This window comes from Pseudomonas sp. NFACC56-3 (assembly GCF_900100025.1).
In the GTDB taxonomy this organism is placed as follows: Bacteria; Pseudomonadota; Gammaproteobacteria; order Pseudomonadales; family Pseudomonadaceae; genus Aquipseudomonas; species Aquipseudomonas fluorescens_AA.
The window spans coordinates 1-110,417 of the sequence record NZ_FMTK01000007.1; the positions used below are offsets into that span (position 1 = coordinate 1).

Annotated in this window: 116 protein-coding genes and 2 pseudogenes; 53 read left to right on the top strand and 65 right to left on the bottom strand. The window is 60.6% G+C overall.

Going from position 1 to position 110,417, the window contains the following annotated elements:
- The 5 genes and pseudogenes from BLO80_RS30060 to trxB all read right to left on the bottom strand — a co-directional run.
- A pseudogene (locus BLO80_RS30060) lies at positions 1-256 on the bottom strand (IS110 family transposase); the annotation flags it as partial.
- A 161-nt stretch (positions 257-417) separates the two neighbouring features.
- Complete coding sequence (gene infA, locus BLO80_RS12090; protein WP_002553999.1) at positions 418-636, bottom strand: translation initiation factor IF-1; 219 nt, start codon at positions 634-636, stop codon at positions 418-420.
- 122 nt (positions 637-758) lie between these two features.
- Positions 759-1,466, bottom strand: a complete 708-nt coding sequence (locus BLO80_RS12095) for an arginyltransferase (RefSeq protein WP_092167139.1) — start codon at positions 1,464-1,466, stop codon at positions 759-761.
- A gap of 57 nt (positions 1,467-1,523) precedes the next feature.
- On the bottom strand, positions 1,524-2,204 hold the full coding sequence (aat, locus tag BLO80_RS12100) for a leucyl/phenylalanyl-tRNA--protein transferase (protein ID WP_092328221.1): 681 nt from the start codon (positions 2,202-2,204) through the stop codon (positions 1,524-1,526).
- Positions 2,205-2,285: 81 nt separating this feature from the next.
- Positions 2,286-3,245: a thioredoxin-disulfide reductase gene (gene trxB / locus BLO80_RS12105; protein ID WP_092328219.1), complete on the bottom strand. Its 960-nt coding sequence runs from the start codon at positions 3,243-3,245 to the stop codon at positions 2,286-2,288.
- 261 nt (positions 3,246-3,506) lie between these two features.
- On the opposite strand from trxB, the gene BLO80_RS12110 reads away from it, so the two are divergent.
- The 6 genes from BLO80_RS12110 (at position 3,507) to cysG (ending at position 11,125) form a co-directional block, all read left to right on the top strand.
- Positions 3,507-5,912, top strand: a complete 2,406-nt coding sequence (locus tag BLO80_RS12110; protein ID WP_092328218.1) for a DNA translocase FtsK — start codon at positions 3,507-3,509, stop codon at positions 5,910-5,912.
- A 58-nt stretch (positions 5,913-5,970) separates the two neighbouring features.
- Complete coding sequence (gene lolA / locus BLO80_RS12115; protein ID WP_092328216.1) at positions 5,971-6,594, top strand: outer membrane lipoprotein periplasmic chaperone LolA; 624 nt, start codon at positions 5,971-5,973, stop codon at positions 6,592-6,594.
- Between the two features lie 143 nt (positions 6,595-6,737).
- On the top strand, positions 6,738-8,063 hold the full coding sequence (locus BLO80_RS12120; protein ID WP_092328215.1) for a replication-associated recombination protein A: 1,326 nt from the start codon (positions 6,738-6,740) through the stop codon (positions 8,061-8,063).
- Complete coding sequence (gene crcB / locus BLO80_RS12125) at positions 8,060-8,434, top strand: fluoride efflux transporter CrcB (protein WP_092328213.1); 375 nt, start codon at positions 8,060-8,062, stop codon at positions 8,432-8,434. The genes BLO80_RS12120 and crcB overlap by 4 nt, the downstream gene beginning before the upstream one ends.
- Positions 8,435-8,449: 15 nt before the next feature.
- Positions 8,450-9,730: a serine--tRNA ligase gene (serS, locus tag BLO80_RS12130; RefSeq protein WP_025213005.1), complete on the top strand. Its 1,281-nt coding sequence runs from the start codon at positions 8,450-8,452 to the stop codon at positions 9,728-9,730.
- Complete coding sequence (gene cysG, locus BLO80_RS12135) at positions 9,731-11,125, top strand: siroheme synthase CysG (RefSeq protein WP_092328212.1); 1,395 nt, start codon at positions 9,731-9,733, stop codon at positions 11,123-11,125. It abuts the gene before it with no gap.
- Positions 11,126-11,263: 138 nt separating this feature from the next.
- Here cysG and BLO80_RS12140 read toward each other — a convergent pair whose 3' ends face one another.
- From BLO80_RS12140 to BLO80_RS12175, 8 genes are all read right to left on the bottom strand, one after another.
- On the bottom strand, positions 11,264-12,268 hold the full coding sequence (locus tag BLO80_RS12140; RefSeq protein WP_092328210.1) for a glutathione S-transferase family protein: 1,005 nt from the start codon (positions 12,266-12,268) through the stop codon (positions 11,264-11,266).
- 88 nt (positions 12,269-12,356) lie between these two features.
- Positions 12,357-13,358, bottom strand: a complete 1,002-nt coding sequence (locus BLO80_RS12145) for a glycosyl transferase family protein (protein ID WP_092328209.1) — start codon at positions 13,356-13,358, stop codon at positions 12,357-12,359.
- Entirely contained in the window at positions 13,355-13,690 is a 336-nt protein-coding gene (locus tag BLO80_RS12150; protein WP_060741569.1) for a TusE/DsrC/DsvC family sulfur relay protein, read from the bottom strand. Before BLO80_RS12150 ends, BLO80_RS12145 begins: the two co-directional genes overlap by 4 nt.
- Complete coding sequence (gene tusB, locus BLO80_RS12155; protein ID WP_092328207.1) at positions 13,687-13,980, bottom strand: sulfurtransferase complex subunit TusB; 294 nt, start codon at positions 13,978-13,980, stop codon at positions 13,687-13,689. Before tusB ends, BLO80_RS12150 begins: the two co-directional genes overlap by 4 nt.
- Positions 13,980-14,342, bottom strand: coding sequence for a sulfurtransferase complex subunit TusC (tusC, locus tag BLO80_RS12160; RefSeq protein ID WP_060741571.1), 363 nt, complete (start codon positions 14,340-14,342; stop codon positions 13,980-13,982). The genes tusB and tusC overlap by 1 nt, the downstream gene beginning before the upstream one ends.
- A complete protein-coding gene (tusD, locus tag BLO80_RS12165; RefSeq protein ID WP_092328235.1) occupies positions 14,342-14,734 on the bottom strand; it encodes a sulfurtransferase complex subunit TusD in 393 nt (130 codons plus the stop codon). Before tusD ends, tusC begins: the two co-directional genes overlap by 1 nt.
- Positions 14,735-14,969: 235 nt before the next feature.
- Positions 14,970-15,299 (bottom strand): DUF6388 family protein, encoded by a 330-nt coding sequence (locus BLO80_RS12170; protein WP_092328206.1) that lies wholly within the window; start codon positions 15,297-15,299, stop codon positions 14,970-14,972.
- A gap of 2 nt (positions 15,300-15,301) precedes the next feature.
- Positions 15,302-15,562, bottom strand: a complete 261-nt coding sequence (locus BLO80_RS12175; RefSeq protein WP_092328204.1) for a hypothetical protein — start codon at positions 15,560-15,562, stop codon at positions 15,302-15,304.
- 138 nt (positions 15,563-15,700) lie between these two features.
- Between BLO80_RS12175 and BLO80_RS12180 the strand changes: the two genes are divergently transcribed.
- A complete protein-coding gene (locus BLO80_RS12180) occupies positions 15,701-16,051 on the top strand; it encodes a hypothetical protein (protein WP_092328203.1) in 351 nt (116 codons plus the stop codon).
- 129 nt (positions 16,052-16,180) lie between these two features.
- Here the strand turns inward: BLO80_RS12180 and BLO80_RS12185 are convergent, their stop codons facing one another.
- Positions 16,181-16,606, bottom strand: coding sequence for a GNAT family N-acetyltransferase (locus tag BLO80_RS12185; protein WP_092328201.1), 426 nt, complete (start codon positions 16,604-16,606; stop codon positions 16,181-16,183).
- Between the two features lie 163 nt (positions 16,607-16,769).
- On the opposite strand from BLO80_RS12185, the gene ggt reads away from it, so the two are divergent.
- The 4 genes from ggt to BLO80_RS12205 all read left to right on the top strand — a co-directional run bounded on the left by ggt (position 16,770) and on the right by BLO80_RS12205 (position 21,655).
- Complete coding sequence (ggt, locus tag BLO80_RS12190; RefSeq protein WP_092328199.1) at positions 16,770-18,497, top strand: gamma-glutamyltransferase; 1,728 nt, start codon at positions 16,770-16,772, stop codon at positions 18,495-18,497.
- A 40-nt stretch (positions 18,498-18,537) separates the two neighbouring features.
- On the top strand, positions 18,538-19,071 hold the full coding sequence (locus BLO80_RS12195) for a cysteine hydrolase family protein (protein WP_092328198.1): 534 nt from the start codon (positions 18,538-18,540) through the stop codon (positions 19,069-19,071).
- Positions 19,072-19,342: 271 nt separating this feature from the next.
- Positions 19,343-20,467 carry a sensor histidine kinase gene (locus tag BLO80_RS12200; RefSeq protein ID WP_092328196.1) on the top strand — a complete coding sequence of 375 codons (1,125 nt, stop codon included), beginning with the start codon at positions 19,343-19,345 and terminating at the stop codon, positions 20,465-20,467.
- Between the two features lie 96 nt (positions 20,468-20,563).
- Complete coding sequence (locus BLO80_RS12205; RefSeq protein ID WP_092328194.1) at positions 20,564-21,655, top strand: SMP-30/gluconolactonase/LRE family protein; 1,092 nt, start codon at positions 20,564-20,566, stop codon at positions 21,653-21,655.
- 172 nt (positions 21,656-21,827) lie between these two features.
- Here BLO80_RS12205 and BLO80_RS12210 read toward each other — a convergent pair whose 3' ends face one another.
- On the bottom strand, positions 21,828-22,832 hold the full coding sequence (locus BLO80_RS12210) for a LacI family DNA-binding transcriptional regulator (RefSeq protein WP_092328193.1): 1,005 nt from the start codon (positions 22,830-22,832) through the stop codon (positions 21,828-21,830).
- 166 nt (positions 22,833-22,998) lie between these two features.
- Here BLO80_RS12210 and BLO80_RS12215 point away from each other — a divergent pair, with 166 nt between their 5' ends.
- The 3 genes from BLO80_RS12215 (at position 22,999) to BLO80_RS12225 (ending at position 26,680) form a co-directional block, all read left to right on the top strand.
- A complete protein-coding gene (locus BLO80_RS12215) occupies positions 22,999-24,174 on the top strand; it encodes a Gfo/Idh/MocA family protein (RefSeq protein WP_092328191.1) in 1,176 nt (391 codons plus the stop codon).
- Complete coding sequence (locus BLO80_RS12220) at positions 24,138-25,250, top strand: sugar phosphate isomerase/epimerase family protein (RefSeq protein WP_092328190.1); 1,113 nt, start codon at positions 24,138-24,140, stop codon at positions 25,248-25,250. Before BLO80_RS12215 ends, BLO80_RS12220 begins: the two co-directional genes overlap by 37 nt.
- Before the next feature lie 197 nt (positions 25,251-25,447).
- On the top strand, positions 25,448-26,680 hold the full coding sequence (locus BLO80_RS12225; protein WP_092328188.1) for a nucleoside permease: 1,233 nt from the start codon (positions 25,448-25,450) through the stop codon (positions 26,678-26,680).
- An 18-nt stretch (positions 26,681-26,698) separates the two neighbouring features.
- Here BLO80_RS12225 and BLO80_RS12230 read toward each other — a convergent pair whose 3' ends face one another.
- On the bottom strand, positions 26,699-27,355 hold the full coding sequence (locus tag BLO80_RS12230) for a polysaccharide lyase family 7 protein (protein WP_092328187.1): 657 nt from the start codon (positions 27,353-27,355) through the stop codon (positions 26,699-26,701).
- A gap of 246 nt (positions 27,356-27,601) precedes the next feature.
- Between BLO80_RS12230 and BLO80_RS12235 the strand changes: the two genes are divergently transcribed.
- On the top strand, positions 27,602-27,937 hold the full coding sequence (locus BLO80_RS12235; RefSeq protein WP_063320519.1) for a hypothetical protein: 336 nt from the start codon (positions 27,602-27,604) through the stop codon (positions 27,935-27,937).
- A 164-nt stretch (positions 27,938-28,101) separates the two neighbouring features.
- On the opposite strand, the gene BLO80_RS12240 is transcribed toward BLO80_RS12235, so the two are convergent.
- From BLO80_RS12240 to BLO80_RS12260, 6 genes are all read right to left on the bottom strand, one after another.
- Positions 28,102-29,865: an L-lactate permease gene (locus BLO80_RS12240; protein ID WP_092328185.1), complete on the bottom strand. Its 1,764-nt coding sequence runs from the start codon at positions 29,863-29,865 to the stop codon at positions 28,102-28,104.
- A 241-nt stretch (positions 29,866-30,106) separates the two neighbouring features.
- Positions 30,107-30,658: a thioesterase family protein gene (locus BLO80_RS12245; RefSeq protein WP_092328184.1), complete on the bottom strand. Its 552-nt coding sequence runs from the start codon at positions 30,656-30,658 to the stop codon at positions 30,107-30,109.
- A gap of 185 nt (positions 30,659-30,843) precedes the next feature.
- On the bottom strand, positions 30,844-31,224 hold the full coding sequence (locus tag BLO80_RS12250) for a RidA family protein (RefSeq protein ID WP_092196880.1): 381 nt from the start codon (positions 31,222-31,224) through the stop codon (positions 30,844-30,846).
- A 74-nt stretch (positions 31,225-31,298) separates the two neighbouring features.
- Complete coding sequence (locus tag BLO80_RS29160) at positions 31,299-31,460, bottom strand: hypothetical protein (RefSeq protein ID WP_256574191.1); 162 nt, start codon at positions 31,458-31,460, stop codon at positions 31,299-31,301.
- Positions 31,457-32,140 carry an SOS response-associated peptidase family protein gene (locus BLO80_RS12255; protein WP_092328182.1) on the bottom strand — a complete coding sequence of 228 codons (684 nt, stop codon included), beginning with the start codon at positions 32,138-32,140 and terminating at the stop codon, positions 31,457-31,459. The genes BLO80_RS29160 and BLO80_RS12255 overlap by 4 nt, the downstream gene beginning before the upstream one ends.
- A 278-nt stretch (positions 32,141-32,418) precedes the next feature.
- Complete coding sequence (locus tag BLO80_RS12260; protein WP_092328181.1) at positions 32,419-33,372, bottom strand: LysR family transcriptional regulator; 954 nt, start codon at positions 33,370-33,372, stop codon at positions 32,419-32,421.
- Positions 33,373-33,472: 100 nt separating this feature from the next.
- Here BLO80_RS12260 and BLO80_RS12265 point away from each other — a divergent pair, with 100 nt between their 5' ends.
- On the top strand, positions 33,473-34,336 hold the full coding sequence (locus BLO80_RS12265) for an aldo/keto reductase family oxidoreductase (protein WP_092328180.1): 864 nt from the start codon (positions 33,473-33,475) through the stop codon (positions 34,334-34,336).
- A gap of 92 nt (positions 34,337-34,428) precedes the next feature.
- Here BLO80_RS12265 and kefC read toward each other — a convergent pair whose 3' ends face one another.
- The 4 genes from kefC to BLO80_RS12285 form a co-directional block, all read right to left on the bottom strand.
- Positions 34,429-36,255, bottom strand: coding sequence for a glutathione-regulated potassium-efflux system protein KefC (kefC, locus tag BLO80_RS12270; protein ID WP_092328178.1), 1,827 nt, complete (start codon positions 36,253-36,255; stop codon positions 34,429-34,431).
- Position 36,256: 1 nt separating this feature from the next.
- A complete protein-coding gene (gene kefF / locus BLO80_RS12275; protein ID WP_092328177.1) occupies positions 36,257-36,778 on the bottom strand; it encodes a glutathione-regulated potassium-efflux system oxidoreductase KefF in 522 nt (173 codons plus the stop codon).
- Between the two features lie 178 nt (positions 36,779-36,956).
- Complete coding sequence (locus tag BLO80_RS12280; protein WP_092328175.1) at positions 36,957-38,303, bottom strand: sensor histidine kinase; 1,347 nt, start codon at positions 38,301-38,303, stop codon at positions 36,957-36,959.
- On the bottom strand, positions 38,300-39,010 hold the full coding sequence (locus BLO80_RS12285) for a response regulator (protein WP_092197771.1): 711 nt from the start codon (positions 39,008-39,010) through the stop codon (positions 38,300-38,302). Before BLO80_RS12285 ends, BLO80_RS12280 begins: the two co-directional genes overlap by 4 nt.
- A 340-nt stretch (positions 39,011-39,350) precedes the next feature.
- On the opposite strand from BLO80_RS12285, the gene BLO80_RS12290 reads away from it, so the two are divergent.
- The 4 genes from BLO80_RS12290 (at position 39,351) to BLO80_RS12305 (ending at position 42,370) form a co-directional block, all read left to right on the top strand.
- Positions 39,351-40,139, top strand: a complete 789-nt coding sequence (locus BLO80_RS12290) for an MlaA family lipoprotein (RefSeq protein ID WP_092328174.1) — start codon at positions 39,351-39,353, stop codon at positions 40,137-40,139.
- Complete coding sequence (locus tag BLO80_RS12295; RefSeq protein ID WP_092328172.1) at positions 40,132-40,368, top strand: hypothetical protein; 237 nt, start codon at positions 40,132-40,134, stop codon at positions 40,366-40,368. The genes BLO80_RS12290 and BLO80_RS12295 overlap by 8 nt, the downstream gene beginning before the upstream one ends.
- Before the next feature lie 153 nt (positions 40,369-40,521).
- The gene (locus BLO80_RS12300; RefSeq protein WP_092328171.1) at positions 40,522-41,823 is read left to right on the top strand and encodes an Nramp family divalent metal transporter; all 1,302 of its coding nucleotides are present in this window, start codon (positions 40,522-40,524) and stop codon (positions 41,821-41,823) included.
- 67 nt (positions 41,824-41,890) lie between these two features.
- The gene (locus BLO80_RS12305) at positions 41,891-42,370 is read left to right on the top strand and encodes a VOC family protein (protein ID WP_092328169.1); all 480 of its coding nucleotides are present in this window, start codon (positions 41,891-41,893) and stop codon (positions 42,368-42,370) included.
- A gap of 207 nt (positions 42,371-42,577) precedes the next feature.
- On the opposite strand, the gene BLO80_RS12310 is transcribed toward BLO80_RS12305, so the two are convergent.
- On the bottom strand, positions 42,578-42,979 hold the full coding sequence (locus tag BLO80_RS12310; protein WP_092328168.1) for a RidA family protein: 402 nt from the start codon (positions 42,977-42,979) through the stop codon (positions 42,578-42,580).
- Between the two features lie 133 nt (positions 42,980-43,112).
- Between BLO80_RS12310 and BLO80_RS12315 the strand changes: the two genes are divergently transcribed.
- A complete protein-coding gene (locus tag BLO80_RS12315) occupies positions 43,113-44,039 on the top strand; it encodes a LysR family transcriptional regulator (RefSeq protein WP_092328166.1) in 927 nt (308 codons plus the stop codon).
- A 296-nt stretch (positions 44,040-44,335) separates the two neighbouring features.
- Here BLO80_RS12315 and BLO80_RS12320 read toward each other — a convergent pair whose 3' ends face one another.
- Both BLO80_RS12320 and BLO80_RS29930 read right to left on the bottom strand, forming a co-directional pair.
- Positions 44,336-45,289 (bottom strand): alpha/beta fold hydrolase, encoded by a 954-nt coding sequence (locus BLO80_RS12320; protein WP_092328165.1) that lies wholly within the window; start codon positions 45,287-45,289, stop codon positions 44,336-44,338.
- Positions 45,290-45,354: 65 nt separating this feature from the next.
- On the bottom strand, positions 45,355-45,531 hold the full coding sequence (locus BLO80_RS29930) for a hypothetical protein (protein ID WP_175459491.1): 177 nt from the start codon (positions 45,529-45,531) through the stop codon (positions 45,355-45,357).
- 205 nt (positions 45,532-45,736) lie between these two features.
- Between BLO80_RS29930 and BLO80_RS12325 the strand changes: the two genes are divergently transcribed.
- Positions 45,737-46,483 carry a substrate-binding periplasmic protein gene (locus BLO80_RS12325; RefSeq protein WP_092328164.1) on the top strand — a complete coding sequence of 249 codons (747 nt, stop codon included), beginning with the start codon at positions 45,737-45,739 and terminating at the stop codon, positions 46,481-46,483.
- Positions 46,484-46,491: 8 nt separating this feature from the next.
- On the opposite strand, the gene BLO80_RS12330 is transcribed toward BLO80_RS12325, so the two are convergent.
- The gene (locus tag BLO80_RS12330; protein ID WP_092328162.1) at positions 46,492-47,505 is read right to left on the bottom strand and encodes an NADP-dependent oxidoreductase; all 1,014 of its coding nucleotides are present in this window, start codon (positions 47,503-47,505) and stop codon (positions 46,492-46,494) included.
- Between the two features lie 94 nt (positions 47,506-47,599).
- On the opposite strand from BLO80_RS12330, the gene BLO80_RS12335 reads away from it, so the two are divergent.
- A complete protein-coding gene (locus BLO80_RS12335) occupies positions 47,600-48,502 on the top strand; it encodes a LysR family transcriptional regulator (RefSeq protein ID WP_092328160.1) in 903 nt (300 codons plus the stop codon).
- A 203-nt stretch (positions 48,503-48,705) separates the two neighbouring features.
- Complete coding sequence (locus BLO80_RS12340) at positions 48,706-50,643, top strand: M10 family metallopeptidase C-terminal domain-containing protein (RefSeq protein WP_256574192.1); 1,938 nt, start codon at positions 48,706-48,708, stop codon at positions 50,641-50,643.
- A 12-nt stretch (positions 50,644-50,655) separates the two neighbouring features.
- Here the strand turns inward: BLO80_RS12340 and BLO80_RS12345 are convergent, their stop codons facing one another.
- Positions 50,656-51,579: a LysR family transcriptional regulator gene (locus tag BLO80_RS12345; protein ID WP_092328157.1), complete on the bottom strand. Its 924-nt coding sequence runs from the start codon at positions 51,577-51,579 to the stop codon at positions 50,656-50,658.
- A gap of 123 nt (positions 51,580-51,702) precedes the next feature.
- Here BLO80_RS12345 and BLO80_RS30240 point away from each other — a divergent pair, with 123 nt between their 5' ends.
- Positions 51,703-52,170 carry a DUF6196 family protein gene (locus BLO80_RS30240; RefSeq protein ID WP_092328156.1) on the top strand — a complete coding sequence of 156 codons (468 nt, stop codon included), beginning with the start codon at positions 51,703-51,705 and terminating at the stop codon, positions 52,168-52,170.
- 3 nt (positions 52,171-52,173) lie between these two features.
- On the opposite strand, the gene BLO80_RS12355 is transcribed toward BLO80_RS30240, so the two are convergent.
- Both BLO80_RS12355 and BLO80_RS12360 read right to left on the bottom strand, forming a co-directional pair.
- Positions 52,174-53,085, bottom strand: coding sequence for an alpha/beta fold hydrolase (locus tag BLO80_RS12355; RefSeq protein ID WP_092328154.1), 912 nt, complete (start codon positions 53,083-53,085; stop codon positions 52,174-52,176).
- Positions 53,086-53,088: 3 nt separating this feature from the next.
- Positions 53,089-54,015, bottom strand: a complete 927-nt coding sequence (locus BLO80_RS12360) for an alpha/beta fold hydrolase (protein WP_092328152.1) — start codon at positions 54,013-54,015, stop codon at positions 53,089-53,091.
- A 116-nt stretch (positions 54,016-54,131) separates the two neighbouring features.
- Here BLO80_RS12360 and BLO80_RS12365 point away from each other — a divergent pair, with 116 nt between their 5' ends.
- A complete protein-coding gene (locus BLO80_RS12365; RefSeq protein ID WP_092328233.1) occupies positions 54,132-55,112 on the top strand; it encodes an AraC family transcriptional regulator in 981 nt (326 codons plus the stop codon).
- A gap of 69 nt (positions 55,113-55,181) precedes the next feature.
- Here the strand turns inward: BLO80_RS12365 and BLO80_RS12370 are convergent, their stop codons facing one another.
- Entirely contained in the window at positions 55,182-56,792 is a 1,611-nt protein-coding gene (locus tag BLO80_RS12370) for a GMC family oxidoreductase (protein WP_256574193.1), read from the bottom strand.
- A 64-nt stretch (positions 56,793-56,856) separates the two neighbouring features.
- Positions 56,857-57,630, bottom strand: a complete 774-nt coding sequence (locus tag BLO80_RS12375; protein ID WP_092328151.1) for an alpha/beta hydrolase — start codon at positions 57,628-57,630, stop codon at positions 56,857-56,859.
- A gap of 86 nt (positions 57,631-57,716) precedes the next feature.
- On the opposite strand from BLO80_RS12375, the gene BLO80_RS12380 reads away from it, so the two are divergent.
- The 4 genes from BLO80_RS12380 to BLO80_RS12395 all read left to right on the top strand — a co-directional run bounded on the left by BLO80_RS12380 (position 57,717) and on the right by BLO80_RS12395 (position 63,291).
- On the top strand, positions 57,717-59,156 hold the full coding sequence (locus BLO80_RS12380; RefSeq protein WP_092328149.1) for an HD domain-containing phosphohydrolase: 1,440 nt from the start codon (positions 57,717-57,719) through the stop codon (positions 59,154-59,156).
- Between the two features lie 182 nt (positions 59,157-59,338).
- The gene (locus tag BLO80_RS12385) at positions 59,339-59,845 is read left to right on the top strand and encodes an RNA polymerase sigma factor (RefSeq protein WP_092328148.1); all 507 of its coding nucleotides are present in this window, start codon (positions 59,339-59,341) and stop codon (positions 59,843-59,845) included.
- Entirely contained in the window at positions 59,842-60,768 is a 927-nt protein-coding gene (locus tag BLO80_RS12390) for a FecR family protein (RefSeq protein WP_092328147.1), read from the top strand. The genes BLO80_RS12385 and BLO80_RS12390 overlap by 4 nt, the downstream gene beginning before the upstream one ends.
- Positions 60,769-60,891: 123 nt before the next feature.
- The gene (locus BLO80_RS12395; protein ID WP_092328145.1) at positions 60,892-63,291 is read left to right on the top strand and encodes a TonB-dependent receptor; all 2,400 of its coding nucleotides are present in this window, start codon (positions 60,892-60,894) and stop codon (positions 63,289-63,291) included.
- A 263-nt stretch (positions 63,292-63,554) separates the two neighbouring features.
- On the opposite strand, the gene BLO80_RS12400 is transcribed toward BLO80_RS12395, so the two are convergent.
- The gene (locus tag BLO80_RS12400) at positions 63,555-64,478 is read right to left on the bottom strand and encodes a LysR family transcriptional regulator (RefSeq protein ID WP_092328143.1); all 924 of its coding nucleotides are present in this window, start codon (positions 64,476-64,478) and stop codon (positions 63,555-63,557) included.
- Between the two features lie 111 nt (positions 64,479-64,589).
- Between BLO80_RS12400 and BLO80_RS12405 the strand changes: the two genes are divergently transcribed.
- Positions 64,590-65,417, top strand: coding sequence for an SDR family oxidoreductase (locus tag BLO80_RS12405; RefSeq protein ID WP_092328142.1), 828 nt, complete (start codon positions 64,590-64,592; stop codon positions 65,415-65,417).
- Between the two features lie 174 nt (positions 65,418-65,591).
- On the top strand, positions 65,592-65,984 hold the full coding sequence (locus tag BLO80_RS12410; protein ID WP_092328231.1) for a RidA family protein: 393 nt from the start codon (positions 65,592-65,594) through the stop codon (positions 65,982-65,984).
- 546 nt (positions 65,985-66,530) lie between these two features.
- Here the strand turns inward: BLO80_RS12410 and BLO80_RS12420 are convergent.
- Positions 66,531-67,436: a LysR family transcriptional regulator gene (locus BLO80_RS12420; protein ID WP_092328140.1), complete on the bottom strand. Its 906-nt coding sequence runs from the start codon at positions 67,434-67,436 to the stop codon at positions 66,531-66,533.
- A gap of 87 nt (positions 67,437-67,523) precedes the next feature.
- On the opposite strand from BLO80_RS12420, the gene BLO80_RS12425 reads away from it, so the two are divergent.
- The 6 genes from BLO80_RS12425 to BLO80_RS12450 all read left to right on the top strand — a co-directional run bounded on the left by BLO80_RS12425 (position 67,524) and on the right by BLO80_RS12450 (position 71,964).
- Positions 67,524-68,654, top strand: coding sequence for an alanine racemase (locus BLO80_RS12425; RefSeq protein ID WP_092328138.1), 1,131 nt, complete (start codon positions 67,524-67,526; stop codon positions 68,652-68,654).
- Between the two features lie 43 nt (positions 68,655-68,697).
- A complete protein-coding gene (locus BLO80_RS12430; RefSeq protein ID WP_092328137.1) occupies positions 68,698-69,072 on the top strand; it encodes a RidA family protein in 375 nt (124 codons plus the stop codon).
- A gap of 21 nt (positions 69,073-69,093) precedes the next feature.
- Complete coding sequence (locus BLO80_RS12435) at positions 69,094-69,756, top strand: HAD family hydrolase (protein WP_092328135.1); 663 nt, start codon at positions 69,094-69,096, stop codon at positions 69,754-69,756.
- Between the two features lie 257 nt (positions 69,757-70,013).
- A complete protein-coding gene (locus BLO80_RS12440; RefSeq protein ID WP_092328230.1) occupies positions 70,014-71,345 on the top strand; it encodes a dicarboxylate/amino acid:cation symporter in 1,332 nt (443 codons plus the stop codon).
- A 91-nt stretch (positions 71,346-71,436) separates the two neighbouring features.
- Positions 71,437-71,682, top strand: a complete 246-nt coding sequence (locus tag BLO80_RS29935; RefSeq protein ID WP_175459492.1) for a hypothetical protein — start codon at positions 71,437-71,439, stop codon at positions 71,680-71,682.
- Between the two features lie 90 nt (positions 71,683-71,772).
- Positions 71,773-71,964, top strand: a complete 192-nt coding sequence (locus BLO80_RS12450; protein ID WP_175459493.1) for a hypothetical protein — start codon at positions 71,773-71,775, stop codon at positions 71,962-71,964.
- Positions 71,965-72,054: 90 nt separating this feature from the next.
- Here BLO80_RS12450 and BLO80_RS12455 read toward each other — a convergent pair whose 3' ends face one another.
- The 4 genes from BLO80_RS12455 to BLO80_RS12465 all read right to left on the bottom strand — a co-directional run bounded on the left by BLO80_RS12455 (position 72,055) and on the right by BLO80_RS12465 (position 75,095).
- The gene (locus tag BLO80_RS12455; protein WP_092328133.1) at positions 72,055-73,014 is read right to left on the bottom strand and encodes a LysR family transcriptional regulator; all 960 of its coding nucleotides are present in this window, start codon (positions 73,012-73,014) and stop codon (positions 72,055-72,057) included.
- A 1-nt stretch (position 73,015) separates the two neighbouring features.
- Entirely contained in the window at positions 73,016-73,189 is a 174-nt protein-coding gene (locus BLO80_RS29940; RefSeq protein WP_175459494.1) for a hypothetical protein, read from the bottom strand.
- Between the two features lie 62 nt (positions 73,190-73,251).
- Entirely contained in the window at positions 73,252-73,833 is a 582-nt protein-coding gene (locus tag BLO80_RS12460; RefSeq protein WP_256574195.1) for a nuclear transport factor 2 family protein, read from the bottom strand.
- Between the two features lie 509 nt (positions 73,834-74,342).
- Positions 74,343-75,095: an SDR family NAD(P)-dependent oxidoreductase gene (locus BLO80_RS12465; RefSeq protein ID WP_092328132.1), complete on the bottom strand. Its 753-nt coding sequence runs from the start codon at positions 75,093-75,095 to the stop codon at positions 74,343-74,345.
- A gap of 109 nt (positions 75,096-75,204) precedes the next feature.
- Here BLO80_RS12465 and BLO80_RS12470 point away from each other — a divergent pair, with 109 nt between their 5' ends.
- Positions 75,205-76,122 (top strand): LysR family transcriptional regulator, encoded by a 918-nt coding sequence (locus tag BLO80_RS12470; protein WP_092328130.1) that lies wholly within the window; start codon positions 75,205-75,207, stop codon positions 76,120-76,122.
- 140 nt (positions 76,123-76,262) lie between these two features.
- On the top strand, positions 76,263-76,667 hold the full coding sequence (locus BLO80_RS12475) for a nuclear transport factor 2 family protein (protein WP_092328129.1): 405 nt from the start codon (positions 76,263-76,265) through the stop codon (positions 76,665-76,667).
- Positions 76,668-76,887: 220 nt separating this feature from the next.
- On the opposite strand, the gene BLO80_RS12480 is transcribed toward BLO80_RS12475, so the two are convergent.
- Complete coding sequence (locus BLO80_RS12480) at positions 76,888-77,124, bottom strand: hypothetical protein (RefSeq protein ID WP_092304801.1); 237 nt, start codon at positions 77,122-77,124, stop codon at positions 76,888-76,890.
- 154 nt (positions 77,125-77,278) lie between these two features.
- Positions 77,279-78,175 carry an AraC family transcriptional regulator gene (locus tag BLO80_RS12485; protein ID WP_092328127.1) on the bottom strand — a complete coding sequence of 299 codons (897 nt, stop codon included), beginning with the start codon at positions 78,173-78,175 and terminating at the stop codon, positions 77,279-77,281.
- Between the two features lie 136 nt (positions 78,176-78,311).
- Here BLO80_RS12485 and BLO80_RS12490 point away from each other — a divergent pair, with 136 nt between their 5' ends.
- Genes BLO80_RS12490 through BLO80_RS12500 form a run of 3 tightly spaced genes read left to right on the top strand, consistent with a single transcriptional unit; the run spans position 78,312 to position 80,465 of the window.
- A complete protein-coding gene (locus BLO80_RS12490) occupies positions 78,312-79,055 on the top strand; it encodes an SDR family NAD(P)-dependent oxidoreductase (protein WP_092328126.1) in 744 nt (247 codons plus the stop codon).
- Between the two features lie 34 nt (positions 79,056-79,089).
- The gene (locus BLO80_RS12495) at positions 79,090-79,491 is read left to right on the top strand and encodes a VOC family protein (RefSeq protein WP_092328124.1); all 402 of its coding nucleotides are present in this window, start codon (positions 79,090-79,092) and stop codon (positions 79,489-79,491) included.
- Positions 79,488-80,465, top strand: coding sequence for a saccharopine dehydrogenase family protein (locus tag BLO80_RS12500; RefSeq protein WP_092328123.1), 978 nt, complete (start codon positions 79,488-79,490; stop codon positions 80,463-80,465). The genes BLO80_RS12495 and BLO80_RS12500 overlap by 4 nt, the downstream gene beginning before the upstream one ends.
- Before the next feature lie 20 nt (positions 80,466-80,485).
- On the opposite strand, the gene BLO80_RS12505 is transcribed toward BLO80_RS12500, so the two are convergent.
- Positions 80,486-81,364 (bottom strand): AraC family transcriptional regulator, encoded by an 879-nt coding sequence (locus BLO80_RS12505; protein WP_092328121.1) that lies wholly within the window; start codon positions 81,362-81,364, stop codon positions 80,486-80,488.
- 191 nt (positions 81,365-81,555) lie between these two features.
- Here BLO80_RS12505 and BLO80_RS12510 point away from each other — a divergent pair, with 191 nt between their 5' ends.
- Positions 81,556-82,305 (top strand): glucose 1-dehydrogenase, encoded by a 750-nt coding sequence (locus tag BLO80_RS12510; protein ID WP_092328119.1) that lies wholly within the window; start codon positions 81,556-81,558, stop codon positions 82,303-82,305.
- A gap of 318 nt (positions 82,306-82,623) precedes the next feature.
- On the opposite strand, the gene BLO80_RS12515 is transcribed toward BLO80_RS12510, so the two are convergent.
- Complete coding sequence (locus BLO80_RS12515) at positions 82,624-83,259, bottom strand: TetR/AcrR family transcriptional regulator (RefSeq protein ID WP_092328118.1); 636 nt, start codon at positions 83,257-83,259, stop codon at positions 82,624-82,626.
- A gap of 170 nt (positions 83,260-83,429) precedes the next feature.
- Between BLO80_RS12515 and BLO80_RS12520 the strand changes: the two genes are divergently transcribed.
- The 7 genes from BLO80_RS12520 (at position 83,430) to BLO80_RS12550 (ending at position 88,540) form a co-directional block, all read left to right on the top strand.
- Complete coding sequence (locus tag BLO80_RS12520) at positions 83,430-84,170, top strand: SDR family NAD(P)-dependent oxidoreductase (RefSeq protein WP_092328116.1); 741 nt, start codon at positions 83,430-83,432, stop codon at positions 84,168-84,170.
- Between the two features lie 216 nt (positions 84,171-84,386).
- On the top strand, positions 84,387-84,872 hold the full coding sequence (locus BLO80_RS12525; protein ID WP_092328115.1) for a nuclear transport factor 2 family protein: 486 nt from the start codon (positions 84,387-84,389) through the stop codon (positions 84,870-84,872).
- Positions 84,873-85,012: 140 nt separating this feature from the next.
- Positions 85,013-85,741 carry an SDR family oxidoreductase gene (locus BLO80_RS12530; protein ID WP_175459495.1) on the top strand — a complete coding sequence of 243 codons (729 nt, stop codon included), beginning with the start codon at positions 85,013-85,015 and terminating at the stop codon, positions 85,739-85,741.
- A 406-nt stretch (positions 85,742-86,147) separates the two neighbouring features.
- Positions 86,148-87,107: a hypothetical protein gene (locus BLO80_RS12535; protein ID WP_092328112.1), complete on the top strand. Its 960-nt coding sequence runs from the start codon at positions 86,148-86,150 to the stop codon at positions 87,105-87,107.
- 33 nt (positions 87,108-87,140) lie between these two features.
- Positions 87,141-87,326, top strand: a complete 186-nt coding sequence (locus BLO80_RS12540) for a hypothetical protein (RefSeq protein ID WP_092328110.1) — start codon at positions 87,141-87,143, stop codon at positions 87,324-87,326.
- A 36-nt stretch (positions 87,327-87,362) separates the two neighbouring features.
- Positions 87,363-87,881, top strand: a complete 519-nt coding sequence (locus BLO80_RS12545; RefSeq protein ID WP_092328109.1) for a GNAT family N-acetyltransferase — start codon at positions 87,363-87,365, stop codon at positions 87,879-87,881.
- A gap of 35 nt (positions 87,882-87,916) precedes the next feature.
- The gene (locus tag BLO80_RS12550) at positions 87,917-88,540 is read left to right on the top strand and encodes a pyridoxamine 5'-phosphate oxidase family protein (protein ID WP_092253996.1); all 624 of its coding nucleotides are present in this window, start codon (positions 87,917-87,919) and stop codon (positions 88,538-88,540) included.
- Between the two features lie 90 nt (positions 88,541-88,630).
- Here the strand turns inward: BLO80_RS12550 and BLO80_RS12555 are convergent, their stop codons facing one another.
- From BLO80_RS12555 to BLO80_RS12575, 5 genes and pseudogenes are all read right to left on the bottom strand, one after another.
- Positions 88,631-89,011 (bottom strand): c-type cytochrome, encoded by a 381-nt coding sequence (locus tag BLO80_RS12555; RefSeq protein ID WP_092328107.1) that lies wholly within the window; start codon positions 89,009-89,011, stop codon positions 88,631-88,633.
- Entirely contained in the window at positions 89,008-89,508 is a 501-nt protein-coding gene (locus BLO80_RS12560) for an HIT family protein (RefSeq protein WP_092328106.1), read from the bottom strand. The genes BLO80_RS12555 and BLO80_RS12560 overlap by 4 nt, the downstream gene beginning before the upstream one ends.
- A 400-nt stretch (positions 89,509-89,908) precedes the next feature.
- On the bottom strand, positions 89,909-90,409 hold the full coding sequence (locus BLO80_RS30460; protein ID WP_092328104.1) for an addiction module antidote protein: 501 nt from the start codon (positions 90,407-90,409) through the stop codon (positions 89,909-89,911).
- 1 nt (position 90,410) lies between these two features.
- A pseudogene (locus BLO80_RS12570) lies at positions 90,411-90,724 on the bottom strand (type II toxin-antitoxin system RelE/ParE family toxin).
- Positions 90,725-91,444: 720 nt separating this feature from the next.
- A complete protein-coding gene (locus tag BLO80_RS12575) occupies positions 91,445-92,311 on the bottom strand; it encodes a LysR family transcriptional regulator (RefSeq protein ID WP_092328103.1) in 867 nt (288 codons plus the stop codon).
- A 107-nt stretch (positions 92,312-92,418) separates the two neighbouring features.
- Here BLO80_RS12575 and BLO80_RS12580 point away from each other — a divergent pair, with 107 nt between their 5' ends.
- Entirely contained in the window at positions 92,419-93,342 is a 924-nt protein-coding gene (locus tag BLO80_RS12580; RefSeq protein ID WP_092328101.1) for a DMT family transporter, read from the top strand.
- Between the two features lie 53 nt (positions 93,343-93,395).
- Here BLO80_RS12580 and BLO80_RS12585 read toward each other — a convergent pair whose 3' ends face one another.
- The 15 genes from BLO80_RS12585 to BLO80_RS12660 all read right to left on the bottom strand — a co-directional run bounded on the left by BLO80_RS12585 (position 93,396) and on the right by BLO80_RS12660 (position 108,553).
- The gene (locus BLO80_RS12585) at positions 93,396-93,794 is read right to left on the bottom strand and encodes a hypothetical protein (protein ID WP_218189372.1); all 399 of its coding nucleotides are present in this window, start codon (positions 93,792-93,794) and stop codon (positions 93,396-93,398) included.
- Positions 93,794-94,336 (bottom strand): hypothetical protein, encoded by a 543-nt coding sequence (locus tag BLO80_RS12590; RefSeq protein ID WP_092328225.1) that lies wholly within the window; start codon positions 94,334-94,336, stop codon positions 93,794-93,796. The genes BLO80_RS12585 and BLO80_RS12590 overlap by 1 nt, the downstream gene beginning before the upstream one ends.
- A 76-nt stretch (positions 94,337-94,412) precedes the next feature.
- Positions 94,413-95,051, bottom strand: coding sequence for a response regulator transcription factor (locus tag BLO80_RS12595; protein ID WP_092328100.1), 639 nt, complete (start codon positions 95,049-95,051; stop codon positions 94,413-94,415).
- The gene (locus BLO80_RS12600) at positions 95,038-96,096 is read right to left on the bottom strand and encodes a sensor histidine kinase (RefSeq protein ID WP_092328098.1); all 1,059 of its coding nucleotides are present in this window, start codon (positions 96,094-96,096) and stop codon (positions 95,038-95,040) included. The genes BLO80_RS12595 and BLO80_RS12600 overlap by 14 nt, the downstream gene beginning before the upstream one ends.
- Positions 96,097-96,154: 58 nt before the next feature.
- Positions 96,155-97,459, bottom strand: coding sequence for an ABC transporter ATP-binding protein (locus tag BLO80_RS12605; RefSeq protein WP_092328097.1), 1,305 nt, complete (start codon positions 97,457-97,459; stop codon positions 96,155-96,157).
- A gap of 10 nt (positions 97,460-97,469) precedes the next feature.
- A complete protein-coding gene (locus BLO80_RS12610; RefSeq protein ID WP_092328095.1) occupies positions 97,470-99,218 on the bottom strand; it encodes an ABC transporter permease in 1,749 nt (582 codons plus the stop codon).
- A 634-nt stretch (positions 99,219-99,852) separates the two neighbouring features.
- The gene (locus BLO80_RS12620; protein ID WP_092328094.1) at positions 99,853-100,926 is read right to left on the bottom strand and encodes a protein-glutamate methylesterase/protein-glutamine glutaminase; all 1,074 of its coding nucleotides are present in this window, start codon (positions 100,924-100,926) and stop codon (positions 99,853-99,855) included.
- Between the two features lie 2 nt (positions 100,927-100,928).
- Entirely contained in the window at positions 100,929-101,426 is a 498-nt protein-coding gene (gene cheD / locus BLO80_RS12625) for a chemoreceptor glutamine deamidase CheD (RefSeq protein ID WP_092328092.1), read from the bottom strand.
- Positions 101,423-102,259: a CheR family methyltransferase gene (locus BLO80_RS12630; protein ID WP_072406645.1), complete on the bottom strand. Its 837-nt coding sequence runs from the start codon at positions 102,257-102,259 to the stop codon at positions 101,423-101,425. The genes cheD and BLO80_RS12630 overlap by 4 nt, the downstream gene beginning before the upstream one ends.
- Complete coding sequence (locus BLO80_RS12635; protein WP_092328091.1) at positions 102,256-102,792, bottom strand: chemotaxis protein CheW; 537 nt, start codon at positions 102,790-102,792, stop codon at positions 102,256-102,258. The genes BLO80_RS12630 and BLO80_RS12635 overlap by 4 nt, the downstream gene beginning before the upstream one ends.
- Before the next feature lie 39 nt (positions 102,793-102,831).
- A complete protein-coding gene (locus BLO80_RS12640) occupies positions 102,832-104,490 on the bottom strand; it encodes a methyl-accepting chemotaxis protein (protein ID WP_092328089.1) in 1,659 nt (552 codons plus the stop codon).
- Between the two features lie 33 nt (positions 104,491-104,523).
- A complete protein-coding gene (locus tag BLO80_RS12645) occupies positions 104,524-106,626 on the bottom strand; it encodes a chemotaxis protein CheA (RefSeq protein ID WP_092328224.1) in 2,103 nt (700 codons plus the stop codon).
- Positions 106,627-106,654: 28 nt separating this feature from the next.
- Entirely contained in the window at positions 106,655-106,939 is a 285-nt protein-coding gene (locus BLO80_RS12650) for an STAS domain-containing protein (RefSeq protein ID WP_092328088.1), read from the bottom strand.
- A 16-nt stretch (positions 106,940-106,955) separates the two neighbouring features.
- Complete coding sequence (locus BLO80_RS12655; protein ID WP_003203044.1) at positions 106,956-107,324, bottom strand: response regulator; 369 nt, start codon at positions 107,322-107,324, stop codon at positions 106,956-106,958.
- A gap of 11 nt (positions 107,325-107,335) precedes the next feature.
- Entirely contained in the window at positions 107,336-108,553 is a 1,218-nt protein-coding gene (locus BLO80_RS12660) for a methyl-accepting chemotaxis protein (protein ID WP_092328086.1), read from the bottom strand.
- A gap of 374 nt (positions 108,554-108,927) precedes the next feature.
- On the opposite strand from BLO80_RS12660, the gene BLO80_RS12665 reads away from it, so the two are divergent.
- Positions 108,928-110,274 carry an MATE family efflux transporter gene (locus tag BLO80_RS12665; protein ID WP_092196685.1) on the top strand — a complete coding sequence of 449 codons (1,347 nt, stop codon included), beginning with the start codon at positions 108,928-108,930 and terminating at the stop codon, positions 110,272-110,274.
- The last annotated feature ends 143 nt before the right edge of the window (positions 110,275-110,417 follow it).

Sequence of the window (110,417 nt, forward strand, 5' to 3'; positions counted from 1 at the left end):
CGTAAGGACGTACATGTTGGGCTGCTATGAGTTTGGGTTGATGGCCACAACTGACTGCGAATCGCCCCATGAAATGCGCACCGCCGCAGGCTTCCATAGCCAGGGTGCAAGGGGGCAGTTGAGCAATGAAGGCAAAAACCTGAGCGCGTGAAACCTTGGCACGGAACAGGTGGCGCCCGCGGTTATCTTGACCGTAGAAGTGGAAGCAGTTTTTGCCTAGATCCAAGCTGGTAATAGCAAGATTGTCAGTATTCATGGCGGCGGTCTCCGGTAGATCCCCCAGTGAAAGCTTAGCTTTCACTGGGGGAGGTCTGAGAGGACCATTTCATTAGGGGTGGCTGTGTGTTTCTGAAGATTGGGCAAATCGCAGGCAAACAAAAACGCCCGGCATCTAGCCGGGCGTCTTGTATTGACTTGTTAGCGAGCGCGGTAAGTGATGCGCCCTTTGCTCAAGTCATAGGGCGTCAGCTCGACGCGCACTTTGTCACCGGTAAGAATACGAATGTAGTTCTTGCGCATCTTGCCGGAGATATGCGCGGTTACGACGTGCCCATTTTCCAACTCCACACGAAACATGGTGTTGGGCAGGGTGTCGACGACAGTGCCTTCCATTTCGAAGCTGTCTTCTTTCGACATGCAGTAAAGCCCTCGGTGTCCAGTGAATGGCCCGGTGCAACTGCGCCAGGCAAAAGCGGCGTGCATTGTGCCCGAAAAAGGGGGTTCAAGCCAAGGGGTTCTAGCTTTTAAGCCAAAGGCTTCTAACTCAGGACGACCCACCGCTGGTTAATCAGCAATTCGATAGGCCGATATTGGGTCTTGTAGTTCATTTTCTTGCAGTTCTTGATCCAGTAGCCCAAGTACACCGCTTCCAGCCCCAGGCGCCGGGCTTCGTTGATTTGCCAGAGAATGGCGAAGCGCCCCAGGCTGCGCCGTTCTTCTTGCGGCTCATAGAAGGTGTAGACCGCTGAAAGGCCGTTGGGCAGCAGGTCCGTGACAGCGATGGCGACCAGTCGCCCCTCCAGCCGGAACTCATAGAAGCGGGAAAACGGCAGGTCGCGCACCAGGAAGGTCGAGAACTGATCCCGGCTGGGCGGGTACATGTCGCCATCGGCATGGCGTTGTTCGATGTAGCGTTGGTACAGGTCGAAGTATTCCTCGGTGAACTGCGGCTTGGCCGGGCGGACCTGAAGGTCGGCGTTGCGCTTGAAAATGCGTTTCTGCTGGCGATTGGGTAAAAATTGCGCCACGGGAATGCGCGCCGGGACGCAGGCGTTGCAATGTTGGCAATGGGGCCGGTAGAGGTGATCGCCACTACGACGGAAGCCCATTTCCGACAGGTCTGCGTAGACATGCACATCCATGGGCTGGCTAGGGTCGAGGAACAGCGTCGTGGCCTGCTCCTCCGGCAGGTAACTGCAAGAGTGGGGCTGAGTGGCATAGAACTTCAAGCGCGCCAACTCGGTCATGATCGGCCCTCGGAATAAGCTTTGGATTTAATTGTAAGCCAGGAGCGCGAATGTCGCTCAGCAAACCCATGTTGCCTGGTTGGGCAGGTCCAGATGTGCCTTTAGATAGCCCGCAAATTCGCTGCGTGGAATCGACCGAGCGCCCAGGCTGTGCAGGTGTTCGGTGGGCATCTGACAGTCGATCAGCACGAAACCGGCGGCCTTGAGGTGTTGGACCAGGGTGGCGAAGCCGAATTTCGACGCATTGTCGGCCCGGCTGAACATGGACTCGCCAAAAAACAACTGGCCCATGGCCAAGCCATACAGGCCGCCCACCAGCCTCCCCTGATCCCAGACTTCGACCGAATGAGCGAAACCGCGTCGGTGCAGTTCCCGATAAGCGGTTTGCATGGCGTCGGTGATCCAGGTGCCCTCGGCATAGTCTCGCGGCGCCGCGCAGGCCTGGATGACCGCGGCAAAATCCCGATCGAACGTCACTTCATAGCGCTGCTTGCGCAACAGTTTGCCCAGGCTGCGGGATATGTGCAGTTCGTCGGGGAACAACACCGTGCGTGGATCCGGCGACCACCACAGGATCGGTTGCCCCTCGGAAAACCATGGGAAGCAGCCGTGGCGGTAGGCCTGGATCAGCCGGTCGGCGGATAGATCGCCACCGGCGGCCAATAATCCGTTGGGATCGCGCATGGCTTTTGCCAGTGGCGGAAATTCGAGGCTGTTGCGTTGTAACCAGGTCAGCATGGGTGTCCGGCTTTCGTGGAAGGGGAGGGCGGCAGATGCGGGGCTCGCCCGTCAGCGAGCACCCGCCTGGAAGGTTAACCGTCAAACGGCAGGGATGTCATCGAGATACTTCTCCGCGTCGAGTGCGGCCATGCAGCCGGCGCCAGCGGAGGTAATCGCCTGGCGATAGACATGGTCGGCCACGTCGCCTGCGGCGAATACGCCTTCGATATCGGTCGCGGTGGCGTTGCCTTCGCTGCCGCCGCGCACGAGCAGGTAGCCGTCGCGCATCGTCAACTGGCCCTGGAACAGATCGGTATTGGGTTTATGGCCGATGGCGATGAATACCCCGGCGAGGGACAAGGTGCTGGTTTCGCCGGTCTCGCTGTGCCGCAGGCGCGCGCCGGTCACGCCGCTGGCGTCGCCCAGGACTTCATCCAGGTTCTGGTTCCAGTGCAGCTTGATATTGCCGCTGGCGGCCTTTTCGAAGAGTTTGTCCTGGAGGATTTTCTCGGCGCGCAGCTTGTCGCGGCGGTGAATCAGGTGCACTTCCCTGGCGATGTTCGACAGGTACAGGGCTTCCTCGACCGCGGTATTGCCGCCGCCGACGACCGCTACCACCTGGTTGCGATAGAAAAAGCCATCGCACGTCGCGCACGCCGAAACCCCTTTGCCGGCGAAGCTTTCTTCCGAGGGCAGCCCCAGGTACTGGGCCGAAGCGCCGGTGGCAATGATCAGCGCATCGCAGGTGTAGATGCCGCTGTCGCCGATCAATTCGAAGGGGCGCTGCTGCAACTTGGCGGTGTGGATATGGTCGTAGACGATCTGCGTGTCGAAACGCTCGGCGTGCCGTTGCATGCGCTCCATCAGTACCGGGCCGGTCAGGCCTTCGACATCGCCGGGCCAGTTATCGACTTCCACGGTGGTGGTGAGCTGGCCACCGGCCTGCAGGCCAGTAATGACAACGGGTTTGAGGTTGGCGCGGGCGGCATAGACAGCCGCGCTGTACCCCGCAGGGCCGGAACCCAGAATGATCAGGCGTGAATGCTTCGCTTCGCTCATAAAAACACCTCATAAGCCTTTGTCACAAAAGAGAATGCATGGTCCAATTGGCGCAGACAAACCCGTACAATGCCTGGGTTTTGAACGCGGGAGGGGCTAAAGATCAACATTTTCGGCCACGCCTGCAGTTTTCTGGATGCACCTCACAGTGGTAAAAGTAGTACCGGTTGTGCACATTCACTTTTTTACCTGCTCGTCATGGGCAGTTTTTTATAGTCATTCAACAGATGGACGCGCCATTGGCGCAGGAAAAGAAGCGTTTTGAAGAAATCCACCGCAGCACCCAAACCAGTCGTTCCGCTCTGGCGCCAGCAACTGCACTACCGGCTCAAGGAAGGTGCATTGATCGCCATCGGCGCCCTGTGCCTGTTCCTGATGATGGCCCTGCTGACCTACGGCAAGGACGATCCGGGCTGGAGCCATAACAGCAAGATCGAGGACGTGCAGAATTTCGGCGGTCCGGCCGGTTCCTACAGCGCCGACATCCTGTTCATGGTGCTGGGCTATTTCGCCTACATTTTCCCGTTGCTGCTGGCGATCAAGGCCTACCAGATCTTCCGCCAGCGCCACGAGCCGTGGCAGTGGAGCGGCTGGCTGTTCTCCTGGCGCCTGATCGGCCTGGTGTTCCTGGTGTTGTCGGGGGCCGCGCTGGCCCATATCCATTTCCATACGCCCACCGGTTTGCCGGCCGGGGCGGGTGGCGCGCTGGGGGAAAGCCTCGGCGACCTGGCCAGGAACGCCCTGAACATCCAGGGCAGTACATTGTTGTTCATCGCCCTGTTCCTGTTTGGCCTGACGGTATTCACCGACCTGTCCTGGTTCAAGGTCATGGACGTCACCGGCAAGATCACCCTCGACCTGATCGAATTGATCCAGGGCGCCATGAACCGCTGGTGGGCGGCGCGCACCGAGCGCAAGCAACTGGTGGCGCAATTGCGTGAAGTCGACGACCGCGTCCACGACGTGGTGGCCCCGACGACGCCGGACAAGCGTGAGCAGGCCAAGGTCAAGGAACGCCTGATCGAGCGTGAGCAGGCCTTGAGCAAGCACATGTCCGAGCGCGAGAAGCAGGTGCCGCCGGTCATCACCATGGCCCCGGCCAAGCCGCCGGAGCAGAGCAAGCGGGTGCAGAAAGAGAAACAGGCGCCGCTGTTCGTCGACAGCGCGGTGGAAGGCACCTTGCCGCCGATCTCGATCCTGGACCCAGCGGAAAAGAAACAACTCAATTATTCCCCCGAATCCCTGGCGGCCGTCGGCCATCTGCTGGAGATCAAGCTCAAGGAGTTCGGGGTCGAGGTGTCGGTGGATTCGATCCACCCGGGCCCGGTGATTACCCGCTACGAAATCCAGCCCGCCGCCGGCGTGAAGGTCAGTCGCATCGCCAACCTGGCGAAGGACCTGGCGCGTTCCCTGGCCGTGACCAGCGTGCGGGTGGTGGAAGTGATTCCCGGCAAGACCACCGTGGGCATCGAGATTCCCAACGAAGACCGGCAGATCGTGCGTTTCTCCGAGGTGCTGTCGACGCCTGAGTATGACAACCACAAGTCGCCGGTCACCCTGGCCCTGGGCCACGACATCGGCGGCAAGCCGGTCATCACCGACCTGGCGAAGATGCCCCACCTGCTGGTGGCCGGTACTACCGGTTCCGGTAAGTCGGTGGGCGTGAACGCGATGATCCTGTCGATTCTGTTCAAGTCCGGCCCGGAAGACGCCAAGCTGATCATGATCGACCCGAAAATGCTCGAACTGTCGATCTACGAGGGCATTCCGCACTTGCTGTGCCCGGTGGTCACCGACATGAAGGACGCCGCCAACGCCCTGCGCTGGAGCGTCGCCGAGATGGAGCGCCGCTACAAGCTGATGGCGAAGATGGGCGTGCGCAACCTGTCGGGCTTCAACGCCAAGGTCAAGGAGGCCGAAGAGGCCGGTACGCCATTGAGCGACCCGTTGTATCACCGCGAGAGCATCCACGACGAAGCGCCGCTGCTGCACAAGCTGCCGACCATCGTGGTGGTGGTGGACGAATTCGCCGACATGATGATGATCGTCGGCAAGAAGGTCGAAGAACTGATCGCCCGTATCGCCCAGAAGGCCCGTGCGGCCGGTATCCACCTGATCCTCGCCACGCAGCGGCCATCGGTGGACGTGATCACCGGCCTGATCAAGGCCAACATCCCGACCCGCATGGCGTTCCAGGTATCGAGCAAGATCGACTCGCGGACCATCATCGACCAGGGTGGCGCCGAGCAGTTGCTGGGGCATGGTGACATGCTCTACATGCCGCCGGGCACCAGCCTGCCGATTCGTGTGCACGGTGCGTTCGTTTCCGATGACGAAGTGCACCGCGTGGTGGAAGCCTGGAAGTTGCGTGGCGCCCCAGAATACAACGACGACATCCTCAACGGTGTCGAAGAAGCCGGCAGCGGTTTCGAGGGCAGCAGTGGCGGCGGTGACGACGACGCTGAAACCGATGCGCTCTATGACGAAGCGGTGCAGTTCGTCCTGGAGAGCCGCCGGGCCTCCATTTCCGCCGTCCAGCGCAAGCTGAAGATTGGCTACAACCGCGCCGCCCGCATGATCGAAGCCATGGAAATGGCCGGGGTGGTGACGGCCATGAACACCAACGGTTCGCGCGAAGTGCTGGCGCCGGGCCCGATGCGCGACTAATGACCCGGGCGGCCTGCCAAAGCGCCGCTCGAACCCCCACGACTTCATGAGGACTCCCATGCGCCTGATTCGCATGTTGCTGTTGCCCGTACTGGCCTTGTCTACCTTGTCGGCCCACGCCGGCGAAAAGGACGTGGCTCGCCTGACCCAATTGTTGGAAACATCCAAGACGCTGACCGCGCGCTTTTCCCAGCTGACCCTGGATGGCAGCGGCACCCAACTGCAGGAAACCGCCGGTGACATGGCCCTGCAGCGTCCGGGCCTGTTCTACTGGCACACCGATGCGCCGGCCGAGCAACTGATGGTGTCCGATGGCAAGAAAGTCTCGCTGTGGGACCCGGACCTGGAACAGGTGACCATCAAGACCCTCGACCAGCGCCTGACCCAGACGCCGGCCTTGCTGCTGTCGGGTGACATTTCCAAGATCAGCCAGAGCTTCGACATCACCTCCAAGGAAGCCGGTGGGGTGATCGACTTCACCCTCAAGCCCAAGACCAAGGACAGCCTGTTCGATAGCCTGCGCCTGTCGTTCCGCAACGGCCTGGTCAACGACATGCAACTGATCGACAGTGTTGGCCAGCGCACCAATATCCTGTTCACCGGGGTCAAGGCCAACGAGTCGATCGCCGCGTCCAAGTTCAAGTTCGACATCCCCAAGGGTGCCGATGTGATCCAGGAATAAGACGCCTACCCTGTGGGAGCGGGCTTGCTCGCGAATGCGGTATCGCATTCAGCATCAGTGTTGACTGACACACCGCATTCGCGAGCAAGCCCGCTCCCACCAGGTGATCTGCATCAGCCCCCAGCGGAGGTTTTGTAGTAATCATGGACCTGTTTCGAAGCGCCCCGATTGCCCAGCCACTGGCGGCTCGCCTGCGCGCGACCAACCTGGATGAGTACGTCGGCCAGGAACATGTGCTCGCCCGCGGCAAGCCTCTGCGCGAGGCCCTGGAGCAGGGCGCGCTGCACTCGATGATCTTCTGGGGGCCGCCGGGCGTGGGCAAGACCACCCTGGCGCGGCTGCTGGCGGAAGTCTCGGACGCTCACTTCGAAACGGTGTCGGCAGTGCTGGCCGGGGTCAAGGAAATCCGCCAGGCGGTGGAAGTGGCCAAGCAGCAGGCTGGGCAGTACGGCAAGCGCACGATCCTGTTCGTCGACGAAGTGCACCGGTTCAACAAGTCCCAGCAGGACGCATTCCTGCCCTACGTGGAAGACGGCACGCTGATTTTTATCGGTGCCACCACCGAAAACCCTTCGTTCGAACTCAACAACGCGTTGCTCTCGCGGGCACGGGTTTATGTGCTCAAGAGCCTCGACGAGACGGCGATGCGCAAGCTGGTGCATCGGGCGCTGACCGAGGAGCGCGGCCTGGGCAAGCGGCATTTGAGCCTCAGCGATGAAGGCTTCCAGATCCTGTTTTCAGCCGCCGATGGCGATGGCCGGCGCTTGCTCAACCTGCTGGAAAACGCCTCGGACCTGGCCGAAGACGACAGCGAGATTGGCGTCGAGCTGCTGCAAAGCCTGCTGGGCGATACCCGGCGCCGTTTCGACAAGGGCGGCGAGGCGTTCTACGACCAGATTTCGGCGTTGCACAAATCCATCCGTGGTTCCAACCCCGACGCGGCCCTGTACTGGTTTGCGCGCATGATCGACGGCGGTTGCGATCCGCTGTACCTGGCGCGGCGCGTCGTGCGCATGGCCAGCGAAGACATCGGCAATGCCGACCCCCGGGCCCTGAGCCTGTGCCTGGCGGCATGGGACGTGCAGGAACGCCTTGGCAGCCCGGAAGGTGAACTCGCCGTGGCCCAGGCCATCACTTACCTGGCCTGTGCGCCGAAGAGCAACTCCGTGTACATGGGCTTCAAGGCGGCGATGCGCAGCGCCACCGAGCACGGCTCCCTCGAAGTGCCGCTGCACCTGCGCAACGCGCCGACCAAGCTCATGAAGCAACTGGGCTATGGCGAAGAATACCGTTATGCCCATGACGAGCCGGACGCCTATGCCGCCGGCGAAGATTATTTTCCCGATGAACTCGAACCCCAGCGCTTCTACCAGCCAGTACCGCGGGGCCTTGAACTGAAGATCGGCGAGAAGCTCAACCACCTGGCACAACTGGATCGCCTGAGTCCACGACAGCGGAGAAAATCTTGATCCCCCTGATACTTGCCGTTTCCGCTGGCGGCATCGCCGGCACGTTGTTGCGTTTCGCCACGGGCAACTGGATCAACGCAAATTGGCCCCGGCACTTCTATACCGCGACGCTGGCCGTTAATATCGTGGGCTGTCTGCTGATCGGCGTTCTATACGGTCTGTTTTTGATTCGCCCGGAAGTGTCCATCGAGGTGCGGGCCGGGCTGATGGTTGGCTTTCTCGGCGGCCTGACGACTTTTTCATCCTTTTCACTGGATATGGTGCGCCTGCTGGAAAGCGGGCAGGTGCCGCTGGCCCTGGGCTATGCGGCCATCAGCGTATTCGGCGGGCTGCTCGCCACCTGGGCCGGCCTGTCCTTGACCAAACTTTGATAACGAGAGACCGACATGCTCGATTCCAAACTGTTACGTAGCAACCTCCAGGACGTAGCGGACCGCCTGGCTTCCCGTGGCTTTGCCCTGGACGTCGCGCGCATCGAAGCGCTGGAAGAACAGCGCAAGACCGTCCAGACCCGCACCGAGGCCCTGCAGGCTGAACGTAACGCGCGCTCCAAGTCCATCGGCCAGGCCAAGCAGCGTGGCGAAGACATCGCGCCGCTGATGGCCGATGTCGAGCGCATGGCGGGTGAGTTGAGCGCGGGCAAGGTCGAGTTGGACGCGATCCAGACCGAGTTGGATTCGATCCTGCTGGGCATCCCGAACCTGCCGCACGAATCGGTGCCGGTCGGTGAAGACGAAGACGGCAACGTCGAAGTGCGCCGTTGGGGCACGCCGACAACCTTCGATTTCCCGGTGCAGGACCACGTGGCCCTGGGCGAGAAGTTCGGCTGGCTGGACTTCGAAACCGCCGCCAAGCTGTCGGGCGCCCGTTTCGCCTTGCTGCGCGGGCCGATTGCGCGCCTGCATCGCGCCCTGGCGCAGTTCATGATCAACCTGCACGTCACCGAACACGGTTACGAAGAAGCCTACACCCCGTACCTGGTCCAGGCCCCGGCGCTGCAGGGCACCGGTCAGTTGCCGAAGTTCGAGGAAGACCTGTTCAAGATCAGCCGCGATGGCGAGGCCGACTTGTACCTGATCCCGACCGCCGAAGTGTCGCTGACCAACATCGTGGCCGGCGAGATCGTCGACGCCAAGCAACTGCCGATCAAATTCGTCGCCCACACGCCGTGCTTCCGCAGTGAAGCCGGGGCGTCGGGCCGTGATACCCGCGGCATGATCCGCCAGCACCAGTTCGACAAGGTCGAGATGGTCCAGATTGTCGAGCCGTCGAAATCCATGGAAGCGCTGGAGAGCCTGACCGCCAACGCCGAGAAGGTCCTGCAACTGCTGGAACTGCCGTATCGCACCCTGGCGCTGTGCACCGGCGACATGGGCTTCAGCGCGGTCAAGACCTACGACCTGGAAGTCTGGATTCCGAGCCAGGATAAGTACCGCGAGATTTCGTCGTGCTCCAACTGCGGCGACTTCCAGGCCCGCCGCATGCAAGCGCGTTTCCGCAACCCGGAAACCGGCAAGCCGGAACTGGTCCATACCCTCAATGGCTCCGGCCTGGCGGTGGGGCGTACCCTGGTGGCGGTGCTGGAGAACTACCAGCAGGCCGACGGTTCGATCCGTGTGCCCGAGGTGTTGAAACCCTACATGGGCGGCATCGAGGTCATCGGCTAAATGGACTATTTGCCACTGTTCCACAACCTGCGCGGCAGCCGCGTGCTGGTGGTCGGCGGCGGGGAGATTGCCTTGCGCAAGTCCCGCCTGCTGGCCGATGCCGGCGCGTTGCTGCGGGTGGTCGCACCCGACATCGAACCACAGTTGCGGGATCTGGTCAGTGGCAGCGGCGGCGAGTGTGTCCAGCGCGGTTACCTTGAGTCGGATCTGGACGGTTGCGGGCTGATCATTGCCGCCACCGACGACGAACCGCTCAATGCCCAGGTCTCGGCCGACGCCCACAAGCGTTGCGTGCCGGTCAACGTGGTGGATGCGCCGGCCCTGTGCAGCGTGATCTTCCCGGCGATCGTCGACCGCTCGCCCTTGGTGATCGCGGTGTCTAGTGGCGGCGACGCGCCGGTGTTGGCGCGGCTGATCCGGGCCAAGCTGGAAACCTGGATTCCCTCGACCTATGGGCAGTTGGCCGGGCTGGCAGCGCGTTTTCGCAATCAGGTCAAGCAACTGTTTCCCGATGCCCAGCAGCGCCGGGCGTTCTGGGAAGAAGTGTTCCAAGGCCCGATCGCCGACCGCCAACTGGCCGGGCAGGGTGGCGAAGCCGAGCGCTTGCTGCGGGAAAAGATCGACGGCCAGGCGCCGAACGCGCCGGGCGAAGTCTATCTGGTGGGGGCCGGGCCGGGTGATCCGGACCTGTTGACCTTCCGCGCCTTGCGTTTGATGCAGCAGGCGGATGTGGTGCTGTACGACCGCCTGGTGGCGCCGGCGATCCTCGAACTGTGCCGGCGCGACGCCGAGCGCATCTACGTTGGCAAGCGCCGCGCCGAACACGCCGTGCCCCAGGACCAGATCAACCAGCAATTGGTCGACCTGGCCCGCCAGGGCAAGCGCGTGGTGCGGTTGAAGGGCGGCGATCCGTTCATCTTCGGCCGTGGTGGCGAGGAGATCGAAGAGCTGGCGGCCCATGGCATCCCGTTCCAGGTCGTTCCGGGCATCACCGCCGCCAGTGGTTGTGCGGCCTACGCCGGGATCCCGCTGACCCACCGCGACTACGCCCAATCGGTGCGTTTCATCACCGGCCATCTCAAGGACGGCACCAGCGACTTGCCATGGGCCGACTTGGTGTCGCCGGCGCAGACGCTGGTGTTCTACATGGGCTTGGTCGGCCTGCCGATGATCTGCGACGAGCTGATCAAGCACGGTCGCGCGGCGGATACGCCAGCGGCGTTGATCCAGCAGGGCACCACGTCGAACCAGCGGGTCTTTACCGGTACTTTGGCGGACTTGCCACGGCTGGTGGCCGAGCATGAGGTGCATGCGCCTACGCTGGTGATCGTTGGGGAAGTGGTGCAGTTGCGCGAGAAACTGGCCTGGTTTGAAGGGGCTCAGGGGCAGGTCTAGAGACCGCGTTGCGCCCTTCGCGAGCAAGCCCGCTCCCACATTTGATTGCGTTCAGCCGAAGAATTAAGGCTTACACCGATCCAATGTGGGAGCGGGCTTGCTCGCGAAGAGGCCCTCAACTGCAATAAGGATCCCGGATCAATCCCGGGTCCCAAGCCAGATCCCTTTCCCACTCAACCTTTCCCGATCATGGGCGACCGTGAAGTCCTGCTTCGGCCCCTTGGGCACGATCCCGTTAGGGTTGATGGTCTTGTGGCTGCCGTAGTAATGGCCCTGGATATGGGTGAAGTCCACGGTTTCGGCAATGCCCGGCCACTGGTACAGCTCTCGCAGCCAGTTCGACAGGTTCGGATAATCGGCGATGCGCCGCAGGTTGCATTTGAAGTGACCGAAATACACCGCGTCGAAACGGATGATCGTGGTGAACAGGCGGATATCCGCCTCGGTCAGGTATTCGCCAGCCAAGTAGCGTTTGGTCGCAAGCAAGGTCTCCAGCCGGTCCAGTTCGGCGAATAAACCGTCGAACGCTTCTTCGTAGGCCGCTTGGGTGGTGGCGAATCCGGCGCGATACACGCCGTTGTTGACCGTCGGGTAGATCCGCTCGTTCAAGGCATCGATATCGCGGCGCAGGTGCTCGGGATACAGGTCCAGGTCGTTGCCCGTCAAACCATCGAAGGCACTGTTGAACATGCGGATGATTTCCGCCGATTCGTTGTTGACGATGCGCTGCTGGCGTTTGTCCCACAGCACTGGCACCGTGACGCGGCCGGTGTAGTCCGGCGTGTCGGCGGTGTAGCGCTGATGCAGGAATTGCAGAGAGTCGAGTTTGTCGCCTGTGGAGCCGTGGGCCTTGTCGAAGGTCCAGCCGTTTTCCAGCATCAGGTAGCTGACCACCGAGACATCGATCAGCGCCTCCAGGCCCTTGAGCTTGCGCACGATCAGCGTGCGGTGGGCCCAGGGGCAGGCCAGGGAGACATACAAATGGTAGCGCCCGGCCTCGGCGGCAAAGCCGCTCTCGCCCGAGGGGCCGGCGCTGCCATCGGCGGTCACCCAATGACGGCGCTGCGCCTGTTCGCGCTGGAAGGTGCCGTCCTTGCTTTCATACCACTGGTCCTGCCAGCGGCCCTTGACCAACAAACCCATCTGGATATCCTCGCTCAATCATCATTGGAGGCGAGTCTATTCCCATAGGTTCGAACTAAAAGCGCAAAGGTTGGGCGTTAATGATCGGTTAGATCGAACGATCCCGCGCGTCCCAGTACTGCCGGGCTTTATCGAACGCTTCTTCGCGAGTCAGGCCCAGGCCGCGCAAGGCCAGTGCCATGGTGGCGATCAGCGCCAGTTGCGGGTAGCTGTCCTCGACGTCACCGCGCCAGATCGCCTTCAAATGCTCGGGGTCGAGGCTCTCCGGTTTGACATGGCGCTGCTCGGCCAGGCGCGGCCATTCTTCGTCCCAACTGGCACCGCCGGTGGTGCCGTACAGGTGACTGTCGGCGTCCGGGTTGATCTCGATTTCGCCGCCGTCGCCCTTGATCACGATGGCGGTGTCACCGAGCAAGCCGCTGGCATCGCGATGCACGGCCTGGTAGCCCGGATGGAAGATGCTTTGCAAGCCGCAGCGGGCGGCCAGTGGGTTGAGAATCCGGGCCAGGGAATGGATCGGCGAGCGCAGGCCCAAGGTGTTGCGCAGGTCGATCATCCGCTGCATTTGCGGCGCCCAGTCCACCAGCGGCATGAAGGCCAGGCCGCCGTGGTCCAGCGCGCTGCCGACCTGTTGCCAATCCCGGCACAGCGGGATCTGCAGCAAGCCCAGCAATTGTTCGGTGTAGAGGCGACCGGCCGTGTGGGCGCCGCCGCCGTGCATGAAAATCCGCACACCGTTCTGCCCCAGGCACTTGGCCGCCAGCAGGTACCACGGCAAATGGCGCTTCTTGCCGGCGTAGGTCGGCCAGTCGAGGTCCACCGTCAACGCCGGGACCACCAGGCGTTCACGCAGGGCTTCGGTGAAGCCGGCCATTTCCTCGGCGCTTTCCTCCTTGTGCCGCAGCAGCATCAGGAAGGCGCCCAGTTGGGTGTCCTCGACCTTTTCATCGAGCACCATGCCCATGGCCTCGCGGGCTTCTTCGCGGGTCAGGTTGCGGGCGCCGCGCTTGCCTTTGCCAAGGATGCGCACGAACTGGGCGAACGGGTGTTCGGCCGGGGTCTCAAGGGTCAGTGCAGGAAAATCGGTCATAAGCAATTCGTCGGTTTGGGCAGGCCCGCCAGCTTGGCGGCGAGTTTGGCGGGAGTGCCTTTGAACAATCGGTTCAGGTGCAGGCTGTTGCCTTTGTCCGCCCCCAGTTTCAGTGCCGTGTACTTGATCAGCGGCCGGGTTGCGGGGGAGAGCTGGAATTCGTCGTAGAAACCCCGTAGCAGTTCAAGGATTTCCCAGTGTTCGGGACTCAACTCGATGTCCTCGGCGCTGGCCAGGGCCGTGGCGACTTCGGCCGACCAGTCGTCCAGGTCGGCCAGGTAGCCGTCCTTGTCCAGCGCGATGGCGCGGTCGCCCACGTTCAGCGTGTTCATAGCCAGGTGTTGACCTTGTCGTGCTCGATCGATAGCTCGACGAAACCTGAGTAGTTGATGGCTTCGGCCCAGTCTGGTGTGCCCAGGGCGCGGGCCTGGAGGTCTTCGGCGAGCACGAACAGCTTCACGTCGGCGGCCTGCAGCCGTTCGAACGATGGGCTGCCCGGTTGCAACGCGTACGTCGCGTCGCCGCACAGCAGCAGCGCATCCTGATTGCCCAGCACCCGCAAGCAACTGGCGAGGCGGTTATCGCCGAAGGGCGAATGAGACAACACATGCAAAGTCGACATCAGAGGGTGATCACCTGGTCGTAACGGTCTATGAGCGCGGCGATGTCCGGCGCGCTCAGTACTTTCACCTCGCCCAGCGCCAGGGCAGCGCTGGCAACGCCGCGTTCGGCGGCACTGTCGGCGCAGAGGAACAGGTCTTCGACGCCGAACATCGGCAACGCCTGCAGGTTGGCGCTCAGGTCTTTTTGCTGGACCGCCTTGGCGTTTTGGCCGGCGGTGAGCTGGAACACGCCGTCATCGAGAAACAGCAGGCCGATGGGCAGGTCGAACGCGCCGCCGGCCAGGACGATGTCCAGGGCTTCACGGGCGCCGGGGCCGGACCAGGGGGCCTGGCGGCTGATCAGCAATAAAGACTTGGCCATCACGCGCCTCCAAAACAGATCAAGCGGTCGGCGTCCTGGATCGCATCGTGCAACTGGCCCAGCCCGGACAAGGCCCAGGGCGCTTCGACACTGGCCGCCGCACGCTGGTAGCGCTGGGCTTCTTCCTCGTTCAACACCCCACGACGCAACGCCGCCGCGATGCAGACCACACCGTCGAGCCGGTTGTCGTTGACGAATGCGCGCCACTGCTGGGGCAGGTCCTGTTCGTCCTGGGGCGTGACGACACTGGCGCAGGCGTTATAGACGCCGTCCTGATAGAAAAACAGCCGCACGATCTCATGTCCACCTGCCAGCGCCGCCTGGGCAAACAGCAAGGCACGGCGCGAGGAGGGCGCATGGGCGGCGGAAAACAGCGCAATGGCGAACTTCATGACAGACCCGATCAGCAAAACTGCGGCCATGATAAAGCTTTATGGGCGGTGGGGCGATTGCCAGGAAAGGGCGAGGTCTCTGGATCAGGTACCTTGTGGCGAGGGAGCTTGCTCCCGCTGGGGCGCGCAGCGGCCCCAAGAGCTTGCCAACGGAATGTGTCAGGCGACCAAGGTGAATGTAGGGGGCTGCTTCGCAGCCCAGCGGGAGCAAGCTCCCTCGCCACAGGGGACAGAGCTAGACCTTGAGCCCATGCAACTCGCAATACTCCGCCCACGCCATCCCCGCCATCTCCGCCACTTCCCTGTGCACGTCCAGACGCTGGGCCTGGTACTCCCCCGGCGAGGCGGCGGTCAGTTGCAAAGTCAGTTCCCAGGCAAACAGGCCCAGGCGCTCGGCCTCGGCTTCGAACGCTTCGTGCAAGCGCTCGGCGCGGTACTGCTCGGCGGTCTCGCCCTTGGCCTGGGCCAGCAGCGGGTTGAGGTGGTCCAGTTCGTGGCGCAGTTCGGGGCGCTCATCGAGAAACTTTGCCAGGGCCCGTTCGTGTTGCTGTTCGGTTGCCGCCATGGTCACTCCTTGGGAGACGAAGACTGCTTCTTGCTGGCCTTGGCCGCAGCCGCCAGGCATTCGAGGGCGAATTGTTCGGTGTAGGTCATCTGGATCGGCGTGGTTTCGCCCTTGACGGTGCGTTCGCCGTCGAGGATGTAGCGAATCCGTTTGTCGGTGACGCCGATGCGCTTGGCGATCCACAAAGGTGTCTGGCCGATCTGGCTGATCAGTTTGTCGGCATATTCCGGGGTAGGTTTGTAGAACTCGGCGTTGGGAGTCATGGGTGTTCCGCGTGGCTGGTGGCGATGGCGCGACAGATTGCGTGAATCGGTGCTCGCTGTCGCGGATAAATTTCAGTAAAGCAGCACGATGGCTCGGGCCGCAGTGCTACAGTCCGTTTTTTTCGATGAGTGAACGCAATGCGAACGTTGACGGTGGCCCTGGCCGCCACTTTGCTGGTCGGCTGCGCGGGTTCGGCGATGAACGAGGCGCGGACCCAGGCCCCTTACAAGACCTTGACCTCGGACAAGCCGGAACAGGTCGTGGCCCAGTGCGTGCAGTTTTCCTGGCAGGACGAAGCGGTATTCGGTGTCGATGCCGGCGCCTACCTGCAACCGGGCAAGAAGGGTGGCTCTACGGTCTACACCCGCTCCGCCGAATCGTTTGTCGATCTGCACGCCGGAGCGACGGGCACCGAGTTGAGTTATTACGCCAAGCATGACGACTTTGTGGCCAAGCGCCGGTTGGCGGCGTTGGCGACTTGTTTGTAAGCAGCTGGCACTAACGCCCCGGATCCTATGTGGGAGCGAGCTTGCTCGCGATAGCGGCGGGTCAGACGACAGAAATGTTGACTGTTAAACGGCTATCGCGAGCAAGCTCGCTCCCACAGGGGGTGTGCTTCAGGTGTCCAGGCGCTTCTGGAAGAAGAAGCGCTGGTGGCCCGGCGGGTAGTCGTCGATCTGGCCGCACTCGGTGAAACCGTGTCTGCGGTAGAACGCCGGGGCCTGGAAGTCGAAAGTGTCCAGCCAGATGCCCACGCAGTTTTTCTCCCGGGCCAGTGCTTCGGCCATCTGCATCAGGGTCGAGCCGGTGCCCTGGCCCCGGGCCTGTTCCGGCACCACCAGTAGCTCGATATACAGCCAGCGAAAGAACACTCGGCCGTAGAGCCCACCGACAATTTCGCCCTGTTCGTCCCGCACCAGCCAGGCCACCAGTTCAGGTGCACTGCCACCGGTCTTGGCGGTGTTATAGGCGCGTAGCGGGGCGAGGATGGCTTGGCGCTCTTCGTCGGTGGGCGAGTCCGTGCGTTCGATTCGTAGCGTCATCGGCGATGTCCCTATTCAGTCAAAATCAAGCGCAGGAGCCTATCCCAAAGGCTGTCGTGACGTCACCCGGTCGGCGGGGAAACAGGCGCATTACGCAAACCAGGCCATACTGCCTAATGCTTTGAAGCGATCCCTATCCCTGAAAACAAGAAGAGACCGACTCATGAAGTTCGAATCCTTGGCCCGGACCCTCATCGCTACGTCATTGACCCTCGGTTGTTTATCGACGTACGCCGCTTCCCAGGCGCCGGTGGCGGCCGAGAACGGCATGGTGGTCACCGCCCAGCACCTGGCGACCCATGTCGGCGTCGACGTGCTCAAGAACGGCGGCAATGCCGTGGATGCGGCGGTGGCGGTGGGGTATGCCCTGGCGGTGGTGTATCCGGCGGCGGGCAACCTGGGCGGGGGTGGTTTCATGACCCTGCAATTGGCCGACGGTCGCAAGACGTTCCTGGATTTCCGCGAAAAGGCCCCCTTGGCCGCCACCGCCAACATGTACCTGGACAAGGACGGCAACGTCGTGCCCGAACTCAGTACCCGCGGCCACCTGGCGGTAGGCGTGCCCGGCACCGTGTCCGGCATGGAGCTGGCGTTGAGCAAGTACGGCAGCAAACCCCGAGCGGAATTGATCGCCCCAGCCATCAAGTTCGCCGAGGAAGGCTTCACCCTGGAGCAGGGCGATGTCGATCTGCTGGAAACCGCCACCGATGTGTTCAAGAAGGACATGCGCGACTCCGGTGCGATCTTCCTGCACAACGGCGAGCCCATGCAGGTCGGCCAGAAGCTGGTGCAAAAAGACCTCGCCAAGACCCTGCGGGAAATCTCCGCCAAGGGCGCCGACGGTTTCTACAAGGGCTGGGTCGCCGATGCCCTGGTCACCTCCAGCCAGGCCAACAAAGGCATCATCACCCAGGCCGACCTGGACAAGTACAAGACCCGCGAGCTCGCCCCGGTGGAGTGCGACTACCGTGGCTACCACATCATCTCGGCGCCGCCGCCCAGTTCCGGCGGGGTGGTGCTGTGCCAGATCATGAACATCCTCGACGGCTATCCGATGAAGGAGCTGGGGTTCCATTCGGCCCAGGGCATGCACTATCAGATCGAAGCCATGCGCCACGCCTACGTGGACCGCAACAGCTACCTGGGTGATCCGGACTTCGTGAAGAACCCCATCGACCATCTGCTGGACAAGACCTACGCCGCCAAGCTGCGGGCCGCGATCGAGCCGCAAAAAGCCGGCGACTCGCAGAAAATCAAGCCCGGCGTGGCGCCCCATGAGGGCAGCAACACCACCCATTACTCCATTGTCGACAAGTGGGGCAACGCCGTTTCGGTCACCTACACCTTGAACGACTGGTTCGGCGCGGGCGTCATGGCGAGCAAGACCGGGGTGATCCTCAACGATGAGATGGACGATTTCACCGCCAAGGTCGGCGTGCCCAACATGTATGGCCTGGTGCAGGGCGAGGCCAACGCCATCGCGCCGGGCAAGGCACCGCTGTCATCCATGAGCCCGACCATCGTCACCAAGGACGGCAAGACGGTCATGGTGGTGGGCACCCCGGGCGGCAGTCGGATCATCACCGCGACGCTACTGACCATCCTCAACGTGATCGACTACGGCATGAACCTCCAGGAGGCGGTCGATGCGCCGCGTTTCCATCAGCAATGGATGCCGGAGGAAACCAACCTGGAGACGTTCGCGGCCAGCCCCGATACCCAGAAGCTGCTGGAGAGCTGGGGGCACAAGTTTGCCGGCCCGCAAGACCCCAACCACATCGCCGCGATCCTGGTCGGCGCGCCGTCATTGGACGGCAAGCCAGTGGGCAAGAACCGCTTCTATGGCGCCAACGACCCCCGTCGCAACACCGGGTTGTCGCTGGGTTATTGAGGGGGAGCGCGGCTACGACACTGTTTGAAGGGGGAAGGCCATGAACAGCGCATTGCTGATTATCGATGTCCAGAACGCGCTGTGCAGCGGCGAAGAGGAATGCTTCGACAGCCAGCGCATCATCCGGACCATCAGCGACCTCGGTGCCAGGGCCAGGGCTGCCGGCCGGACGGTGATCCTGATCCAGCATGAAGAGCCGGAAGGGGCGCTGACCTATGGCGCCGCCGGCTGGCAACTGGCCGCCGGCCTGTCGACCGCGGCGGATGACCTGCGGGTGCGCAAGACCACCCCCGATGCTTTCTACCAGACCGACCTGCAACCTTTGCTGCAGGCCCGGGGTATCGACCGCCTGGTGATCTGTGGGTTGCAAACCGACTATTGCGTCAATGCCACCGTGCGCCAGGCCCATGCCCTGGGGTACGACGTGGTCCTGGCGGCCGATGCCCACTCCACCGTGGACAACGGCAGCATGGCGGCCGAGCAGATCATCGCCAACCACAACAACCGGCTGGGGCGGCTGAGCAGTGCGGTGTCGCGGATTGATGTCATGCCGGCTGCTGAAATCCGCCTGTAGCCGATATCACTGTTTGGACTGGAGCAGGGCAGACCTAAGGTTTGGGCGCTGGACTTATCAATACCCCGTAGGAGCTGCCGAAGGCTGCGTTCTTTTGATCTTGACCTGTTGAACGTTCGCTCGCGTCTCAATCGTCTAAGGTCCGCAGGCCTGTACGCTCTGTTGCATGTGGGCGGTCACCTTGCAAGATCCGCACATTTTCCAGTGCTTTGCTGTACAACAATCTTGCCGCTGTGTCGTTTACAGCCTTGCCCTTCTTGCGGAACACCTCATGCGCCTGGCTGATTTCATTCTCGACAATATCGAGCCGATTCTTCAGGCGTGGGAAGACTTCGCCAAAACCATCACCCCCGCGTCCATTGGCATGGATGCCCTTGCCCTGCGCGACCATGCCGAACAGATGCTGCGCACCATCGCCGCTGACCTGCGTACCTCGCAAACGCGCAAGGAGGCGATTGCCAAATCCCATGGGGAGGCGCCGGCGACCGATATCGAAACCGCCGCCGAAACCCATGCGGTCATCCGCCAGTCCTCGGGTTTTACCGTGGAGCAAATGGTCTCCGAATACCGGGCCCTGCGCACCAGCGTGCTCATGCTCTGGATGCCGCACACGCAGTTGGATCACAAGCAGGTCATGGAAGATCTGATTCGCTTCAACGAGGCCGTGGACCAGGCCTTGGCCGAGTCTGTCGTCAGCTACTCCGGGGCGGTGGATGCGTCGCGCAACATCTTTCTCGGGATTCTCGGACACGACCTGCGTAGCCCCTTGGGTGCGATCCTGCTGAGTTCCGAAGTGCTGCTACGGGCGGGGGACCTGCCCGCCAAAGCCACCAAGATCACTTCGCGCATCTACACCAGCGTCAAGCGGGCCAACAAAATCGTCGGCGATCTGCTGGATTTCACCCGTACCCAACTCGGCTCGGGCATTCCGGTGCAGCGCTTCAACGGCGATCTGGTGGCAGCCTGCGAAGGCATGGTGGAGGAGGCGCGGGCCTATCATCCGGAACGCGAAATCCTTTTTGAAACGACCAGCGCCCTGGAGGGACTGTTTGATCCGGCCCGCATGGAGCAGGTCTTCGCCAACCTGATTGGCAATGCCGTGCAGCATGGCACCGAGGGCACGCCCATTATCGTTTCGTTGAGCGCCGAAGAGGATGTGGCAGTGATCGCGATCAACAACCAGGGCAAGCCTATCGAGAAAGATGCCATTGCCAGAATCTTCAACCCGATGGTTCGAAATCTGCGTGAAACGCAGTACGGTTCCACGGCCGGGCTCGGGCTGGGCCTGCACATCGCTTCAGCGATCGTATTGGCCCATAAGGGCACCATCGACGTGCATTCTAAGGCGCGAGTCGGCACCACCTTTACTGTGCGTATACCGCTGCATCCGGACTGATCGATTGTGCGGATGCGTCTTTTCGCATTCTTGTACGATGTCTTATCACAGGGTAAAACTGTCGTCCCGTCCAATAATAATTAACGGAGACGCACGATGGATGTTTCGCACTCTGCAACCGCCGCCGATCAGGGCCGCCGGGTGTTCCTGAAAAAATCCCTGGTGGTCTCGGCCGCCGCCGCCACCCTTGGTAACCTGCCCGGGCTCGCCCAGGCCGAGCCGTTGAGCCAGCGTTACCCAGACCCGCTGATCAATATCCTTGACCCCAGCTTCATGGACTTGCGCATCTTCAACGCCAGCGTGGAGAAGCTCGCCACCGGCCTGCGTTGGGCGGAGGGGCCCGTGTGGGTCGGTGACGGGCGTTACCTGCTGGTCAGTGACATTCCCAACAACCGCATCGTGCGCTGGGATGAAATCACCGGCGGGCTGTCGGTGTACCGGGAAAATGCCAATTTCTCCAACGGCATGTGCCGCGATCGCCAGGGGCGGCTGCTGGTGTGCGAAGGCTCCACCACCGCCAGCGAAGGCCGGCGCATCACCCGCACCGAGCACAACGGCACCCTCACCGTGCTGGCGGACAGTTTCGAGGGCAAGCCTTTCAACTCGCCCAACGACATCGTCTGCAAGCGGGACGGTTCGGTCTGGTTCACCGACCCGCCGTTCCAGACCGGCAACAACTACGAGGGGCACAAAGTCACGCCCGTCCAGCCCCACGCGGTGTACCGCATCGACGGCGAAACCGGCAAAGTCAGCCGGGTGATCGACGACCTGGCGGGGCCGAACGGGTTGTGTTTTTCCCCGGACGAAAAAATCCTCTATGTGGTCGAAGGCCGGGCCAAGCCCAACCGCTTGATCTGGGCCATCGCCGTCAAAGACGACGGCACCCTGGGCGAGCGGCGCAAGCACATCGAAGGCTTGGATTACGCGGCGATCGACGGGCTCAAATGCGATGAAAGCGGCAACCTCTGGTGCGGCTGGGGCGGCAATGGCGACCCCAAGGCCGACCTGGAAAAGCTCGACGGCGTGCGGGTGTTCAACCCCGAAGGCAAGGCCATCGGGCACATCTCCCTGCCGGAGCGTTGCCCCAACGTTTGCTTCGGCGGCCGGGAAGGCAATCGCTTGTTCATGGCCGGCAGCCATTCGTTGTATTCGCTGTTCGTGAATACTCGAGGGGCGACGTTTGCCTGAGTGAAACACTCACCCTTGGAGTTGATGGGCTTTGTGGCGAGGGAGCTTGCTCCCGCTGGGCTGCGTAGCAGCCCCCAACCAGGCAGCGCGGTGTGTCTGGTTGATTCAAGCAGCTTCATTCGGGGCCGCTTCGCGCCCCAGCGGGAGCAAGCTCCCTCGCCACGGGTTCCACTTACTGTCTGGCTCTAGAGGCCGTACTGCCCCGCACCGTCAATTCAAACGGCAACACCACATGCCGTTCGGCAATCGGCTTTTTCTCGATCAGGGCAATCAGCATCTGCACCGCTTTTTGCCCAAACATCTCGGCAGGCTGCGAAATGGTCGTCAGGGGCGGGTCGCAGTAGGCGGCGAACGGGATGTCGTCAAAGCCCACCAGGGAAATGTCCTTGGGCACTCGCAAGCCCATTCGCTTGATACGCCTGAGCGCGCCGATGGCCATTTCGTCGTTTTCACAGAACAGCGCACTGGGGCGATCGGCCAGCGCCAGCAACGCACCGGCACCGTCGTCACCGGCCTTCAAGGTGAAGTCGCCATGGCAGATCAGGCTGGGGTCGACGGCAATGCCGGCCTGGTGCAGGGCATCCTGGTAGCCGGCCACGCGGTCCAGGGTCAGGGGGCTGCTGCGTGGTCCCTTGATGATGCCGATGCGGCGATGGCCGAGGCCGATCAGGTGTTCGGTCATGGCCTGGGCGGCGGCTCGGTTGTCGAGGCTGATGGTCGGGTAGGGGGCACCTTTGACCACTTCGCAGGCGTTGACCAGCGGCAGGCTGTCGGCGCCAGTGGGCATCGATTCGAACGGATCGCTGGCACGCAACTGGATTACCCCGTCGGCCTGGTGGGCGTAGACCAGGGCGGCGAATTCCCGCTCGATCTGCGCCCGACCCTGGGTGTCGCACAACAGCAACCGATAACCCGCCGCCTGCGCAGCCTGTTGTGCGCCACTGATGACCCGAGCGAAAAACGTGTTGGCGATGGCCGGTACCAGGATCACCAGATTGCCGGTCCGGCGGGAGCGGAATTGCACCGCCATCAGGTTGGGCCGATAGCCGGCCTGTTCCACTGCCGCGTTGACCTTGTCCCGTGTTTCGGGGAGTACCCGCTCGGGCGATTTCAGGGTTCTGGACACCGTGGCCACCGAAACACCCGCCAGCCGGGCCACCTCACGAATGTTGGACAAAATCACCTCGGGGAACAGGGGGTACGGTGGGGGAGCTTACCGCAGGTTGAGCGCCTCACAAATATTCCACGGTGACCCTGTGGGTTTGACACGCGGGAAAACTGAGCCTAGATTTCCGCCATGATGTAACCGGTTACATCGGCATCCTGACGGGAAGAGAATCGCGATGAATCCTGTAGCACCGAAAATAAGAATGGGCTTCGTCGGCGGTGGAGAGGGCGCTTTCATCGGCCAGGCTCACCGTCAGGCCGCGGGCCTGGACGGCGGTTTCGAACTGGTGTGCGGCGCGTTCAGCCGCGACCCGCACAACACTCGGCAGACGGGTACGGCCCTGGGCCTGGCCACGTCCCGTTGTTATCACGACTGGCAGCAAATGCTCAACACCGAAGCGCTGCTGCCGCTTGATCAGCGCATGGAGTTGCTGGTCATCGTCACCCCCAATCATCTTCATGCGCCCATCGCCAGCGAGGCCTTGAAAGCCGGTTTCCATGTGTTCAGCGAGAAGCCCGCCGCGCTGGACCTCAAGGAACTGCTGGCCCTGCGCGAGGTGCTGCACGGCAGCCGTTGCCTCTATGGCCTGGCCCACACCTATCTGGGCTATCCCATGGTGTGGCAGGCCCGGGACATGGTGCGCTCGGGCGTGATCGGCCAGGTGCGCAAAGTGCTGGTCGAGTACCCCCAAGGCTGGCTCAGCCAGGATGTCGCCGCCCAAGGCAATAAGCAGGCCGAGTGGCGCGACGATCCCGGCCAGTCCGGCCTGGGCGGTTGCATCGGCGACATTGGTACCCATGCGTTTTCCCTGGCCGAGTTCGTCGCGGACCAACCGATCCAGCAGCTATGCGCGGCGTTGGGCACGCACGTCCCGGGGCGGCAACTGGATGACGATGCGGCGATGCTGTTCAAGATGGCGGGCGGCGCCAGCGGTGTGTTGATCGCAAGCCAGGTCTGCACCGGCGAAGAGAACCCGCTGAAGATTCGCGTCTACGGCGACAAGGGCGCCTTGGAGTGGCGCCAGGAAGAACCGGCGAGCCTGGTCCATCGCGCCTTCGACCAGCCTTTGCGCATCCTGCGTAGCGGCGTTGGCCAGCCGTGGCTGTGCGAGGCGGCCGCGCGGCGCATGCGTCTGCCGGCCGGGCATCCCGAGGGCTACCTGGAAGCCATGGCCAACCTCTACGGCGATTTCGCCCACGCCATTCGCAACCATGTCGAAGGCCCCGACGCTCCAGGCGTACCGGGCATCGAGACCGGCTTGCGTGGCATGGCGTTCATCGAGGCCGCCATCCTCAACCACCGTGGCGACGCGAAATGGACCACCGTGCAAACCGGAGCATCCCTGTTGTGAATACCCTCGACAAGACACCGAGTGGGCTGCGCGGCCCAGGCATTTTCCTGGCGCAGTTCATGTCCGCCGAAGCCCCGTTCGACACCCTGGCCAACATCGCCCAGTGGGCCGCTTCACAAGGCTACAAGGCCATTCAACTGCCGACATCGGGCACGCAATACATTGACCTGGCCCGGGCCGCCGAGAGCCAGGCCTATTGCGATGAGCTCAAGGCCACCTGTGCCCAGGCCGGTGTCGAGATCAGCGAATTATCGACGCACCTGCAAGGCCAGTTGGTGGCGGTGCACCCGGCGTTCGACGCGCTGTTCGATGATTTCGCCCCAGCCCATTTGCGTGGCCAGCCCCAGGCGCGGACCGAGTGGGCGATCGAGCAGCTCAAGCTGGCCGCCCGCGCCAGCCAGCGGCTGGGTCTCAAGGCCCATGCGACGTTTTCCGGCGCGCTGCTGTGGCCGTATCTCTATCCCTGGCCGCAGCGGCCGACGGGCTTGGTGGAGCAGGGTTTCGCCGAACTGGCCCGGCGCTGGTTGCCGATTCTCGATGGCTTCGACGCGGCGGGGGTGGACCTGTGTTACGAAATCCACCCCGGCGAAGACCTCCACGACGGTGCCTCGTTCGAACGTTTCCTGGAGGCGGTCGATCACCACCCGCGGGCGGCGATTCTCTACGACCCCAGTCATCTGCTGCTGCAACAGATGGACTACCTGGGCTTCATCGACCGTTACCACGCACGGATCCGCATGTTCCACGTCAAGGACGCCGAGTTCCGCCCCGATGCCCGTTCGGGGGTGTACGGCGGCTACCAGGGCTGGGTCGATCGTCCCGGGCGGTTCCGTTCGTTGGGCGATGGCCAGATCGATTTCAAATCGATCTTCAGCAAGCTGACCCAATACGATTTCAGCGGTTGGGCGGTCCTGGAATGGGAATGTTGCCTGAAGGACTCACAGCAGGGCGCCGCAGAAGGGGCGGCGTTCATCCAGCGCCACATGATCAGCAAGACCGGCAAGGCGTTCGACGATTTCGCCAGCGTCACGGCGGATGAGGACTCCAACCGGCGGTTGTTGGGCTTGTTGAGGTAACCGGCTCCACCCAGAACCCGGTGGCCAGGAAATCCATTGTGGGAGCAAGGCTTGCCCGCGATGAACGAAAACGCGGTTCAACGGTTGGAGCGCGGCGCGGCCATCGCGGGCAAGCCTTGCTCCCACAGTGGGGATCCTCCGTAACAAAAGCGGTACGGCTTTTTCTTCACAAGAACAACAATAAAACGGTGACGCTCATGACCACGATGAATGCACGCCTCAGCGTGATGATGTTCCTGCAGTTCTTTATCTGGGGTGGCTGGTTCGTCACCCTCGGCACCTTCCTCTCCAGCACCCTGGGCGCCAGCGGTGGGCAGATCGGCATGGCGTTTTCCACGCAATCGTGGGGAGCGATCATTGCGCCGTTCGTCATTGGCCTGATCGCCGACCGCTTCTTCAACGCCGAACGGATCCTGGCGGTGTTGCACCTGCTCGGCGCGGTGTTGCTGTATCAGTTGTATTCGGCGGCGGATTTCAGCGTGTTCTACCCATACGTGCTGGTGTACATGGTGGTCTACATGCCGACGCTAGCCCTGGTCAATTCCGTGGCGTTCCGGCAGATGCGCGATCCGGCGCTGGAGTTCTCCCGCATCCGGGTGTGGGGCACCCTTGGCTGGATCGTCGCGGGTGTGGTGATCAGCTTCGTGTTCGCCTGGGATTCGCGCGAAGCGATCTCGGCAGGCGGCTTGCGCAATACGTTCCTGATGGCGGCCATCGCGTCCCTGGTCCTGGGGCTCTACAGCTTCACGCTACCGGCCACGGCGCCGCTCAAGGAACAGGCCAGCGCGGGTGGCGTCAAGCAACTGCTGGGGCTGGACGCGTTGGGTCTGTTGAAGGACCGCGGCTACCTGGTGTTCTTCATCGCCTCGATCCTGATCTGCATTCCGTTGGCGTTCTATTACCAGAATGCCAACCCGTTCCTGGCCGAAACCGGGATGACCAACCCAACGGCGAAGATGGCCATCGGGCAGGTCTCGGAAGTGTTATTCATGCTGCTGTTGCCGCTGTTCATCCAACGCTTCGGCATCAAGCTGGCACTGTTGGTGGGCATGTTGGCGTGGGCGTTGCGCTACGTGTTGTTCGCCTACGGCAATAACGGCGACCTGGCGTTCATGCTGTTCACCGGCATTGCCTTGCACGGCATCTGCTACGACTTCTTTTTTGTCTCGGGGCAGATCTACACCGACGCCAAGGCACCGGAGCGCTTTCGCAGCTCGGCCCAGGGCCTGATTACCCTGGCGACCTATGGCGTGGGGATGCTGATCGGCTTCTGGGTGGCGGGGCAGGTGACCGATCACTTTGTCGTGGCGGGCGGTCATGACTGGCAGAGCATCTGGCTGTTCCCGGCCGGTTTCGCGCTGCTGGTGTTGGTCTGCTTCCTGTTTACCTTCCGTGGCCAACAGGCGCTCGTTGCGCCGTCAAAAGCTTGAAGCAGGGCTGGGCGTCAGTCATTTGTGACTGACGTCCAGCTTGGTGTAGGTCACTTTCCCGCCTTCGTTGGAATAACCCTTGTTGTCCAAGGTGTAGACACCGGCCTTGAAATAGAAGTCATAGCCGTACCAGGACGGGTCCAACTTCACCTGTTTACCCGTGCTGCCGATCAGCACCGAGAGCTTGCCTTGCTTGTCCATTTGCAGCGAATAGGAGAAGGCTTTGTTCAGCGGCACGTTTGGTACGGTGTAGATCACCGGGCTCTTCTTGTCCTTGGGCTTGACCCGGTATTCCACGTCGATATTGCCGGTGCCCTTGGCGTAGCGGTACACCAGTTTCAACAACGGCGTGGGGGCGTCCTTGGCGTGGATCTGCGCCACCACCACCCGGCCCTCGGAAGGCACCTGGTTCACCGCCAGGGTGCCCTTGAGGGTATTGGTGCCGCTGTTATAGCGCCAGTTGCGCAGCTTGCCGTCCTTGCCGGTTTCCCGCAGCTCGGAGCGCGGGTACTCGCTTTTACCGGTATGGGAACCGGTGACCGGCGCCCAGAAGACGATCCGCTGGCCGTTATTGTCGAAATACTTGTTTTTCAGGGTCGGCATGGCTTTGGTCGCCACGACCTGCGCCGGCGTTTGCACGGGCAGGGTAATGTTCCAGACAGTCAGGTCAATCATGATAAAACCCTCCAACGGGACCGGCCGTTACCTGGCGGCCGTCAAGACAGAAACTGCCTTCCGTGGCGCAGTTTTCATGTTATCGACGGGGGGCTGTTTCGCTGGAGGCGCACCTGACGGATGGCTCTGCGATGAGCCTTTCAGGCACTGAATTGGGCGGATTATCGTGTGTCAATTTGTTGCTGATCGGTTAAAGTGCGCGCCGCCCGAGAGACGGATCCCGGGCGTCTTCCCATGGAGCATCAAATGAACCAAATCAGCAAAGTTGTCGCCTGCGCACTGTTTGGCCTGGCCCTGGCGGGTTGCACCGGCACCCCGATGAAAACCCAGCAATACGACAGCAGCCAATACACCGTTGTCGGCCACAGTGAAGCCAAGGCCACCGGCCTGCTGCTGTTCGGCGTGATCCCGATCCGCCAGAACAACCGTTTCGTACGCGCCCAGACCGCGGCGATCAAGGCCAAGGGCGGCGACGCCATGATCAACACCCAAGTCCAGGAAAACTGGTTCTGGGCCTGGGTCCTGACCGGCTACACCACCTCGGTGTCCGGTGATGTGGTCAAGCTGAAAAGCGTTCAGTAACACCCTGCTTGAAAGGCAAGCGAGCCTGCCGGTTGTAAAGGCGCTTGCCTGTGGCGAGGGAGCTTGCTCCCGCTCGATCGCGCAGCGATCGCAAAAGGGCCGCTTCGCAGCCCAGCGGGAGCAAGCTCCCTCGCCACAACAGCCCTATCATGCCGGCTCCTCGATTACTGTCCTCCCACCACCATATGCGTGAACGGCGCCACATACGCCTGCAACGTCACCAGCCCGCCCACCAGAATCGCCAGCACCACCGAGTGGAAAAACACGTAGCGCAGGATTTCGCCTTCGTGACCGTACCAGCGGGTCGCGGTGGAGGCGACCACGATCGACTGGGCGTCGACCATCTTGCCCATCACTCCACCGGAACTGTTGGCGGCGGCCATCAACACCGGGCTGATGCCCAGTTGTTCGGACGTGACCCGTTGCAAGCCGCCAAACAACACGTTGGAGGCGGTGTCCGAGCCGGTCAGCGCCACGCCGAGCCAGCCCAGCAGGGTGCCGAACATGGGGTAGAAAATGCCCGTGGCGGCGAAGGCCAGGCCCATGGTCGCGTCCAGGCCTGAATACCGCGTGAGGAACCCCAGGGCCAACATCGCGACGATGGTGATCAGCGAGTAGCGCACCACCCAGAGCGTTCGCAGGTAGTGGTGCAGCAGTTGTGGAATGGAATAGCCCATCAGCAAGCCACCGAGAATCGCGGCCAGGAAAATGCCGCTGCCCGTGGCGGTGAACCAGTTGAATTTGTAGACCGCTTCCTCGGTTTTAGGCTGGGGCACCACGGGCGGGACTTTTTCGATCTGCTGGTGAATGGTGCCGAAGGTCACCAGGGGCGAGAAGATCGGATTGGCCTCGCGCACCGGCTTGCCTTGGGGATCCAGTCGGGCCGATTGGGTCTGGGGATCGATGGCCGGACGAGTGTCGAACAGGTTCTTGAAGCTCTGGGTGCCCCAGGCGAACACGAACACCGTGAGGATGATCCACGGCATCCAGGCCCGTCCCACGGCGGGGCGGGCGTCGTTGGAAAACGCCGCGCTGGCGGTGGGTTTTTCATCCTCGCTGGCATCGATCTTCGAGTTGTCGACCCGCCCGGACAGCGCGGCGGAGGTGTGCACCGTGGCCGGTTTCCAGACCTTGAGGAAGCCGGTGAGGCAGGCCATGGAAATCAGCGCGGCGATGACGTCCACCAGCATCGGCCCGTGGTAGTTCGACACCAGGAACTGCGGGATGGCGAAGCTGACACCGGCCACCAGGATCGCCGGCCAGACTTCCAGCATCTTGCGCCAGCCGGCGAAGGCCCAGATCAACCAGAACGGCACCAGCACCGAGAAAAACGGCAACTGCCGACCGACCATCATCGACAGCTCCATTTCATCCAGCCCGGTGACTTTGGCCAAGGTGATGATGGGCGTGCCCAGGGCGCCGAAGGCCACGGGCGCGGTGTTGGCGATCAGCGCCAGACCCGAGGCGGCCAAGGGAGAAAACCCCAGCCCGATCAGGATCGCGCCGGTCACCGCCACCGGCGTGCCGAAGCCTGCCGCGCCCTCGAAAAACGCGCCGAAGCAAAAGGCGATCAACAGCAATTGCAGACGCCGGTCGTCGGTGATGCGCGCGAGGGAGTCCTGCAGAACCTTGAACGAACCGTTCTCAGTGGTCAGCCGGTGCAGGAAAATGATGTTGAGCACGATCCAGCCGATGGGCAGCAGGCCGTTGGCCGCGCCATACAGCGCCGCAGACCCGGCCATGCCCGCAGGCATGCCGAAGGCGAAAATCGCGATCAGCAAGGCCGAGGCCAGGGCCAGCAAGGCCGCCAGGTGTGCCTTGACATGAAAGAACGCCAGGGACGCCAACATCACCACCACCGGAACCGCCGCCAGGAGCGTGGACAGCACCGCATTACCGAAGGGATCGTAGACTTGTTGCCAGACCATGTTCCACCTCTGCTTTTTATTGTTGGAAGTGCAGGCCCCAAGGGGGATTGGCAGAGAAGTATAGGCGGGGATTGACGAGGGGAATGGCGCAGAGGCCTGGGATAAGACCCTGTGGCGAGGGAGCTTGCTCCCGCTGGACTGCGCAGCAGGCCCAAGTTTTTTGTTTAAGCACAAATTCTTGGGGCGGCTTCGCCACCCAGCGGGAGCAAGCTCCCTCGCCACAGGGTAAGTGGTGTGCTGGCTAGCGTGGGGGCTCACCTTCCTCCAGGCGAAGCTTGAGGCTCAAGCCGTCGCAACTTTGCGACCAGGCGACCAACCAATCGGGCATGACTGGAGATTGTTCGGCCAGGCCCAGTTCGCGGATGAACTCAGCCGGTGCAATCGTGCCTTTGGCCGAACGGAACAGGCCGCGCATGATCACCACCCCGACCACACGCCCCTGGCTGATGAAACGGTGCTCCATGAACGTCCATTTTTCGTCCCAGCCGAGCAGGCGGGTGTGCACCTCGAACGCCTCGAACAGTTTCAATTCCCGCCTGAACTTGCCCCAGACATCCCCCACGATCGGCACCGCCCGGTTGCGCAGCGCCACCTTGTAGGCGCCGCTGCGCAGCACGTAATCCATGCGTCCCACATCGGCCAACGTGAAGTAGCGTCCGTTGGTGACGTGGCGATTGAGATCCAGGTCCAGCGGCCATACCCGCATGCGCACCACCGTGGTGCCCAAGGGCGCTGCGGGCTTGCGCCAGGGGCGGCGGAACAGCATCAGCAACAGTCGGAACCAGAGATTCATAAGTAGGCCGTGAAAAGGGAAAGCGGCGCACTCTAGACCCCATGCAGGGAGCGGGCTAGGTGCGACAATGACGATTTGCGTGGCAATCGCGCATTTGGGGCATGTTCGAGCGGCTTTTGTGGCAGGGAGCAAGCACCCTTGCCACAAAAGAGCGGTGCAGCGCTACAAACGTGCGATGTGCTCGTTCAGCCCTTAGCCGCCATCGCGGTCACTTCCACTTTCATTCCTTCAACCGCCAGCGCCGCTACACCCACCGCCGCACGAACCGGCCAAGGCTTGGCGAAGAAGCGTTTGTAGACCTCGTTGAACGCGGCGCGATCAGCCATGTCGGTCAGGTAGATGGTCAGGTGCAGGACCCGGTCCATGGAACTGCCGGCGCCCTCCAGGGCCTTCTTGAGGGCTTGCAGTGTGCATTCACTCTGCCGGGTGATGTCGCCCAGTTCCAGGCTGCCGTCGGCGTGGGTGGGGATTTGCGTGGAAACCAGCAGGCCGCCGAAACCGGCGACGTCGGAGGAAATGGCGTCCGCATCCGGATCTGGAATAAACGTGATGTCTGGGTTGCTCATGCAAAGCCTCATGCTGGAAAAGAAAAAGAATCGCCGCAGTTTACCGTCCCTTGCTGCGTCGTTTCTGCATTCCTTTATCCGCATGCTCCCAGCCCATCGTTTTGCACCAGCGCCTGGATGTCGGCCTCCAGCGTCGTGGTGCCGAACAGGGCCGCGTCGGCCACGTCGAAGCCACTGTCGAGGCTGACGGCGCTCATGCGTCCATAGGACTGCGCCGCCGCGGGATCCCGAATCAAAGCCCGCCCTGGGCCGGCCGTTGGGCTGTCAGCGCCGGTTCAAGGGCCGGTTGCGCGCCGTTCAGGCGTGCGGCCAGTTGTTGTGCCTGCTCCCATCCCAGCTCGGGCTCCAGCCAATCGAGTGCATCCTCGGCGCTGAAGGCCAGCACCCGCTGCTGTTGGTTGGCGATGTCGCCATACGTCACCAGGGCCAGGCCGTCACAGCCAAACGGCGTCTCGCTGGCCTGGGCCAGGGCGGCCAGGAAGATCGGGGTCGACTGCCGGGTAGTCGTGTAGATGAGGTGTTGCGCCTGGGAGGGCGAGGCGGGGGCTTGCGCCTCATACCAGCCTTCGACGGCGACCAGTACGCGGCCTTCGTGCTTGATGGAATCGAAGACTTTGGAGCGCATGACCAGATGCAAGGGCAGATGCGTCAGCGGCGGCATCGTTCCCACCGACCAGATCGGCGACCAGCCCCAGCGAACCTTGATGCACTCCAAGTGCCCGCGGCGACGGCGAATGGCGCTGACCTGCATGTTTGGCTTGATCAGGCTGTGCCGCTCCTGGGCCTTGGGCGGCGTCGTTACGTACAGGTCCAAGGGTGTCACGCGGGTACCGAAACGGCTGCCGGGGGTGTCTCGCTGGACGAAATATGCCAGGGAGTCTTTTGTAGAACCGTGTTGAACAAGACCGTCACACATAACGAAAACTCCCGGCAGTGAACCGCAAAGAAGCCTTGAGATACCCGCTGTTCAAGCCGTGACGTCGAAGCGCGTCAGCGTGCTTTCAGCGGTGTCATGTAGGTCCGAGCCGTGGCGAATGGCTTGGTTCGAAAATCCTCACGGCGGGGAGACGAGCGGACGATGAGGGACCACCATCGCGAGCAAGCTCACTCCCACAATGGATGTGTGGAGGGTCGGGATTTTCAGGTACACAGTCGACCCCCTGTGGGAGCGAGCTTGCTCGCGATAGCGGTGTATCAGCTTGCGGGGGTGTTGGCTGTGCTGACGCCATCGCGAGCAGGCTCGCTCCCACACTGTTGCGCATTGATGAAGTCCACGAACGCCCGCAACGGCGAGGGCAGGTAGCGGCGACCGGGGTAGTAGAGGAAGGGCCCGGTGAAGCGTTGCCACCAGGGTTCGAGCACTGGTTCGAGGACACCGCTGTCCAGATACGGTCGCAGCCAGTCTTCGAACAGGTAGACGATGCCCAGACCGTCTACAGCGGCTTGCACCGACAGGTCCACCGCACCGCCAATGCGCGTGATCAACGGGCCGCTCGGGTCGACGCTAATGGTTTCGCCGTCACGCTCATACTCCCACAACGGCATGGCGCCGCTGGGGAACTTGCCCCGCAGGCACGCGTGTTCCAGCAGGTCTCTGGGATGCTCCGGCCTGCCCCGGGCATCGAGGTACGCCGGTGCGGCGGCCGTGGCGAAGCGCTGGAACCGGGGGCCAATGGGGATGGCGATCATGTCCTGCTCAAGGCGTTCGTCGTAGCGAATGCCCGCGTCGCAGCCGGCCGCGAGCATGTCGACGAAGCTTTCTTCGGTGACCACTTCCAGGCGGATGTCGGGATAGCTTTTCAGGAACGGCGTGATGATCGCCGGTAACACCAGCCGGGCCGCGCTGACTGGAACGTTCAGCCTGAGGGTGCCCGAAGGACGGTCGCGAAAGTCGTTGACCACGTCCATCGCCGACTCGACCTCGCCCAAGGCTGGGACGATGCGTTCCATCAACCGGGCGCCGGCCTCGGTCGGTACCACGCTGCGGGTGGTGCGGTTGAGCAGGCGCACGCCGAGCCGGCTTTCCATTCGGCGTACGGCATCGCTGAGGCTCGACGCGGACTTGCCGCTCAGCCGTGCGCCTTCACGAAAGCCCTTCGCATTGACCACGGCCACAAAGGCCAGCAAGTCTTGAATGTCCGTCGCCATTGTTCTCTCCACCGTACAACCCGTGCTGATTGCACCTGATTATCAAGGGAATGGTCAACGCCTATAGTCGGCCCACTCACATTGATCCGAGGGCGACGAGATGAACATTGCAGGCAAGGCAGGCAGCTTTTTACTGGGCGACCGCACGGTCAATCGCATGGGCTATGGCGCGATGCAGTTGGCGGGGCCCCAGGTCTTCGGGCCGCCCAAAGACCCGGCGACCGCCATCGCCGTGCTGCGCGAAGCCTTGGCGAGCGGGGTCAACCACATCGACACCGCCGATTTCTACGGGCCCCATGTCACCAACCAACTGATCCGCGAAGCGCTGCACCCTTATGCCCAGGACCTGGTCATCGTGACCAAGGTCGGTGCCGTGCGCGGTGCCGATGCATCCTGGAACCCGGCCCACAGCCCCGCCGAGCTGACCCGGGCGGTCCACGACAATCTGCGCAACCTGGGGGTGGAGGTCCTGGACGTGGTCAACCTGCGGGTATGGGGCGATATGCATTCGCCCACGGAAGACTCCATCGAAGAATCGTTCACGACACTGGCGCAGCTGCAGAGCCAGGGCCTTATCCGTCACCTGGGCCTGAGCAACGTTACGGCCACGCAGGTCAAGCAGGCCCAGGGCATTGCCAAGGTGGTCTGCGTGCAGAACCACTACAACCTGACCCATCGCGACGACGAACATCTCATCGCCGACCTGGGCCGGCAGGGCATCGCCTACGTGCCGTTCTTCCCCCTGGGCGGCTTCACACCGTTGCAGTCGCAAACCCTTTCCAGCGTGGCGGCGCGCTTGCAGGCGTCACCGCTGTGCGTGGCCCTGGCGTGGTTGCTGCAACGTGCGCCGAACCTGCTGCTGATTCCCGGCACATCGTCCCTGGCGCACCTGCGGGAAAACCTCACGGCGAGTGAGCTGAAGATCCCTGCGCCGATGATGGCCGAGCTGGACACGTTGGTTTAGTGGCCTGAAAGAGCAGCGTCTCGCTAGCAACGGCGCTGACCGGGCTGACGCCGGCGGGATGCCGGCGCAAGTTCGGGCGCGTATGACGCCGGTCAATCCGGCGTCTTGTCGGTTTCGTTGCGATGGTGTTCCGGCCAGCTGTCGACGGGGTGGGCACGGTCTTCGTTGAACATCTCCGTGAGCAGCGCATTGGCGCGTCGGTAGGCGTCGTGGCGGAACTTGAGGTCGTCTTCCGGCTGGGCGACGATCTCCTCCAGCATCTTGAGGTTCAGCCGCCGGAACTGATCCGCCCGTTCACGCGCTTCGTAAGCCCCGACCCCCATGTGCTCCAGCGCACTGCGACCCAATGCCAGCGCACTCTCGAAGGTTTCCCGCTCGGCCGCCTCCACGCCCATCTGCCGCAGGGTGATGAGGTGGCCCATGTCCCGCGCCCGCACGATCAGTTGCAACGCGGGGAAGTGCTCCTGGGCCAGCCGGGTCAGCGTCAGGTTGTCTTCCTGGTTGTCGATCGCGTTGATCAACACCACCGCTTGGGCCGCGCCGGCCGCATGCAGCAAGTCGAGGCGCGTGGCATCGCCATAAAAGACTTTCACCCCGAACTTGCGCAGCGTCTCGATGTTGTCGGGGTCGTGATCCAGTACCACCACGTCGACGCCGCAGGACATCAGCAGGCGTCCGGCGATCTGCCCGAAGCGGCCGAACCCGGCGATGATCACCCGTGGGTTCTGTTGGTCGACGAGGTCGGATTCGCGTTTGTTTTTCCGGGTGACGGACTCGAAGCGATCCAGCAGCAGGATCAGCAAGGGCGTCAGGCACATGGACAAGGCCACCGCCAGGGTCAGGCTCTTGCCCCATTGATCGGTCAAGATGCCGGCCACGGTCGCCGCGCCAAAGACCACGAAGGCGAACTCGCTGCCCTGGCCCAGCAGCACCGCCTGCCAAGAGCGCTGGCCGGCGGGGACGTTGAGGAAGCGGCCCGCCATCTTGATCACCAGCAGCTTGATCAGGATGAAACCCAGGGTCAGGGTGATGACTTTCAGCGGTGCGTTGACCAGGGTGCCGAAATCGATCGACATGCCGACGCCGATGAAAAACAGACCCAACAGCAGGCCCTTGAATGGCTCGATGTCGCTCTCCAGGGCATGTCGGTATTCGGAGCTGGCGAGCAGCACCCCGGCGAGGAACGCGCCCATGGCCATCGACAGGCCGGCTTCCTCCAGCAGAAAGCCGAAGCCGAACACCAGAAAAAGCGCGACGGCACTGAAGATCTCCCGCAAGCCTGAGCGTGCGGCGAAGCGCAGCAGCGGTCGCGTCACGTAGCGCCCCAACAGCACGACGATGGCGATGGCGGCGACGATTTTGCCAATCGATAGCAACAGCGCGGTGCCCGAAGGTGTGTCGCCGTGGGCCGACAATAACGGGATCATCGCCACCAGGGGAATCGCCGCGATGTCCTGGAACAGCAGCACGGCAAAGCTGCTGCGTCCGACTGCGGTGGCGGTCAGGTTGCGTTCGCTCATGGCCTGCATGGCGATGGCCGTGGAAGACAGGCTCAGGGTCAGGCCGACCAGCAACGCTGCCGTCCAATTCAGGCCCAAGGCCGTGCAGAACAAGCCAATGGCAGCGCCACAGGCGAGCATCTGCAGGGCACCGCCACCAAACACCATCCGGCGCAGGGCCCAGAGTCGCTTGGGGTCGAGCTCGAGGCCGATGATGAACAGCATCAGCACCACGCCGATTTCAGCGAACTCCAGGATGGCCTTGACGTCGGTGATCAGCTTCAGCCCCCACGGGCCGATGATGCATCCGGCCAGCAGATAACCCAACACCGGGCCCAGGCCAAATCGCACGGCAATCGGTACGATCAGCGTCGCCGAGGCCAGGTAGATGAGCATTTCAATCAGGCTGTGAGTTTCCACTTCAATCTTCCTTCCAGGCGGCCAGGCGAGCGGCATAGTGTTCGATTTGGGCGTGTTGGGCATCCGCTTCGGCGGCATAGGCGCCATGCACGACGACCGGCTCCAGCCAGCGCATGCCGCAATAGATGGCCGTGGCGTGGAGGGGTTGGGCCAGCGCGGCAAAACCCGGGTAGTCGCCGATCTGGAAATGCGCCTGATCGCCGCCGGTGGTCACGGCCCACAGCAGGGGCTTGTCCTTGAGAACCGTGGTGCCTTTGCCATAGGCCCAGCCGTGGGTGAAGACTTTATCGATCCACAGTTTCAGCAAGGGCGGGGAGCTGTACCAGTACATCGGGTGCTGGAGGACGACAAGCTCTGCTTGTTCCACCGCGCGCTGCTCCGCCTCGACGTCGATATCGAAGTTGGGATAAAGCGCATAGAGCGAACGTATGACCACGTCCGGGTTGCTCGATGCTCGCTTGAGCATCTGCTGGTTGACCCGCGATTGGTCGGGGTAGGGGTGCGCGTAAATGATAAGAATCATCGGTGAATTCCTTGGTTTGGCTCCGTCGATTCTTGTCTGTCGTGGGCGCGAACGATGGCACTGGGTCGAGCTGATACAAACAAGAGCGCCTTCCCGGGACAGGGGACAGGCCGGAAAAACCGGACATCCTACCGAGGAAGGCGCCGATTGTTTAGCGCGGATCGACACATCGGGGCCTTCAGCCAAGCGGCAGCGAGACCCTGGCCTCCAATCCGCCACCCTTGCGATTGCGCAGGGTCAGCGTCCCGCCATGCTCCAGCACCGTCGCCCGGGCCGCCGACAGGCCGAGCCCGACGCCGCCGGTGTGCTTGTTGCGAGAACCTTCGATGCGAAAGAACGGCGTGAAGACTTGCTCAAGGTATTGGGCGGCGATGCCCGGCCCTCGGTCCAGGATGCGAATGTCCACGCGGTGGGCGTCGGCTTCGAGTCGAACCGTCGGCTCGCCGCCATATTTGATCGCATTGTCGATCAGGTTGACCAAGGCGCGCTTGATGCCGATGGGCCGACCGACATACACCAAGCGCTGGGTGCCTTCGAACCCAACTTCGATGCCGGCGTCCTTGAGGTCGTCGACGAGGGTGTGCAGCAGCTCGGCCAGGTCGAACGCGGTGGCATGTTCAAGCCGGGCATCGTCGCGAAAGAACTCCAGGGCTGAGTTGACCATCGTCTGCATTTCGTCCACGTCCCTGAACAAGCGCGATTGCTGCTCGGCATCCTCGATGAACTCCCCGCGCAGGCGCATGCGGGTCAGCGGCGCGCGCAAGTCATGGGAGATGGCGGCGAGCATCTGGGTGCGGTCCTGCAGGAAGTGCTTGAGCTGGGCCTGCATGGCATTGAACGCGAGGATCGCCTGGCGGATTTCGTGGGGGCCGATGACCGGAATCGGTGGCGCCTGGTGATCGACGCCAAAGCGTCGGGCGCCTTCGGCGAAGCGTTCCAGCGGTGCGGCCAGGTGCCGGGTGGCGATCAGCGCGACGATCAAGGTCGAGAGCAGGATCAGCGCGATGATGATCCCGTTGCGCGCCCATTCGCTCAGTCCCCAACTGCGCGACGGCACGGAGAAGATCACCCACGAATGGTCGGTCAGTTCGATGATCACCGCGTAGCGCGCATCCGGTTGGCCGGCCGGCCAGTCGCCCGGTTCGTAGGCCTCGATCCTGGCGTCCGGCCGGCCCAATTGTTGGCGCAGGAGCACCGAACCCTCACTGAACTCCGGGTCGTCGATCACCGGCAAGCGCGCCTCTTCATGCCGCTGCAACCAGTGCGCGTCGAACGCCTGGTCGCTGGCGGCCGCGGCAATCGCGGGGCGTTGTGCGGGGGCGACGGAGTCGATGATGCGGGTGATGGCGGCGGCCCTTTCCATCAGGCCGGTTTCCATCAGGGGAGGGCGCGCCCAGGCACCGGCCAGCAGGCTGAACAGTTCGTTGAGGGCCAGCAAGGTCAGCATGGCGATCATGGTGGTCAGGGCGATCCAGCGCGCCACCGTGTCCCGTGGACGTTGAGCGCCCGAGCGCGAGGGTTTCATCGTTTCACCACGTGAGGGCTGAAGAGGTAGCCGCTGTTGCGCACGGTGCGGATCATCGATGCACCCGTGATGTCGGTCTCCAATTTGCGCCGCAGGCGGCTGACCTGGACGTCGATGCTGCGGTCGAACGCCTCGAAGGTTTCGCCGCGGGCCAGGTCCAGCAATTGTTGGCGAGTCAGCACCCGGCGCGGGTGTTCGGCAAACACCAGCAGCAGTTCGAATTCGCCGGTGGACAGCGGGATCATGACCTTGTCCGGTGAGCGCAGCTCGCGACGGGTGACGTCCAGTTGCCAGTTTTCGAACTCCAGGATAGGCCGGGAGGCGTCGCTCGACGCGGCCCTGGCTTCACCGGTGCGCCGCAGCACGGCACGCACCCGGGCCAACAGCTCCCGCGCATCGAAGGGCTTGGTCAGGTAATCGTCCGCCCCCAGTTCCAGGCCGACGACGCGATCACTCAACTCGCCCATGGCGGTGAGCATGATGATGCCGACCGTGTGCTCGGCCCGCAGCCGCTGGCACAGCACCAACCCGTTGTCGCCCGGCAACATGACGTCGAGGATGATCAGGTCCGGCACCCGGCGCTCCACCGCCTGCCACAGGGCGTTGCCGTCGGCGGCCACATCCACGCTGTAGCCATGTTGTTCGAGGAACTTGCGCAAGAGGGCGAGGACTTCGAGGTCATCGTCCACCAGTAATAAATGGCTCACGGTGGGCACGCAGGGTAATGAATACAGGAGGGGATACTAGGGTCAATCCACGGCCCGCGTCATATATTTCAACCCGGTAATAAAGTTGCCGGTGGGCAATATTCCGGAAATCTGCGGGCAAGAAAACGGCGGCAGGATGGCCTTGATGTCGGTCAGTTAAACCACCCACCAACACCGAACCCTGTGGCGAGGGAGCTTGCTCCCGCTGGGTCGCGAAGTGGCCCCAAAAAAGCGGTGAGCGCTTCGCGCTCAAGTGGGAGCAAGCTCCCTCGCCACAGGGGCGGTGTTTGGTTTACGACCGGTCCAGGCAGCATCCCATTCCTCGCCGAGATAACCCTGTATGCCGATCACCAAGCCCGCTCCGTTGTTCGTTCGATCCACCGTCGTGGTTGTATTGGCGGCACTCGCCAGCGGTTGCGCCAGTACGCCCGCTGCAACGCCGGGCTCGTGTGAAAGCGCGACCTACACCGTTTACGATCCCGCAGAACCGGTCAACCGTGGCATATTCGCGTTCAACCGAACCCTGGATGACTATGCGCTGGCCCCGGTGGCCCGTGGTTATCGCAAGCTGCCGGAGATGTTCCAGGCCGGCGTCCACAACTTCGTGGCGAACTTCGGCGAACCCAAGGTGTTCATCAACGACTTGTTGCAAGGCAATGCCCAACGCTCGGTCAACACACTGGGCCGTTTCGTGATCAACACCACCGCAGGCATCGTCGGGCTGATCGACGTGTCGGGCAAGCTGGGCATCGAGCGCCACAAGGCCGATTTCGGCCAGACCTTCGGCGTCTGGAACCTCGCCCCCGGGCCCACCGTGGAACTGCCGCTGCTGGGCAGCGCCAACCTGAGGGATGCGACGGGCCAAGTGCTGAGTTTTGCCGTCGACCCGTTCGGCGACAACAGCAGCACCGTCGACACCCTGGGCACCATCAACACCGTCGGCGGCGTTGTCGATGGCCGTGCCGAGGCATTGCCACTGACCGACGCGTTGCAGGCCGAACCGGATTACTACGCGGCGCTTCGTGATGCCACGGCGCAGCGGCGTGCCGAATTTATCGCGCAGGGCAAGTTGGGAGCGGTGATGGAGGACAACCCGCAGTGCCAGGATGGAGCCGCCGCCGATGAATAACCAGGCGTTGGTCTTGCATCGGCGAATGCGCTCGCTCGAGCCGGATGTATTGCACTGTCGTGAAGTTGAATTGCGCTTGGCCGAGGATGGTCGCCATGTGCTGCTCAACCGTTACGTCGAGTTGTATCGCCATGAACACGTCAGTTGGTGCGCCATCCAGCAGCATCGGGTGCCGTTGGCGAAGATGGTGCGCTGGTTGGTCGATAACGGCGAGCAGGTGAAGGATTAGTGGCAATTTGCTCTTGAATACAGCGGTACATCGAGGGCGGATACCATGAAACATTTTTACATAATTACGCATGAATAATGGTTGTACGACGTCGTATCTAATATGTTCGACTGTGGCCGTTTCTCACAAAAAAAATAAACGGAGATTCCATCCATGACGAGCATTCCTTCCGCCGAAGGCAAGGTTGCGGCGCCCGCGCAAGGCCGTTTCGTACGCCTGCTCAAGCTCCTCGGTCCCGGCATCATCGCCGTTCTTTCCTGGCTGGGCGCCGGCGATTTGATCACCTCATCCGTGGCCGGGGCGAACTACGGCTACGCCATGATGTGGGTGCTGGCGGTCTCTCTGCTGCTGCGCTACCTGATCGTCAACATCATCGCGCGCTTCCAGCTCTGCAATAACCAGGGCATGACCATCCTGCAAGGCTATGCCCAGCTCAATCCGTTTTTCGCCTGGTTCCTGCTGGTGTATGCGCTGCTCATGGGGCACCTGATGAACGCCTACATGATCAAGGGGGCTGGCGAAGCCCTGGCCATGTTGCTCAAGGTCGACTATCCACTGCTGTGTTCGGTGGCGGTGGTCTTGACGGTGTGGATGCTCGTCGGGCGCAATATCTATTCGATGATCGAAGGTGTGATGAAAGGCCTGCTGGCGATCATGACGCTGGCGTTCCTGGCCCTGGCGGTGATGTCCGGCCCGGATGTCGCGGGCATCGTCAAAGGCACTATCGGCTTCAGCATTCCGCCCGACGAAGGCGTGCACGGCGCGCTGCTGGTGGCCGTCTCGGTGATCGGTGCGGTGGCCGGTTCCATCGCCAACTTCGTCCATCCGTATGTCATGCGCCAGAAGGGCTGGGTGGGGCCTGAGCACAAGCGTATCCAGCGTAACGACCTGCTGTTTGCGGTGTTTGTCGGGATCATCATCAACCTGGCGATCTGGATCGTCGGTGCGGAAATCCTGCGACCCAACGGCATCGAGGTCAAAACCCTGGGCGATCTGGGCAAGGCCCTGGAAATGTTCTTCGGCTCGATCGGTTGGTACGTGTTCTTTGTCGGCGTGTTCGCCACGCTGTTCGCCAGCATCTGCGGCAAGACCACGGCGTTTCCGATGCTGATCACCGATGCCTTCCAGCACGTGCGGCCCGAGCGCCGGGAGCGTTACGGCAAGGAGTTCCACCATGATCCGATGCACAAATGGTTCATGCTGTTCGTTCTCGTGACGCCGCTGATCTGGTCGCTCCCCGGCATGCCGGACTTCGTCACGCTGACCATCGGCGTCAACGCGTTGAACATCATCGGCTTGCCGGTGATTTCCCTGGGCCTGCTGATCATGTCCAACCAGAAGTCCCTGCTGGGCAAGGAATATCGCAACAACCTGTTCGAGAACATCGCGCTGATGTTTGCCACGGGCCTGGCGTTGTGGGTCGCGTTCCAGCTGGCGGTCGATCTGTTTACCTGAGATGCGGTCATCTGCAATTTTCGGGGGCTGCTAGACTTTATCGTCCAGTCACTTTTGGAGAAGCGGAATGAACAATAAAAACAGGATCTGCCTCTGGTACGACGGCGATGCCCAGGAAGCGGCGCAGTTCTACGCCAAAACGTTTCCCGACAGTGCGGTGAATGCCGTCCATCAGGCCCCGGGCGATTATCCGTCGGGCAAGGAGGGTGATGTGATCACGGTGGAGTTCACGGTGATCGGCATCCCTTGCATCGGCCTCAACGGCGGCCCGGTGTTCAAGCACAGCGAGGCCTTTTCATTCCAGATTGCAACCGAAGACCAGGCCGAAACGGACCGCTTGTGGAACGCGATCATCGACAACGGCGGCCAGGCCAGCGCGTGTGGCTGGTGCAAGGACAAGTGGGGCTTGTCGTGGCAGATCAGCCCGCGTGTGTTGCTCGACGCGGTCGCCAGTCCTGACAAGGCCATCGCCAAGCGTGCCTTCGAGGCCATGATGACGATGACCAAGATCGACATCGCGGCGATTGAAGCGGCGGTGAAAGGCTAGCCGGCGCAGCACTTCCATTCCCTTGTGGGAGCGAGCTCGCTCGCGATGGCGTCGGCACAGCCGACAGTGATGCAAGCTGACCCACCGCCATCGCGAGCAAGCTCGCTCCCACACTTGATCGTCGGTGGCTTCGATTTTTCGGCCTGTCCAAATCCCCTGTGGGAGCGAGCTTGCTCGCGATGGCGCCGACACATTCAGCTCAGTTCATCACTGGGTGGCCTCAGGCAACCTGGCAATCACCTTGATCTCGAACTGAAAACCATACAACCACGTCACGCCCACCGCCGTCAGTGTCGGATGGGGCGCGCTGCCCCAGAATTCGGGCACAACGCTCCAGACCCGTTCGAAGGTCGACTCGGGATCGACCATGAACACCGTCACATCCACCACATCGTCAAAGCTGCAATCGGCCGCGGCGAGGATTGCCTTCAGGTTGTTGAACGCCAGCCGCACCTGAGCTTCCAGGTCGGGTTCCGGCGAACCGTCGGCGGTGCTGCCGACTTGCCCCGACACGAACAGAAAACCATTGGAACGAATCGCCGGTGAATAGCGATTGCGCTCATACAGTGCCTGGCGTCCGGGCGGGAAAACTACATCGCGCTGTGTCATGAAATACCTCCATCAAAGAGTGGGTTCCAAACGATGAACTCACTCTAGGGGCTTGTGTCCGGGCGATAAACGAGCAACCTTGGCGATCACTGTTTGTAAACTCCAAACAATCGGATCGATACCCGGGGCAGAAATGGACCGTTTTGATGCAATGCAAGCGTTCGTGCGAGTCGTGGAGGCGGGCAGCTTCACCAAGGCGGCGGAAACCCTGCACATGAGCAAGACCACCGTGACCCAATTGGTGCAGCAGCTCGAGGCACGGTTGCGGGTCAAGTTGCTCAACCGCACCACGCGCAAGGTCAATGTCACCGCCGACGGTGCCATTTATTACGAACGGGTGATCCGTTTGCTGGCCGACATGGACGATGCCGAGACCAGCGTCTCCAGTGCCCAGGCGCTACCCCGCGGGCGCCTGCGGGTGGACGTGCCGAGCCCGCTGGCAGTCATGATCCTGGTACCGGCCTTGCCGGCGTTCTATGAGCGCTATCCGGACATCCAGATCGACATGGGCGTCAGTGATCGCATCGTCGACATGATCGATGAAAGTGTCGATTGCGTGGTGCGCGGCGGTGAGCTGATGGATCAGTCGCTGGTGGCCCGGCGCGTCGGCGATCTTGCCTTGGGCGTCTTCGCCGCCCCGAGTTACCTGGCACGGTTCGGTCGGCCCGCGCATCCGCGCGAACTGGAAGATTCGCACCATCGCACCGTGGGCTTCCTGTGGGCGCGCACCGGTAAATCCCTGCCTTACGCCATGCGCCGTGGCAGTGAGCTGCTTCACGTCAAAGGGCGCTACGCCCTGGCCATCGACGACGGCAACGCCTACCTCGCTGCCGGTCTGGCGGGGCTGGGCGTGCTCTGGTTGCCGGCGTACATGTCCCGGCATCACCAGGCACAAGGCGAGTTGGTGCCGCTGTTCGAAGACTGGCACCTCGACCCGATGCCGCTCTACGTGGCTTACCCGCCGAATCGCCACGTCAATGCCAAGCTGAGGGTGTTCATCGATTGGGTGGTGGAGCTGATGGCGCAGCATGCGCCTATCATTGATCGATCGGTTTCGTGAAATTGTCTGTCCAGTTATAGAGGAGATGCACAATGGACCGATTCGGCGTTTCCGCTCACCCGAGGTTATGCGCATGATCGTGAGGGTACGGGGCGGTCTGAGGAATAGATGCAACGTGTTCTACCGTCATCGCGAGCAAGCTCGCTCCCACCGTTGATCTTGGGTGTACGCCAATTCCGCATTCACAACCGACCCCTGTGGGAGCGAGCTCGCTCGCGATGACGGCAGCCCATTCAACACCCATGCAAGCAGGCCCGCCGCTTTCGCGAGCAGGCCCCTCACAACCGATCCTGATTTTATTCCTTGAGGAAGGTCAGCAGATCCTGGTTCAGTCGGTCCTTGTGCGTCTCGGTCAAGCCGTGCGGTGCGCCAGGGTAGACGATCAGTCGGGCGCCTTTGATCAGCGCCGCCGAGGCCCGGCCTGCAGCGTCGATGGGTACGATCTGATCGTCATCGCCATGGATGACCAGGGTCGGCACGTCGAATTTCTTCAGGTCGTCGCGGAAGTCCGTCGCCGAGAACGCCGCAATCGAGTCATAGGTATTCTTGCTGCCACCCTGCATGCCCTGCATCCAGAACGATTGGATCAACCCCTGGGATGGTTTGGCACCCTTGCGGTTGTAGCCGTAGAACGGGCCCGAGGCGATGTCCAGGTACAGCTGCGAACGGTTCTCCAGAGACGCCTTGCGCAGGCCGTCGAACACCTCGATAGGCAAGCCGCCGGGATTGGTGTCTGTCTTGAGCATCAACGGTGGCACCGAAGAAACCAGCACGGCTTTCTTCACCCGACCGGTACCGTGGCGACCGATGTAACGCGCCACTTCACCACCCCCTGTCGAAAAGCCCACCAGCGTCACGTTCTTGAGATCCAGCGCTTCGATCACCGCCGCCAGGTCGTCGGCGTAGTGGTCCATGTCGTTGCCTTCCCAAGGCTGGCTGGAGCGACCATGACCGCGACGGTCGTGAGCAATCACCCGATAGCCTTTCGAGGCGAGGAACATCATCTGGCCTTCCCAACTGTCGGAGTCCAGCGGCCAACCGTGGCTGAAGGTCACGACCTGGCCGTTACGCGGGCCCCAGTCCTTGTAATACAGCTGTATGCCATCCTTGGTGGTGATGTAGCTGGCTGACTGGACCACGCTGCCGACCGCAGACACGCTTGCAGCGGTCTGGACTGGCGACGCGGCCTCGGCGTTGAGGGTGGCCAATGTCAGGGTCGCGACAGCCAGGGTGCGGTTGAAGGTGTTCATCGTGTCTCTCTCCATTAAGGTCGTTTGATCTGCGGCGATCGTCATCGATCGCGTTGGTGGGCAGATTAAAGAGAGAGGCCGGTGACGAGAACGGCATGGGCATCGATAACAACTATAGGAAAATCGGATAGCTGCGTTTCGCTTCGGTTGCCGTGATCATTCGTAGCGGGGGAGCTTGCGCCTTCGACGCCGCCCTGGGCGGTGATGATGCGTTGAAACGACAGGGGATCGATAGGATTCATGTGGGCTGCGTCGCCGGGAGGAGGGCGAAAGGGGAGCGTCGCGTATCCGGTTCGCGCTGATCCTACACCAAGGTCCAGAGGTTGCTAAGGGGCGGAATGTGGACTGCGTCAACTGTCAGGCAAGTGTTTGGGTCTATGCTTACCTTGCCCCTCTTGAATCAGGCCCACCCATGCACGAACACCGAACGGTCCACAGGGAGTACGCGTGAGACATTCGATATCGGCTGCAGCGCTGCTTTGCCTCTTGCTCGGCACGGATGTCAGGGCCGAGCAGTATCAGATCGTCACCGAAGAATGGGCACCGTACAACTATCAGGAAAACAACCGGCTCACCGGCATGACCACCGAGATCGTCCGGGCCATCATGGCGCTGACCGGCGATGACTTCGAGGTGTTGCTGCAACCCAGCATGCGTGCCACCCAAATACTCAAGCACCGCCCCAAGACCATCATGTACTCCCTGTTTCGCACGCCGGAACGCGAGTCGTTGTTCAAATGGGTCGGGCCTATCGTGGAGGAGTCCATTCACCCCTATCAACTGGCCAAGGCGCCGCCGGTGAATTCCCTCGAACAACTGCTGCACGCCCCGCAGATCACCACGCGACATGCCGGCCTGGTGCCGACGATGCTGTTGTCCCTGGGCTTTAACAACCTGGACAAAAGTGCCACCGAAAGCAAGCTGCTCTATCGCATGCTGCTTGCCGGCCGCACCGACATCATCGTCGGCGATACCGATGCGGGCGTGGCCTACTACAGCCGCCAGTTGAACATCGCGCCGGGCACGCTGCGGAAAATTCCTATCGAGCTTTATCGCTCGTCGTTGTACATCGCATTCAGCTTGGACTCTGAAGACGAAGTGGTCGCGGCGTGGACCAAGGCTTTGGAGCAGTTGCGGCGCTCAGGGGAGCTGGAGCGGATTCGGCGGCGGTATGAAGAGCAGGTCGGGCCATAAGAACGCACTCAGACGATCAGCACGACCTTACCCTGGAGACCGCCGCGTGAAGCTCGCCGGTGCGCAGCCGAGGCCTCGGCCAGCGGATAGGTGCTGTCAATGACGACACGAAGGGTACCGTTATCGAGCAGGCGTCCGGCCTCTGCCAATTGCGCGCCATTGGAACGTACCTGTGTCGAGGACACCGTGATCGCGCAATGGGCTGCTTCATCATGCCCCGAGAAGCCCAGGGGGTTGATCAGGAAGAGCGCGCCACCCTGCTTGATGACGCTCAGAAAGCGTTCCATGTTCGGGCCGCCGACGGCATCGATCACCAGATCCACATCGTGCGCGGCCGTTTCGGCAGCGCCCTTGGTGTAATCGATAAACTCATCCGCTCCCAGGCTGCGAAGCAGCGCCTCGTGCTTGCCGGACGCGACCGCGATCACACGCGCACCTTTGCATTTGGCAACCTGAACCGCCAGATGCCCCACGCCACCTCCAGCGCCATTCACCAGGACCGTCCTGCCTTTGAGGGGGACAGGGGTATGTGGAAACGATTGGAATGGGTTCGGCAAGTCATGGCCGGGATCAATCAGAAACTGCCACACCGTGAGCAGCGACATCGGCGCACCCGCTGCCTGGACATGATCGATACCCTTGGGTTTGAGGGCCAGCTCGGATTCAGGGACGCAGACATATTCGGCATAGGCGCCGCTGCCTTTCATGAGATCCTCCGGGAAACGCACCATTGCGAACACTTCGTCACCGACGCTGATCCCGCCCACCTCGTCGCCGACCGCGGCAACGACCCCGGATATATCGGTGCCCAGGATCAGCGGAAAGGTTGGATGGGGTTGCCACTCAGGCGGTAGCGCCCGATAGCCGTCACGCAGGTAGAGGTCTGGTGGGTTGAGGCTTGCCGCATGGATGCGGACCAGTACTTCGCCGGCTTTCGCCATGGGCCGAGGCGCATCTTCGTAATGCAATACGTCCGGGCCACCGAATTCGTGCAACCGCACCGCTTTCATCATCTCGTTCATCACAATAACCTCACTCAGAGATTTAGCCTGGATGACCAATGTAGGATGATTCTGCAGGATTGATAATGGTGCCTGGTTTCGTTTTAATCGTGCCATGAAGGAACAAATTGGTTTTGAGAGCCTGACTGGCTTAATCGCATTCGCCCGCGCGGGCTCCTTGGGCAGCTATACAGCCGCAGCCCGCTCCCTGTCTGTTTCTCCCTCTGCGATCAGCAAAAGCATCCAGCGGCTGGAACGTCATTTCGGCTTTTCTCTTTTTACCCGTACGACACGCTCGCTGACTTTCACCGCCGAAGGTCGTGAACTGCATGAGCGTGTGTTGCAGCTGTTGCGCCATGCTGAAGAGATCGAACAGGTGGCGAAGTCAGCACGTTCCGAACCCGCGGGCACCTTGCGAATAGCGACCTCCCTGCCGATCGGTCTGCACATGATTGCTCCCGTCATTACCGCGTTCCGCAAGCTCCATCCAAAGGTAATGATCGACTTGCGGCTGAGCGACCACATCGTGGACCTGGTCGAAGAGAGCATCGATCTTGCAGTCCGGATCGGCGACCTCCCGGATTCGTCCCTGCTGTCGCACCGACTCTCGCCGTACAGGCTCTGCTGCTATGCGTCGCCTGATTACCTGGCCAGGTGCGGTACCCCCCGGCATCCCGATGAACTGGTGGGGCACGAAACCGTCAACCTGCGCTATCAAAACACCGGGCAAGTGTTTCGCTGGCCGTTCCGAATGGCGGGCAAGGAGATTGAGATATTGCCGTCGTCTCCTATCGTCGTTGACGCAAGCGAAGTCGTCATCGCGACGATTGCGGCGGGCGCAGGCATCGGAATGGCCGCGAGTTTCATGGCTGACCCCTGGGTGAGGCGCCAAGAGCTGATCCCGATCCTGTCCGATTTTGCCGTGGACCGACACAACATCACGGCCATATGGCCCGAGAGTCGGCGCACCAACCCGGCCGTACGTGCCTTTCTCGACAGGTTGATCGAGCTGCTTTGAATGAGGGGGCGGCGTTTCCGGCGGGTTATTCCAAATGGTTGCATCGATAGCAGAGTCGAGGGTCATCCAAGCACTTCTATTCGTCTCGTAAAGTGGCAACCAGACTGAGCCGTGTCTATTGTTTTTGGCGACAGATAGCTATCGGAGGCATGGACATGGGTCAGAGCACTTCACCCGCCGCTTCGGCTGTGGGGAACACGGGCATGGTAGCCACAACCTTATGGGGCTCGGACAAGATCGGCGGTATCACGGTCGATCCGGACGGTGCTATCTGGCTTGGCGCTTATAGCCGCCTGGGACTGGGCGGCGAAGAGGATTCAGGCTTCACCGGCAGTCTGGTCCGGTTCAATGCCGACGGCAGCCTGGACCGCAACTTCAGTGGCGACGGTAAATCCCTCCTGCCTGTGTCGCTCGATATCGAGGACGGTGGTAATGCTGCGGTGCAGCCGGGAGGGGGCTACCTGGTGGCGCAATACGTGAAAGTCGGCGATGCCTGGGTGTCGGGCGTAAGTCGTACCTTGGCTGACGGCCGCCTCGATACGAGTTTCGGCAACGGCGGTACCGCGACCGTGCCGTTCTACTGGAATGAATCTCTAGGCCAGCAAGCGTCGTTCTCTGTGCAACGCGACGGCAGCTTTTTCGCGAGCGCTGCGTATCCCTCCGGGGAGATCTATATCGCCCGCTTCGACGCGACGGGGACCCTGGTCTCGTCTTTCGCAGAGGGAGGGATCCTGCACCTGCCAGCATCCGTCGGCATTCACCCCAGCGGCACGATCGACGTTTCCCTGCAGGGAGACGGGAAGGTATTGGTCACGGGGCAAGATACCCTGACCCGCCTCAACCAGGACGGTAGCCTGGATAGCAGCTTTGCCAACGGCGGCAGCCTGGCTCTTGATGTTCACGCAGACGCCCTCGTGCTCCAGGATGACGGCAAAATCCTGCTGGCGGGCGCCTCGGGCGGTGTGGCGACCGTCATGCGTCTTAACGCCGACGGCTCGCTTGACACTGGGTTTGGTAATCAGGGGCAGGTGAGTTGGGGCTCGCAAAACGCTCCTTTCGCAGTAGCCGACATGGTCGTGCTGGCTGATGGCAAGCTGTTGATTGGCGGAAGCCAGGGTACAAGGGCGGACGGTTATCTGGCCGCCTTGGTTCAGTTGAACCCCGACGGTAGCCTGGATCACAGCTTTGGCAATCCCGATGACGGCTATTACCACCTTGACGGTAGCCCCCATGATGACTTCTTGCTGGGTACCGCCTCGTTCGACGATGCCATTGTTGGCGGGGCCGGTAACGATCTGCTCGATGGCCAACAAGGTCGCGACCTGCTGACGGGCGGTGCCGGGGCCGATACGTTCCGTTACCAGTCAGTCGCAGACAGCTACCGAACCGCAACCGCGGCCCACAGCGACCGAATCACCGACTTCGACCCCAGCACCGATACGATCGACCTCTCGTCCATGGGCTTGCTCGGGCTGGGCAATGGACATGACGGAACGCTGGCGATACGAGTCAATGAAAGCGGGACGCGGACCTACCTCAAGAGTTTTGATGCCAACGCGCAGGGGGAACGCTTCGAATTGGTCTTCGACGGTGACTTGAGTCAAACGCTGAATGAAACCAACATCCTGTTTCAGCAAGCCAGGTTAACGGGTACCGAAGAAGCCGATCGTTTACAGGGCAACGCTCGAAGCGAAATCATCGAAGGGTTCGCGGGCGATGATCGCCTTTATGGCGCGCTGGGGAATGATGTATTGGTTGGCGCAGAGGGCCGGGACCTGTTGCTGGGTGGCGCTAATAACGATGTGTTCCGCTTCGACGCACTGAGCGACAGCTACCGTACCGCCACCGAAAACCACACTGATCGCCTGCTTGACTATACCGCGGGTGAGGACACGATCGACTTGTCCGCCTTGGGCTTTACCCGGCTGGGAAATGGTTACAACGGCACGTTGGACGTGGTTGTCAATGAAGCCAAGAACCTGACTTACTTGAAGAGCTACGAAGCCGACGCCAATGGGGCTCGATTCGAGTTGAGCCTGGCAGGGGATCACTCCGGTTACCGTAACCTGGACATCATCTTCGCCGAGCCCCCGGCAGAGGAAGTCTTTCAATTGATCGGGGTGGCTGACCTTTGGGTGTAAAAACGCCAAATATCAGCCCTCGCTGCTCCGGGCTTGCGGCACGCCGAGAGCGACGACTACTTCGTCTATGAAGCGCCTGACCTTTGCCGAGGGACGACGGTCGGCTGGATATATCAGATTCACGGGGTAGGTAGGTCCTTCGAAGTCTTCGAAGAGTACGACCAGCTCCCCACGTTGCACGTAGGGCGCAAGCACGTCCTCTACACAGAGCGTGATGCCGAAATCCGACAACGCTGCGTTTACCTTGGCCAGGGTGTTATTGACTTTCAGTCGGCTCGCAATGGGGATCGAAAATGTCTGCCTGTCTTTCGTAAACCGCCAAAGCTTGTCCGTCATTCGATCAGAAAACAGATAGCCCAGACAGTCATGGTCCACGAGTTGCTGGGGGTGGAGCGGGGTCCCTTTGCGCGACAGGTAACCTGGAGACGCACAGGCGAACATCCTGAAAGGTTTCAAACCGCGTTGTACCAACGCTGCACTGTCGGCTAATCGCGGTTTTCCTAGCCGGAAAACCACTTCGTATCCTTCCTCCACGATATTCACAAACCTGTCTGTCAATTCCAATTCAATTTCGGTTTCTGGATAGCGCGTCAGATACTGGGTAAGGAACGGGATTAATCGATGGGAACCGTAATTATAAGGTGCGCTAATCCTTATCTTTCCGCGCGGTGTTGAGTTCCCTGCAAGTGCCAGCGCTTCGGCGTCCTCGACGTCGCTCAGGATGGCCTTGCAGCGCAGATAATATTCTTTTCCCAAGGCGGTCAGGCTTTGTCGGCGAGTGGTTCGGGTGATCAGTTTGAGACCCAGCTGCGATTCCAGATTGCCGACCTGTTTGGCAATCTGTTGCGGGGTTACGCCCAATACAGCCGCCGCTGCCGAAAAGGAACTTGATTCGGCGGCGGCAACGAAAGCCGCCATGCTTTTCAGCTTATCCATATCTACAACCTTTGGTTGTCAATGTTGCTCTGTATCGAACGTTTATCTTGGAAATCTTCCTGCTTAACATGCCTCAGGTCAATCAAAGGTAGCGCCTTGCGCTTTATAGGTCGGAGAGCTGGAATGGTGAACATATCGCATGAAACGACAGAGGCCGCGGAGCGTCGACTGTTACGCGTGACTACCCAGGCGCGCGTCCGGTTCTTTACCGGCACGTATGCGTTTTTAGAATTTCCGTTGTCATCTTTTCCAGACGCAGTACGTCCTGACGCGCTGGCGCTCGTTCGGGATGACAACGTATGGAGTCAACTGGTCCCTTGCGATGCCGTCGACCAGGAGCTATTCGGTGTCTTCCGCTTCCATTTTCCAGAGGGTGCAGACAACAGTGGGTTTGTAGGGTGGTTGGCGACTCGACTGAAACAGCGCTTTGGAACGGGTGTTTTCGTCACTTGCGGCCAACATCGAGATGACGGGGGAATATTTGATTATTGGGGCGTCCCGGCCACGTTGGCCTCGGATGTCTTCAGGGAGATCCAGGCTCTGGTTGATGGGCCCTTGATCGTTGCATCGCAACGAGACCTCAGGCCCTGAATATCAGACTTCGCTCCGGGCAAGGAATGGCTTCAGTGCGGCCAATACTTGCGCTGGAGTGTCTTCTGGCTGCAAATGCCCACCGCCAGTGGAGGTACCACTGACGTCGGTTGCCCAACGTCGCCAGATATCGGCGGGCGTAGGTCGGCCTTTCGTGTGTTCTGCGTCGGGCCATAGAACCAGCACTGGGCAGTGTATTTTCCGACCCGCTGCGAAGTCAGCGGCGTCTTGCGCCAGGTCTTCATCCATCGCAGCTCGATAGTCTTCAAGTATGGCGTGACGCACCGAGGGATTTCGGAATGCTGCCCTATAGGCCTCCATTGCCGTCGCCTCAATAAAGCCTCGCCCCTCTGTCATTTGCGCCAAAGCAGCATTGATGAAAGCATCCGGGTCCGCTGCAAGTAAGCGCTCCGGCAGATCGGCCTTTTGAGCAAATAAAAACCAGTGGAAAGCCTTGGTGGCGGCGCGGAAGTCCATGGAGGCCATCGCGTCCAGAGTAGGCACCACGGTAAGGGAGGCGAAGGCAGTGACTGAGTCGGGATGGTCCAGCACCAGGCGATACCCAGCCCGTGCTCCCCGATCATGGCCAACCACTGTGAATCGCCTGTAGCCCAGCGCATCCATAAGGGCTACCAGCGCATCACCGACACGTCGCTTTGTCCATCTTGGGGTCGTCTCCAGAGGCTGACTCGAGCCATACCCCGGAAGGTCCGGGATAATCACCGTATGATTCTTCGCTAACTCAGGTGCAATCCGCCTCCAAGCGATATGAGTCTGCGGGTAGCCGTGAAGGAGCAGAACTGGCAGGCCTTCGCCACCAATGGCTCCAGCGAATTGCACGCCACCGGCCATTACCTCGAGAGGCCGGAATCCAGGAAAGAACGGTGCAGATGTTGTGCCCGGAAGATTAGTCATCAGTCACCTCGCTATACCCTTTGTCGCGGTGCTAGCCGACGCCATGAACTTCGCCAGATCTCGATTGAATCGTGGCGCTTCTTCCAGGAATGGGGCATGACCCGAATTTTCATAAATTTTCGTTTGAATGTGAGCATTCAGCTGTTTGGCGCGGGCGATGCTGGGTTGGACTTGGACGAGCTCATCCTTTGCGCCATACAGCATCAGGACAGGTATGCGCGCTTTCGGCAAACCCTCTGCGATAGAGACGGTCATTGAAGGGGTGGCGCGGGTCATCGTCCAGGAAGCCATCGAGGCATTGGATAACAGCAATTCGAATGTCGATCCATCTGGCTGGGTGTGGAAGCAGAGTGCAAGGAAAGTCCGTACAGCGTTCAAGTGGGTCTTCAGGTCGTCAGACGCCAGGCCGCTATACACATCGGGGTGGGAAGTAATCAGCGCAGCGTTGAGTTCGATTACACCGTCGACATACATGACGCCACCGAGGTCAGCGTCACCATAGGCGGCAAGGTAGTTGGATATGACCACGCCGCCCAACGACCAGCCGACCAATACCGGATGGTCGCTGCCCGTAGCCTTGATCACCGCTGCCAAGTCATCGGCATACCGGCGCCCGTCGGTGTATGCATCCGCGTTTGTGGGCATATCGGAAAGACCATGGCCGCGCAGGTCATAGGTGACCATCCGGTAGCGTTGCAGCTCGGGGCTACTCGTCTGCCTCTCCCAATTGAGTCGACTCCCGAGCAAGCCATGAATGAAGATAATGGTGGGGCCGTCGGGGTTTCCTGACTCTTGTACCGCGAGCTTGACCCCATCCGGTGCCGTCACTGTGTAGCGCTTGTCTGCCGCCATGCTCGTTGACGAGAGGCCAGCTAACAAAACGACAAGCCAGGTGCCACGTAATAACCGGGTGAGAAGAGGGTGATTCATGGGATTGCTTCCAGACTCGAGGGTTGATGAGGGGAGTCTAGAGAGCGGGTCCAGGACGGTCTATGATCCAGGGTGCTGACATGTTGATCATTCGTCCAGACTCCAAGGTTCCCTCTATGCAAACCAATTCCAGTGAGCTGATCAGCGAATTGCTAATGGGCATGCGCCTTTTCGGTGTTCAATTTCGCAGAATGGAAATTCCCAAGCCCCTGGGGGTTGGCTTCAGCAACGAAATAGGACGAGCACAATTTCATTTCGTCGGACGTGGGCCCGTCTGGCTGCGCAGCCCCGGCGCAGATCTGTATAGGCTCGATACCGGGGATGCAGTGCTCATCCCCCGTGGAGGGGCCCATGGGGTGTTGTCCACCGAAGACACGCTTGTTGCAGATGTAAAGCCGTTTGCCTTGGACGCTGTCATCGAGGGTAAACGCCGCGAGCGGGGCACTTGCGATGAGATGAGCGCGCAGGACGATGCGGTTATCTTCAGTTGCTGCATGGAACTGGAGCTTGGCGGGATGCAGCCTCTCGTTTCTGCGATGCCGGAGGTTCTGCTGGTGAGCACGCTCCTGGACAGATCACCCGAAATCCGTCCCATGCTTGAGGCAATGGAGCGGGAATCGCTCACATTACAACCTGGGCACATGGGCATTTTGGCGCGCCTTGCCGAAGTGGTCGCCGCGCTCATCGTACGAAGTTGGGTGGCAGGCGGATGCGATAGCGCCACCGGATGGTTAAGCGCGTTAAGGGATCCCCGACTGAGCAGGGCTATCATCATGATGCACAAGCATCCCGGTAAACATTGGACAGTGGCGACGCTTGCGAACGAAGCCAATCAGTCTCGGTCGGTGTTTGCGCAGCGCTTTCTTCTGGCGACAGGCGTTTCTCCACTTCGATACCTGACCGATTTGAGAATGCGTTTGGCTTTTCTAAGTTTGAGCCGAGAGCATCAACCTGTCGAAACCGTCGCCAGCCAATTGGGGTACGGCTCATTGGCTGCCTTTAGCCGGGCTTTCAAACGTTCGGTGGGCTTGTCTCCCAGTGCTGTCCGGGCCGCGAACACCCTGGCTGACCAGACAACGGGCACAATTGCAGGTTGATCTTCATGGACCCGCGGGCAGTCAAGGTGCCCTCGGCATGACAGACCCGCTTTGCCTCCCTGGCTGACGCTATCTTCCAGTTGGGGGCGTCGTTCCTTTTTTGACTGAAAGAGGTCCGTTCTCCAACGCCTCGACACCCTGGGCCGCGAGGACGAGATCCGCTGCCCGCTCGCCAATGACCACGCAAGGCGCCATGGTGTTGCCGACGGTGATTCGCGGCATGATCGAGGCATCCGCGATCCGCAATTTCTCGATGCCATGCACGCGCAACTGATGGTCGACCACAGACATTTCATCTCGGCCCATTTTCGCGGTGCAGGACGGGTGCCAATAGGACACGGCAGAATGGCGGATGAACTGCTCCATGGCGCGGTGCGCTTTCGGCCCGGGCACCACCTCGCGCTTTACCAGGTGGTTGAAGGTTTCGCTGTTCCCGAGTGCCCTGCAGAGGTCGATCGATGCAAACGCCGCCGCCATGTCCTCGGGCGCGCTCAGCGAGTTCGGCTCGATGAGTGGAGCATCCGACGGCCCGGCGCCCGATAGACGCAGGCGCCCTCGACTGACAGGCCTGGCCAGCCCTGCGAACATCGTCCAACCCTGTTGCGGTGGCTGGATACCCACTTCAGCAGGAGAGGGCACCGCAAATTCAAGCTGACAATGCAGCAGGTCCGGGGCGTCCAGGCGATTGTCGCTTTTCCAGTACAACGTGGTTTCACAACCGCCGCCACCAACCGCCTGGGGTTGCAGGTACTCCCAGGTACAGCCAAAGGCAATATGATCCTGAAGATTCTGACCCACACCGGGAAGGTGACTGATCGGAACGATGCCATGGGGGCGCAGTTCACCCTCCGGGCCGATGCCTGACTGCATGAGCACCTTGGGCGTGTTCACCGCGCCCATGGACAAGACGACTTCGGCCTCGGCAAAGAAGCGGTGCCGTTGCCCTTCGATGATCACTTCGACACCGACCGCCCTGGTGCCGCTAAGCAGGACACGGGCCACCAGCGCGCCGGTGAGGACGGTCAGGTTCGGTTGGTGCAGCCGTGGCCGGACATAGGAATCGTAAACGGATTCGCGCCTGCCCTGGTTGATGCGTAGATCGGTGATCGCGGCCCCGCCGGGGCCTTCCATCATCGCTCCGTTGGGACTGTCGTAGCGGGGGATACCCAAACGACTGGCCGCTTCCAGGGTTGCCCAGGCGAGGGGTTGAGGCGAAGCCGGCTGCTCGACATGCACGGGGCCGCCTGAACCACGCCGTGCGGCATCCGGGCTGCCGTGCCAGTTCTCGATCCTGCGGTAGTAATCCAGTACCGAATCGTATCCCCAGGCGCAGTCGCCGGACTCGGCGGCGAAGTGATCCCAGTCCGATCGATGCCCGCGTGCCCAGACCATCACGTTGATGCTGGAGCCACCTCCGAGTCCCTTGCCCATGTTCAAGGGAAGACGACGCCCGTTGAGGTGGGGATCGGGTTGTCCTGCGAATGCCCAATCGCGCTCTGAACCGAGGTTCAGCGGCCATTGCGCCGGCTCTGTAACTTCAGGGCCGGAATATTCGTTGCCTGCTTCAATCAACAACACGCGTGCGTTGTCCTGTTGGGCAAGGCGGGCCGCGACCACGCAGCCCGCCGTACCCGCACCACACACGATGAAGTCGTAGTTCCGATCACGCCGATGATTCATGCGTCCGTCCATATTGATGCAGTGGTTGGGTTCAAGGTTATCAGGGGGGGGCGCGCTGCGGCGATCACTGCTCGCCGACGCTTTTCACGGCCTCGAGAATCACCTTGGCCACTTCGGCCGGCTGCGACTGCTGGGGCACATGGCTGGTGTGCACCTGCGCCAGGGTGGCGCCGATACGCTTGGCGGCGGAACGCTGGACATCGGGATGGATCATCCGGTCCTCGGTGGCGAGCAGATACCAGGACGGTTTGGTCTTCCAGGCAGAGACGCTCGTTTTGTCCTCGAATGCGGATGCCTTGATAGGGCCTTGCGTCGCGGTCATCACGGCGGTCTGCGCCGCTGGAAGATCCTGGGCGAAGTCCTTGGCCATGCCTTCAGGGGTCAAGTAGAGGAAACCGTTGCCGTCAGCCTTGATCTGACTGATGCCCGGGGGTGTGGGCGCGCCTTTGCCTTGTTCGCCGCTGGTTTGACCGGCATCGGGGGCGAAAGCGGCGACGTACACCAGGGCGCGGACTTTCTTGTCGTTGCCGGCCTGGGTAATCACGGTGCCGCCCCAGGAATGACCGACCAGTACGACCGGCCCCGTCTGATTGTTCAGCGTTCTTTGCGTGGCAGCGACATCGTCGGCAAGCGAGGTGAGCGGGTTTTGCACGACCGAAACGGCAACCCCCTTGGCCTGCAGAAGCGGCACGACCTTGGCCCAATCGGAGCCGTCGGCGAACGCGCCGTGTACGATGACCACCGAAGGCGTTGTATCTTGGGCCTGGCTGATACCTGCGGCCAATGTGCTTGCAAGGGTGAAGGCGAGGGTGACGGCTTTTGATCTGAATGTTTTCATGGGATGAACTCCTGTGTGGGAGCTCAATTCTGCTGACTGGCCTGCTTCGTGGGCATCGGTCATTTATCCGACCCCAAGGCATTTTCATGGAGAGCGCGTTGCAACTGGACATCTCATTGAGCGCAGCGCTGCAGGCGATCGGTCAGGTCGGGGACCTCAGCATGGGCCAGCCACTCGGGCATTCCCGACGCGTGGCCGCATTGGCGCGCAGGCTGGCGCAGGCCTCACACGGCGATGGCGAGCACCTGAAGGTAGCGGAGCAGGTCGCCTTGCTGCGCTGGTCCGGCTGCACCGCCAACGCCGAAGGGTTTGCGGATCTGCTCGGCGATGACGTCGATGGCCGCCGTGCGATGCTCGATTTGACCCTGAGCAAAGAGGCCATGAACGCGGTGCATCAGGCGACCCCGCTGGCCGTCGTGCACTGCGAGGTCTCTGGCCAAGTCGCGAAAACCCTCGAACTGGGGGCCGCTGTCGAGGCAGGCTTGTGCCGCGTATTCGAAACCTACGACGGGACTGGCCGGCCGCTGGGCTTGACCCATGAGCACATTCCGGAGGTCGCCTATCAGGTGGTGCTTGCAGGTGATCTGGATATTCTCAGTCGAGCACACGGCTTGGACGCGGCGCTGCGCTGGATCCACGACCAGTCGGATCGGCGCTATCCCGCTGCCCTTGCGTCGTTGCTCAGGGATAACGCCAGGGCATGGCTGGCAGACCTGGAAGGCTCCTCCCAAAACCCGACCCATGAGGACACCGAACGCTCGGTCTCGCTGACCTTGGTGGGGGACGTGATTGACTTGAAGCTACCCTGGCTGGCGGGGCATTCGCGGCGGGTGGCGCATGTCGCCATGGAGGCTGCACGCTTGTGGGGGCTAGATGAACCCACCCTGACAGCGCTCGGAAAGGCGGCGCTCGTCTACGGTCTGGGTCGGGCAGCCGTTTCCAACCAACTCTGGAACACCGCCGGGGCGCTTCCTTATGGCGCCGCGGAGCGGGTGCACCTGGTTCCCTACTGGACGCAACAGGCGCTCAGGCCTATCAGTGAACTGGCCGTGCCTGCGGAAATTGCCTCCCATGCCTACGAACGGCTCAACGGCAGTGGCTACTTTCGAGGCGTGATGGGGGATGCCCTGTGTGCCGAGCATCGACTGTTCGCCACTTCCGTAGCCTGGGTCGCACTCAGGGAAGCCAGGCCATGGAGGGCGGCCCACGGTGAATCCGAGGCGGCCCAGCTGCTGGAGCAGGATGCCGCCAGTGGTCTGTTCGACAAGACTGTATGCGAAGCGGTTATCGCTGCTGCACGTGGCGAGCGTCTGACTCATCAGCCGAAGGGTTCGTTACTCACCGCACGGGAGTGTCATGTACTCCTGGAAATCAGCCGTGGCGCCAGTAACAAGCAGGTGGCGCGACTGCTGGACATCAGTCCGAGCACCGTTCGCACACACATGGAGAGCATATTTCGCAAACTGGAATGCTCGACCCGAGCTGCCGCGACCCTGAAGGCACTGACGCTGGGCTTGATCTCCTGATGCCAAGGCGCGGCAGGTTGAACATTCGAAGCTCGGCAACAGGAGGTCCGGCAGGCCTTCTCCTTTGACGTTCAACCTCGTACGGGGGAGGGCCACGACCCGCGTGTGTTCGCTGTTGGTGTGATTGAAAGTCATTATCATTTGATATATTCTCGCGATTCTTCCTCGCTTGAGTCGCTTACGTGTCCAGGCCATCCGATCCTCATTCCGCCGACGGCCAGTTCGAGAGCCATTCGAGCGAGCTGCTGCGCTTCCTCACGCGGCAGGTGAAGTGCGCAGAGCTGGCGGCCGACCTGCGCCAGGAGACTTGGCTGCGCTTTCGTCGGTGCGAGTCCGGGAAGGAGATCGGCAATCTTCGTGCGTTCCTCTATCGCATCGCGCGCAACCTGATCATCGACTACCGCCGTCAGCAAAAATCCCGCCCCGTCGAGGAGGAGATATCCATCGAATTGGTCAGTGCCCAGCCGGGTCCGGAGCGAGCGGCAAGCGACGCCCAGCGCCTGGAGCGACTGCAGGGCGTGGTCCAGGGTTTGCCACCGCATCTGCGTCAGGCGTTGTTGTGGAATCGCCTGGACGGGCTGACCCAGCGTGAGATCGGCGAGCGCCTGGGTGTCTCGGAAAGCATGGCCGGACGCTATATCCTGAAGGCCCTCGAACACTGCCAAAAGCAGATGGACCCGCAGCCGTGAATCATCCTTCGCTTTTCGACCAGGCCCGGCAATGGCAGGTGCTGCTGCATTCTGGCCGCGCCACCGCTGCCGATCGCGCTGCCGCGCAGGCCTGGCGCCAGGCGGCGCCTGAGCACGAGCAGGCGTTGCGTGAGGTGGAAGGGCTGTGGTCGTTGCTCGGCCAGATAGAACGTCCGGTCGAGCAGCCTCAGGTGCGCGTGCTGCGTCGTCGTCGACTGTGGGCGGCTCCGCTGGCCTGCGCCGCGATGCTGTTGCTCGCCCTGTGGCTACCGCGGGGCACCTGGATTGGCCTGTATGCCGACATCAGCACCCAGCCGGGGGAGGTGCGCGAGGTGCGTCTGGCCGATGGTTCGCTGTTGACCCTCAACGGCGATTCGGCGCTGGACTGGCAGTTTGTCGACGGTCGCCGCGAGGTCAGGCTGTACCGCGGCGAGGCGGATTTCCAGGTTGCCCATGACCCGGCCCGGCCGTTCATTGTCAGGGCCGGCGAGGCGCGCATTCGCGTCACCGGCACGCGCTTCGATGTGCGTCTGGAGGAGGGCGGTGTCGACCTCGCGGTAAGCGAGGGCCGCGTGTTGGCTTCCAGCGAGGGGCGCGAGCCGCTACCGGTGGTCGGCGGGCAGCAGGTGCAGTGGCGCGGCGCGGCGCTGCAGGCGCCGCAGGCACTGGATGCGCGCCAGCGCTTGGGCTGGCAGCGCGGCAAGCTGGTCTTCCGCGACCGGCCGCTGGAGCAAGTGTTCGCCGAGCTTGAGCGCAGCCAGTCTGCGCGGGTGCTGTTTGTCGACGAAGCCGCTCGCCGGCTACAGGTGACCGGCGTGTTCGCCCTTGACGACCCTCAGGCGGTGTTGAGCGCTGTGGAAACCACCTTGCCTGTGCGTCTGGTGCGCCTGCCGGGGTTGATCCTGGTCACATCGCGCCGCTGAGACCCGCGCCTGTCCCTCAAAAAAAGAAAATATTTAGGCGGCGATGGTTCAGAAATCATCGCCGCCTTCGTCTTCCGTTCCTGCAAATGCGACTTCTTCGTATTGATAGCCAAGGACATCAGCATGCGGTCGACTTCCTTCCTCGCGGCGCTAGCCGTTCTCCCCCTGGCCATTGCCGCCGCACAGGCGCAAGCCGTCCAGCTCGACGTGCCTGCCCAGCGGCTCGACGCGGCGCTCACCGATTTCGCCGAGCAGGCGGACGTGCGGCTGCTCTATGACGCTGGCCTGACCCGTGGCAGCGCCATGGTGCCGGCGCTCAAGGGCGACTATTCGGTGGTCGACGGCCTGCAGCGGTTGTTGGAGGGCAGCGGCCTGACCTTCCAGACCGGCAACGACGGCACCATCACCCTGGTGCGACTGCCCGAGCAGGGCGTGTTGGAGCTGGGCCCGACCACCATCAGCGGGCTCGCCGAAGGCCGTGTCGACCTGCCGGCCGAGTACGCCGGCGGGGAGGCGGCGCGGGGGGCCCGCATCGGCGTACTGGGCAATCAGGACATGCAAGATGTGCCCTTCGCCTTCTCCAGCTACACCTCCGAACTGATTGAGAAGCGCCAGGCGCAGACCCTGGCCGATGTGCTGGCCAGCGATCCGGGCGTGCGTCAGTCGTTCGGCTTCGGCAACTTCTCCCAGGTGTTCGTCGTGCGCGGGTTCCAGCTGTTCAGCGACGACATTGCCTTCAACGGGCTGTACGGCATTCTGCCGCGCCAGATCATCTCCACCGAGTCGGTCGAGCGGGTCGAGGTGTTCAAGGGGGCCAACGCCTTTGTCAATGGCGTATCGCCGTCGGGCAGCGGTGTCGGCGGGGCGATCAACGTGGTCTCCAAGCGTGCCGAAGACACCCCCACGCGCAGCGCCACCCTGGACCACGCCAGCGACAGCCGAGTGGGCGGGCACCTCGACCTGGGCCAGCGCTTCGGCGAGGACAACCGCTTCGGCGTGCGGGTGAACCTGGCCCAGCGCGAGGGCGAGACCGCGGTGGACGATGAGCACTCGCGCTTCAGCCTGGCCACCCTCGGTCTGGACTACCGCGGTGACCGTCTGCGCCTGTCCGCGGACCTCGGTTACCAGAAGCAACGGGTCAATGAGGGGCGCTCGGTGGTCTACCTCACCACGACGGGGCCTACCAGCACACTCAACGGCAAGACGCCGTCGGCACCCGACTCCGACCACAACTACGCGCAACCCTGGAGTTGGTCGCAGCTCGAAGACACCTATGGCATGTTCAGCGCCGAGTACGACCTGTCGCCCACCTGGACCGCCTACCTGAGTGCAGGCGGCAAATACACGCGGGAGAACGGTGTCTACGCCTCCAACTACGTCTACGGCGCGAATGGCGACGCCCGTATCGGCCGCCTCTATTCGCCGCTGGATCAGGAAACCCTGAGCGCCGTCACCGGGCTGCGCGGCGAACTCGCGACCGGGCCGGTCAGCCACAGCATCAACCTGGCCGCCAACGGCATCTGGCAGGAGAAGCGCAACGCGTTCGAGACCACCGCGGCGGGCAGTCGCGGCTTCGGCAATCTGTATCAGGGCCAGCCCGTCGCCGAGCCGCCGGCCACCAGCGTTTCCGGCGATATCCACGACCCGGACACCACCGCCAAGGTACAGAACCGTAGCCTGGCGGTGTCCGACACCCTGGGCTTGCTCGACGACCGCGTGCTGCTGACCCTGGGCGTGCGCCGCCAGTCCATCGGCGCCGACGCCTGGAACGCGGCCAGCGGTGCCCGCACCTCCAACTATCAGGAAAGTATCACCACGCCGGCCTATGGCCTGGTGATCAAGCCCACCGAGTACCTGTCGCTCTATGCCAACCGCGTCGAGTCTCTGCAGCAGGGCCCGACCGCGCCGGCCGCCGCGCTCAACAACGGCGAGATGTTCGCGCCCTATCGCTCCAAGCAGACCGAGATAGGCGCCAAGCTCGACTGGGGCACCTTCGGCGGCAGCCTCAGCCTGTTCCGCATCGAGCAGCCCCAGGGCGTGCTCGGCGGCGATGGCTACTACCGAGTGGATGCCGAGCAGCGCAATCGCGGCGTGGAGCTGAGCCTGTTCGGTGAGCCGCTGGACGGCTTGCGCCTGCTGAGCGGCGCCACCTGGACCAAAGCCGAACTTAGCGGCACCACCGGCGGTCGCGACGATGGCAACCAGGCAGTGGGTGTGCCGAAATTCCAGTTCAATCTGGGCGCCGACTGGGATGTGCCCGGCTTGCCCGGGGTGAGCCTGAACGGCCTGCTACTGCGCACCGGCGGCCAGTTCGTTGACAGCGCCAACGAGTACAGCATCCCCGCCTGGACCCGCGTCGACCTGGGCGCGCGTTATCGGACGAAAATGGAGGGCCGCGCGCTGACCTTCAACGCGATGCTGGAAAACGTCGCCGACGAGAACTACTGGGCCTCGGCCAACGGTGGTTATTTGACTCAAGGTGCACCGCGTACGCTGAAGGTATCGGCTACTGTTGATTTCTGAGGTTACTCACGATAGAGAGGCGCCGTCGCAAGCTGTGTGATCACGCGAAGTCGGTTTCGCCAAGCGCTCTGAGAGGCTGCATTTGCGGCCTCCGTCGTTATTGCTGTGATTGGGGCGATTGGAGCCTTTCGCATTAGGTAGGAATTGGTCAGAAGTAGCCGCTGGATAGAATAGTGGCAATGGGTGGCGTCAACGTATCCGTCCAGCCAAGTCATCTACCCATCCCCGACGATATGCGTCTGACAACGCAATGGCAGAAAGCCCTAGGCCTCATTATTTTCAACATTGGCTGTGGTGCATTCCCTCAGGATTTCGATGAATGCCTGCAACCCAGAGGGGATATGGCGATGTCCCGGGTAATATAAAAACAATCCTGGAATTGGCGGGCACCAGTCTTCCAGAACCTTCACAAGTCGCCCGTCAGCCAAAGATCGCGAGGCTACGCGCTCTGGCACGTAGGCGATGCCGAGTCCGGAAATGGCGGCGTCAGCCATGATTTCCGGGTTATCGAGGGTCAGCTGTCCTTTGGGATCGATGACCAATGACTGCCCATGCTTTTCAAACTCCCATCGATAAGGTTTACCACTTGGCATTCGGATGCCGATGCACTGATGTCGAAGCAGATCATCTGGGGTCAATGGGTATGAATGAGTCTTGAGGTAGTCCGGGGAAGCGACGGTTATAAACCGGATATCCGGGCCTATCGGGACGGCGATCATGTCTTGAGGTATTGACTCACCCAAGCGGATGCCCGCGTCGAAGCCGTCGGCAACGACATCAACCAGGCGACCATCGGTAACAAGATCGACCGACATCTGCGGGAAACGTTGCAGGAATGTCGGCAGGGCACACTCCATCAAAACGCGGGCAGCCTGATCGCTTGCATTGATGCGCAGGGTGCCGCTTGGAAGATCCCGATACTGATTAACTTCATCTACAGCCAGCGCAAACTCTCGCAACACCGGGCTCAACCGGCTCAGTAGGCGTTCCCCTGCTGCCGTCGGAGCGACGCTGCGTGTTGTGCGATTGAGCAAACGAATCCCGAGCCTTGCCTCGAGGGTTCTCATCAAATGGCTCAGCGTGGACGCAGACAAACCCAGCTCATCCGCCGCTTTGCGGAAGCTTCGGTGACCAACGATCAGCGCCAACGCACGTACATCGGTGAGCGACAGAGGGAATTCATTCATGGTTATTTTTCACCAGGTCATCCTCATTCTACTCGATAGTAGCAGCAGTCCAAGGCGCGTAGCGTTAGACCCTCGCAAGCCTGTCCGGCTCGCTCTGAGGAGAACATACCGATGAATAAAACCTGGTTAATCACTGGCAGCTCGTCCGGCATTGGCTTGGCGGTAGTTGAGCAATTGCTGGAACGAGGGGATCGCGTGGCGGCTACGTTGCGTGAACCTCAAGCACTCAGTCACTTGAAGGAACGCTATGGTGAACGGCTGTGGACAGCGGCACTGGATGTGAACGATACATCCGCCATTCGGAATGTCGTTAGCCGTGCATTCACTGAACTAGAACGCATTGATGTCGTGGTCAGCAGCGCAGGGTACGCATTATTCGGCGCCGCCGAGGAATGCAGTGACGAACAAATCGATCAGCAATTGCAAACTAACCTGGTCGGTTCAATCCAGTTGATTCGCGCTTGCCTGCCTTTTCTCCGTCGGCAAGGGGGCGGTCGAATTCTGCAAGTATCGTCGGAGGGCGGCCAACTGGCTTATCCCAACTTCAGCCTTTACCACGCCAGCAAATGGGGCATCGAGGGTTTTGTCGAATCAGTCGCGCAGGAGGTTGCACCATTTGGCATTCAGTTCACCCTTGTAGAGCCAGGCCCGACTCGTACGAACTTTGCCGCGGCCTTGGTCAGGCCTCCGGTGATGGCGGAATACGAACAGACGCCTGCCGGCGAAGTGCGTAGAGCGGTCGCCAGTGGCGCTTTCCCCCTGACAGGCGATCCGCAGAAAATGGCCAAAGCCATGCTGGGGATCGCCGAAGCCGAACCGGCGCCAAAACGTTTGCTGCTAGGCAGCGGTGCTTATGGACGTGTCCACGCAGCGCTGAGCCAGCGAGTGGCTGAGTTGGAGCAGTACAAGGGAATTGCAATGAGTACTGAGATCGAGTGAGTTCCGTTCAGGAAAAAGGGGGGTGGATATATTTTTCTGATAATAAATCTATCCCACTTTTCGGCTTTTTCGCACCTGTCGGATTTGATTGATTAATGAGGAGTGACCCGAGTGGACGTCGCTCTGGCACCTGGGTTAGCTTCCGTATCCGTTCATATTTTGGGCTCCGCAACCATGACTGATCGTCAGATCATTGTTCCAGATGGCATGAGATTGCTCTTCGAGCATGCTGGTTATGCACCAGCTGTAAAGGTGGGAAAAACTCTTTACTGTGCTGGTCAGGTAGGCCGGACGCCTGACTTAACAGTTATCGAAGACCCCGAGCAGCAGTTTCTGGCAGCATGGGAAAATCTCCGGCTCGTCTTGGAAGCCGGTGGCTGCGAATTTGAAGATGTCGTCGAAATGACCACTTATCACGTCGATATGCACCGCCACATGCCAATTTTCAGACGCGTGAAAGATCAAGTCTTTCCCAGGAGCACTTGTGCATGGACATGTATAGGTGTCAGCGAACTGGCGCGCCCTGGCCTTCTCGTGGAGATCAAATGCGTCGCCGTAGAGCGATAATTTTTCTGATAGGCACTTGATTATACAACCCTATTAACTCAGAAGAGTTTCGTACCTCATCAGGGAGGATGACCACCGTGGAGATTCAACCGATTACGCATATGCCGCCACAAATTTCCGCCCTTGAGAAAAAGGCCGTGGCAGAAGGTTTCAGGTTTATCACCCGACTGACTTCGGAATAGCATTCCGGCACCAATCGCTTTGATGCGCCAGGCGAATGCCTAATGGCAGCGTATCTGGATCGGCAACTGGTGGGCGTCGGAGGGCTGTCTGTTGATCCGTTCACGCATACCCGCACGGGAAGGCTGCGGCGTGTTTATGTGACTCCAGCGACGCTGCGGCTTCACACGAACTCAAGATGCTCATGCGACGCATATCGTGCAGCTAAGAAACCTCTGACTCTGGCAGGTATCGGCCAACAGCTGCCAGCCATGAGATGCCTTTTTCGACCCATAGCTGCCGGTCAGCATTGGCTAAAATCGGCCGATTTCTACCATGCTTACACTAAAAAATCCTTCAAAGTACCTTATTGTATTTGAACAAAATCTATTGTCGCCAAGGTGGTTGCGGCCGGAACTGATCCTGGAGGTAACGCAAAAAGTTGAGCGTTCGCGCGGGCAACCCCTCGCGTTGATGCGTCAGCGCAACAATATTGACATCTGGCGGTTTCCAACCAGGCAGTAGTCGTATCAACGTCCCCTCCGCCAGCGCATCAGCAACATCCCATTCAGAACGCATGATGATGCCGTGCCCTTCGCACGCCCATTGCCGAATAACATTTCCATCGTTGCAGCTCAACGCTGGGCGGATACGCACACTGAGTGTTTTACGTGCGCGCGTGAAATGCCAGAGGGTGACGTCTTCGTTGTTTTCCCGCAATGCAATGCAGGGCAGGGTAGCCAACTGGTCGGGATGTTCCGGCAGACCATACTGTTCAACAAAGGCGGGTGAAGCGCATACGTAGCGACGGTTGGGGGCGATGGAATGGCCCACCAGGTTGGAGGTGCGCAGTTCCCCAATATGGATAACGACATCAAATCGATCAGTCGCCTCGACCATCGGCTGTTCGGACAAACTCAATGCTATTTCTACGTCTGGATGCAGACGCTGAAAATTCGCCACCGCGGGCGCCACGTGCAGGCGCCCAAATCCGAACGGTGCGTTGACTTTCAACTTGCCAACGAAGCCACTGCGTCGCTCATGCAGGTCCGCCAGCAGAGTATCGAACTGCTCGACCAGCTCGGCCCCGCGCAGACACAAGAATTCGCCCTCATCGGTAAAGCGCAGCTGCCGGGCTGACCGATCCAGCAATCGAATCGACAGTTTTTTCTCCATTTGCTGAAGTCGCTGGGTCACGGCCGAGGGCGTCAGACCCAGCTTGCGTGACGCGGCCAACAAACTCTCGCTTTCCCGGATGACCAGGAGAAAGCGAATATCAAATGTCTCGTTCATTAAGAATCACTGAATATTAGAATTAATATTATTAAATTTTAATCTGAAGTCGGAAGTTTAGAATAGCGCTATTCCAGGAGACCAGTCATGTCCGCACTCACTCATATCGAAACCCCCGCCTTATTGCTTGATCGCGATCGACTCGATGCCAACATCCAACGGATGCGCAATAAGCTGGCAGCATTCAATGTGGTATTGCGTCCACACGTGAAGACCAACAAGTCGCTGGAAGTCACCGAGCGCCTGTTTGCAGGTGGGCGCGGGCCCATCACTGTTTCAACCCTGCGTGAGGCCGATTTCTTTTTCGAGAACGGGTTTACCGACATCTTGTATGGCGTTGGCATTGCGCCTAACAAATTCGCTCACGCCGCCACGTTGATCAGCAAAGGTGCGCAGCTCAAACTGGTACTCGACAATCTGGACACTGCCAGATTATTGGCCGACTTTGCTCAAACGTCGGGTCATGCTTTTGATGTCCTGCTGGAAATCGATTGCGACGGCCACCGCTCCGGTCTCGGCCCGCAATCGCCGCTGTTGGTGGAAATCGCGCAATTGTTGAGCACCAGAGGCGTCAGGCTCAGCGGCTTGATGACACACGCCGGCAAGTCCTACGACAGTCAGTCGATCGCTGAAATCGAGTCCTGCGCCCGGCAGGAACGCGCGGCGATTATCGATGCCAGCCAAATGCTCGCCGCTGCGGGTTTCAACATGACGATCATCAGTATCGGTTCGACACCCACGGCACTTTTTACTAAGGATTTAACCGGAGTAACTGAAGTTCGTGCGGGAGTGTTCGCCTTCTTCGATCTGGTCATGGCGGGCTTGGGTGTCTGCGATGTGCAGGATATTGCGGTCTCGGTTCTGACGACCGTCATCGGTCATCAGGCTGAGAAAGGCTGGATCATTACTGATGCGGGATGGATGGCACTTTCCCGCGATCGTGGTACCGCCAGGCAAGCGGTTGATCAGGGATATGGCGTCGTGTGTGACGCCACCGGCCAACCTATTGGTGACCTGATTGTCAGCTCCACGAATCAGGAGCACGGGATCATTTCATTGCGGGCCGGAACGCTTGAGCCCGCGCGCTTGCTGCCGTTGGGTACGCTTCTGCGGATCTTGCCGAATCACGCCTGCGCCACGTCGGCGCAGCACGGCGGTTATCACGTTCTCAGTGAGGGACGCAGTCTCGGTTACTGGCCGCGTATCACGGGCTGGTAATTCATTCACCAGAACTCAAAACTTGATCGGTCAAGGTGGGCGCATGAAGTTGATCACAGCAGAGAAACTGCCTGTGCCGGGTGGACATTACTCACACGGTGCAATGGCAGGAAAACTTCTTTTCATTTCCGGCCAGTTGCCGTTTCCAACGGATGCTCAGGAATTTCCTGAAGGAATAGAAGCCCAAACTCTCCAGGCAATGGCCAATATAGAAGCTGTGCTTCAGGCCGCTGGTGCGTCGTTGAGTCATTTGGTCAGCGTGCAAATCTACATCGTTGATGTTGCCTATTGGCCGATCGTCAATCTGGTTTATTCGACGTTGATGGGCGCGCACCGTCCCGCAAGAGTGATTATCCCGTGTGGTCCGCTCCATTATGGGGCTTTGGTGGAAATTTCAGCAGTCGCTGAACTGGCATGACTTTAAAGAAGGGCAGTCGTTATGAATTCAATTGAAAACAATGATCAGCAGGCTCCAGTCAAACTCGTCCTGTTCGATTTGCTCACCGCTTTGCTGGACTCGTGGACGCTTTGGAGTTCCGTTGCAGGCTCTGCTGAAATGGGACGCACCTGGCGCATGGCTTATTTGAAGGCGACTTACGGCTGTGGCGCTTACCGGCCTTATGAAACGCTGGTCGAAGAAGCTGCGATCAGTGTCGGACTGGGTAAAGAGGCCGCGCAAAATCTGGAGGCACGCTGGAGCGAGTTGCAACCTTGGCCCGAGGCTAAACGCGTGCTGACCGAGTTGGCTCCCCATTACAAACTGGGTGTGGTGACCAACTGTTCAGAGAAGTTGGGACGCATCGCGGCGGATCTTCTCGGGGTGCCGTTCGATGTAATTGTCACTTCTGAACAGGCCGGTTTTTATAAACCCGATTCGCAACCTTACAGACTCGCCCTGCAAGTAGCGGGTGTAGAGCCTGCTCACGCCCTATTCGTAGCGGGTTCGGCCTACGATTTATTTGGTACGGAGAAAGTCGGCTTGCCAACCTTCTGGCACAACAGAATAGGGCTCGACGCGCCGGCTGGTGCGCCTGATCCGCTGATCATGCGTCCTACCCTCGATAGCCTGCTTGAGGATATTAAAAACCTGAGCAAGACATAACCGTACTGCTGATCGCCGTCCTGCGCCCTGTCATCTTTAAATCAGAACCGACGGAGATGTTACTAATACAGCGTCTCCGTCGGGGTCTTGCAATAGGCCGCCAACACACGCGGCTGTTCCTGGTTTGAGGCGGGGTTAATGCACTTCGCCCAACTCAGCGGACTTTAACTTCAAAAAAATTCTTCCATCAAAGGAAGGTGTCTGTAATGGGTGCTGTGGTCCGAGGACTACGCACGCGTCCCAAGCGAGGTTCCGCCATGTCTGCTGAAACCCATATCCGCAAACCGTTCTACAAAATTCTGTATCTTCAGGTCTTGTTCGCGATTGCAATCGGCATCCTTATTGGCCATTTCTACCCGGAAACAGGTACCACGTTAAAACCGCTTGGTGATGGTTTTATCAAGCTGATCAAAATGATCATAGCCCCCATCATTTTCTGTACGGTGGTCACGGGTATCGCCGGTATGCAAAGCATGAAAGCGGTCGGAAAGACCGGTGGTTATGCGCTTCTTTACTTCGAAGTAGTTTCAACAGTCGCCCTGTTGATCGGGCTGGCCGTGGTCAACGTCGTTCATCCGGGCGCGGGTATGCATATCGATCCGTCTACGCTCGATGCGTCGGGCATTGCGGCGTACGCCGCCGCGGGAGAAAAACAGAGCACGATCCAGTTCCTGCTGAACATCATTCCTAATACGATTGTTGGCGCGTTTGCTGAGGGTGAGATCCTGCAGGTGTTGTTCTTCTCCGTATTGTTTGGTTACGCGCTGCATCGCATCGGCGACTATGGCCGTCGGGTTTTCGAGTTCATCGAGAGCATCTCTCAGGTGTTGTTCAGAATCATGGGCGTGGTGATGAAAGTCGCGCCAATCGGTGCGCTAGGTGCGATGGCGTTCACAATCGGTAAGTACGGTGTAGGTTCTTTAGTCCAGTTGGGCTACCTGATGCTGTGCTTTTACTTCACCTGCGTGGTTTTCGTACTGGGAATATTAGGCACGATCGCACATGTCCACGGCTTCAGCATCTTTAAGTTCATCAAGTACATCCGCGAAGAGCTACTGATCGTGCTGGGTACTTCGTCGTCCGAGACGGCGCTGCCACTGATGATCGTCAAGCTGCAAAAACTCGGTGCCCATAAGTCCGTCGTCGGTCTGGTCATCCCTACCGGTTATTCCTTCAACCTCGATGGTACTTCCATTTACCTGACCATGGCGGCGATCTTTCTTGCCCAAGCCACTGATACGCCCATGGACATCACGCACCAAATCACTTTGCTGCTGGTCTTGCTCATTACATCAAAAGGCGCGGCAGGTGTGACGGGCAGTGGCTTCATCGTATTGGCGGCGACGCTGTCGTCGGTAGGGCATGTGCCGGTTGCGGCGCTGGCCTTGATTTTGGGTATCGACCGCTTTATGTCCGAAGCGCGGGCGTTGACCAATCTGATCGGCAACGGCGTAGCGACAATCGTGGTCGCCAAGTGGTGTGGGCAGTTGGACGAAAAGGTGCTCCAAAAAGGTCTAGAAGAAGGCCCAGGAGTAGCGGCTATCGCTTTGCCGACAACACGAGTTCCCAAAAAAACTGTGCGTACTTGATCTAGCCATGTGAAGAAGGCATATCCTTGCGACGGGTTTTTGCATATGCCAATCAAGCCGGGCGTTATGCACCGCCAGGCGGCCATCCCGCATGCTCAACATTATCAAGGTCCGCTTCTGGCCGATTGTGTTGAAAAAGTCGGTTTTTCCAGGCTGCCGTGTACCGACTGCTGAAAATGCCTTTCTTGCGCGCTGCTACGTGAAATCTGAGCCCGAAGCCCTCTGTTCAAAAATAAGGATTTCAATCTCAGGCGCGTACTTTTCTGCCGTGGAAACGGTGGCCGACTTTTTCAACAGATTCGGCCGAAAGCCGCCGGTCATGATCGGCAGCTATTGACCCAAAGCAATTTGTCGTGGAAGGCTGCTCTAGGCTCCGAGCAGTCAGTCGACCTTTGAAATAAATCCGTCCCCTTTCACGATGCCGCTGATGCTCAAGGACGTTACTGTCCATGGGATCGGCACCGGTAGCCGGCACGCCCTGGAAAATCTGATACGCGCCGTCGACCAGATCGGTTTGAAGCCTGTCATAGATGTTCGTTACACCATGGTCGACGTCCTGCCCGCCTTCGATCACTTGGGGCGTGGGGCGTTCGGCAAAATCGTCATCGACATGGCGTGACGAACCATCAGCCTATGCGCTCGCCCCTCCGCCCACGGTCAGGGTGATGCGAGTCACCCGGTCTGCGGCAGGGCTTGTAAGTCACTCGACTCAGGTTACGGCCAACATAGAACTCAATACACTCTGGCGAGCCGGCTCTTCGGACGGCGTCCCCAGCAGAACACTGCATCGCGAGCGCAACCAACGTTCGCCCGCATCATTGTGGGCAGCCCCTCTCCAGACCATCGATAGCTCTTGCTGAGGCAGCGAAAGGGGCACCGCTTCCGCTCTCATGCCACAGGTGCCAGACATTGCTTGGGCTACGTAATCCGGCACGATGACAATCATTTCACTGCCTGCAAGTAACATGGGCAAGGCGCTGAACTGAGGCACCGCGAGAACGACCTTGCGTTGACGCCCAATCAAGTGGAGGGCGCGGTCGGCATCCTCAATAACATTACCCATGGATGACACAACGGCATGGGGCCGACGGCAGAACTCGTCCAGGTCCAGTTCACCGAGCTTAGAGTCAGCCCGTAGCAACATCGGGTGAATCGAGCGTAAACCTTTACACCGAGTATTGGCTGGCAATTGCAACGTATGGCTGATACCAAGGGAAATCTCCCCGGAGGCGAGCAGTTGTGGTAATTGCCATTGATCGGCGCGGCGAACCACAAGCCTTATATTCGGTGCTTCAATGCGCATACGGCGCAGCAAACAGGGCAACAAGACGTATTCGACGTCATCGGGAAGGCCGATATGAAAGGTGGCTTCACTGGTCGTGGGGTCAAACGCCTGACACTGACTCAGCGCGGCAGCGATGCTGTCGAGCGCGGGCGTCAGATTGGAAAATATCTCCTGGGCGCGCGAGGTAGGTTCCATCACTCGCCCCGTGCGAATGAACAAGGGATCATCGAACAGGTGTCGTAAACGCCCCAGGGCAGCGCTGATGGTCGATTGACTCAGGAGCAGTTTCTCGCCGACACGACTGACATTTCGTTCGTACATCATCGTTTCGAAGACAACCAGCAGATGGATGTCGGCGCGACGCAGATCATTCCTGTTCATCATGTTAAGCACCTACGAGTTGTACATTCGCAACTGTCGAACCGCTCTTCTCCTGCCAGCAAGCAGCGAAGTTATTGTTGCCAAGTGACACGACATGAATATCGGCGGTGTAGCTACGAATGCATGGCTCTTTCTTGATCCCGAACCAGCTGTACCGGTGCCGGGTATCAATCTTCATGGGGGGGCCTACCTTGTCTGTTGCGGATTGTCGGCGAGGGTTCAGCCCTTCGATCGAGGTCGTTAATCTGCCCCTACCGTAAAGGGGGCTGCGTTCATTGATGTCTTCACGGTCCACGAACCGGACTGTCGGAACGAACTGGCAGACGCATAGGTATCTTCCATGAACTGGAAGTCAGTCATCTTTCCGTCACGAACCTTGGCATGGATGGAAAACGGTGATGTAAACACTTGGTCGACCGCTACGGAGCGGTAGGTGAACTTACCGAAAATCGCGACATCCTCGCCGGAGGCGATTTTGGTAGAGATGGTGAAGTCTTCGATCTTCCAGTAATCCGAGACTTGCATGAATAACGAGCTGAAGGCTTTCGGGCCTTTGTTGGTGCCTGTCCAAGGCAGGATTTTTTTGAGTTCTGGGTTATCGAAGTTGAGGGAAACGTAGGTTGCGTCTGGAGCCGCCAGCCTCTGTGCAGCTGCTTCAACTTTATCGGGCGCAGTATTGGCCAGGAATTCCATGACAACCGAGAGAGAAGCAGCGGACTGCGCTTCGTTAGTCGACTGTGCCGCCACAGGGGTGGCAGTTAAAATAGACGCGGTAAGCGTAATAGCCGCAACGAGCGACTTGATTTGGGAAATTGTGATCATAAGCTTTCTCTGTTCTTAACTACCGTTGGCGGTTCGTGGAAACCAAACACGCGCCGTAAGTACTGGTATGTACACGGCGACTGGGAGTTGGTACCTGAGCAAAGCCTATGCCATCGGCGTGATATCTATAAAAAGCTTATATTTTTCAACAGGATAAGTTTGTTGATGATGCCGCTTAGACCGAATCCAGCGTTTAGCGGAGGGCGCTGCATTGATCATTTAGTAAAACGATTGTAATGAGTGTGGATTTGATCAATGCCGCTGAGGCGCTTGTGGCGGGCAGGCCATAATTGACAGGGTCCCGCCCGGGAAGGCGGCTAATAGAAGTCAGTCGGCGCCACCGTCGTCGAGGATGCCGCTTTTCTTCAGGCGATAAGCCAAAGTGCCATTCGGGACAGATATATTAATTAGCACCAACTGGCGGCCAGCATTACCGATTGCAATGGCTTCACAACCTGTTCCTCTTGAGATGGGTTGGCGGGCGACCGTGGCAGTCGCCCGCTGGGTGGTCAGATTTGCGCCTGGCCGCCGTCAACAAACAGCTCGATACCGTTGACGAAGCTGGCGTCATCCGAGGCCAGGAACAACGCGGCGCTGGCAATTTCATCCGCTTCACCGACACGCCCCATGGGGATCAGCGACGCCATGTAGTCGAGCAAGCCCTGCTGCTGAGCGGCATCGGGACCGGCCAACTCCACCAGGCCAGGAGTGCGGGTGGCGCCGGGGCTAATGGTGTTGATACGCACCTGGCGGTCTTTCAAATCCAGAATCCAGTTGCGTGCAAAGGAGCGCACGGCGGCCTTGGACGCGGCGTACACACTAAAGGCGGCGGTGCCCGAGCTGCCCGCCGTGGAGCCGGTGAGAATCACCGAGGCTTTTTGGGCCAGCAGCGGCAGCGCTTTTTGCACGGTGAACAGCACGCCTTTTACGTTGCGATTGAAGGTGTCGTCGTACTGCTGTTCCGTGATGTCACCGAGTGGCAGCATGGAGCCGCCACCCGCATTGGCGAACAGCACATCGATTCGGCCGTGGGTCGCGCCAATCTGGCGATACAACGCGTCCAGCTGATCGAGGTTGGCTGAGTCCACCCGCACACCGGTGGCGTTGCCAACAGCGGCGACAGCGGCGTCCAGTTCGGCTTGGCGACGGCCCGTGATATAGACATGGGCGCCTTCCTGAGCGAAGCGTTTGGCAGTGGCCAGACCGATGCCTGTACTGCCGCCGGTCACCAATGCAATTTTGCCTTCGAGTTTGTTAGCCATGGTGTTTCTCCCGTATTTCGATTGAGTGAGTTGCGGTGTGGGAGAAGCTTATCGACGGGGCAAAACATTCAAAATAGAATTGTATGAAACCTATCGTTGCAGAAATGAAATGAGCAATCTTCCAGATTTCGAAGGGTTGGCGATGTTTGCCAAGGTGGCCGAAGAAGGGTCGTTCGCTGGCGCAGCGCGGGTCATGAGCGTGTCGGTGCCAACGGTATCGCGGGCGGTCGCGCGGCTGGAGGAACGCTTGGGCGGGCGCTTGTTCAACCGCACTTCGCGGCAACTGGCACTCACCGAATTCGGCGCGAGTATGGCGGCCAAGGCGGGGGAGATTTATCGGCAGGCTGAAGAAGTGGAAAGTGAGGCTCAGGAGTTATCGGTCCAGCCCCGCAGCCAAGTACGCCTTGCGATCCCCATGTCGTTTGGCCTGCGTTGGGTGGCACCGCTGATGCCGCAGTTGATCCGGCAGTATCCCGAGCTGTCGATTGACCTGCACCTTTCAGACGCCTCGGTAGACCTGATCGCCGAGGGCTTTGACGCGGCGTTACGCATTGCCGTATTGCCGGACTCCTCGCTGGTTGCGCGGCGTCTCTGCGCTGTCACCCAATACCTGGTCGCCTCACCGGCTTATCTAGATGCCCATGGCCACCCTGGCCATCCCCGCGAACTGGCGGCCCGCACGTGCCTGAGTTATGCCTACCGAGCCCGCAGCCAAGTATGGCGGTTCACCCATAAGGACGGCACCGAAGAAGACGTGGTGCCCAGCGGCCCGTTAAGAGTGACCAACTCGGATGCGTTATTGCCGGTGTTGCTTGAAGGCCTGGCCATCGCCGAACTGCCGGAGTTTATTGCCAGCGAATACTTGGCGGATGGGCGCTTGGTCGTGGTGCTACCGGAATGGAGCATGGCCCGTGGTGGCCTGTACTTCGTCACCCCCTCGGCCCGCACACGGCCGGTAAAAATCAAAGCGCTGTCGGACTTCTTCGCCGAGCATTTAAGCGAGCCCGTATGGCGATGGCCGTCATGAGACGATGCGGGCAGCTCTTTCAATTATGAAATGATGACTTTCATTAACTGCTATTTTTGAAACCGAGTGGATCCCTTAACGTGGTTTGGTCGGCACAACACAGCGTGCCATCCAATTATTCGTTTCGGGAGAAAGTCGTCATGAAAAATGCCGTGGAATTACTTCAACAGTACTTGGATGCCATCCAGACGCCATACTTGGCAGCGGCCCTGTTCGCCGAGGACGGCGTGCTGGAGCTGCCCTACCTGGAGTCGCTCGGCATTCCACACAGCGTGAAGGGGCCTGCAGCGATCGAGGGTTTTATCGGCTCATTGCTCGGTAAAGTGCCGGATTTCAAATTCCACAATGTGCGCTTTTTGATCGACACCCCCGATCAAGTGTTTGCCGAATACAGCGTAGAGGCGCTGGTGCCTGCCACAGGCCTCATCTACCGGCAGATGTACGCAGGCCGCCTAGTGGCCAAAGACGGCAAAATTCAGCTGCTGCGCGAATCCTTGGATACCGTGGCCGCTGCCAAGGCGTTCGCGCCGGTTGAGGCGGCGTAAGGCTATTAAACTGCGGCACTAAAACTCGTGGCTATAACCGCTTCTACTGAAAACCAAATGTCTTGTGGGAAAGGCTTTAGCCTCGATCCTTTCGTTCTTGGCTGGGTGGCAGAGACTGTCTGCTTCTGGCCGATTCCGTTGAAAAAGTCGGATTTTTAGCTCGCCTGAACCCAGGTACGACCACCGCCGGAGAACCTGGTTTTATCCGACTCTTGACGGGTCATTCCCAGCCCAGTTTTCTGTAGGAAGTCTTGTCTTGTTCGGGAAAGTCCGTCAGGTATTCGCCCCACTGCATGTGCGCATAATATTTGGTCATCGCTTCAAAGTGACTTTCAGCCTCGACCTCCCAAACAAGCTTCGCTTCCGAATGCATGAGCGCACGCGCACCATCACCTTGAGCACCGGCTAGACAAAAGGTCTGACAGCCATCAGGTTCCTGCCAAAGTTCATGATTCATATTCGAGGTTCTGTTTTTAAGGTCGTTATGGTGCCCGAAACTCTGATGGAACGGCCGTTATGGATCGGCTCCGTAAAAGAGACTGCATCCGAACGCCGACTTGTTCAACAGCATCGGCCGATAGCTGTCATTCACAGCTACCTGCGTATACCGCTTAATCGCCTGCTATCACTCTCCCTTGCCCATGGATTCTGCTCGCATCCTGCGACGGAGGAAGGCCAAACACCTTTGCATAGTCTCGGCTGAACTGCGTCGCGCTTTCATAGCCGACCTCGAAAGCAGCCGCCATGACACTCTTCGCATTCGCCACCATCAGTGTTCTGGCCTGGAGCAGGCGCACGCGCTTCTGATATTGCAACGGGCTCAGGTTGGTGACGGCTTTGAAGTGGCGATGGAACGCCGAGACACTCATGGATGCTCGCTCAGCCAGGCGCTCGACGCCGATGGGCTGGGCGAAGTCGCGACGGATCCACTGGACCGCGAGGTTCACACGGGCCATCGCGCTGTCGGGCGCTGCGATCGCTCGCAGCATCCAGCCAAGGGGGCCTTGAAGGACGCGGAAAATGATTTCCCGTTCGTACACCGAGGCCAGTGCTGCGATGGCATCAGCGTCACCCATTAGCCTCAACATTCGACCCCAGGCGTCCATGAGTTCAGTGGTCATCGATGCGACCGAAAACCCGGAGTGGGCGTCGACGCGATTGGCAGGTTTGGGCAGGTCGGCGAACAGGGTGGATAACACCGTCGGGTCGAGCGTCAGGCTGACGGCCAGATAGGGCTCTCCGGTTTCGGCAGGGTGTACCGAACCCACGGCGGGCAGGTCGATGGACATCACGAAGTAGGTCGCAGGGTCGTACCGCAATGTGCGGTCGCCCACGGTCATGCTTTTGCTGCCTTGAAGAATCACGTTGATCATAGGGTCATAGACCGCCGCGAGCATGTGCTCAGGGATCTTGCCCTTGACCATGGCTACGCGGGGAATGCCGGTTTCCGTTCGCCGGTTTTCGGCGTTGGCCGCGAGTGATCTCAGTTCGTTCAGTTGATTGTCCATGACGTGCATGCTGAGGGCAGACGCTGGTGTGCTGCAAGCAAAAAGTAGAAACAGGCAGGTTTCGAGCAGGAACGGGTGCGTTCAGTGCTACGGTGATCAGTACTCTGGATCCACATTTACCCCAGAGGAACAGCACATGAGCGTAATCGTCATTACAGGTGGGAGTCGCGGCATCGGGGCCAGCGCCGCCGAGCATATTGCTCAACGGGGCATGGGCGTCATCCTGACTTATAACAGTCATCCAGAAGCAGCCGCTTCGGTCGTTGAGCGCATCGAGCACGCGGGAGGCAAGGCGGTTGCGCTCAAGCTTGATGTGTCTGACGTTGCAAGCTTCTCCGGGTTTCGTGGGGCAGTAGCACTGGCCTTGCGCGAAACCTGGGGCCTCACCACCCTCAGTGGCTTGGTCAACAATGCTGGATATGGTCTGTTCAATCCCTTGGCCACCGTCAGCGAAGCGCAGTTCGATGGTCTGTTCAATGTTCATCTCAAAGGCCCGTTCTTCCTCACGCAAACATTGCTGCCGCTGCTGGCGGAGGGTGCGAGTATCGTCAACCTGACCAGCGCGACCACTCGTGTCGCCACGTCGGGTGTGGCGCCTTACGCAGCGTTCAAGGGTGGGCTCGAAGTGCTCACGCGTTACATGGCCAAAGAGTTTGGCGAACGACGGATTCGGGCCAACACTGTGTCACCCGGCGCGATCCGTACCGAATTGGGCGGCGGCTTGAGCGATGAATTTGAGGCCTTGCTAGCGGGGCAGACCGCGCTCGGCAGAGTGGGTGAACCGGAGGACGTTGCGCGCGTGATTACCATGTTGCTGTCGCAGGACGGCGGTTGGATCAATGCCCAGACCATCGAAGTCGCTGGCGGCTACAACATCTGACCCGCCGGCAGCTACACCACTTGAGGAGCACGCAATGCTGGATCATGTCTTTTTGTCGGTCAGCGACATTACCCGTTCCATCCGCTTCTACGAAGCGGCGTTGATCCCGTTGGGTATCACCGCGCGCCTGGACTATGACGGCAAGGACGGCCCGCCGGGGCATCCGGACCTCAAAGGCTTCGGTGCCAATGGCCGGATTGTTTTCTGGCTGCGTGAAGGGGTCACCGAGGGACGCGCCGCCCATGTGGGTTTCGTCGCCAAGAGCAAGGCTGAAGTGGATGCCGCCTACGCCGCAGCCATGAAGGAGGGCGCGGCCGACAACGGCGCGCCAGGTGCGCGTCTGCACTACGACCCGGATTACTACGCCGCCAATGTGCTGGACCCGGACGGGTACAGCCTGGAATTCGTCTACAAAAAATGGCAGCACGTCCAATGAGCACGCTGCTGATATACGGCGCCGCCGGTTATACCGGTCGCATGGCGGCTGAGCGGGCAAAAGCGCTAGGCCTGCGTTTCGAAATCGCCGGGCGCAATCATGCGCGCCTGGTGGCACTCGCCGCGCAGTTGGCCGTGCCGTATCGGGTGTTCGATGCCGACGCGGATGCGGCGGGCTCGTTATCTGGAATCTCGGTCCTGCTCAATTTCGCCGGACCCTTTGCGCACACCGCAGAGCCGTTGATGCGCGCCTGTATCAAGGCTGGAATCGACTATCTGGACATCACCGCCGAGATCAATGTCTATCGGGTGGCCGAGCGGCTGGGCGCGGAAGCCGTCTCACGTAATGTCATGCTGCTGCCGGGCGTCGGGTGGGACGTTGTACCGACGGATTCGCTGGCGGTGCATGTCGCCAAGCGTGTCGAACAGCCTTTTGCCCTGAGCATTGCGCTTCAGGTTCCCGGCTCAATGTCCCGAGGCTCGGCGATGAGCGTCAGTGAAATAATGGGCGCCGGTGTGCTGGCCAGGGTCGATGGCGAACTGGTCGAGACACCCGATGCAACGCCCCGTCATTTCGACTTCGGTGAGGGGCCGGTCCTCTGTGTGCCGCTGTCTTTTGGCGATCTGGTGACGGGCTGGCATTCGACCGGCATCCCGAACATCGCGATGTTTGTGCACATCGCGGGTGACGCGTTCCCAGAAGGCGACCTGTCGCAAATGCCGGATGGCCCCACTCAAGCGCAGAGGGAGGCTCACCCTGCGCGGGCAGTGATTGAGGTCGTGGGTGTCGACGGGACAATCGTGCGGTCGGTGATCGAAACCGTGAACGGCTACTCTTACACGCCGTTGGCGGCGGTGGAGGCGGCGCGACGGGTACTCACGGGTGATCGCCTGGCGGGTTTCGCAACGCCAGCCAGGGTCTTCGGTGGCGGGTTTGCCGAGAGTATCGAAGGGACGTTGATCTCGGATTTTTGAGGTGATTCACCCGATTGCCGTCAGCCTGCGGCGGGGAGGGGAGACTTGAATCTCGCTGCATCCCGCGCAGGGGGCAGACCAAACAATCTTGCGTATTCACGGTTGAATTGTGAGGCGCTTTCATAGCCCACGGCATAGGCGATTGACGTCGCGTCCAGTGTGTCGAACAGCAGCAGCCACCGCGCCCGGAGCAAGCGCAGGCGTTTCTGATACTGGATCGGCGTCATGGCCGTTACTGATTTGAAGTGCCGATAGAAGGCCGCCGCACTCATTTCCGCCATGACTGCCAGCGGCTCTACCCGAAACGGCTCGGTATAGTGGTCTCGAATCCATTGGGTGACGCGGCGGATCTGCGCCATCCGCCCATCCGGCCGCGCGATGTCACGCAGAATCCCACCCAACGGTCCCTGCAAGGCGCGGAACAGAATCTCCCTTTCGATCATCGGCGCCAGGATCGCAGCCTCGTGGGGATGATCCATGAGCCGCATCATGCGCAGCCACGCATCGATCATTTGCGCAGGCGCGAGGACGCCTTCAAAACAGGTATTCTCCGGTGGCCTTGGCGTTTTGCCTTCGTCCATCAACAGCGCGGCGATCACATCCGGGTCTAGCGTCAGGCTGACCGCCAGATAGGGCTGGTCAACTGCGTCTGCGTTAATCTGTCCCGTGGCAGGCACTTCCACAGGCACTAGAAAATAGTGGCCTGCCGAATACCTGGAAATTTCTTCTCCAATCGACAAGGTCTTGGTGCCCTGAAGTACCAGGTGCAGCATCGGTTGATAGACCTGACTTGCACAGGCCTCGGCACGCACCATCGCCACGCGGGGTAATCCGGTCTCGGTCCACTTGTCTTGCGCTCGCATCACGATGCGGCGCAGGTCTGCCATTGATTGATCCATGCCGCCCACCGTGAGCCATATCCCAGACCATAGCAAGCCAACTGAGAAGAATAGGCAAGCATGTGCGATTAACCGGCAAACGTCGTCGCTGTCGATGCCCGAATACTGATGGCAAGCGGCGCGTTGCCTTGCGGTTTTCCATACCAAAGACCGACGCAGCCATTTGTCACGTAACTTCAAAAGGGCACGTCATGAAACTCGAAGGAAAAATAGCGGTTGTCACCGGCGCATCCAAAGGCATTGGCGCTGGGATTGCCAAGGCTTTGGCAGCGCAGGGCGCAACGGTCATCGTCAATTACGGCACCAGCCAGGCGGATGCCGATGCCGTGGTCGCCGGGATCGAGGCCAACGGCGGAACAGCGCTCGCCGTGCAGGCAGACATGAGTCAGGCGACCGATGTGGTGCGCCTGTTTGAAACGGTCCGTGCGAACTACCGTACTCTGGATATCCTGGTCAACAATGCCGGTGTTGCAGTGTTCGAGATGATCGATGACCTAACCGAAGAAGCCTTCCATAAGCAATTCAACCTGAATGTGCTGGGCTATCTTCTGGCGGTGCGTGAGGCGGTCAAACTGCTTGGGCCGAATGGCAGCATCATCAATATCAGCTCGATCCTCAGTACCGACCCCTATTTGGCGTCGAGCGTGTACTCGGCTACCAAAGGCGCGGTCGATACCTTGACCTTCGCACTGGCAAGGGAGTTGGGCGCGCGGGGCATCAGGGTCAACTCGATTCTGCCAGGCCATACGAACACCCCGGCTACCGATGGTAACTTTACGGGTGAGCTAGGAGAGAAGCTGTTGGCTGGAACCCCGCTGGGACGTTTTGGGGAGCCTGAGGACATTGCACCATTGGCCGTGTTTCTGGCATCTGAAGATTCGCATTGGGTAACCGGCGAATCCATCCGTGCTTCGGGCGGTGTTCGTGGTGTGGGGTACTGACTTGCCGGGCTAAATCCGGGTGATAAACATCTCTATCCAGAGCAAGCGCTTACGATGGCGCCGTGCCAAGGGGCGTTTCGTTATTTGGGCGCGGCTGAGCCAATGGGAATACACGGATTGGTCAACTTAGAGCTGCCCCGTGATAGGGGGTGAAGTGACTCTTCACGCTAACGAGTGTTGATGGAGTTGTGGCACGCTCGGTGATCGACGATCAACAGCTACGCATTCACGTTGCTTGCGGCGAAAGATGCGGCACGGAGAGTTTTGAGCGGCGAACTAGCCGGGTTTTCAACCCCGGTGACCGTTTCAGGCGTTGAGTCAGCCAGTAAGATCGTCAGGACGATGATCACGGATTGGTAGTTTTCCAGCCTGCGAGCTAGCCAGCTCGTGAGCAATGAAACGACCCGCCGTCTGCGCAACCTCAATTAGCCTTTTGCGGGGCATGCCATTGCACGCGGCTGCTGATAGCCCGCGTAAGGTGATCGAAAGGTAGTCGGTCAGGCATTGCGCTTTATCGGGAAGCGCTCGGTCAAGATAATCCCGGATCGCTTTGACGCCCCCATCGGCCAAGGTTTGCGCCATGTTGCGGGCAACCTCATCGTCCGCCCGCATGCCCTCGGTGATCATGCAGCCTCGTAAGATAGGGTCTTTTCCGTACTGCTTCGCTGCCGCGACCAGCAAGGCGGCGAGCGCTTCAGGCACTGGCCGATCCGGTGCCAGCAGTTTGTCCAGCGGCAGGGCATGTTCACTGGCGTAGCGCAGCATGGCTTTTTCGAACAGCTCAGCCTTGCTGCCATAAGCCGCATAGAAGCTTGGCGGCTTGATATCCATGGCTTCGACCAGATCCGTGAGGCTCACCGCATCGAAGCCGTGCTCGTGGAACATGGCCTGGGCAATGGCGACTCCAGCCTCTCTGTCGAAAGCAGGCCGGCGTTGGCGGATTTTGTCGTTCATGAGGATCTCGTTGGAGTGCTCGCAATTGTAGCGGTCGCTATATGACAGAGCAACTGCACTGCGCTGAATGCTGGATTTATATAGCAATCACTAAATAGCTTGCGTCGTTCGTTAGCGCTATGTAGTGTTCGCTATATAAGTTCATTCCTCCAGCACACAGGAGCATCAGCATGCCGTTTCAAGACAAAGTCGTTCTCGTGACCGGAGGCTCCTCGGGATTGGGCCTCGCCATTGCCCAAGAGCTGGCAGGACAGGGCGCCACTGTGGTGATTACGGGGCGTCGGCAGGAACAGCTGAACGAGGCGCTCTCAAGCCTCGGAGAGCGGGCCAGCGCGGTGGTTGCGGATGTCTCGGTTTTAGCCGATCTCGCGACGTTGTTCGCCGAGATCAAACATCGCCATGGTCGAATCGATGTGCTCGTCGCCAACGCCGGTATGGGTGAGATCGCCCCACTGGGCAGCATCACCGAGGCGTATTTCGACCGCGTATTCAGTACCAATGTGAAGGGCGTGACCTTCACTGTTCAGGGCGCGCTGCCGCTCATGGCAAAGGGGAGCAGCATTGTCATCATTGGCTCCACGGCCTCTATCGATCCCGGCCCCGGCTTGAGTGTGTACGGCGCGACCAAAGCCGCACTGCGAACACTGGTGAGAAGCTGGACGCTCGACATCAAAGGCCGCGGGATACGCATCAACCTACTAAGCCCGGGTCCAGTGGATACGCAATCGCTGCGCAACATGCTCGCGGAGCACGCTGAAGAGGTGATCAAGTCCTTGAGTGAAAAAAGCACTATCGGGCGTATCGGCCAGGCCCATGAAATTGGTGCTGCCGTGGGGTTCCTTGCCAGTGATGCCGCCAGCTATGTCAATGGCGTGGAATTGTTCGTTGATGGTGGGGCGTCGCAGAGCTAATAGGCCTCGCAGCTACCTGCTCGACGTGAACCTAGGTGTGTATGCGTCGAGCCTCGAAACGGCTCAACGCTGGCCAAGAGGCTGGCAACCAACGCACCAAAATTAGCGTTCTTCAGAAGTCATATTGGCTCACAGCCAAGGCCCTGTGCTGAGCGCGTCAAACGTGTGGTCAACGCTATACCTCTCTATTTAAGAGCTATTCCCTTGGAGAAAGTCATGAGTAATCAACCAGAGCTCTTTGCACGCCTCGCAGCTGAAAGTGCAATTCATCGCCTACATGCCACTTACATCCATCGTCTCGACAGCGGAGATTTCGCTGGTGTGGCCGAGGTACTTCAGCATGCGGTGATCCATGTTCTTGGCAACGAAGCATCCTCGTTAGAGGGGCTGTTGGGGTTCTTCGAAGCGGGCCTTCAGGTTCATGCCGACGGCACGCCCCGCACGTGGCATTCGATTACCAATGTCCTGATCGACGTCTCTCCTTCGGGTGATGAAGCCACTTCGGTAAGCTATTACACGGTGCATCAACAACTCGACGGTTTTCCGTTGCAGCCCATTTGCGCCGGCAAGTACCTCGACCAGTTCGAGCTGCATGATGGGGAATGGCGATTCACTCGTCGCGAGGTGACTTTGCGCTTTGCCGGCGACCTACAGCACCACGTCAAGGGTCCTCAAAGCGAAGCGGCAGCGCAGCCTGCGTAAAAGCAGCCTCGACTCATGCCCGTCTTGGCTGAATGGGCGGGCATGAGACCAGTAGTCACATCCTGGTCGGCATTGAGCGCGAAAACCAGAGTGCCTATTTGGCAAATGCAACAAGCACGAGTCCATTGAGGAATTACAAAGTGAACGACAAACGACAAGCGTTGGTCACCGGCGCAAACAAAGGGATCGGTCTGGCCATCGCCCAAGGGCTCGCTAAAGCTGGTTTTTTTATATGGATTGGCGCACGTGATCGTCTCCGGGGAGAGCAGGCCGTGGCTCAGTTGCGTGGTGAGGGACTCTGCGCAGGACTGCTTGAGTTAGACGTGGCAGACGAGGCGAGCGTACAGCGTGCCGCCGCGGAACTTGCCTGCAAGATTACTGCGCTGGATATTCTCGTTAACAACGCAGGGATCGCGGTCGACATGACTAAAGCGCCCAGTGAGGTGCGGATGGAGGATATGAAAGCTGTTTACGAGGTAAATCTGTTCGGGCCTGTTCGTGTTACACAAGCGTTCTTACCGCTATTGAAAGCTGCTGGTCAAGCCCGGATCGTAATGATGAGCAGCGGAGTTGGTTCCTTGGCATTGATCACCGATCCGACCTCGATCTACTCCACCGTTAATCTCCTCGACTACACCTCTTCCAAAGTCGCACTCAATGCTGTAACGGTTTCCTTCTCAAAGGAATTGGAGCCGCTTGGTATTAAAGTGAACGCAGTTGAGCCTGGGCACGTCCGGACTGATCTCAATGGCAACTCAGGCACTTTGTCCCCTGAAGAGGGGGCGGCTACAGCCATCAAGATGGCGTTACTTGGTTCTGACGGCCCTACCGGTGGATTTTTTGGAAGTCACGGTCGGCAGCCTTGGTAGTTCAAGTGATGGCCACGCGCTTGCGCATGGATCATTGATGCGCCCCCTACTGGAGAGATACGAGCATCCGCTTCCGCCCCCAAAGTGGACGCCCTAGAACGGTAGGACAGTCTCCTCTCTCTGCCCAATCAAATCTCAAGCGCGGCTTTAACAGTAAGCACGTAGGGGGCTGAGCTGAATACGAATGGGCCAATGCCAGGGATTATGCGAGGTTCTTCTCGCTCATGTAGTCAGAATGCCCACCGTCGGTCACCAGAGTTTCCAGTAAAGAACGCTCGTCGACCCCATCCCCAAGGCCGCGACATCCGGTATCCTGCGCCTCTGGAACACCATCCCGGCCCGAGGCGTTCCAATCGTCATCCCGGCCTCTCGAACAGTCTGCAAAGCAACGCAACAGGAGGCATGCATGTTGATAGGACATCGGTTCGAGCGCACCGCGCAGGGTGATCTGCATATCCACTCGCGCAACCGGGTGCAGAGCGCATTCGTGCTGGTGGTAGGCGCGCTAGCCTTCATCTTGCCGATGGCGTTCGCCGTGTTCGTGATCGTTGATGGGGCCTCGTTGATGGCTGAGGTGGATCCACTGTCCGCTCTATTAATGGTGCTGCTGTGGCTGCTGATTCCTGCCCTTGGCCTGCTGCTGGTGGTGTACACCGGCGTCCACGAGACGTTGGTCTTGTCGCGGGTCGACGGTGAAGGCAAGCGCCTGACCCGTAACCTTTTCGGGCGCCGGGAGCGTGTGCAATCGGCCTTCCGGATCGATGCTGCCAAATCCCTCGAACTGCGCCGCCTCCCGCAGGCTGGGCGAGCTCGTACCCAGCTGTGGCTGATACTGCGCGATGGCACCGCGCACCGCCTGACCACCGACAACGTTCCGGTGGTGCCGGGCAGTCAACGCACGGACCTGTGGCTGCGGGAGCTGGCCGACTACCTGGGCGTGACGCTGCCCACTGAGGTCGTCGAGGGGGCGGCGCCGGTTGTGAAGGTGCCCTATAGGCCAACTCCGGCCCCTACCAGCGGCAAGGTGGTAAGGGCAGCCCGTCAGCGCCGGGAAAAGGGTGACGCTGCTGCGCCTGAGCCGACCGAGAAACTGGGCGTGCCCGCGCGTGCCTTGCTCACGCTGTTGGGCGCCTTCTTTGCGGTGCTGGAACTGACTAACGTCATGTCCTTGGTGCCGGCCATTTTTACCGGACGGCTGCGCGTCAGTGGCTTTCGAACGGGCTCGACGACGTTCTACTGGGCCGAGCAGCCGCTGAGCTTTTCCTTCAACTTGCTGGTGGGGATCGCCGAGGGCCTGATCATCGGCTTTATTGCCTGGGGTTGCCTGCGCGTGGCGATCCAGGGGCGCATGAATGCCAAGCCTTAAGGGCAGCGTCTAAGGAAACAGGAGTTGGGAACGATGTTGCTTCGAGTATTGGCAGAACCCAGCCTCGCCGAGGGCACTTGGTTGAATGAACGCTGCCTGGGTTTTCTGGAGAAAGCGGTGGCCGAGCTGATGAGGGGAGGCTCATTGACCATAGGGGGTATTGCGCTGATGCTTGCGCAGGCGGCGCCATCGAATGGGCGCGGCCTGCCAGGTTCTTGATCGGGTCAGTCGATTCACACAACCGAGGGGGTATTCATGCCTGTGACTGTTCGGGTTGCAATGGCGGACGACGCACAACACCTGTCCGCCATCGAGGCGTCCGCCGTCCTGGCGTTCCGCAGCATTGATGAGCTGAGCTGGGTGGCGCAGTCGCCGCCGATGTCCGTCGAGCGACATCGCCAGCTCATTGCGTTATCGACGTGCTGGGTTGCCCTCGATGACGAAAGCAGGCCACAAGGATTTCTCAGTGCCGAGCGCTGCGGTGAGGCTCTTCATATCCATGAGGTGTCTGTCGCACTGTCCTGGCAGGGCCAGGGCTTGGGGCGGCGGCTGATAGAAGTTGCGCAGGACTATGCCCGCTCCAACGGACTGCGTTTGATCACCCTCACGACATTCATCGACGTGCCCTGGAACGCCCCGTTTTATGCCAGCATGGGTTTCCAGGCTAAAGCCACCCAAGACCTGGAACCGCGACTGGCGACCATATTGAATGCCGAATACCAACGTGGATATGCTCCGGGCAGCCGTTGTGCAATGGTCTGGTCAGTCACTTGAATACGATTTTTTTAACATCTGCAACGGAGACAAGCATGGAGCGGGACAGCGCCTACATCACCACGACGCAAGCGCTGGAAAGCCTCTACGGCCCCGTCGCGGCACCCTCGATCCTCAAGGAAGTCGACCATATCCATCCGGTTTACCAGCCCTTCATCGAGGCTGCATCCTTTGTGATCCTCGCTTCCTCAGGCCCCGGAGGGCTGGATGCGTCTCCGAGGGGCGACGCGCCGGGGTTCGTTCATGTCCATGACAGCAAGACGCTGTATCTGCCCGACCGCCGCGGCAACAACCGTATCGATTCGCTGCGAAACATCGTCGAGGATCCCCGGGTCGCGCTGCTTTTTCTCGTGCCCGGCGTGGGGGAAACCTTGCGCGTGAATGGCACGGCCAGGATATCCGTCGAGCCAGCCCTGTTGTCCCGCTTCGCAGTAAAAGGGCAACTCCCTCGAACCGTTCTGGAAGTCACCGTAACCAGTGTTTATTTCCAGTGCAGCAGGGCAGTGGTCAGGGCGGGATTGTGGGACGTGAAGCGGCAGATCGAGCGCAGTGCACTGCCTACGGCGGGCGAGGTGTTCAAACGTATCTGCCCATCGCAGGTCGATGGCGACGCTTATGACAAGGCTCTGCCGGAGCGTGTTGCCAATACGCTTTACTGACGGTGTTATAGAACACTTCAATACCCAGTCCCGAGAAGCCCTGGGTATTGCAGTTGTTGTCGATAAGCCGAGGCGCAGTTCCCCGTAAGATCATTTATTTGAAATGACGTCACTCATGTATTGATGGAGATCGCGCAGGTCCCTGACGCTCCAAGGGTGCGGTGGGATCTTCACGCCATTTTCCTGCAAGGTCCTTGGAATCAGGTTTCCATTTGGGCGAAGTATGATTGAAGAGACAATCACACCCGGGTAATCGGTCAGTCGTTTCTTGAAGGCGGGTGTCGTAAGGTCAGGGGTTGGCGGGTTGCTTTTCCTGGCCAACGGCCCTGTTCCCTTGATGTCCGCGCCATGGCATACGGCGCATCGCTGAAGATAGAGCGTTTTCCCATTGGCGTTGTCCGCGAAGGACGCTGACGCTTGTATGCATGACAGGATGCCGAGTAGAGCGACGGATGATGTTTTGATGTTCATGTGACCGGTACAACTGAGTTGAATGACTGACGCAATCTTTCAATCACTTGGTCAATTGACGGCCCCTGAATGGTTGGCGGCGTCGTGCTCTCCCCAAACTCCCGCCAAATGAACAACGTCAGCTCCGCGCCATCGGTCAATGTCTGGGCATTCCCTTGACTCCCAAAACTCTCCAGCAGCCTGTACCGCGTATCTTTCCAGAATAACGCCTCGACCCAGTCGTACACCGGGATGAAATGGAAGTGGATCGGGTAGCGGGGATCGTGGCCGAATCGGCTGATGTACAGCCATTTGGGGTTGAGCTGTGTTTCAAGGACCCTCTGGATGTGTGCCATCAGGCCACCCAGCTCCGCTAACGCCGACGCGGGCAATTGGGCCAATGAGTTCACGTGAGCTTTGGCGCCGAGCATGAGGTAGCCGGGCAGGGCAGAGGCCAAGTGATGGTTGACTGTCCAATGGTTCGTTTCATGGAGGATAAACGGTGGTGCTGGTTCCAAAGCTGACTCCCTGTCGTAGTGCGGTTAGGACCGATCCTTCAACTATGTAACATTTTTCAGCCGTGCGCTGACAGGCAAGATTGATGAGAACCTGTGGAGAGGGAGCTTGCTTCCGCTGGCCGCGAAGCGGCCCTTCGAACAAGCCCTGGGAGTTGACGGGATACTCGGTGTTGGCAGGTTTCAGGACTGCTTCGCAGTCCAGCGGGAGCAAGCTCCCTCGCCACGGAGGGCGGTGGACCGAGTTGTCAGCTTTAGGGCAGCTTCGCGCCCCAACGGGGATAAATCCCCTCGTCACCAGGATAAAAGGAGGGCTGATTTATTTGCTTGATAGTAGTTCCGCTCCCTTATCGATCCTCCTTTTGTTATTTGTACTGCCAGCACTGGGCAGGCTTGGAGGTCTTTACGATGCGGCAGGCTTGACCGTAGCTGATTTTCTCGCAGCAGGTTTTGCGTCTGGTTTAGCCGCCGGTACGGCTGGTTTTTTCGCGGCGGATTTTGCTGTAGGTTTTGATGCGGCGACCGGTGGTTTTCCAACTTTTGAAGTCGCAGCTTTGGAAGCCACTGCTAATGTTGCAATCGGTTGTACCGTGAGTTCCACACCCATCGCGGTCATCAATTTCCTGATAGTTTCAAACCGCGTTTTTGCTCCAGATTTCAGCACCTTATAAAGGCTTTCACGGTTAACTCCGGCATCTTTGGCGACTTTATTGACACCTTTGGCTTTTGCGACCTCGGCCAAAGCATGAATAAGGCTCTCCGTATCATCGGTTTTCATACTTTCAGCCAAATAAGCCGCTATGGCTTCTGGGGTATCGAGAAAGCGCGAAGCCTCGTAACGAGTCGTACCGGCAGTGCTGAGGCTAAGGACCGGCATATTCCCAGGGTTGAATTTGTCGCTCATGTCATTTACCTCTCAGGGCATCAAGAATCACTTTGGCTCTCTTATGCCTCGTCTTTGATCTGTTTTATCGCTTCCGCTGAGCATCAAGTACTCTGCGATTCCCGAGCGTACAAAGCAGATTCTGTACCCCGGCCCGATAAAAACACGCATTTCGCTCACCCCATCGCCAATCGGTTCGCAATCACCAAAATTGCCATTTCGGGCGCGATCCAGGCGGGCCAAGATGGCCGCTTTTCCTTGAGTATCCTTCACACTGTCAAGCCAATCCTCAAAATCGGGCGTCTGGTGGATCTCGTACATTTTCTTATCGATCATAGTCTCACTTGTAGCCATATGGCTACTCCTGATGGATGGGAGATTGACTGCAGATCATGGTTCTTTTCATCGAACATGAAGCCGACGGTGTCGCTCCGGCTGGCAGTAGGTGCAGGGAAGCGGGAGGGGAGTCGATGCCGGTGATGGGGAGGTATCTCTGCATGGGATTGCTCCAGTTGGTTTAGGAGGCTGATCCGATACGCAGGTCGCCAAACCCGGTCGCTTTTGGGGCGACGGGAATGACTTTAGATTTGTGCAACCAAGGCGGACAAGGTGAGGGATTCCGAGAGCTTCGTAAGAATCGTGAGACTTCCATTTGGAAACGAACCGACGATCTCAGGTTCCGTAGGAACAGTCGGATCACGCCGGTTTCAGCAGATCTCGTAGTGCGGTTAGGACCCTTCTTTAGCGGTGTAACATTTTTCAGTTTGTGCGCTGACAGGGAAGGTTAATGAGAACCTGTGGCGAGGGAGCTTGCTTCCGCTGGCCGCGAAGCGGCCCTTCGAACAAACCCTGAGATTTGGCTTGGTACACAGGTTTTCAGGACTGCTTCGCAGTCCAACGGGAGCAAGCTCCCTCGCCACGGGGTTTTGTGTTGGGCGGTGGACCGAGTTGTCGGCTTTTAGGGCCGCTTCGCGCCCCAACGGGGATAAATCCCCTCGCCACAAGAATGTGGTCAGTGGGATACCGCCAACCCAATGGTTTTTGTGGCGGTTGCGGCTACCCTTCGAACTCCGTCTTCAACATCGTCAAAAACGCTTCCCTGGCAGGATGCCGGCCAGCGTTTTCATGCCAGTAGAAAAGGTTATCGATGCCCGTCAGCTCAGGGAATTCATACCCTATCCAGCCAGCACCATGACGGTATTGCTCATAGATCCCACGAGGCACCAGCGAGATGCCGGCACCGGCACTGACGCAGCCGACAATGGCGCCATAACTGGCGATGCTGATGATCGGTTGCACTTGGTCATGGCGCAGCAACCACTGCTCCAGGGCAAGGCGGTACGGACAGCCCGGGGGCCACATGAAGATGGCCTTGCCTTGCAGGTCGGCGGCGTTGCGTAAGGGGCCGTGGGATTCGGAGGCGATGAGCATCAGGTCTTCGCGGTACATCACGGCGCGCTTGAGCCCCGGCCGCTCCACATCGACCGCCACGATCACACCGTCGAGCCGGTGGCGCTGGGTATCGTCCAGCAACTGCGCCCAGGTCCCCGTGCTCAGCTCCAGCGACACCTGAGGATACTGCGCGTGGTATTTGGCCAGTAACTGCGGCAGGCGCCCCGTGGCGCTGGATTCGATGGCGCCTATGCGTAGCGGTCCGCTTGGCGTGTGGCTGGGGTTTACCGCGCGGCGGGCTTCTTCCGTCAGGCCGAGGATTTTTGTCGCGTACCCCAGGAACACCTCGCCCGCTGGGCTGATCCGCAAGCCGCGACCTTCACGAAAAAACAACGGTGTACCCAACTCCCGTTCCAGGGATTTGAGCCGTGCCGTGATGTTGGACGGCACGCAGTGCAGCACTTCGGCGGCGCGGGCGATGCTGCCGGTGTCGCAGACGGTCTTGAGCATGCGCAGTTGGGACAGGTCCATAACTCACCCAAAGTGAATAGTTGGCTGAGTTTAAGTCACTTGTATTGAGGGTGGGTGGTTTTGATACTGCGTAAATAGACCAGGCGCTCAGTGCGCAGGAACTCTGAATGGAAACCCGTTGTGTGCCGTTTGAAGGCTTGAAGAACCCCAGCAGACCCCGCGTAAAAGTGATCCTGGCGACGATGTTCGTGATTCTTTGCTGGGCCTATTCGCCAATTGGTATTCGCATCGGCTTGCAGGCCTACGAACCGGGTCAACTGGCATTGGTACGGTTTCTCATCGCTTCGGTGTTCATGGCCGTCGTCGCGATGGCGAAGGGTATTGCCTGGCCACGTCTCGGGGATTGGCCGTTGCTGGCGGTGTTGGGTTTCTTTGCCGTGAGTCTGCACCACATCGCTCTCAATTACGGGCAGCGGGGTGTCAGCGCTGGGGCGGCCAGTGTCCTGGCCCAGTCCACCCCTCTGTTCAGTACGTTGCTGGCGCATTCTGTCTTCAAGGAAAGAGTTGGCGCTTGGCAATGGGGCTGTGTCCTGTGCGGCTTGCTTGGCGCTGCCATAGTCGTCACGGGGGATCGAGGCTTGGGTGACATGGACGCCCGTGGGCTATTGATCCTGCTGGCGGCGCTGTCCTGGAGTGTGTATTTCGCTTTGCAGAAGCGCCATACCCATCGCTACGACGGCTTGACCCTGGTTTGTTACACCGTCTGGTCGGGCACACTCCTTTTGTTCATTTTCGCGCCGGGCATGTTGAGCGCGGCACGACAGGCTACGGCGTCGGTGAAGCTGGCGGTGTTGGTTCTCGGTATTTTTCCCAGCGCGCTGGCATACCTTGCTTGGGCCTACGTGCTGGCGCACAGCAACGTGAGCCGCGCTTCCATGGCGCTTTACCTGATACCGCCCACGGCGATGTCGATGGCTTCTTTGGTGTTGGCCGAGCGCCCGTCAATGATGGTGATTGTCGGGGCGGTGATTGTGTTGATGAGCGTGCTGGCGTTGAGTGTTGGGCCGAGTAATGGGGCAAAAGCCAGCTGATGCTGTCGCGGAGGGAGGCAATGAGGTTGGACGTTGTAGCGGCGCAGTTACGCCTACAACTTTTTCCATCCGCGTCCATCGGTCGTGCGGTAGGTTCCTCCCGTGGCACAGCACCCGCCGGCCCCAAACGCCATTTTCCCCAACTCAACCGTCACCCCATCCTCTCCCTTGCTCAGCGACTGCCGCGCGCAATGGGTGAAAAAAGGGTAGGGCTCCGTTTCCAGCACCACGGTCCAGGCCATGTCTTTTGCCGACTGGCCCTCGATCCTGTAAACCGCGCAATTGTGGACAACCAGGTGAACAGACTGCCCCGCAAGCGGGCCCTTGAAGACGAGCTCGGGTGGTGCGTCGAGCAGGGCGGTTTTTAGCGGGTCCGGCTCTGAACCGTACTCGCAGGCCGCAAGCGTGCACATGGCGAGAACCAGGCCTGTCATCCGGATACGTTGCCGCATTATTTTTTGACCGAGTAATCCTGTCCCCACACCCGTACGGTGCTGACCGGCTCGTTCATGCCTTCAAACACGAACTTCTGGCGTACGGCGGTTTTCGGCGGGATGGTGACTTCATCCGGGTTGTCCAGGCCGGTGAGGCGGTTGGCGTAACCTGCTTGGTCAATGGCCAGCAGCACGCCCGTCTGGCCGAGGTTGATCAGGCGCAGTTGGGTGTCGGTGCTGTTTTTGAAGCCGAGGGTGACGCTGACGTTTTCGTCGCTGGGCTCAAGCTTCAGCACCTCGATGGCGATGCGGTCTTTCATTTGTTCGCCGGAGGCAACGATCGCGGCGCCGTCGGTGCCCTGCACCGATTCACGGCCATCGAGCACGCCTTCGCTGACGCCGCCCAACAGGTTCTTGCCCGCGGTAATGAAGCTTGAGACGGCTGCCTTGGTCGAGTCCTTGATGAGGCTGCCGTCGGTTGGCTCGCCTTCGGCGAAGCACAGCGAGCTGAGCAAAAGGCTGGAGACGAAGAGGGTGGAGCGTGACGGCAGAAGGTTCATACCTGAGTCCTTGAGGGGGGCAGCGACATCGCCCGGCAACAGGGCGAACGGCAATGATAGCCGTGATCATGGGCCGCTAGCGATCTGCTTCCTTGAGTTTTTCCGACATCTTCACCAGCGTTGCCAACGAGTCCGCATCCATCTTGCGCATCAACGACCCGCGGCGCACTTTCACGGTCACCTCGCTCAAGCCCAGTCGGGCGGCCACCTGCTTGTTCAACAGCCCTGACACGACCAGGTCCATCACCTCGCGTTCGCCGTCAGTCAACGCGTCATGCCGACGTTTCAACGCGTCGACACTCGCCGCGGCCTTGCGCCGTTCCTGGTCGCGGTTCAGGCCCAGGGTGATTGCATCGAGCAGGTCCTGTTCGCGGAATGGCTTGGTCAGGAACTCCAGCGCTCCGGCCTTCATGGCTTTGACGGACATGGGAATGTCGCCATGGGCGGTGATGAACACCACCGGGACCTGAATATTCAAACGCGCCATTTCCTGTTGGAAATCCAACCCACTCAGGCCCGGCATGCGCACGTCGAGGATCAGGCACGCCGGGACGTCCGGTCGTTCGGCATCCATGAATTCACGGGTCGAGCCGAAGGCCATGCTCGCCAGGCCCACGGAGGCCAGCAAGTCTTGCAGTGAGGCCCGCACCGATGGGTCGTCGTCGACGATGAAGACCCTCGAGTCGGGCTGGTCTTGCATGTCAGTTTGGCTCATCGGATTCCCTTGTGACGGCGGGCAGCGTGAAGTGAAAGGTCGAACCTGACGGCGAATGACTGGTGGCCCAGAGTCGTCCGTCATGGGCCTCGATGATCGAGCGGCTGATGGCCAGGCCCATCCCCATGCCGTCCTGCTTGGTGCTGTAGAAGGCGTCGAACACCCGTTCACGGTCGCTGGCCGGCAAGCCATTGCCTTGGTCGGATACCGAAAAGAGCAGTTGCCCAGGCGATTCGAGCGTCACCTGAAACTGCAGAATCCGCTGCTCGACGTCAACCTGACGCATGGCGTCGAGTGCGTTCATCGCCAGGTTCAGGATCACTTGCTGGATCTGCACTTCGTCCGCCAGCATCGGCGGCAGTCCGTCCTGGACCTGCACCTGCACAGTGATGTTCTGCTCGTTCAGCTCGCCCGTCATCAAGCGCAACGCGGCATGGACCGTGTCGGCCACGTTCAGCCACTGCTTCGTCGGTGCTTGATGCCGGGCCATGCCGCGCAACCGAGCGATGATATCGCTGGCCCGGTGGGTGTCGGCGATGATCCGCTCCACCGCCTGCCGGGCCTTGGGCAGGTTGGGCGGCTCGGTCGCCATCCAGCGCAGGCAGGCACCGCCGCTGGCGGCCACGGCAGCCAGGGGCTGGTTGACTTCGTGGGCGATCGAGGCGGCGAGTTCGCCGAGCATGTTGATACGCGCGATGTGCGCCAGGTGGGCGCGCGTCTGGTGCACCGTGCGCACGGCGGCCGAGAGCCGCAGCGCCAGGTACGTCGTGCCGGCGATGGCCGCCAGGCTGATCAGCACATTGATCAGTCCGGCCTCGGTGTCGCCAAAACGCGTCAGCCGATAGCTCAGGATCGTCAGGACCATGCAGATCAGCGCGACCCCGGCCACGGCGCGTGCCGGCAGGATTCTCACCGCGATCAGCACCACCACGATCTGGAAGACCCCGACCGCGATTTCCAGGTCGGTGACCGTATCGATCGCCGCGATGCCGAGGGCCAACCCCAGCAGGAGCAGCAGGCGCAGGGTCAGTTGGGTTCTTCTCATTGAATGTCCATCGCGCATTGCTCCAATGACCGATCCACGCAGTTTATACCGCAGCACCTCAGGATGGATTGTCCAGGCTGAACTGATCGGCCACTTCGTCATAGGCGAACAACTCGGCGTAGCGTCCCCATTGCGTGACACAGTCCAGCGTAATAGCGGCATCGTGCTCGGACATGAAATCTTCCAGTTGGTCACGGAAACGCCTGGCCGGTGCGGTGCGGGTGGGGCGGTCGTCCAGCACCCGGCGCACATGCCCCACCAACGGCACATATTTAAGCAGGTGTCGGGCAAACAGGTGCTTGCGCTCATCCACCGCTGACTCGGCGTAGCGCAGCCCGGCCGGCAGGAGGGTGATGTGGCCGTCCTGCAGGTCGGCCAGGCGCAGGAGCTGCAACACCTCGGCGACGGGCAAAAGATCACTGGCGGTGTAGCGCAATGCGTCGGCGAGCTCGCGTAAATCCGCTTGGCCGGCAAATGGCTGATCCTGCACCGCTTCGATCAGCCCGGCCAGGGCATTGCTGGAAATCGACGGCAGGACCATGCCCACGCCACTGCCTGCAAAGCTCTCCTGGCGTGCGGAACCGACATTCGCGCCGCCGGCCATCTGCACGTAAATGTGTTCGACCAAGGCTTGGAACGCCGGGTCGGCGCGATTGCGCGGCTGGCTGAGGTCCACGGCGATCTCACTCATGACCCGACCCGGGTTGGAGGAAAAAATCAGTATCCGGTCACACATCAGTACGGCTTCTTCGATGTTATGGGTGACCATCAGGATCGACCTGATCGGCATGCGCCCCTCACGCCACAACTCCAGCAGATCGGTGCGCAGCGTTTCGGCGGTCAATACGTCCAAGGCGGAAAACGGCTCGTCCATCAACAACACATCCGGATTGACCACCAGTGCGCGGGCCAAGCCGACGCGCTGGCGCATGCCGCCTGACAGTTCCTTGGGGAAGGCGCTTTCGAAGCCGTCGAGGCCGATCATATCGATGGCGGCCAGCGCCCGCCGCCGTCGCTCAGGCGCCGCCACGCCTAAGGCTTCGAGGCCGATCTCGACGTTTTGCAGCACCGTCAGCCAGGGGAACAGGGCGAAGCTCTGGAACACCATGCGCACCGAACTCGCCAGTCCTTGGGCATTGGGCGGAAAATCCACCACCCCCGTGGTGGGCGAAATCAGGCCGGCGATGGAGCGCAACAAGGTCGATTTGCCGGAGCCCGAACGCCCCAGCAGGCCGACGATTTCGCCTTCGTCCAAGCGCATGCAGACATTGTCCAGGACCCGGCGCTCGGCACCGCCGCCCGTGCCGTAGACATGGCCGACTTGCTGCACATCCACCAGGCAGCGTTTGTCTATCACTTGCATGAGATTCCCCTCAATCAATTCGAAGCCGACGTTCGGCGAAACCGTACAGCGGGCGCCACAGCAACCGGTTGAAACCGACCACGAAAATCGACATGACCACGACGCCCAGCGCCACCCGATGCAGATCCCCGGCCGTGGTGGCCTGGGCGATATAGGCACCCAAGCCGGATGCATACAGATGCTGATCACCCCAGGACACCGCCTCGGCGACGATGCTGGCGTTCCATGAGCCACCCGCTGCCGTGAGGGCGCCGGTGATGTAGTAAGGGAAGACGCCCGGCAGCGCGACCTGGCGCCACCACTGCCAGCCGCGTACGTGGAAGCTGCGCGCCGCCTCGCGCAGATCCGTCGGCAGGGCGCTGGCACCGGCAATCACGTTGAACAGGATGTACCACTGGGTGCCCAGGATCATCAGCGGCGAGAGCCAGACATCGGGGTCGAGTTTCAGGGCGACGATGGCGATCACCGCAAACGGAAACAGCACGTTGGCGGGGAAGGCCGCCAGCAATTGCGCGACGGGTTGCAGGCGTTCGGCCCAGCGCGGGTTCAAGCCGATCCAGACGCCGATGGGCACCCACAATACGCTGGCCAATACGATGAGCACGCTGACTCGCAACAGGGTGGCCAGGCCCAGGCCGAAGGTACTGGCGACGTCGTCCCAGCCCAAGGTGCTGCCAATGAAACGCGACAGGTGCAGGATGCCGGCGATGCAGGCCGCGGCGACCAGGGCGAGCCAAGCCAGGTCGGCGGCGCGGCTGACGCGGGGGCTGGTCTTGAAGCGGATGGACGGTAGCCGAGGGATCTTTTCCAGAAACAACGACGCCTTGATGCTGCCCAGCGCCAGCAGCACCAAGGGCACCAGGCGAGTCGAGCGCAGCAGGTCATAGACCCTGGACCGTGGGCGTTTCTGGGAGGCGGTCTGTTCAAAGCGGAATTTGTCCGCCCAGGCGACAATCGGCCGGAAAAACAGCAGGTCATAGGCAATGATCACCCCAACCATGGTCAGCACCGCCCAAGCGATCGCGGCGATGTTTTGCTGCTCGATCGCCAGCGCCAGCCATGAACCGATGCCCGGCAGGCTGACGGTGGTGTCGCCGACGGTAATGGCTTCGGACGCGACGACGAAAAACCAGCCGCCGGACATCGACATCATCATGTTCCACACCAGGCCCGGCGTGGCGAACGGTAGCTCCAACCTGACAAAACGTTGCCATGGCGAAAACGAGAACTGTCGGCTGACGTCGTAGAGATCGTTGGGCACGGTTCTCAGCGATTGATAGAAACTGAAGGTCATGTTCCAGACTTGGCTGGTGAAGATGGCGAAGATCGCCGCGCACTCCACGCCGGTCTCCTTGCCCGGGAACAGTCCCATGAAGAACACAACGGTAAAAGTGAGAAAGCCCAGGACTGGCACGGATTGGAGAATATCCAGCGCCGGCAGGATAAGCATTGCCGCCTTGCGACTTTTGGCTGCCAAGGTGGCAATGACCAGGGAAAAAACCAATGAAACGAACAAGGCGATGAACATGCGCAACGTGGTGCGCAAGGCATATTCCGGCAGGTGCACCAGCTCCAGGGACAGTGGCGAAGCGTCCAGCACACCGAGGGGCTGGTTCATCTGATCCAGGCCATGGAATACAAAGGCAGCCAAGAGCACCAGCAGGCCCAATAGCGCCATGTCGGCGCGCCAGGAGTGGGCGGGGAGTTGTCCTCTGTTTTTGAAGGGCGTCAATGCGGGTGCAAGGAATGAAGGGCGCATGGATCACCTCTTTAACTAAGCTTTGGAATCAGGGCTGCGACCACACTGGCGATCATCGGAAGTCATGAAGTTGAAGCGCACTTGAACGGTGGCGTTAAATGCCCGGCAAGATTAAGTGCTGCCCGGGTCGATGACCACGCTGACTTGGGACATGAAAATATACGTTGGTATATCCGTTCCCTTCGGTGAGAGAACTCTGCGGCAGGGCTTTATCTTTTGTTGCTCGCTGAAATTGTGCGAGGAGGGTAGGAGGGTGTTCGTCTGATCCGTATTTTCCTGCGTCAGGTGCCTCTGTAATGAGCCCGGGCCCGGCCCCAGAATAACCACGCGGCCAGCCTATCGAGCTGCCCGTGTGCTGCTTTTTTTTGGTCCAGGAGTGCTCATGGCGAAGATGGCGATTTTTCTAGGTGGGTTTTTGGCACTGACGCTTTTGATCGGCGTGCTGGCGACGATTTCGCCCGTATAGGCACAGGCTGCTGAAGCTTCTGTGACGAGGGATCGCGCCTCGCCACAACTCCACTGTGGGAGCGAGCTTGCTCGCGATAGCGGTGGTACAGCTTGCATCCATGTTGAATGGTCCGCCGCTATCGCGAGCAAGCTCGCTCCCACAGGTTTTGATTGCCTTTTTTATCTGTTACCGATGCAAGATCACCTGCGCAATGTCCTGCAACCCCATCACCCGCTGCGCAGCATTGAGTTTGATCGCTTCCTTGGGCATGCCGAAGACCACGCAACTGGCTTCGTCCTGGGCCACAGTGGCGGCGCCGGCGTCGAGCATTTCCTTCAGGCCGCGGGCGCCGTCGTCGCCCATGCCGGTCATGATGATGCCGGTGGCGTTGCGGCCGGCGAATTTGGCGACTGAGCGAAACAATACATCCACCGAGGGGCGATGGCGGTTGACCAACGGACCGTCCACCACTTGCACATGGTAGAACGCGCCGCTACGGGTCACCATCATGTGTTTGCCGCCCGGGGCGATGAGCGCCAGGCCCGGGTGGATGCGGTCGTTGTTACGGGCTTCGCGCACTTCGATCTGGCACAGGCTGTTGAGCCGGGCAGCGAACGAGGCGGTGAATTTTTCCGGCATGTGCTGGACGATGACGATCCCCGGACAGACCCGTGGCAAGGCGGTGAGCACCGCTTCCAGGGCCTGGGTGCCGCCGGTAGAGGTGCCCAGGGCGACGATGCGTTCGGTGGTCTGCGCCATGGCATGGCCGTTGGCGGCGGGCAGCATGGCGTCGGCGGTGAGTTTGGTCGCCGGTGTCAGCGTCGTCGGGGCGGGACGCTTGCCGAGGTTGCGCACGTTGACCTGGGCGGCGGCACGGATCGCCGACACCAATTCCGGCGCCGACTCCAACAGAAAGTTCTTCAGCCCGGTGGTGGGCTTGGTGATGATTTCCACCGCACCGGCGGCCATCGCCTGCAACGTCGTTTCCGCGCCCCGGGGCGTCAGGGACGAACAGATCACCACCGGGGTGGGGCGTTCGCTCATGATTTTCTTCAGGAAGGTGATGCCGTCCATGCGCGGCATTTCCACGTCCAGCACGATCACGTCGGGCCATTCCTTGGCCAGTTTATCCATGGCGAAAATCGGGTCGGACGCCGCGCCCATGACGTGGATGTCCGGTGTCTCGCTGAGAATCGCCAATAACACCTGGCGAACCACGGCAGAGTCATCCACCAGCAGTACATTGATCTTTTTTGACATGGTCAGTGCCGGGTCCTTATGGGGTGGTGCCTGACCCACACATCGCCACTGCACAGGTCGAAGATGATGCTGCGGTGGCCAGTGCTGCCCATGTCCTGGGCGATCAGGTCGAGGCGGTAGAGGGCGGCCATTTCCAGCGCGGCGTTGACGTTCAGTCGCGCCACATCGCCGTAGGGCACATGGCGTTGCAGCTCGGGGAACATCTCCCCGCCGCCGAACAGCTTGAGTTGGTAGTCCTCGGGGTCGGTGTGGTGCGCCCGGGCCTGACGGATGAACAGTTCGATGGCTTCGTCGGCGTAGAGGCCGTTCAGTGTGGTGGAGCAGCGCACTCGACTGGGCAGCATGAAGTGGCACATGGCACCGATCCTGCGTTCGGGGTGCCACAGCGTAATCGCCACGCAAGAGCCAAGAATGGTGCGCAGGCGGGTCGGACAGGTGGCGAAGCGAAACTCCCCTGGCGCCAGGTACTCCTCGGCCACTGCTCTGATGGCGGCGTTCATGGTTTGCGGTAAATCGAGGGCGCCACCAGTTTCAACGCATCGGACACACCGTTGAGACTCTCCGAGTGGCTGACGATGAAATACCCGCCGGGCTTGAGCCGAGGGATCAAGCGGGCGACCACTTTGCTTTTGGTCGGTTGGTCGAAATAGATCATGACGTTGCGCAGGAAGATCACATCGAACTCCCCCAGCTCCGGCAACGTGTCGTTGAGGTTGACCTGGATGAAGTTGACCCGGTTGCGCAACGCCCGGTCGATGAGGAACGTGCCTTGCTGGCTGCCGGTGCCCTTGAGGCAGTATTTCACCAGCAGCGGCTGGGGCAGGGTGCGGGCGCGCTCCATCGGGTAATGCCCGGAGCGCGCCTTGGCCAGCACCTGGCTGCTGATGTCCGAACCGATCACTTCCCAGGGCGTGGTGCCCAGCCCTTCGGCCAGGGTCATGGCCAGGCTATAGGGTTCTTCCCCGGAAGAGCTGGCCGCGCTCCACAGGCGGAAGGTCTTGCCCGGCGTTGCGTGGGGCAGTACGTGTTGGCGCAGGAAATCGAAATGTTTGGGCTCGCGGAAAAAGTAGGTCTCGTTGGTTGTCAGCAGGTCCAGCGCCACTTGTAATTCATCGGTGCGCTGGCCGTTCATGATCAGCTTGAAATACTCGCCGTAGCTGTCCAGCCCATAGTGCTTGAGGCGCTTGAACAGACGCCCGGCCACCAGGGCTTTCTTGGCCTCGGACAGGCTGATGCCGGCGGCCTGGTACAGCCAGGACTGGAACTGGCCGAACTCTCGGTCACTGAGCGCCAGCGCGTTCGCGGGGCGTTCCTTGCAGCTATCGGCGTTCACGGGGCATCCACTTCCAGCGCGTTCGGGCTGGTTTCGGCGAGTTGGGACATTTCGTCGATGGACAACACGCGGTCCACCTCCAGCACGATGACGAACTTGCCATCGACCTTGGCCATGCCACTGATGAAATCGGCCCGGATCTTCGCACCGAAGCTCGGTGGCGGCTCGATCTGCGAAGCCGGGATCTCCAGCACCGCCGACACCGTGTCCACCAGCAGGCCAATGTCCTGGGCTTGGCCGTCGGCACTGGACGCCTCGATGATCACCACGCACGAGCGCCGGCTGATCGCCGAATTCGGCCGGCCGAAACGGGCCGACAGGTCAACGACCGGCACGACCGCGCCCCGCAGGTTGATCACCCCGCGCACGAAGGTTGGCATCATCGGTACCACGGTCAGGTTGCCGTACTCGATGATTTCCTTGATGCACAGGATGCCGATGGCAAACATCTCCGTGCCGAGCATGAACGTCAGGTATTGCGCTTCTTCCTCGACCGCGATGGCGGTCTGACGTGTGGTCGCGATGGCGCCCATTGCTTTTTCTCCTTTAAGCAAGCCAGTGGAACCGGGCCATCAGAACCGGGTGAATTCCGATTCGTCCGGGGCGCTGGCCATGTTGTAGGCAAACGCCTTGGGCATGATCGGTGCCGGTGCCCGCGTCGGTTTGCGGCCGGAGGAGCCGGGGGTGTTATCGACCCTGGCAACTTGCACAGCAGACTTGGGCGGCGTGTCCAAGGTGAAGAAGCTCATGGCCTGTTGCAGCTGTTCGGCCTGGCTGCTCATTTCCTCGGCGGTGGCGGCCAGCTCTTCGCTGCTGGAGGCGTTCTGTTGGGTCACCTGGTTGAGCTGGGTCATGGCGGTGTTGATCTGCGCCACACCGGCGGCCTGCTCTTCGGAGGCGGCGCTGATTTCCTGCACCAGGTCCGAGGTCTTGTTGATCGAGGGGACCATCTCGTTGAGCAGGTTCCCAGCCTTTTCCGCCATATCGACGCTGCTGGAAGACAGCTCGCCGATTTCCTGGGCGGCCACCTGGCTGCGTTCGGCCAGCTTGCGCACTTCGGCGGCGACCACGGCGAAGCCTTTGCCGTGTTCACCGGCGCGGGCCGCCTCGATGGCCGCGTTGAGCGCCAGCAGGTTGGTCTGGTAGGCGATGTCGTCGATGATGCTGATGCGCTGGGCGATTTTCTTCATCGCCACCACGGTCTGCTGCACCGATTCGCCGCCGTCGGTGGCTTCCTTGGCGGCTTTGCTGGCCATGCCATCGGTGACCTTGGCGTTCTCGGTGTTCTGGTTGATGCTGGCGCTCATCTGCTCGATGGACGCACTGGTTTCCTCGACACTGGCCGCCTGCTCGCTGGTGGCCTGGCTCATCGATTGCGCGGTGGCGCTGACTTCTTCGGAAGCACTGGCCAGGTTGTCTGCGGCGTTACGCACTTCGCCAATGATGTGCGAGAGCTTGCCGATCATGTTCTGCATGGCGTTGAGCACCATGCCGGTTTCGTCTTTGGAGCCGCCTTCGATTTTTGCGTTCAGGTTGCCTTCGGCCAATTGCTCGGCGACGGTCGCGGCCTGTTTCAAGGGGCGGGATATGATGCGCGAGATGAACAGCGCCAGGCCCAGGCCCACCAGCAGGGCAGCAATCAGCGCGACGATGATCGACAGGCGCGACTTTTCAAACAGCGCTGCGCCACGCTCGCTGGCGGCGCCAGCGCCGGCGTCATTGAGTTCCACCAGCTTTTGCAGGTCGTTGACCACTAGGTCGAATTGACGCTTGGATTCGCCCTTGAGCAGTGCATGGGCTTGCTCGGTCAGGTTTTGCCGAGACAGCGCAAGCAGGTCCTTGCTTACGGCGAGGTAAGCGGCCCAGTCATTGCGGGTGGTTTCGAACAGCTGGCGATCTTCCGCGTTGGAGAGCAGTTTTTCATAGGTCGCCATGCGGGTTTCAAAACCCTTCTTGGCTTCTTCCGCTTCTTGTTCGACGGCGAGGCGTTCCTGTTCGGAATCGGCGGTAATGTGGCGGTTTTCCTTGAGGCGGTAGTTTGCCCCGTAGAAACGCATGCCCGAGGCCGCACGCATGGAAGGCATCCAGTTTTCCCGGATCTCGACGGTGGTGCTGTTCACCTCGCCCAGTTGGATGATCGCGAACACCCCCATGACGGCTGTCAGGGCCAGCACCACAAGAAATGAAGTGATCAGTTTGGTGGCGATTCTAAGATCGTAGAACCATTTCATTGGGAAGTACCTCTCCATGGAATTGCTAAAGCGTCAGCGAGCATTGGCTTGTTGTAATTGAGTCGGGGTGTAGCGGTTTTCTGTCTGGGCGATCTCGGTGAGCAGCGCCGGTACGTCGAGAATCAACGCCACGGCGCCACTGCCCAGGATGGTCGAGCCACTGATGCCGCGAAGGGCGCCAAACAGCTTGCCCAGCGGTTTGATCACGGTCTGGAATTCACCCAGCAAGTCATCCACCACCAGCCCGGCCTTGAGTTCTGCGTAGCGCACCACCACCACGTTCTGCCGACGCGCCGCCGGGCCTTCGTGGCTGAAGTGATCGCGCAGGTAGACCAGGGGCAGCACCTCGCCGCGCAGGTCGAGGTAGCCTTGCTCGCGGCTGGCGAGCCCATCGTCTTCGCTCAGCTCGATGCATTCCTGGACCATGTCCAGCGGTATCACATAGGTCGACTGACCGATGCCCACCAGGAATCCATTGATGATCGCCAGGGTCAGTGGCAGGCGGATGCGCACCACGGTGCCCTTGCCGGGCTGGCTGTCCAGGTCGACGGTGCCGCGCAGCAGGGTGATGTTGCGCTTGACCACGTCCATGCCCACGCCACGCCCTGAAAGGTTGGTCACGGCCTGGGCGGTGGAAAAGCCGGGTTCGAAAATCAGGTTGTAGATTTCCTGGTCGGTGGGGCTGGCACCGGGCTGTACCAGGCCACGTTCCTGGGCTTTTTCCAGGATCCGGTCGCGGTTCAGGCCGGCGCCGTCGTCGGCGATTTCCAGCACGATGCTGCCGGAGTCGTGATACGCGTTGAGGTGCAGGTGCCCCTTGACCGGTTTGCCGGCCGCCAGCCGGGCCTCGGCGGTTTCAATGCCGTGGTCCATGGCGTTGCGCAGCAGGTGCATGAGTGGGTCGCCGATTTTTTCCACCACGGTCTTGTCCAGCTCGGTCTCCGCGCCGCTGATGATCAGGTCGATGTCCTTGCCCAGTTCCTGGCTGACATCGCGCACCACCCGACGGAAGCGGTTGAAGGTTTCGCCAATGGGGATCATGCGCAGGCGCAGGGCGCCGTCGAGGATTTCTTCCACCAGCCCGGAGACCGACGAGGTGGCTTCCTGCAATGGGTCGTTGTGGCAGGTGCGGGCCAGCAGGCTGGCGCCGGCACTGGCAATGACCAGTTCACCCACCAGGTTGATCAACTCGTCGAGCTTGTCGGCATTGACCCGTACGTAGGTGCCGTCCTTGGCCTTGCTGTCGCTGGTCACCGCTTGTTTGTCGGTGGCGATCTGGGCGGGCATGCGCGGTGTCTTGCGCTGGTCGGACAGCAACTCGCCGGTGGCGACCAACGCAGTGGTTTCCTCGGCCGGTTCCGGTGATGTGGTCATCAGGCCGGTGTTGGCCGGAGGCGCAATGTCGTCATCTTGGGCAACGATCTCGATCTCGCAGTCTTCCCGGACGAAATCGAACACTTCGTTGATCGCCCCCTGGCTGGCGGCCGAGCGAAACGCGATGTCGAAGCCCAGGTAGCAGGACTCGGCGTCCCAGGCATCGGCGGCGGGCAGGGCGTCGGTCAGGGTAGTGAGGTCGACGATTTCACCCAGGGTTTGCAGGTAGCGCAGGAACGACAGCGGGTCCATGCCGTTGCGGAACACGTCCTGGCCGAAGCGCAGGGAAAGATGCCAGAGGCGCGTTTCGCCGAGTTCGCGGGTTTCGGTTTCCTGCGCCGACGTTGGCGCCGCGGTCGGGGAGGGCGCCTGGTATTCCTGCAGGATCTGGCACAGCTCCACTTCCCGTTGCAGGGCCGGTGGCGGCAGCGATCCGCCCTGATTGGCGGCCACGTTGATCAGTTCCAGCATGTGGTCACTGGACTTGAGCAACACCGCAATCAGGCCGGCGTCCACCTCGACGCTGCCGTTGCGCAGGCGGTCGAGTACGTCTTCGACAATGTGGGTGAAGCTGACGATCGGTTCCAGGCCGAACAGGCCGGCCGAACCCTTGATCGTGTGGGCCGCCCGGAAGATTGCGCCGATGGCGTCATCGTCGCCGGGGTCGGTTTCCAGTTGCAGCAGCGACTCTTCCATCGCCTGCAACTGTTCCCGTGCCTCGACGATGAAGGTCTGTTGTGCCTGATCGAGATTGATGCTCACGCTCATTTCCTTTGTCGTGTCCGACGTCCTAGGCAACCAGGTTGCACAGGGCAAGTGTCTCCGTGACGGCCTGGCTTTGGCCGGTGAGGGTCAGTTGGGTCCCGGCCCGGGAGGCCTCGCGCTGCACCATCAGCAGCAGTTGCAGGCCAGCGCCGTCCATCTCGGTGATCTGCGACAGATCAAGGGCCATTCGCGGCGTCACCCCCAGGTGCGGCAGCCACTGTGCGGCCAGCTCGGCCGCGGTGTAGATCGTCAGCTCGCCGTCGATGTGCACCTGGGCGGTGTCATCCTGTGTTTCGTAGTGCAACGGCATGGGAGCCTCCGGCTATCTAAGGAAGAATCAGCTTGGATACCGCCGCCAGCATCTGCGCCGGCTGGAACGGCTTGACCACCCAGGCCTTGGCCCCGGCGGCCTGGCCTTCCTGTTTCTTCGATTCCTGGGATTCGGTGGTGAGCATGATGATCGGCGTGAACTTGTAACTGGCCAGCTTCTTGACCTCCTTGACGAAGGTGATGCCGTCCATGTTGGGCATGTTCACGTCACTGATGATCAGATGCACTTTCTGGCCGTTGAGCTTGCCCAGCGCGTCCTTGCCATCGCTGGCTTCGATCACGTCATAGCCGGCACTTTTCAACGCGATGCCGACCACCTGCCGAACGCTCGCGGAGTCGTCGACAACCAATACACTTTTAGCCATGAGCGGCTCTCCTAAAAGAAGGTAATTTCCTGTGAACTCTGTTGCGCGCTCGAGTCGCCGTGGTGATTGCGGCGTTGCTCGTCGGTGGCGTAGGTGGTTTCCATGCGCGCCAGCCATTGGCGGGCATCGATGGAGACGGCCTGGTCGGGCGACTGACTGGCCTGCTGCAGATGCACATGCAGGTCCTCTATGTTGTCGCGCACGTGGCTGAGGATCTGGCTGACCCGATCCTGGAATTGCAGGCTGACCAGCACCTCGGTGAGTTCATCACGGATGCCGAAGCTTTCCCGTTGCAGCATGTCGGCCGAGTCGGCCAGGCGGCCGGTGACACTCTTGAAGCGCTCCAGCACCTGCTGGATGCTTTGCTCGGAGGCACTGACCGAATGGCTGTCCTGGTCCGCGCCGCTGGAGGCGGCATGCACCAGTTGGGTGATGGCGGTGTTGATGATGTCGACCTTGGCCGACATCTGTTGGCCGGTCTCGCTGGACTTGCTCGAGAGGCTGCGCACGGCGTCGGCCACCACCGCAAACCCACGCCCGGCCTCGCCGGCACGGGCGGCTTCGATGGCGGCGTTGAGGGCCAGCAGGTTGGTCTGCGCGGCAATCGCCGCGACGTCGGCGGCCATGGTCCGCAGCTCGCCGGTATAGGCCGTCAGGTTGCGCACCTGGGCCAGGGTTTCGTCGCGGCTGGCCTGGGTGGCCTTCAGGGAATCGATGACCTTGACCAGTTCACCTTCGCTTTGGGCCAGCACCTGCACGGCGCCGCCACCGCTGCTGCCGGCCAGTTCACCGGCGGCCAATTGCGAGGCTTGCACGGTGTCTTCCAGGCGTGACGAAATGCCGGTGAAGCGGCTGGTCAGGGAAACGATCGCGGTTTCGGTCTGCTGCCGGGAACTTTCGACCTGCTTGGCCCAGATCGGCATGGCACCGAGGATGACGTCGTTGAGTTGTGCGTGGGTTTTATGGGCCAGGTGCTCGCTGCCTTGCAGGTCGTGGTGGGCGATGGCGGCGGCGAGGGCACTGTCGAACTGCTGGCGTTGCGAACGCGCACCCCATACGCCAGCACCGACGCCCAGCGCCAGGATCGCCACACTCAAACCGATGTTTTGCCCACTCGTGCCATTGAGCGCCAGCACGCCAATGCCCGCGGCAATGGCCACCAGCACGGCACTCCAGAGAATGCGTGGTTGTGATTGGGAAAGGGAATGACCGTGAGAGTACGACGTCATGGTTCGGTCCTTGAACAGTGGTGCTGACAGGTAATTTGCGAATAACTGGTTATCTGCAAAGTCGGCACTGTCTTGAGGACCAGTCGTCCGATTTCGATAAAAATAATGGCACAGTGATATCTGAGAATAGACGAGATCGGGAAATTGTCGAGATGGCCTGACCTGTGGAGATCCCCGGGCTAGGGCGCTTGCTCCGGCTGGGGCGTGAGGCGAGCCTTTCCGCCAAGGGCGTCAGTCCGGTGGATTTGGGACGGTTGCGCAGCCCGACGGGAGCATGCGTCCTCGCCACGAAAACGGACATCTTCTGAAACAGAATCGATGTATTGAGCTAAATTACCCCGCATTGGATTTTCGAACCTGCCATCAGAGTCCCCATGCCGACCCAGCCCCTCTGGAAAACCTATCTCCTGTTCCTGATCCCCATGGTCCTGTCCAACTTCCTGCAGTCCATGTCCGGCACGTTCAACAGCATCTACATCGGCCAGATGCTCGGCACCCAGGCATTGGCGTCGGTGTCGGGCATGTTTCCCATCGTGTTTTTCTTTATCGCCTTGGTGATCGGCCTGGGCGCGGGGGCGGGGGTGTTGATCGGGCAGGCCTATGGCGCCGGCGAAACCGGTACGGTGAAGGCGATTGCCGGTTCGACCTTGTTGCTGGGAGCGATCATTGGCCTGGTGGCGGCGGTGCTTGGCAGTGTCTTTGCGCGTCAGGCGCTGCAAGGGCTCGGCACGCCGGCCGATGTGCTGGAGGACGCCGTTTCCTATGCCCGGGTCATGCTGTGGATCTTGCCGATGTTGCTGGTATTCGTGCTGTTCACCCAGTTGCTGCGCGGGGTGAGCGATACGGTGTCACCGATGTTGGCGCTGCTGGTGTCCACCAGTGTCGGGCTGCTGCTCACGCCAGCGTTGATTCGCGGCTGGCTGGGGTTGCCGCAGATGGGCATCCAGAGCGCGGCATGGGCGGGGCTGGCGGGGACGACGTCGGCGATGCTGATGCTGGCGTGGCGCCTGCGTCGCCGCGAGCATGCCCTGGCGCCGGACCGTGCTTTGTTCGCGGCGATGCGCCTGGACAGGGACATCCTCGGCAAGGTGTTGCGCATCGGCCTGCCCACGGGGTTGCAAATGGTGGTGATCTCGTTGTCGGAATTGGTGATCCTGGCGCTGGTCAATCGCCACGGCTCCCAGGCCACGGCGGCCTACGGCGCGGTGACGCAGATCGTCAACTACGTGCAGTTTCCGGCGCTGTCGATTGCCATCACTGCCTCGATCCTCGGCGCCCAGGCCATCGGTGCCGGCCGCCTGGAGCGCCTGGGGCCGATCCTGCGCACGGGGCTCGCATTCAACCTCTGGCTCACCGGTGGGCTGGTGCTCCTGGGCTACCTGTTGTCCCACTGGCTGCTGGGGCTGTTCATCACTGACCCGGCGGCGCGGGTCCAGGCCGAACATTTGCTGCATATCATGCTCTGGAGCTTGCTGGTGTTCGGCTTCCAGGCAATCGTCGGCGGCATCATGCGCGCCAGCGGCACGGTGCTGGTGCCGGTCGCCATCTCGATTTTCTGCATCGTCGCTGTGCAAGTGCCGGCCGCGTATCTGCTGGACGCGCACTTCGGGCTGCAAGGGGTGTGGATGGCGTTCCCGGTGGCTTACTTGAGCATGCTGTTGTTGCAGACGCTTTACTACAAGCGGGTCTGGCAGCATCAGCCGATTGAGCGGTTGGTGTAATCAATCCATCACCGGCCCCTGTGGGAGCGAGCTTGCTCGCGATGGCGTCGGCACACTCGGCATCGATGCAGGCTGATCCACCGCTATCGCGAGCAAGCTCGCTCCCACAAGGGTTCGGTGCCTGGCGATGTTACAGTGGTCGT

What these genes read in the sequence shown, in the direction of transcription:
- BLO80_RS12235 (WP_063320519.1), top strand. Translation starts at nt 27,602, where the DNA reads ATGAACCAAATCAGCAAAGTTGTCGCCTGCGCACTGTTTGGCCTGGCC.
- BLO80_RS30240 (WP_092328156.1), top strand. Translation starts at nt 51,703, where the DNA reads ATGGTGAACATATCGCATGAAACGACAGAGGCCGCGGAGCGTCGACTG.
- kefF (WP_092328177.1), bottom strand. Translation starts at nt 36,778, where the DNA reads ATGATTCTTATCATTTACGCGCACCCCTACCCCGACCAATCGCGGGTC.
- BLO80_RS12640 (WP_092328089.1), bottom strand. Translation starts at nt 104,490, where the DNA reads ATGAAATGGTTCTACGATCTTAGAATCGCCACCAAACTGATCACTTCA.
- BLO80_RS12665 (WP_092196685.1), top strand. Translation starts at nt 108,928, where the DNA reads ATGCCGACCCAGCCCCTCTGGAAAACCTATCTCCTGTTCCTGATCCCC.
- BLO80_RS12395 (WP_092328145.1), top strand. Translation starts at nt 60,892, where the DNA reads ATGCGGTCGACTTCCTTCCTCGCGGCGCTAGCCGTTCTCCCCCTGGCC.
- BLO80_RS12265 (WP_092328180.1), top strand. Translation starts at nt 33,473, where the DNA reads ATGAACATTGCAGGCAAGGCAGGCAGCTTTTTACTGGGCGACCGCACG.
- BLO80_RS12575 (WP_092328103.1), bottom strand. Translation starts at nt 92,311, where the DNA reads ATGGACCTGTCCCAACTGCGCATGCTCAAGACCGTCTGCGACACCGGC.
- BLO80_RS12255 (WP_092328182.1), bottom strand. Translation starts at nt 32,140, where the DNA reads ATGTGTGACGGTCTTGTTCAACACGGTTCTACAAAAGACTCCCTGGCA.
- BLO80_RS12655 (WP_003203044.1), bottom strand. Translation starts at nt 107,324, where the DNA reads ATGGCTAAAAGTGTATTGGTTGTCGACGACTCCGCGAGCGTTCGGCAG.
- BLO80_RS12515 (WP_092328118.1), bottom strand. Translation starts at nt 83,259, where the DNA reads ATGAACGACAAAATCCGCCAACGCCGGCCTGCTTTCGACAGAGAGGCT.
- BLO80_RS12360 (WP_092328152.1), bottom strand. Translation starts at nt 54,015, where the DNA reads ATGAATCACCCTCTTCTCACCCGGTTATTACGTGGCACCTGGCTTGTC.
- lolA (WP_092328216.1), top strand. Translation starts at nt 5,971, where the DNA reads ATGCGCCTGATTCGCATGTTGCTGTTGCCCGTACTGGCCTTGTCTACC.
- BLO80_RS12585 (WP_218189372.1), bottom strand. Translation starts at nt 93,794, where the DNA reads ATGCGGCAACGTATCCGGATGACAGGCCTGGTTCTCGCCATGTGCACG.
- BLO80_RS12280 (WP_092328175.1), bottom strand. Translation starts at nt 38,303, where the DNA reads ATGAAACCCTCGCGCTCGGGCGCTCAACGTCCACGGGACACGGTGGCG.
- BLO80_RS12410 (WP_092328231.1), top strand. Translation starts at nt 65,592, where the DNA reads ATGACTGATCGTCAGATCATTGTTCCAGATGGCATGAGATTGCTCTTC.
- BLO80_RS12345 (WP_092328157.1), bottom strand. Translation starts at nt 51,579, where the DNA reads ATGGATAAGCTGAAAAGCATGGCGGCTTTCGTTGCCGCCGCCGAATCA.
- BLO80_RS12495 (WP_092328124.1), top strand. Translation starts at nt 79,090, where the DNA reads ATGCTGGATCATGTCTTTTTGTCGGTCAGCGACATTACCCGTTCCATC.
- BLO80_RS12140 (WP_092328210.1), bottom strand. Translation starts at nt 12,268, where the DNA reads ATGGGTTTGTTGGTCAAGGGCCGCTGGCAGGACCAGTGGTATGAAAGC.
- BLO80_RS12510 (WP_092328119.1), top strand. Translation starts at nt 81,556, where the DNA reads ATGAAACTCGAAGGAAAAATAGCGGTTGTCACCGGCGCATCCAAAGGC.
- BLO80_RS12605 (WP_092328097.1), bottom strand. Translation starts at nt 97,459, where the DNA reads ATGCAAGTGATAGACAAACGCTGCCTGGTGGATGTGCAGCAAGTCGGC.
- BLO80_RS12480 (WP_092304801.1), bottom strand. Translation starts at nt 77,124, where the DNA reads ATGAATCATGAACTTTGGCAGGAACCTGATGGCTGTCAGACCTTTTGT.
- BLO80_RS12230 (WP_092328187.1), bottom strand. Translation starts at nt 27,355, where the DNA reads ATGATTGACCTGACTGTCTGGAACATTACCCTGCCCGTGCAAACGCCG.
- infA (WP_002553999.1), bottom strand. Translation starts at nt 636, where the DNA reads ATGTCGAAAGAAGACAGCTTCGAAATGGAAGGCACTGTCGTCGACACC.
- BLO80_RS12330 (WP_092328162.1), bottom strand. Translation starts at nt 47,505, where the DNA reads ATGAACGAGATGATGAAAGCGGTGCGGTTGCACGAATTCGGTGGCCCG.
- BLO80_RS12120 (WP_092328215.1), top strand. Translation starts at nt 6,738, where the DNA reads ATGGACCTGTTTCGAAGCGCCCCGATTGCCCAGCCACTGGCGGCTCGC.
- tusC (WP_060741571.1), bottom strand. Translation starts at nt 14,342, where the DNA reads ATGGCCAAGTCTTTATTGCTGATCAGCCGCCAGGCCCCCTGGTCCGGC.
- cheD (WP_092328092.1), bottom strand. Translation starts at nt 101,426, where the DNA reads ATGAACGCCGCCATCAGAGCAGTGGCCGAGGAGTACCTGGCGCCAGGG.
- BLO80_RS12595 (WP_092328100.1), bottom strand. Translation starts at nt 95,051, where the DNA reads ATGAGCCAAACTGACATGCAAGACCAGCCCGACTCGAGGGTCTTCATC.
- BLO80_RS29940 (WP_175459494.1), bottom strand. Translation starts at nt 73,189, where the DNA reads ATGAAGATTGATACCCGGCACCGGTACAGCTGGTTCGGGATCAAGAAA.
- BLO80_RS12555 (WP_092328107.1), bottom strand. Translation starts at nt 89,011, where the DNA reads ATGAACATCAAAACATCATCCGTCGCTCTACTCGGCATCCTGTCATGC.
- BLO80_RS12465 (WP_092328132.1), bottom strand. Translation starts at nt 75,095, where the DNA reads ATGGCTAACAAACTCGAAGGCAAAATTGCATTGGTGACCGGCGGCAGT.
- BLO80_RS12505 (WP_092328121.1), bottom strand. Translation starts at nt 81,364, where the DNA reads ATGGATCAATCAATGGCAGACCTGCGCCGCATCGTGATGCGAGCGCAA.
- BLO80_RS12355 (WP_092328154.1), bottom strand. Translation starts at nt 53,085, where the DNA reads ATGACTAATCTTCCGGGCACAACATCTGCACCGTTCTTTCCTGGATTC.
- BLO80_RS12245 (WP_092328184.1), bottom strand. Translation starts at nt 30,658, where the DNA reads ATGAATCTCTGGTTCCGACTGTTGCTGATGCTGTTCCGCCGCCCCTGG.
- BLO80_RS12405 (WP_092328142.1), top strand. Translation starts at nt 64,590, where the DNA reads ATGAATAAAACCTGGTTAATCACTGGCAGCTCGTCCGGCATTGGCTTG.
- BLO80_RS12635 (WP_092328091.1), bottom strand. Translation starts at nt 102,792, where the DNA reads ATGGGCGCCATCGCGACCACACGTCAGACCGCCATCGCGGTCGAGGAA.
- BLO80_RS12095 (WP_092167139.1), bottom strand. Translation starts at nt 1,466, where the DNA reads ATGACCGAGTTGGCGCGCTTGAAGTTCTATGCCACTCAGCCCCACTCT.
- BLO80_RS12525 (WP_092328115.1), top strand. Translation starts at nt 84,387, where the DNA reads ATGAGTAATCAACCAGAGCTCTTTGCACGCCTCGCAGCTGAAAGTGCA.
- tusB (WP_092328207.1), bottom strand. Translation starts at nt 13,980, where the DNA reads ATGTCGACTTTGCATGTGTTGTCTCATTCGCCCTTCGGCGATAACCGC.
- BLO80_RS12490 (WP_092328126.1), top strand. Translation starts at nt 78,312, where the DNA reads ATGAGCGTAATCGTCATTACAGGTGGGAGTCGCGGCATCGGGGCCAGC.
- BLO80_RS12620 (WP_092328094.1), bottom strand. Translation starts at nt 100,926, where the DNA reads ATGTCAAAAAAGATCAATGTACTGCTGGTGGATGACTCTGCCGTGGTT.
- BLO80_RS12590 (WP_092328225.1), bottom strand. Translation starts at nt 94,336, where the DNA reads ATGAACCTTCTGCCGTCACGCTCCACCCTCTTCGTCTCCAGCCTTTTG.
- BLO80_RS12580 (WP_092328101.1), top strand. Translation starts at nt 92,419, where the DNA reads ATGGAAACCCGTTGTGTGCCGTTTGAAGGCTTGAAGAACCCCAGCAGA.
- BLO80_RS12475 (WP_092328129.1), top strand. Translation starts at nt 76,263, where the DNA reads ATGAAAAATGCCGTGGAATTACTTCAACAGTACTTGGATGCCATCCAG.
- BLO80_RS12400 (WP_092328143.1), bottom strand. Translation starts at nt 64,478, where the DNA reads ATGAATGAATTCCCTCTGTCGCTCACCGATGTACGTGCGTTGGCGCTG.
- BLO80_RS12225 (WP_092328188.1), top strand. Translation starts at nt 25,448, where the DNA reads ATGACCACGATGAATGCACGCCTCAGCGTGATGATGTTCCTGCAGTTC.
- BLO80_RS12180 (WP_092328203.1), top strand. Translation starts at nt 15,701, where the DNA reads ATGCGAACGTTGACGGTGGCCCTGGCCGCCACTTTGCTGGTCGGCTGC.
- BLO80_RS12290 (WP_092328174.1), top strand. Translation starts at nt 39,351, where the DNA reads ATGCCGATCACCAAGCCCGCTCCGTTGTTCGTTCGATCCACCGTCGTG.
- BLO80_RS12550 (WP_092253996.1), top strand. Translation starts at nt 87,917, where the DNA reads ATGGAGCGGGACAGCGCCTACATCACCACGACGCAAGCGCTGGAAAGC.
- BLO80_RS12500 (WP_092328123.1), top strand. Translation starts at nt 79,488, where the DNA reads ATGAGCACGCTGCTGATATACGGCGCCGCCGGTTATACCGGTCGCATG.
- BLO80_RS12205 (WP_092328194.1), top strand. Translation starts at nt 20,564, where the DNA reads ATGGATGTTTCGCACTCTGCAACCGCCGCCGATCAGGGCCGCCGGGTG.
- BLO80_RS12535 (WP_092328112.1), top strand. Translation starts at nt 86,148, where the DNA reads ATGTTGATAGGACATCGGTTCGAGCGCACCGCGCAGGGTGATCTGCAT.
- BLO80_RS12220 (WP_092328190.1), top strand. Translation starts at nt 24,138, where the DNA reads ATGGACCACCGTGCAAACCGGAGCATCCCTGTTGTGAATACCCTCGAC.
- BLO80_RS12540 (WP_092328110.1), top strand. Translation starts at nt 87,141, where the DNA reads ATGTTGCTTCGAGTATTGGCAGAACCCAGCCTCGCCGAGGGCACTTGG.
- BLO80_RS12200 (WP_092328196.1), top strand. Translation starts at nt 19,343, where the DNA reads ATGCGCCTGGCTGATTTCATTCTCGACAATATCGAGCCGATTCTTCAG.
- BLO80_RS29935 (WP_175459492.1), top strand. Translation starts at nt 71,437, where the DNA reads ATGCTCAACATTATCAAGGTCCGCTTCTGGCCGATTGTGTTGAAAAAG.
- BLO80_RS12545 (WP_092328109.1), top strand. Translation starts at nt 87,363, where the DNA reads ATGCCTGTGACTGTTCGGGTTGCAATGGCGGACGACGCACAACACCTG.
- BLO80_RS12610 (WP_092328095.1), bottom strand. Translation starts at nt 99,218, where the DNA reads ATGCGCCCTTCATTCCTTGCACCCGCATTGACGCCCTTCAAAAACAGA.
- BLO80_RS12450 (WP_175459493.1), top strand. Translation starts at nt 71,773, where the DNA reads ATGCTCAAGGACGTTACTGTCCATGGGATCGGCACCGGTAGCCGGCAC.
- BLO80_RS12365 (WP_092328233.1), top strand. Translation starts at nt 54,132, where the DNA reads ATGCAAACCAATTCCAGTGAGCTGATCAGCGAATTGCTAATGGGCATG.
- BLO80_RS12300 (WP_092328171.1), top strand. Translation starts at nt 40,522, where the DNA reads ATGACGAGCATTCCTTCCGCCGAAGGCAAGGTTGCGGCGCCCGCGCAA.
- BLO80_RS12195 (WP_092328198.1), top strand. Translation starts at nt 18,538, where the DNA reads ATGAACAGCGCATTGCTGATTATCGATGTCCAGAACGCGCTGTGCAGC.
- cysG (WP_092328212.1), top strand. Translation starts at nt 9,731, where the DNA reads ATGGACTATTTGCCACTGTTCCACAACCTGCGCGGCAGCCGCGTGCTG.
- aat (WP_092328221.1), bottom strand. Translation starts at nt 2,204, where the DNA reads ATGCTGACCTGGTTACAACGCAACAGCCTCGAATTTCCGCCACTGGCA.
- BLO80_RS12170 (WP_092328206.1), bottom strand. Translation starts at nt 15,299, where the DNA reads ATGGCGGCAACCGAACAGCAACACGAACGGGCCCTGGCAAAGTTTCTC.
- BLO80_RS12185 (WP_092328201.1), bottom strand. Translation starts at nt 16,606, where the DNA reads ATGACGCTACGAATCGAACGCACGGACTCGCCCACCGACGAAGAGCGC.
- BLO80_RS12660 (WP_092328086.1), bottom strand. Translation starts at nt 108,553, where the DNA reads ATGACGTCGTACTCTCACGGTCATTCCCTTTCCCAATCACAACCACGC.
- BLO80_RS12440 (WP_092328230.1), top strand. Translation starts at nt 70,014, where the DNA reads ATGTCTGCTGAAACCCATATCCGCAAACCGTTCTACAAAATTCTGTAT.
- tusD (WP_092328235.1), bottom strand. Translation starts at nt 14,734, where the DNA reads ATGAAGTTCGCCATTGCGCTGTTTTCCGCCGCCCATGCGCCCTCCTCG.
- serS (WP_025213005.1), top strand. Translation starts at nt 8,450, where the DNA reads ATGCTCGATTCCAAACTGTTACGTAGCAACCTCCAGGACGTAGCGGAC.
- BLO80_RS29930 (WP_175459491.1), bottom strand. Translation starts at nt 45,531, where the DNA reads ATGAATCCTATCGATCCCCTGTCGTTTCAACGCATCATCACCGCCCAG.
- BLO80_RS12315 (WP_092328166.1), top strand. Translation starts at nt 43,113, where the DNA reads ATGGACCGTTTTGATGCAATGCAAGCGTTCGTGCGAGTCGTGGAGGCG.
- BLO80_RS12335 (WP_092328160.1), top strand. Translation starts at nt 47,600, where the DNA reads ATGAAGGAACAAATTGGTTTTGAGAGCCTGACTGGCTTAATCGCATTC.
- BLO80_RS12650 (WP_092328088.1), bottom strand. Translation starts at nt 106,939, where the DNA reads ATGCCGTTGCACTACGAAACACAGGATGACACCGCCCAGGTGCACATC.
- BLO80_RS12305 (WP_092328169.1), top strand. Translation starts at nt 41,891, where the DNA reads ATGAACAATAAAAACAGGATCTGCCTCTGGTACGACGGCGATGCCCAG.
- BLO80_RS12260 (WP_092328181.1), bottom strand. Translation starts at nt 33,372, where the DNA reads ATGGCGACGGACATTCAAGACTTGCTGGCCTTTGTGGCCGTGGTCAAT.
- BLO80_RS12460 (WP_256574195.1), bottom strand. Translation starts at nt 73,833, where the DNA reads ATGATCACAATTTCCCAAATCAAGTCGCTCGTTGCGGCTATTACGCTT.
- BLO80_RS12430 (WP_092328137.1), top strand. Translation starts at nt 68,698, where the DNA reads ATGAAGTTGATCACAGCAGAGAAACTGCCTGTGCCGGGTGGACATTAC.
- BLO80_RS12145 (WP_092328209.1), bottom strand. Translation starts at nt 13,358, where the DNA reads ATGACCGATTTTCCTGCACTGACCCTTGAGACCCCGGCCGAACACCCG.
- BLO80_RS12370 (WP_256574193.1), bottom strand. Translation starts at nt 56,792, where the DNA reads ATGAATCATCGGCGTGATCGGAACTACGACTTCATCGTGTGTGGTGCG.
- BLO80_RS12295 (WP_092328172.1), top strand. Translation starts at nt 40,132, where the DNA reads ATGAATAACCAGGCGTTGGTCTTGCATCGGCGAATGCGCTCGCTCGAG.
- BLO80_RS12215 (WP_092328191.1), top strand. Translation starts at nt 22,999, where the DNA reads ATGAATCCTGTAGCACCGAAAATAAGAATGGGCTTCGTCGGCGGTGGA.
- BLO80_RS12435 (WP_092328135.1), top strand. Translation starts at nt 69,094, where the DNA reads ATGAATTCAATTGAAAACAATGATCAGCAGGCTCCAGTCAAACTCGTC.
- BLO80_RS12375 (WP_092328151.1), bottom strand. Translation starts at nt 57,630, where the DNA reads ATGAAAACATTCAGATCAAAAGCCGTCACCCTCGCCTTCACCCTTGCA.
- BLO80_RS12520 (WP_092328116.1), top strand. Translation starts at nt 83,430, where the DNA reads ATGCCGTTTCAAGACAAAGTCGTTCTCGTGACCGGAGGCTCCTCGGGA.
- BLO80_RS12420 (WP_092328140.1), bottom strand. Translation starts at nt 67,436, where the DNA reads ATGAACGAGACATTTGATATTCGCTTTCTCCTGGTCATCCGGGAAAGC.
- BLO80_RS12470 (WP_092328130.1), top strand. Translation starts at nt 75,205, where the DNA reads ATGAGCAATCTTCCAGATTTCGAAGGGTTGGCGATGTTTGCCAAGGTG.
- BLO80_RS12340 (WP_256574192.1), top strand. Translation starts at nt 48,706, where the DNA reads ATGGTAGCCACAACCTTATGGGGCTCGGACAAGATCGGCGGTATCACG.
- BLO80_RS12240 (WP_092328185.1), bottom strand. Translation starts at nt 29,865, where the DNA reads ATGGTCTGGCAACAAGTCTACGATCCCTTCGGTAATGCGGTGCTGTCC.
- BLO80_RS12425 (WP_092328138.1), top strand. Translation starts at nt 67,524, where the DNA reads ATGTCCGCACTCACTCATATCGAAACCCCCGCCTTATTGCTTGATCGC.
- ggt (WP_092328199.1), top strand. Translation starts at nt 16,770, where the DNA reads ATGAAGTTCGAATCCTTGGCCCGGACCCTCATCGCTACGTCATTGACC.
- trxB (WP_092328219.1), bottom strand. Translation starts at nt 3,245, where the DNA reads ATGAGCGAAGCGAAGCATTCACGCCTGATCATTCTGGGTTCCGGCCCT.
- BLO80_RS12380 (WP_092328149.1), top strand. Translation starts at nt 57,717, where the DNA reads ATGGAGAGCGCGTTGCAACTGGACATCTCATTGAGCGCAGCGCTGCAG.
- BLO80_RS12175 (WP_092328204.1), bottom strand. Translation starts at nt 15,562, where the DNA reads ATGACTCCCAACGCCGAGTTCTACAAACCTACCCCGGAATATGCCGAC.
- BLO80_RS12320 (WP_092328165.1), bottom strand. Translation starts at nt 45,289, where the DNA reads ATGAACACCTTCAACCGCACCCTGGCTGTCGCGACCCTGACATTGGCC.
- BLO80_RS12600 (WP_092328098.1), bottom strand. Translation starts at nt 96,096, where the DNA reads ATGAGAAGAACCCAACTGACCCTGCGCCTGCTGCTCCTGCTGGGGTTG.
- BLO80_RS12150 (WP_060741569.1), bottom strand. Translation starts at nt 13,690, where the DNA reads ATGAACACGCTGAACGTGGGCGACCGCGCCATCGCGCTGGACAAGGAC.
- BLO80_RS12310 (WP_092328168.1), bottom strand. Translation starts at nt 42,979, where the DNA reads ATGACACAGCGCGATGTAGTTTTCCCGCCCGGACGCCAGGCACTGTAT.
- BLO80_RS30460 (WP_092328104.1), bottom strand. Translation starts at nt 90,409, where the DNA reads ATGAGCGACAAATTCAACCCTGGGAATATGCCGGTCCTTAGCCTCAGC.
- BLO80_RS12485 (WP_092328127.1), bottom strand. Translation starts at nt 78,175, where the DNA reads ATGGACAATCAACTGAACGAACTGAGATCACTCGCGGCCAACGCCGAA.
- BLO80_RS12455 (WP_092328133.1), bottom strand. Translation starts at nt 73,014, where the DNA reads ATGATGAACAGGAATGATCTGCGTCGCGCCGACATCCATCTGCTGGTT.
- BLO80_RS12250 (WP_092196880.1), bottom strand. Translation starts at nt 31,224, where the DNA reads ATGAGCAACCCAGACATCACGTTTATTCCAGATCCGGATGCGGACGCC.